Here is a 115,343-nt window from a genome sequence, read left to right on the forward strand (position 1 = left end):
ATATATTTACTCGCACACATCGAGTGTCACTGTTCAGTTTTCAAGGAACTTATTAAAAACATCTTCGCGTCACGCTGTTTTTCAGCGGCGACTTTTATAATATATCACATGGAATTACATTAGGCAAGGTTTTTTATTTTTGATTTCTTATGTTCTTTTCTATTCAAAATCATTCGCTACTCGCCTAAAATGTGAGCGAATAGTATCGTATCACAATTCCAAACTAGAAATCAACACAAAAACAGGAGCGCTACTGTATATATGCTCCTGTTTTTATGTTTACGTTTACTGTTTATCCTTCGTGCAGTGTAGGTTCTATAGTTCCTTCTTTTTGATTTACGTAGCGCGCTGCTACAAATAAAAAGTCAGATAAACGATTCAAATAACGAATCACAACCGGATTCACTTCTAATTGTTCACTCACAGCAATCGCCTTACGTTCTGCACGGCGGGCTACTGTCCTTGCAAAGTGAAAGCCAGCCCCTGCCGGACAACCACCTGGTAATACGAAGTTTTTTAATGCAGGGAGTTCAGCATCCCATTTATCAATAATATTCTCTAACTGTTCCACATCACTTTCTTCTATTTTCCATCCTACCTCTTTTCCAGCGGGGGTAGCCAATTCAGCACCAATGTGAAAAAGTTTTGTCTGCACAATATGGAAAACCGAAGATAATTCCTGCCACTTCTCATTACTTGGTAAGTGAGAAAGTGCCAATCCAATAGCTGAGTTTGCTTCATCACACGTTCCGTAAGCATCCACACGCGGATCATGCTTTGGCACACGCATCCCATAGACAAGGCTTGTTTCACCTTTATCTCCTGATTTTGTATAAATCCTCACAACACATCCTCCTTCGTTCGCTTGCTTTATTATGATTTACGTAAACGCTAATACCCTTGGCGACTGTCGATTACATTCAACATATCTTCCGTTTTTTTCTCTCCTTGGTATATAGAGAGGTTGTGGCGGAAGATTTCTAGTGCGCGCTCCATGTATAATGGAGAACGTCCCGATATATGCGGCGTAATCAAACAATTTTTTAACTTCCAAAACGGAGAGGATGCAGGAAGAGGCTCTTCTGTAAACACATCAAGCACAGCCATACGCAGCTTCCCATCCCGCAGATGAGAAAGTAATGCCTCCTCATCAATTACGGGGCCTCTGGCAATATTAATAAGTACTGCTGTCTCCTGCATGGATTCTAATTCTTCACGCCCGATCAGATGACGAGTATCCTTAGTTAACGGCACAATTACTACTATATAATCACAGCGTGGAAGTACATCCGTAAGTTGTCGCTGCGTATACATCTCATCACAATCAGGCTTCGGCTTACCGCTGCGGCTTACTCCTAGCACCTTCATTCCGAAAACCTTTGCACGGCGGGCTACTTCTTCCCCAATAGCTCCCACCCCGATGATACCCAATGTCTTGCCATACAACTCTTCTACACGTAAACTTCGATCCCATTCGTTATTACGCTGCTTTTCATACAATTCATTCATCTTGCGAGCTACCTGCAACATGACACCAAACGTATACTCTGCCATTGGTACTTTGTGAATACCGCCCGCATTTGTCACCAGAATATCCCGATCTGCTAATAGAGATAACGGCATCGTATCCATTCCCGCGCTCAACACCTGAATCCAGCGTAAGTTCCTCATTTCTCCTACATTTTCCGGGGTTAAATCTTCACCATATGTAACCAATACTTCCGCATCCGTTACGTCTGTTTCCGCTTTCTTCATATGAGGATAGAAGTCAAATTCACAGCCAGGAAATTCTGCTTTAAGCGTTTCTTGATGACGTTCGCTCATTTTTGCTGTAGAAACAATCTTCACCTTCCGCGTTCCCCCCTCTACCTAGCACTCTATACTTTCTTCGCGACGATAATAAGCTCGGTGCTTGACGGGCCAAAGGCCTCTTTGGCAAAAGAGCCATATCGCCCAATGACACTAAAACCCGCAAGGCGCAGTAAATGGTGCATCTCAGCAGGGAAAATATATCGAATGTGGAATGGAGCCACCACACGTTGAATAACCGTGCCGTCTCGATCCATCCGTTCATACTGCCGGATAATCTCGGCAATCTGTTGGAAATGATCATACCGTGTATAATCCCAGACAGCCAGTCGATCTGTTGTTCCCGGAATGGCATAGATGCCACGACTTGCACTTTTCTCATTCTGCTCGTATAGATGCGAAATAAGCGGCACAAATATGTTCAAGGCGAGCAACCCACCGTCTGGGAGATGTTGTCGGATTTGACGCAGGGCCGCTATCTGCTCCTTGACAGAGAGCATGTGCAGAAACGAACGATACGGAACCATAATAAGCGGAAATGTACGTTCAAGATTAAAGGTACGCATATCTCCATGTATAAATGTAACACGATCGCCAACCTGTGCCATCTCTGCCTTCATCCTTGCTTTCTCAAGCATTTTCTCTGACGAATCCACCCCGTATACCTCAAGGCCATTCAGTGCAAGCGGCATAGAAATACGTCCTGTTCCACATGCCAGATCAAGCACCGATCCGCCTGTCTGAAGTGCTAGTTCTGTATAGAATCCGACATCTCCTTCAAGTCCATCAGACACAATGTCATAATAGTCTGTCCAATCGTAATGAGCGACGCCCATTCAACTTTCCTCACCTTTCCTTCAAGCAGATGTTAATTCATCACTGCAGATTCTCTTCAATATAGCGCAATGCTTCATCTACATGACCATCCACTTTTACTTTTCGATACTCCTTTGCCAACCGTCCCTCTTTATCAATAATAAATGTAGAACGTTCAATACCCATATATTCTTTGCCAAAATTCTTCTTCAGCTTATACACTCCATACAGCGTTGATACTTCCGCCTCTGTATCGCTTAATAGAAGAAACGGCAGGTTATATTTCTGAATGAACTTGTCATGAGATTTTAAATCGTCCTTGCTAATTCCTAAGATCACTGTATTCTTAGCGGTGAACGCTTCCATTTTGTCACGGAAGTCGCAGGACTCCTTTGTGCAGCCTGGTGTGTTATCTTTCGGATAAAAATACAGAACAACATTCTTTCCACGGAAGTCGTGCAGTGATACCTGCTCCCCATTGCTTGCCGCAAGCGTGAAATCCGGCGCCTCTTGTCCAATCTCTGTATGTGCCATTGTATGTATTCCTCCATTTCCACTGTAATTCCATCTTCTTCATCTTATCAAGATTCGGTTGATAAAACAAAGGAAGGAGCAGATCCTGTATTTAGGAACCTGCTCCTCGATAATTCTTCACTCCATAATTCCAGACGACAATTCCCATAGCAAAAAAGACCACGCCGATTACCGGTGTCAACAACGTATAGCTATAATACTCTTCCCGCTTTAAGAAGTATGCGGCCGGATACACACCAACAAAAGCAAAAGGCAAAATCCATGTTAACAAAAAACGGATAACCTTATTATAAATGTTAACAGGGTAGCGCCCGTAGTTCTGAATGTTCCAGATCATCGGGCTAATTCCGGTTTTCGAATCCGAGAAAAATCCGATAGCAGAAATCGCTGTATACACGCCTCCATATACGAGTACACCAGATAGAACAAGCAGAATAAAGACAAACGGATCATACCATGAAAGCTCTAGTCCCATTGAAGCGCCTGCATAGATCATAATAATGATGCCTGTTACCGCTCCGCCTAACGATTGCGGATCCATTGTCTCTAGCATAACCTGAAACAAATTATGAGCAGGCCGAGTTAATACCCGATCCATCTCTCCTTTGATAATGTACTTCTCCTGAAACTGCCACAGATTAAAAAAGGTAGAAAACACCGCATACGGTACAAGAAAAAAGCCATAAATAAAAATAATTTCTTCGCGTGTCCATCCCTTAAGCAATGTCGTATGCTGAAACACAACAAGAATAAAAACCAAATTCGTTACTTGAAACACAAAATCGGACAGCATACCGTTTATAAAGTCCATTCGATAAGCAAATCGCATCTTAAAATACTGTTTAAGATAATCCCAAAAAAGCGAAAGATAAAACATACCACACCCTCCTTCCTTCGCTATTTAATTGCTATAAAATCATTCATCCTCCTTAATGTTATGCTTTCTACTCTCCAAGTCAATATCGTATGAAAAGAAGGATTTATATAATAAGGAGACGAATTAGTACCTTTATTGTGAGAGAAGTACAAGACAACCTATGTTAAACTTGGATAAACTCTCAGGGAGAGAGGTTATAATCATGCTTACCCAAGCACTCGAAAAATTATCTGATGCCATCGTACTTATTGATACAGAATACAACATTATATTTATAAACCCTGTGGGTGAAGAACTGTTGGACATTCGGCTCGAAGACGTCAAAGGCCACTCTATCGATGATTGCTTTTCCAAATTAAGCGAATACCAAAGCATTCTTTCTACTTCGCTTCGATTGCAGGAGGAGCGTACTTATGAGATTCTCCCCTACAATTGGAAAGGAGAGCGAAAGTATTTCCAATGCAAAACTTCCCTTCTAAGAAAAGACAATGCGATCATTGGAGCCATGTCTCAATTTCGCAATATCGACGACTATATCACCAAGGAAAAAGAACTTAAGCAGATCATTCAGCAAATGGCCGTCAACATCGTACCAATTTCAGAAAAAATAGGCGTGTTACCTCTTCAGCCGACTGTTACAGAGAACCACAGATCGCTTCTGCTTGAGCGCACCCTTCAAGATTGTCTGCAAATCGGCATTGAGAAACTTGCGATTGACTTAACTGCAATCCAAGATGTTAATACAGATTTTGCTGATAGTCTGGTCAAACTCGTTGATGCGCTTCGCCTCACCGGCATTCAAGCAGTCATTACCGGCATTCAACCACAAGTTTCCACCAAAATGATCGAGGTCGATTCATACCTTCAGGAGCACCCGAGCTTCTCTACCTTAAGCCAAGCAATCGACTATTTTAGAAAGAAAAATATTTGGTAATAAAAACGGACAGGGTTCCCCCCGTCCGTTTCTTTTATTTATTTTTTACAGCCGATATCATTTTGTCCGTAACAAGCATAGGAATGTCTGAAGAATATACTTGCCACTTATTGTTTGACACATTCTTTTTCAGCATAAAGATACCATCTATTTTTTGCGTGTTTATCAGATCAGCCGACCCTTCCTTACTTGCCTTTATACGGTATTCCACTCCATCGACTTCGACGACTGCCAGTCGATTCCATTTACCGATCACCTTCGCATTCAAATCACCTTCTCTGGTAACTTCAATACTATAGCCGTCCTCTTTTAATTTACGCAAGACGGCTGCGGTTACATCACGCGTGGCTTTATGATATCCGATGCTATTTGTATAAGCCGCATCCCGCATCCGTTCCATATCTGTGGCTTTAAGTGCCTTGCCTTCTTCTTCCTCATACTGTTTTACCATGTCACTCAACACCTTATCGGTCGGTACAGCATTTTCTTCTAGATATAGCGAATTAGATAACATGACCATGGCCTCAGCACGAGTTGCATACTCAAACGGCTTGAAAGCTCCGTTCGGATAACCGTTTATGATTTTTACAGAGCTGGTCTTTTTAATCTCTCTGATCGCCCAATACGATGACTTCACATCCGTAAAGTTCTTTCCTTTCGTTTCATCAAATTCAATCGTATAGGCAAATGCGCGGGAGATAAAGGCGGCAATCTCACCACGGGTAATATAACGGTTCGGTCCAAACGATGTGTCGCTTACCCCTTTCACGATGCCAAACGAACTCGCAATGCTAATCGGCTTATGATACCAGTCCCCCGGCTCCACATCAGAAAATGCTTTAATGTCTTGATCAGGATTTTCCTTTAGGCTAAGCGCACCTACTAACAGCGATACAAACTCAGCCCGCGTAATCTTTTTGCTCGGCTGCACAGTTGTTGTTCCATTCCTATCTACATAGCCCTTCATCATATCAGCATGCAGCAGATCATACATACGGTCGCCTGCCCAGTGCTTTTTAATATCTTCTGGCAGATAGCTATTGATCTTATCCATTTCCTTCAACTCTGCAAATGCTTGTCCTGGCAGAAGCACCGACGCACTGAACACAGCGGCCAAGACAAGCTTGCTTGCAAGACGTGCAGAATACCGTTTCACCATAATTCCCACCCTCTCCGATTGGTTCTTTTATTACATATCTTCATAATTATGGTAGATAAAATTTCTTATTGTTCTGTAATTATGTAGTCATGAAGATTCCTTTTGTGCAAAAAACTCCCAAGCAATTACCTAAAACATATTGTAAAATAATTCGTTTCACTGGCACTATAGTCATATTTTAGTATTACACATTAACAAGGAATAGCCTATAGTTACTTTTAGCTATAGATTTTTGCAGAAAAAAGCCTATTAAAAATGGTGCCTCCTTTATCGATAAGAGAGACACCTGTATATGACATTAAAAATAATCAGAGAAATACGGCTGCTGGCGAATAATCAATTCTTCAAGCAAATCAACTGTCGCTTCATCTGAGTGAAATCGTCCAATTCGGGATAAATAGGATGGCCTTTTATATCCCATTAGCATTGTCGTTAATGTCTGAATATCAAATGTAGCAGTGGGATTGCTTCCACCTTCAGCTATCCGTCCTCTCCCATCCTTATTAACTGTCAACGTAAAATTCCCCTGGTTCCATTCAAGCATTGGATCATGCAGATTAAATGTTATCTGACAATCCTTTTCCTGCGGCTGAAATACATAATTCCTCACAAAAAGGGTGATATCTACAATACGGGCCATATAATAAGGCGCAATCATCTCCTTGATATCACCATCTTCGAGCAGGAAAGCCAGCGGCTCATCCGTATAGATATGTCCTTTAACATGCGTGACCATGGAGAAATGAGCACTAACAAAATTCCATAAACCTGACCGCGCTTCCTGATTCAAAAAAATCATTTCCTTCATATGAAAAATCTCTCCCGCGATCCAATACAACAGATATCCTGTTGGCTCATGATTACCGTCATAATAAATCGCCGCTGTCATATCGTCTAGGTCCCATCGCAAATTCTCTTCCCAAGCTAGATCATTCCTGATCATAGCTCCGTGATTTTGCAGTGCAAAACGCTGATACACCTCTTTGATGACCGGATACTCAATCGTTACTCTCTCCACGTTACCGGACACTGTTTTTAATTTTGGCAACTGTGTATCCTTTACCTCAAAAGATATTTTATCCGAAATAATCTCCCACCCCTTACGGCGGTAAAACGGGATGGAATAAGGATATAAATAGGAAATGGATTGCTGCCGCTCGCGCATATTTGTCAACGCCTGACGCATTAATTGGTTCATCAATCCAAGATTGGCGTATTCAGGATACGTTCCTACACCTGTCAATCCACCCATTTCATATGTCTGCCCAAAAATATTTACTTGAAATGGATAGACAGCCAACTGTGAGATGAGCTTATCACCGTCAAACCACCCCAATACATCAGCTTGCTTCAGCACAGGCAGCTTAGCTTGTGCAATCTCTCTATTCTCCCATCCGACCACCTGCAAATCATGATTGGTCACCTGAAACACATACCGCAGCAAATTATTAAATTGCTCTCCATGCTTCGTTTCCACCTTTTTCATTTTGAGCCTCTCCTTCAATTGCTGACGACTCATAACGATACCCCCTATCTTCCGCAGCCTCATATTGTATTATTATTGGTTTTTCTTCATACCTGTATACAGCGCTCTTCACTCTATGCGCCCCCAAGAAAAGCCTGTATAAAAAAGAGAGACCTCCAATATAGGAAAGGTCTCTCCTGTATATAATCCATGCTCATCCGCCCTGGATAATCACATTCTTACGCGCTTGTCTCCACATAAACCATATCGGAATTAATAATCCAATAACCCACGCCCCCTGAACAAATAAGGCGGTATAAATCTTCTCTCCTTCTATACCTCCAGTAAAGATCATACCAGGTAAATAACTAATCGCCTGAAACGGAAGATACTTTAAGATCTCCTGCGCCCACTCCGGATAGAAGCTGATCGGAAGAATCAATCCGGAGAACAGATCTACAATTACTCGTTTCGCCCGCATGATCCCTTCATTATTATAGAAGAAAAACGTCAGCAAACCGGTAATTAAATTAATCTGCGTATTGATTACAAAGCTAATAAGCAGACTAAACGCATACCAGCTCCACGTTACCGAGCTGCCCGGATAATGAACAGGAAAAATAAAGCTTACAATCACCATTCCGGGAACAGAGAAGAAAAACAAACGAAATATCCCTTCACCGAATCCCTGCATAAGTTTAACCGTTAAATAATTGTATGGACGGATCATTTCAATGGCGACTTTACCCTCTCGAATATCAAGTGCCATCTCTTGGTCAATATTATTGAAGTAAAAGGCCCTAGCCATCCAACTGATAGCAACATACGTTACCATCTGTTGTGCAGTAAGCCCTCCCATACTGGTCTGCCCGCCATAAATTGCATTCCATAAAAAATAATACGCACCGATATTGATGCTGTATACAATAATGCCGCTGTAATAATTCACACGATACGCAAGCATTGTAAGAAATCGAATGCGGATAATTTCCGCATACATGCTAAACATGGACAACGCCTTCTTCATAAATTTTACGGACAATCTCCTCTGTGCTAACCGTCTCAATCGAGATGTCCTTCACTTCATACCGCGAGATAATACGGGACAGCAGATCAGATATCGCCACACTCTCTTCACCAAAGATCGCACGAAAGCGCAGGTCATTCTCTTTTTGCCATGTGACAGGAAGCGTGCTCGTTAAGCGCTCTAGTTCTTCCACTTCAGCAGCATTCGTAAATTCGACCACGACACGCTTTTCATTTCCCCATGTTGTACGAAGCTCATTTAATCCGCCGTCATAGATAATACTGCCGTTATCGAGCATAATGACCCGTGAGGACAGCGCCTCAATATCTGATAAATCGTGAGTAGTTAACAGGATCGTCGTGCCGTACGTCTGGTTAATTTCCTTTAAGAATTCACGGATTTTAAGCTTAACCAATACATCAAGTCCGATGGTAGGTTCATCAAGAAAAAGCAGCGGAGGATTATGAATGAGCGCGGCTGCCAGCTCACAGCGCATCCGCTGGCCAAGACTTAGCTTTCGAACCGGCTTATTTAGCAGATGATCAATTTCTAATACATCAATAACATGGCCCATGTGACGCTTATATTCTTCATCCGAGAGACGATACACCTTCTTGAGGAGTGTGAATGATTCCTGTACCGCGATATCCCACCAAAGTTGGCTACGCTGGCCGAATACGACACCGATTGTACGTACGAACTTCTCACGTTCACGATGTGGGTCCATACCGTTTACTCGCAGATAGCCCGCCGTAGGCATCAGAATGCCGGTAAGCATCTTAATGGTAGTTGATTTACCTGCCCCATTCTCTCCAATATAGCCTACGATTTCACCTGGGGCGATTTCAAGATCGATGCCTTTCACCGCTTGGTGGATACGATATTGCCGATTAAACAAATCACGAAACGCGCCAGAAAGTCCCGGACGGCTTGAATATGATTTAAACTCTTTTGTAAGCCCTTTTGCTTCAATTCGCAGCATTTCTCTTTCCCTCCGTTTTGTTTCACTAGCTATCATACCTCTTTTGCAATTCGTGTTAAAGTTAAAAAGCAGGGAAAAACTTCTTCTCCTTTCATCTTTAACACATATCACGTATCTTTAACTATGGAATCTATTTATATAGGAGGAATCAACAGTGAATTTCACACGTTCTGAAGAATTATATCAAGAAGCGCTAGAAGTTATTGTCGGCGGCGTAAACAGCCCCTCTCGTGCCTTTAAAGCCGTAGGTGGCGGCGCCCCTGTTACAATGGCTAAAGCAGAAGGCGCCTACTTCTGGGATGTTGATGGTAATAAATACATAGACTATCTGGCCGCATACGGCCCAATTATTACCGGACACGCACATCCTCATGTTACCGAAGCGATTATCTCTGCTGCTAAAAACGGAGTTCTATACGGCACTCCAACACCTTGGGAGACGATTTTTGCTCGCAAAATTCAGGAAGCCATTCCTTCCATGGAAAAAATCCGTTTTAATAACTCAGGTACGGAAGCAGTAATGACGACGATTCGGGTAGCACGTGCTTATACCGGACGCAATAAAATCATAAAGTTTGCCGGATGCTATCACGGTCATTCTGATCTTGTACTTGTAGCAGCCGGTTCTGGACCGTCCACACTCGGCATACCAGATAGCGCAGGTATTCCACAATCAATTGCCAATGAAGTCATTACCGTTCCATATAATGATATCGAAGCATTCGCCCAAGCAATGGACAAATGGGGAGACGAGATTGCCGGTGTATTGGTAGAACCGATTGTTGGTAACTTTGGTATTGTTGCACCGGATGACGGATTCCTTGAGGCAGTCAACCGTATCACCCACGAAGCCGGTGCGCTCGTGATTTATGATGAAGTCATTACAGGCTTCCGTTTTACATATGGAGGTGCACAGAATCTATTAGGCATCGAGCCTGACCTTACGGCACTGGGTAAAATCATCGGTGGCGGACTGCCAATTGGTGCCTATGGCGGACGAAAAGAAATCATGGAGGAAGTGGCACCACTTGGTCCTGCATACCAAGCAGGAACACATGCCGGAAACCCATTATCCATGCAGGCCGGTATTGCATGCTTAGAAGTACTTGAGCAGCCAGGTGTATACGAAGAGCTGCATCGTCTGGGCAAGCTCCTAGGAGATGGACTTGCACAAGCAGCGCAGAAGGCGGGTGTATCTGTAACAATCAACCGTGTTGTTGGAGCCTTAGCCATGTACTTTACTGATCAACCCGTCAAAAATTATGACGATGCTAATACAGCAGATAGTAAACTGTTTGCCCGTTTCTTCCGCGCTATTCTTGAGGAAAGAATCTGCCTTGCTCCTTCTAAATATGAGGCATGGTTTATTACAACAGCTCATACGGAAGATGATATCATTCGTACGATACAAGCAGCAGAGAATTCGTTTATTAAAATGCAAAAAAAATAATAAATATGCATTAAATTTTTTTATATTGAGTGGGGCATAGTGTCCCACTCTTTTCTTATAGGCAAATATTCTTATACAAACCTTTCTCTGTTACATAATATAACATCTATGATAAACAAGAAGAATTTTCATTATTTGTTGTATAATGCACAAATACATCCGAATATTAATTAAAAATAATCTCAAAATAGTTCGTTTTTAAATTATTATACTTTATATTCTAAATTATTTTAATTATTTATAAAAAAGAAATAAAAACGCTTTCACTTGAATAATTAATCAAATTTTTTATTGTAGATGCAAACGATTCATGATATTCTATACTTACTTTTCCGATAGTTCTGTTTAGTTTTTTTTATCGAACTGTTTATTAAACGGACCTATTATGTTCGTGTTTTTGCAAGGGCTGACCATATATACAAATAAACAAGCCTTTGCTTTTGTGTGAGAGACTATTAGTTATTAGGAGGTGAAGGTCAGTGCAGCTGACCGAGACGATGAAGAGAGCAGATTTCGGCAATTTCCGTAATCACCTTGCAGAGGAACATGATAGCTGTGGCATTATCGCTATTATTGAGAAAAACGGAAGCCCACATCGCGATAACATATCTAAAATTATCGACGGTCTTGTCAAGATGGAACATCGTTCCGGTTTCATCGATGGCGAAGGAGACGGATGCGGGATCTTAAGCGATATTCCCCGTGACCTTTGGGCAAAGAGATTAGAGTCAATTGGAAAATCAGCTGACCTGGCATACTCCGACGCGTTTGCTGTGGGACACATTTTTATCCCAACAAAAGGACACCAGGTGGATCATGTAATGACAGATATCCGCAGCATGTTCGCACAAGCAGGCCTCACCATTGAACTAGAACAGCAAAACGCTGTAAATAGCAGCGTCCTTGGTAAAAACGGACGAGCGGATGAACCGATTTTCTGGCAGCTCGCTTGTAAATACGAGGGTAATGACCGAATAGACAAAGAACTATTCGAGCTGTTAATCGCAATTGAGAAGAACCATCATGTTCATGTCGCTTCACTGAGCAATCACTCGGCTTCCTATAAAGTCATGGGAGCAGCAAATATCCTTCCAGAATACTTTCTTGATATTCAGGAACCCGAATTCGCTTCATCTGTAACAATTGGACATAATCGTTATTCCACCAATACACTGTCTAATTTTTTCCGCGTACAACCTTTCACAATCATTGGACATAACGGAGAAATTAATACCATCCGGAAGCTAGAAGACGAAGGCGCCATGCTTAATGTCGATCTGGTCGAGAGCGGCAGCGATTCACAAAATATGAACCGCGCACTTGAAACATTAATTCACCGTTATGATATGTCTCTATTCGAAGCTCTAGAAATGGTATTCCCGCCAATTATTAACGAAATGAAAAACTTGCGTCCGGAATTGCAGGATTTATATGTATACTACCGACAAACATGGGGGCATTTTGCTCAGGGGCCGGCCGGCATCGTCTCTCGTTATGCCAATGAGTGCGTATTTAGTGTAGATGCACTTGGTCTGCGTCCGGTATGGATGGTAGAAAGCGAAACATCGCTGTATTTCTCTTCCGAACAAGGTGTCATTCCTGTATATGAAATGGTAAGCGAACCCAAAGCCTTAGCACCAGGAGAAAAAGTAGGCGTACAATTACACCCCGGCCAATCGGTCACAGTGATTCCGCACCATGAATTGCAGAATCTGATTCTAGAGCGCTCAGGCAAACGCGTCGATTTTGCCGACTTCCGCAGCCAGCTTCACTTCGCAGAAGTAAAACCTGCTCAAACACCGAATGATGATATCGAGACCGTAACCAATCAGCAATATGCCGCTTACGGTTGGGAGCGCGAGCATATGCAGTTGGCAGAACAAATGTCCAAAAATGGCGCAGAACCGATTCGCTCTCTGGGTCATGATGCTCCATTGGCTGCAATTGCCGACGTGCGGCAGAACATTGCAGATTTTATTAAAGAAAGTGTCGCTGTCGTGACCAATCCGGCAATCGACCGCGAACGGGAAATGGAGCACTTCTCTACCCGTGTCGTTCTCGGCGGCCGTCCTGCTCTTTTTCCGGAAGTCGGAAATCTAACCAAAGCACTCGAACTTCCATCTCCACTTCTGCTTGAAGGACAAAGCCTGCAGGAGTTAGCCGCTGCTCTGAATACCGTATCACTTGAGCAGATGCTGGAGCATTTTGGGACGGACGCTTACATGCTGCCTGTCTACTTTGCAGATGGCGAGACCATTCCTGCTGCGCTTGATCGAATCGCACAAAGCACAGTAGATGCCGTACAAAATGGTGCACGCATTCTATTATTCGATGACAGCATGGCACATCAAGACAATCACTATTGGATCGACCCGCATCTTTTGATCTCAAAAATAGATCAGACATTAAAGAAAGCTGGAGGACGAGGCAATGACAATCTCCGACGTCAAGCAAGCATTGTCATTCGTTCCGGCTCTATTCGCAACCTCCATGATGTAGCCTTGGCATGTGGACTTGGAGCAGATGCAGTAGCTCCTTATCTACTATTTGCGACCGCATTCTCAAAAGATGGCTCTTCTGTTGAATATCTATTCAATGCGTTAACTAAAGGCTTGGAGAAGGTCATCTCCACAATCGGTATTCACGAGCTTCGCGGCTATGCACGGCTCTTCTCTTCCATTGGTTTGCGTCAAGAAGTGGCGGATGTGCTTGATATCGTGAATTTTTGCGGCAGTAACCAAGCTGGGGTATCTTTCGCTGCACTTGAGGCAGACAGCAGAAAGCGCTATGAGGATTTCAACGATGAGAAGGCGCGACCCGCAAAAATCTTCCACATGTGGCCTCGTATCTGGAAATCTATCGGCGAGGTTGCTGCCGGAAGTCTTCCGTATGCAGATTTTGCTGAAAAACTGCGTGAGCAGGAACAGCAGAATCCGCTTTCGATCCGCCATCTGGCTGACTTTACTTCAGCTCAGACGAACCAACATGTTACACCCGAGCAAGTGGATGTGTCTATTGGAGAGCACAACCTGCCGTTCTTAATCTCTTCCATGTCATTTGGCTCGCAGAATGAAATCGCATTCCGTGCCTATGCTGAAGCGGCAGATCAGTTAAATATGATTAGCTTTAACGGAGAAGGCGGCGAAATTAAAGATATGCTCGGCAAATATCCTAAAACGCGTGGACAGCAAGTTGCCTCAGGGCGTTTTGGAGTAAACATAGAGCTGGCCAATTCATCCAATCTGCTTGAAATCAAAATCGGGCAGGGCGCAAAACCGGGCGAAGGCGGTCATCTGCCAGGCAAAAAGGTAACAGAAAAAGTAGCCGCTGCGCGGAACGCTACACTTGGTTCAGATCTGATCTCTCCTTCGAATAACCACGATATTTATTCGATCGAGGACCTAGCACAGATCATTACTGAATTAAAAACCGCCAACAATGAAGCAAAGGTATGTGTCAAAGTTCCGATCGTACCAAATATCGGTACCATCGCTGTCGGTGTCGCTAAGGCAGGCGCTGACTACATCACATTAAGCGGATTTGATGGCGGTACGGGCGCAGCACGGGTGCATGCTCTGCAACACGTTGGTCTCCCAGTAGAAATTGGTGTAAAAGCTGCACATACAGCACTCATCGAAGCAGGACTTCGTGATAAAGTAGAAGTATGGGCCGATGGCGGCATCAAGAGCGGTCACGATGTTGTGAAGATGATCCTGCTTGGCGCAAACCGAATCGGATTTGGCACACTTGCTATGCTGGCAGTGGGCTGCACAACGTGCCGCGGCTGCCATCTCGATACATGCCATGTAGGAATCGCTACACAAATCGAATCCGTAGAAGAAGCAAAAGAGCATGGACTGCGCCGCTTTGTACCACGCGTCTTCGATATTGCAATCGATAACCTCAAGCGTCTGTTCACAGAATTAGGAACAGAAGTCAAGCGCATTACAGCTGAGCTTGGATTCGAGCGAACACAAGATATGGTCGGACGTGCCGATCTGCTTATCCAGACACGCGGTCAAGAACAGATGGATTTAACGTCCCTGCTCTCACCTGCGCCATTCCCGCTAGATGAGCCAGCACGCGCCGCCTCCAAAGTCCTCATAGCAGTAGGAGCTGAAGGATATGAGGAGAGTGATCGCTATGCTTCGCCTCATGCGCCGATTCATGAGACATTCACCAATGTACTCAGCGATCAGCGCGTTCTTGGCAGCCGCTATTCCGGCGCCCGTGTTAAACCGCATCTAGACGGAAGCTACGTTGATCTGCCTGAGGTTTCACTTACATTTAAGAATGGAAGTGTGCCGGGAAACGGACTCGCAGCCTTCAATGCAGAGGGCGTATCCATTCGTGTACACGGCGGTGCACAGGATGGGGTTGGTAAGACCGGGTTTGGCGGACGCGTTATGATTATGAAATCACCTAATGCCAATCGCCAGTTTATCAATGGTTCTGTGGGCAAAAGCTTCTGCTATGGAGCACAGAAAGGTCTCTATATTGTGCAGGGGAACGCGGATGCCCGCGCCTGCATTCGCCTCTCTGGGGCTGATGTAATTATCGGCGGTGAACTTCAAGAGCCGATCAATGATACGTTAGGCGGCATCGGCGCTCGTGCCAACATCAAAGGCTTTGCATTTGAGTATATGACAAACGGCCGTGCAATCGTGTTAGGTGACCCCGGTCCATGGATTTGTTCCGGTATGACAGGCGGCACCATATACCTGCGGCTACAGCCGGAGATGGGGCTTGACCAAGCTGCCATCGAACGACGTATTGCAAAAGCCGCAAAGGTTACACTTGCCCCGTTGAGTCATAAAGGCAAAGAAGACATTAACTTCCTGCTCGGCGAATACATTGCCGAACTAGAAGCGAGCGGCCAACAAGACAAAGCCGTTCTCATTGAGGAACTTAAGGATCAGGCGGAGCAGCACTTTATTATGGTGTCTCCAATCAAAGAACAGGCCGATCCGTCTATCGCTACTGAATAATCTATTGCGTATAATTTTCACCTGCAGCTCCCAATTTGCAGTGTGAGTACCACCTATATCGGCAGCCGTCCTCCTCCCAGGGACGGCTGCTTTATTTGTTGATTTTTTTTAAAACCGTGGTATTATACATTATTAGCAAAGCTACTTATGGAGGTATTATGCGCGTCGGAGCACGTATTCTAAAGACAGGAATTGCCTTAATTCTGGCATTGCTTGTCTGTCAGTGGTTCGATCTTGAACCGCCTGTACTTGCGGCGATTGCCGCAACATTAAGCATTCAGCCGACAGTATACCGGACGCTGAAGCATTTACGGGAACAGATGGAAGCGAATTTTATCGGTGCAGCCCTTGGCGTAACCGCTACGTATTTTCTAGGAGCCCAGCCGTTAATTGTTGGTATCGTGGTAATGCTGGTCATTGTGATCAATCTTCGGCTCAAGTTTGAGAATAGCCTTGCACTTAGCATCGTAACTGTCATTGCTGTAATGGAGACATCAACGGGAAATTATCTCTATTTTGCGGGCAATCGGTTTCTTTTGACTGTTATTGGTGTATTCTCAGCAGCACTTGTAAACGCGATATTCATCCCGCCCCGTTATGAGCATAAGCTCTTCGGAGAAATATCAGAAACCGGGGATAAATTCTCTGTGCTCATGCGGACATTAATTCACAATGAAATGGAAGAGAAGGTTTTCCGGGAAGAAAAAGAGAAGATCAAGACTAACTTTAAGACCATTGATCAGCTCTATGATCTATATAAAGAGGAAATCACGAAGCTTAGAAAAGTTACGTATTCAAGCCAGAAGAAGCTCGTTATCTTCAGACAAATGATCATTGTTCTCTATAAAGAGATGGATATGCTGCGTACATTTGAACGCCATATTTACTCTTCCTTTAAGCCTGGACATCACCTATTTCCGCTCATTCAACAACAGCTTGAAGTACTGACGGAATATCATAAAAACATCCTGCTCACCTATGATGGGATTTTAAAAACACGGGAAGATTGGCACCTACCGGAAGAAATCACAGAAGAAAATACCCGAATGCTCGATGAGTTTATGCGGCTTTATCCACTGGTTAAAAATACGCCTCAAGAAGAAGACGACGGGCAGTGGGGCCACTTATTCCCTGTAGTTGCGGAAATTCTCGAATATGCCAATCAGCTTGAACGGCTCAGCAAGCTGGTGCACACTTTTCACCATCATCAGGGAGAAGACGAATAAAACCTATTGACATACTAATAATTTAAAACTATGATTATACACAGACAATTTCATTTTCTTCTTATCATGAGAAGGCTGAGGGACTGGCCCGATGAAGCCCGGCAACCTGCTTGAACCGTCATAGGTGAAGAGCAAGGTGCTAATTCCTGCAGAATGAATCATTCATTCTGGAAGATAAGATCGTGAAGTTCACTTTTTTTGAACGTACCGCTCTCTTTCTTTCAGAAGGAGAGCGTTTTTGTTTTCTTGGAAAGGGTGAAAAACATGAGCGAATTCATTACGGTTTATTATCAAACAGAGGCGAAAAATTTATATAAAAAAGCGGAAAGCATCGCTGTAGGCATGACCGTAGGCAGTTGGACCGATCTGCCGCTTGCACGGCAGGAAATGCTGGCTGCCTACCTCGGCACAGTGGGAGATGTAATCATAAAGGATGAAAAAGACGGGATACAGCGAGGGATCATATCGGTCTGCTATCCGGTTCGCAACATCACACCTGATATCCCTGCTCTCTTAACTACCGTATTCGGCAAATTATCTATGGACGGAAAAATCAGGCTGCTAGACATCGACTTCCCCCCTTCCCTACTCTCGCAATTTCCCGGACCTGCATTCGGTATCGCCGGAATACGGGAGCAGCTCAATGTACATGATCGTCCACTGCTGATGAGCATCTTCAAGTCCTGCCTCGGACTTCCGCTCGGCGAATTAGAAACACAATTTGCCGCACAAGTTGAAGGTGGTGTCGATCTCATAAAAGATGATGAAATCTTCTTCGTAGAGGATAAGGCACCGCTTGCAGAACGGCTCGCTGCATATAATCGTATTATCAAAGCAGCAGATCGTCCCGTGCTGTATGCGGCTAATCTTACCGGACCGGTTCATCAATTAGTCGATAGAGCCAAATACGCAATCGACTATGGAGCCAATTGCCTGCTTATAAATGTGCTGCCGTATGGCTTCGACATCCTGCACCGGCTCGCAGCAGACCCGGATGTTACTGTACCGCTCATGGCACATCCTGCAATGGCTTCAATTCCAACATCTAGCTAAACATATCGCAGGACAACAGGCTGTACAACAACAGTCGTTAACCTATCGGGCCGCAGGACATATATAAATAAACATATTATAGAACGAATATTCGGAAGAAGGGGGAAATACTATGGCTTATATTACATTTTTAGAGACGAAAGAACAACTTGTGAAAGGAAATGAAGTAAGGGAGTTCTTGAAGAGCCAGGATGTTATCTATGAAAAATGGGGTGTGGACCGCTTAGATGAAAACTTACGGGAGAATTACTCCCCATCAGCTGAAGAAAAACAGCAAATTATCGACTCCTTCCGCACAGAAATCGCCGATCTGAGCGCAAGACGCGGCTATCAGACTGAGGACATCATCGTCCTGTCGGAACAGACACCAAATCTCGATGGGCTGCTGGACAAATTTAGAGAAGAGCATCATCACACCGATGACGAGGTACGCTTCTGCGTGGATGGGCATGGCATCTTCACTCTAAAAGGAATTGATGGGCGCTATTTCGACGTTGTGATGGAACCGGGAGATCTGATCTCAGTGCCAGCCTATACTCGGCATTGGTTTACGTTATGTGAAGATCGTAAAATCAAATGCATTCGTATCTTTGTCACACCGGCCGGTTGGGAGGCAATTTATGATGAAACTGCCGCATCCTCAAACTAATCGAAAACAGAAAGGGAGCAGCTCTACAGGCTCCTCCCTCTCCATTTCCATACTTCAATATCTCCAGTTCACGAATCGGCCCTGTGACAATAACACCTCTTATCTCGATTCAGTCACCTCAGCACCATCCAGATTCTGCACTGTGAACAGTCTATAGTACGCACCCTGCCGATTCATCAGGTCCTGATGCGTGCCCTCTTCCTTGATCTGTCCATCCTCAATCAGCACAATCTTATCCGCATGAGTAATTGTAGACAGACGGTGAGCGACGATAAATGTCGTTCGATTATGCGCCAGTCGATCCAGCGACTGCTGAATGAGATGCTCAGACTCAAGATCAAGTGCCGAAGTCGCCTCGTCAAGAATAAGGATACCCGGATTTTTCAAGAATACGCGAGCAATCGCAATACGCTGCTTCTGTCCACCGGACAACTTCACACCGCGCTCTCCAATCTCGGTATCGTATCCATTCGTAAGTTCCATAATAAAGTCATGCGCATTGGCCGCTTTGGCCGCTTCAATCACTTCTTCTTCGCTCGCCTCTGGAGTCCCCATAAGGATATTCTCGCGGATAGAATCGCTGAACAGAATATTATCCTGCAGCACCATACCGATCTGGCTGCGCAGGCTCTTCATTGTTACATCACGCACATCATAGCCGTCAATGCGCAGCATTCCTTCCCTCACATCATAAAAACGGGGAATAAGGCTGATAAGCGAAGATTTCCCTCCCCCGCTTGCTCCAACCAGCGCAACCGTCTTACCCGGTTCAACCGTCAGATTGATTCCTTTTAATACGTCTTCTCCTTCTGATAAATAGCGAAAACGAACATTCTCGAACACGACCCGTCCTTCAAGCTGGGGCAACTCGCGCGCGTTCGGCTTATCCGTCACATCATACGGTTCATCCATGAATTCAAATACACGATCCATTGATGCCAACGCCTGCGTAAGCGTGGTTGACGAATTAACCAGACGACGCAGCGGTGCATATAAACGGTCCAGATACGCATAGAATGCAATCAGCGAACCTACTGTTAGATCCCCTTGAATAACCTGATATCCGGCAACCGCAATTACACAGAGCGGCGCAATATCAGTAATCGTATTCACAGCAGCAAATGTTTTGGCATTCCAACTCGTATGCTCAAGCGCCCGCGATAAAAAATTCTTATTGCGTTCATCGAATTGACCCTGCTCATGTTCTTCAAGCGCAAAGCTTTTAATAACGGGTACTCCCTGTACTCGTTCGTGCAAATGCGCCTGCAACGTTGCCAGCGCTTGCGAACGCACCCGTGTCAAATGGCGCAGCTTAGAGTAGAAATACTTCACTGAAAATCCATAGAGCGGAAACATACAGATGGAGACCAGTGTAAGCCAACCGTCCAGCGAAAACATAATGGCAAGCGCGATAAACAGCGTAATTAAATCCAACCAAATATTCATAAGACCCGTATCTACAAAACTCTTCGTCTGCTCCACATCATTAATGACACGAGAGATGACCTCACCTGCACGATGATTGTGGAAATAACGAAGCGACAGTCGCTGAATATGATCAAATGCCCGATTTCTAATATCATATAGCACCGAATTCGAAACCGATTGTGCCAAATACTGCCGCCAATACTCAATGGGCCAACGCACAACAGTAAACAGCAAAAACACAATGCCCATTACATATAGCAATTCTTTAATCTTATCATCCGGCGATATGTTCGCCGGGAGAATATCATCCACCACATACTTTAACAAGAGCGGCATAATAAGCGGTATTCCGAATTTTAAAATACCAATCACAATAGTCAGCGCAATTTTCTTTCGGTACGGCTTGACAAATATCAGGTACCTTCGTATGCTGCCCACATTCTCAGCTCCCTTCTGCGCCACTTACGATTGAATAAAAAACTCCCTTTCGTCGCGAAAAGGAGTCTCACTGATTTCGTAAATGCAAGTATCGTTCATACCAGCGCTCAACAAAGCCCGGGTGAAAAGGTCCCCTTCTCTCTTGTATCCAGGTAACGACTTCCTGCACTCCCTTATATACCATATCCACGACATCTTGAGGATATTGCATTTGTCGGCTGTGCAGTGCAAACTCTTCCTTATCCAGAATGGTGTAGCTCATATCTGGATAGACCTTCACATCAAGGTCATAGTCTATGTACGTCACCAAGTCATTGCGTAAAGAAAACGGAGAGCCTATATTGCAGTAATAATAAATGCCATCGGTTCGGATCATTGCAATCGTATTAAACCATTGTCCACGACCAAACGTACATATGGCTGGTTCGCGCGTTCGCCACTCCCGTCCATCCGATTCGGTGACTCGGACATTGTCGTTCCCACCGATTAGGACAGCGTCACTCAGATGCAGCAGCAGGGTTTTATCCCATGAGCGGTGAAATAATTGATTATGCTTATAGCTTTCGATGCGAAACGGGGTTCCGGGTGACGTCATCACGCTCTCCTTCCTTCTCATAATAATATATACGCACACTCCTTCACGCTCATTTTCTTCTTGGCGCGAAAGAAATGAGCGCCGTTTACTCTATATCTATATCCGTATCTGTATGAAGCATTAATTTCTTGGACAATGTAATATATTCCTTTACTTCATACCCAAGCTGCTGGTAGAAAGGAAGCACCTTCTTATTATCCTGATTTACCATAATAAATACTCTTGTTACGCCTCTTTCTTCAAATCGCTTCTCAAGCGCTTCTACCAGCTTACGTCCAATGCCCATCCCCTGCAGTTCAGGATTTACGGCGAGCCGGTAAAAATAGCCGCGTGTTCCGTCAATGGTTCCGACGATAACACCAGCGACTTCTCCTTCATGTTCTGCAATCATAACCAGGTCGCTATCCCAGGCAAGCTGCTTGGCCAGAGCATCGAGGGTCTCCGTTTCCGTCTGTTCCAAACCTGTATCCTGCCAGATGCGTGTGATGTGTACATAATCTCCTAAACGAAACGACCGTATTAACACGCCAACGTCCTCCCTGCTTTTCGTCTATCTTTTATTTTACACTACATGATGTTAAATGTCGCTATGTACAGGGTAGGAAAAGCGCAGAAAAAGAAAAACCTGCCGAAATCAGACAGGTTCTCAGCATCACCGCTAGCTTCTAAATAGCTGCTGCCACTGCTGATATAGATTCCGCACGGCTTGTTGCTTTTCACTGATGATTGAATTCCGTTCTAGAATCAGCTCTTCTATACGAAGAAGAGCCTGATCTACTTTATCAAGGGCAAATACATCCAGAGTATCTTCCTGAAGAAGGATGGCACGACGATCATTCAAATCCATTTTCATCCATTGATACGAAGCAAGAATTTGGCGCTCCTGATCGAGACTGTCAGACATTTCTGCTTCCCAAGTCAGAACTTCTTCAAGAGGATACATACATTACTGCCCCTTTCTTATTTGTTTTGTTCCCTAAGTATATTCATTTTTTTCCAACGCAAACCCTTTCATTTCACCTAAATTTTTATGAATATTTGATGAATTATCTAAAAACATGTACTCTCATGTGCGTATATTTCATTGATGTTTAAAAAGGAGTCATTGCGGCAAAAGTAAAAGAGGTACAAAAAGGCAGGGGGTGAGTGTCGGACATGTATGTAGGGCGCAGACTTGATGAATTGAGCGATGTTCCGCTTGCACAATGGAAGATAGAAGAGCTTTTGTATTACCACAATATGATGAGTGAAACAGCAGCATTTCTTAATACGCAAGGTGTAAGCTATCATCACAAAATTATCGAAGAAATTGACAACAGAGGGGGCATCCCCGGTGATGGAGGGGGCTGGGATCACAGCTCCCGTGTAATTTATGATTAATTCTACTGAATAAAAACAGTAGGAAAACATATTTACTATACTTTTTTATCTGTTTTGTATTGAATTATAATAGCAGTACGATATAATTAAATCTGTAAATATATTCGTGTACAACCATAAAGGAGGAGTTACGTCATGGCAAAATTTGAATTACCAGCTCTACCTTATTCTTTCGATGCACTTGAACCGCACATCGATGCACAAACAATGGAAATCCATCACGACAGACACCACGCAACATATGTTAACAACTTAAACGCAGCGCTTGAAGGCAATGCTGAGTGGGCTGACAAAAGCATTGAAGATCTGATGCGTAACATCGATAGCGTACCTGAGAATATTCGCACAGCTGTACGCAATAATGGCGGCGGTCATTATAACCACAGCATGTTCTGGCAAATTATGAGCCCGAATGGCGGCGGCGCACCAACAGGTGATGTTGCTTCAGCTATCAATGACGCTTTCGGCAGCTTCGACAAAATGAAAGAAGAATTTGCAAAAGCAGCGGCTACACGCTTCGGTAGCGGTTGGGCTTGGGTTGTTGTTGACAACGGCAAGCTGGCTATCACCAGCACACCAAACCAAGATAACCCACTGATGGAAGGCAAAACGCCAATCCTTGGTCTTGATGTATGGGAGCATGCTTACTACCTCAAATATCAAAACAAGCGTCCGGATTATATCTCCGCTTGGTGGAACACAATTAACTGGGATGAAGTAAACAAGCGTTTCAACGACGCGAAGTAACTTTCTAACCATTAGTCTATAACAAAAACGGCTTTCTTTAATGGAGGCCGTTTTTGTTATATGTTTTTTCCTTTTTTTAACTGAAATAATTTGGTAAAATCAAACCTATATTAGAAAAAAGGAGTGGATGTATTTGAACCTCGCAGCGGTTGCCGCTGAACAGCGGCGTTATATCCAGCGTGTCTTCTCATGGATGTTCGTTGGATTATTGCTGACGGCTATCGTCGCTTACCTGCTCAGCGGAAATGAGAATGTATTAGCTTATTTTAACGAACATCCGTATGCATTTTTTGGCATAGTAGTCGCGGAGCTTGTGATGGTATTTTATTTATCAGCACGTGTACACAAGTTATCGGTTACGAGTGCGACCCTTCTTTTCTTTGTTTACGCCGCGCTTAATGGCATCACGTTTTCGCTGTTGTTTGCTCTATATACATCAAGCTCCATCGTACTCACCTTCCTTATTACAGCCGGTATGTTCGGTGCATTGGCCTTATACGGTTATGTGACAAAGCGCGATCTCTCAAAAATGGGTTCCATTCTATTCATGGCGCTCATTGGATTGATTCTGGCAACTTTGGTCAATTTCTTTCTTCAAAGCAGCAGTTTGTACTGGATTACAACATATGCAGGCGTCATTATTTTCTGCGGCCTTACCGCATATGACATCCAAAAAATCAAAGAAGCAAACGTCCTTGGGAATGAAGGATCTGACGAAGAAACCAAAGAGGCCATTATGGGCGCACTTATTCTCTATCTTGATTTCATTAACTTATTTCTTTATCTGCTGCGTATCTTTGGCAATCGGGACTAATTGCAGCATTCATAGAACAAGGGGGCGCGGATGCGCCCCCTTGTTCTTATTCTTCCGCCTCACTTTTTAACTCTTTTCTTTTACGTGCATACAGTTTTAGCTCTTCGAATAGATCAGATGCGGAATAGCTTTCTTCATCAAAAGAAACTCCATAATAATAACGCCCCTGCTCCTCTCGTTTCCATGCCATACTGCCGCGCACAACAAACGGTTGTTCATATACTGTAAAGTGCAATTCAATTTGCATCTGCTCTTTTTGTGCCGGAAGCGCAAGCGACGTTGATACCTTCGCTCCTTTAAGACTGAGATCATGAATTCTTACTTCACCAGGCTTGCTGTGAACATAGCGATCCCCTATTTTAATAATATTGAACGTACCTACAATCCCATCGGAAAATACGAGACGGAAGCCTTCTTTTCTTTTATACTCCATATCTTTTACTCCTCTCTGGGCCTGACTTATACTTACGCTACAATAAGCTCTGCTGAAATCCTTCCTGCAATGCAGCAACAAGCTTTTTATGCGACACAGAGAAGGGATATCGCTCCATCTCTTCTATCGTCGCCCATATCGTTCGGGATTTTGCGGCATCATCCCCAAGCTCCTCTACTTGCCCTTCGTATGTAGCTATATACGTGTGTAAATTCCACTGCAGATGCGAAAACACATGACTGTGCTCCATCACCAAATCCTGCGGTACACATGCAACACCGAAGTTCTCATACATATACATACTGAGCGTACGCCGCGCTTCTTTCTCGTCGGTATATTCAACATTAGGGAACTCCCACAGGTTCGCAAGCAGGCCGCTTTCCGGACGCCGATGAATAAGAAATCGTCCATCTTCACGCTGCACAAGCGCAACCGCTCTCTCCTCTATTCGTCCTTGCTTTGCTTTCTTCTTGATCGGAAGTGACTCCTGCACCCCGTTCTCGCGAGCACGACAGTGTGCAGCGACTGGACATGTCATACAGCGCGGCGAACGCGGAATACAGATGAGCGCCCCTAGCTCCATCAGTGCTTGATTAAAAAATGAGGGATTACGATGTGCGATAATTTCCCGGACAATGCCCTCAAACAATTTGCGGGTACTTATCTTTGCGATATCGTCTTCAATGAGAAAAATTCGAGACAACACCCGCATCACATTTCCGTCAACTGCCGGCTCCGGCAGCCCATACGCAATGCTGAGAATGGCACCTGCTGTATACGGTCCAACCCCTTTAAGCGCGTGTACATCTTCCGGATTGTTCGGTACGATTCCTCCGTACTTCTCCTGCACTTCCTGCACCGCAGCATGCAAATTACGGGCGCGCGAATAATATCCCAGCCCTTCCCAATGTTTATATACTTCTTCAAGTTCCGCCGCAGCTAAATCTTCCGGTGTCGGGAACCGTTCCATAAAACGTTCATAATATGGAATTACAGTTTCTACCCTCGTCTGCTGCAGCATAATTTCAGATACCCACACCCTGTACGCATCTCTGCTTTTGCGCCACGGCAAATCCCGCTGCTGTCTCTCAAACCAATATAATAAATCATCCTGAAATTGTTGAATGGAAAATGAGCCAATAATCTCCCGCTGTTTCTCCTGCTGCTTTTTTGCCATGAATTATTCATCACTCCCGTTTCTTGAAATGGGCGCAAAAGCCCACATATGCAGCTTGTTTGTCCCGCCTTCAATACAATCATTAATGCTTTGCCAGAATACGCCGGGCGCTGCCTTATCTTTACATCGTTTCCTTTTTATCTTACGATAGGCTTCTATTGTCGGAACATGAAACATTTCTACAAACAAATTGGGTTGATCTACACCTTCATATACGATAAAATCATCAACACCGATCTGCTGCATCGCCATGGCAATGTCATCGATTTTTCGCAAATAGTCTTCACGCTTGTCTGCTTGAATTTTGTATTCAGCGAACACTTGAATGTTGTGCATTCTATTTCCCTCGCTTTGTCATACGTATGTAATAGTTAAGGCGAAAGTTTGAACAGTTTATAAAAAAAAATGTATTTTATGTAAAATAGCTAAACATAAGACGCATTTTCCTTTATAATAAATCATAACAACTTACATTGCATCATTTACAAACAATCAAAAAGGTGCAAGTAAAAACACGGCCATTTTGGCCGACAATGGAATTGGAGGAATTCATACTTGGATACAGGTACCCACATTGCCATGGGTTTTGGTCTCGCAGGTCTCGCGCATTTGGATCCTACTGTAGCCGCTCATCCCGAACTTGCCGGCGCCGTGCTTCTTGGCACGCTGATCGGTTCGCACGCACCCGATTTTGATACGGTGTTGAAACTTCGGGGCAATGCCACGTATATTCGCAACCATCGTGGACGGTCCCACTCCATTCCGGCAATTCTCATCTGGGCAGGCCTAATCAGCGGAGGAATTTATGCCTTTTTCCCTGGCATTTCCTATCTACACTTGCTGCTATGGACATTGCTCGCTGTGGTCGTACATGTGTCGATTGATTTGTTCAACTCATACGGCACACAAGCGGCTCGACCGTTTTCTAAACAGTGGATTTCTCTTAATGTTATTAACATCTTCGACCCATTCATCATGGGTATCCATCTCATCGGCTTTCTGTTCTGGGCTGCGGGCTTCCATCCCGGATACGTATTTAGCGCCGTCTATGCGGTCATGATTACGTACATTATTCAACGGGTAATGGCCTACCGTAAGCTGGTGCAAGCAGTAAAGGCTGATCTGGGTGAAGAAGGTCATTATGTGCTGCTGCCAACTATTCGCTGGACTCGTTGGGGAATTGTCGCTGAGACAGCTACAGCCTCCTACGTAGGTGAGTTGCGCAATAAGCAGATTATCTGGCATGATACTTTCTATAAAAAAGATGAGAATCAAGTTGTCGAGAATGCGAAGCAGGATGCGAACATACAAGCATTTCTTTCCTTTACACGCTATCCGCACGTATATACAAAAAAACGCGAGTTCGGCCACGAAGTACGCTGGATTGATCTGAGATACCGGACGAAGACTCATTATGCGTTTGTCGGAATTGTCTATCTGGATGAAGGGTTGAACATTATCGACTCCTATACGGGTTGGGAATACCGTGAACATAAAATCGAAAGCAAAGTTCTTGTGCCTGAATTGGCATTGGAAAAATCATAAAGCAGGTGCAACACAAAGCCGGACACAATGTACTGTGTCCGGCTTCTTTGTATATATAAAAGCAAAAAAGCTGCGTCAATTACTTGTGCACAGCTTTTGTTACAGGGAGAGGTCTCCCGTTATTATTTTTTCTTCTTTCCTGTACCCGGTTTTGTATTCTGCATTCTCCGAGTCATCTGATTCAATTGCTTTTGATTCAGATTCATACCCATTGACCGGGCAATTTGCTGCAGCTGCTTCTCATCCATCTGCATGTTGGACATCTGATTCTTCAGATACCATACGCCGATCGCAAAGCCGCCGACCAAACCGACAATCAATGTAAGAACCGGAATAATATATTCCCACATAATGCTCGTCCCTTCCACTCATAATTTTCAGGCAATCAAGTGATATTTTACTTTGCTTACTTCAACTTGTCAAAGTGTTTGCCTATTTTATGGTGTGAAGAAATGCTGCGTATAGTACGTTCCATATACACCTACGCCCAACTTTTTAAAGGATGGATTCAGTAAGCTTTTCCGATGGCCGGCGCTGTTCATCCATCCGAACACCGCTTCAATCGGATCAGGGTAGCCCATCGCAATGTTCTCAGCAGCCAATGTATACTTAATCTTCTGTTCCGCCATTAAATCAAATGGGGATTTACCGCTGTATGTTGTGTGCGAAAAATAGTTATGATCGCTCATGTCCTTGCTGTGCTTGTAGGCCGAAGCAGCGGCTTGGTCACTCCAGGTCAGCGTCTGCGCCTTCTTCTTCGAACGCTCGATATTCGTAATCCATAGCACCTGCTTAGCAGCATCACGGTTTACCGTTGCCGTATCTGTTGGGTAAGAAGGAATGACCGGCTTCTTTGTATACTGATAGGTGTAGCTAAAGTACTTCTTCTGGACAATTTCAGCAGGATTAACAATGCGGAGCCCTAATAATCGTTTGTTATCGAGCGTATCATAGTACGCAATAACGGCATGTAAACCATTTTTATATAATACTTTCTCCCCACTGTCATTGGAGAAGATGAACTTCGCTCCATACAATTCCCATTCCGGTTTTGCCACATATTTCAGCTTTTTTTCTACCTCGCCGCGGCTCATTCCTATCTTCACCCCATTATACTGTGCTGAGGGATCGTTAGAGAACAGTTCCGCTACATGCCCATCACGAAAGCCGACCCATTGTTTATCATATATCCACCACTTGGTCTGCTTTACTCCAGTATAGGCAGCTTTTTCGTTACCAAGCTTTTTTCTGACAGTATCCCAGCGATCACCCAGATCTGCCTTGAAGCTCGATGAGACTGTGCCTACTTTTGACTGCGGGGGAGGCTGCGGTGTACTGAGCTTCGGTTTTTGGCCGAGCCAAACAGAGCGTGTACTATGGTCATACCCTACTTCTTTACCAAGCTTCTCGCCGATATAGCGCAACGGAACATATGTGGTTCCTTCGTATGTAATTGTTTTCGGCACAGCATTTCCGTTGTTTTTATAAACCTTTGGATCACTTGTATCCTTTTTCCCATCAAAGTAATAAGTAACAGGATAAAAGTAGGCCGAGATGGTTTCTTTAAAGTCATCGGCTTCGCTTGTCCCGATCCATACTCCTGTTGTAAATGCAGCTGTCAATGCAAGTAGAGAAACCGTTAGTTTGCCTACTGTTTTTCTCACATGGCAACAACTCCTCGCCGCTTATTGATAAAAAAAGCGCCCCTAACCGTACTCCCATGGTCAGTGAACGCTTCTTATCAATAAATGGTATCATCCAAATTTTTCTTTGTCTATAATCCATTAAACGCAAATGCGTCCAAATTATGCACGCTGATAGTCCCTGGCAAATTCGGCAGCAGCTTTTTTCGCTTTTGCTTCCGCCTCAGCAAAAATCTCGTCTGCACGATCCGGTGCTGCAGCCATACCCTCAACATAGATGTGGCTGTAGTCGGTAATTCCGATAAAGCCCATAATACTTTTTAGATATTTATCTGTAAATTCAGCATCCACAGCCGGACCCTCGGAATAAATTCCACCGCGACCTTGAATATGCATGCAGCGCTTGTCAGCAAGAAGACCTTGTGGCCCATTTTCTGTGTATTTGAATGTTTTACCGGCGATAACAATGTTATCAATATACGCCTTCAGCATAGGAGGATAGCTTAAATTCCACATTGGAGTTACAAAAATCAACTTATCGGCAGCAATAAATTGGTCAAGCAACTCTGTCATGCGGCCCAATACACGCTTTTCTTCCGCACTCAATTCTTCATTTTGTGCTACCTTGCCCCATGCACCGAGCACCATTCCATCAATTAACGGAATGTCGTCTTTATATAAATCAAGATGCTCAATTGTATCCTGCGGGCTGTGCTGCTTATATTCCTCTAAGAAACTCTCTCCAAGTCGTAAGCTGAACGCCAATTCTACAGGCTTCGGATTTGCGGTTACATACAATACTTTTGCCACAATAATCTCTCCTTTTCGTTTCGCATGTATTCATGCTTGTCTTTTCACTAAGGAAATTATACTTGATTATTTTTAGTAAGTAAAGTTCCATTTTGTAACTTTTACAGTTTTCGTCTTCCTTTCTACGTTATAGATTACCCTTTTTGCCTGTATGTAAAAAAAGTGCTGCCTATATTATCTCTGCAGCACTCTGATTTCACGCCAGCGTCCCAAACGATAGTACGCAATTGCAAATACCGCACTAACAATGAAGCTAGCTCCCATGCCATAGGCAATCCCCGCTTCACCGAACCATTCGGAGAATAATGCCGTCAACGGATAACGCAGGACCCAGAACGAAATAAAATTCAAGACAAGAATTTGAATCATTCCACCCGCACCGCGAATGACACCATTCAAAACAAAATTAATGCCAAGGAATGGATAGAAAAAGCATACTGTCGCTAAGTACGTCGTACCAAAAGCTATCGATTTGGGATTATCAACAAACAAATCCAACAAATACGTCGCTGACATATATACGAGAAGGGCAATCACAAGTGAGACACTCACAATTAAAATAATGCCGCTGCGCGTTATGTCGCTTACACGCTCCCATTTACCTGCACCGATATTCTGTCCGGCCATGCTGTTAATTGCTGAGCCTAATGTGACGATGGGCAGCATAATGAGACTATCCATGCGCTGTGCGGCACCAAAGCCCGCTACAACATCTTCTCCAAATGTGTTAACTACACTCATAATCGCCATCATGCCTCCGGAAATCACCATCATCTGTAGACCTGCCGGAATCCCCAGCTTAAAAATGGCAAGCGCATAGGCACGGGATGGCATGTGCGGACGAGTGAACGGAATCTTGCCCATCTTCTTCGTATAAATGAGCGCATACACAAAGGAAAAGCCTTGGGAGATGATGGTGGCTACAGCCGCGCCAACGACACCCATGTCAAAATAAGCAATAAATAACGGGTCCAGCACCGTATTCAAAATAACCGCCATAAATACGAAGCGAATAGGTGTACGGCTGTCTCCTAGCGCTCGTAATACCGTTCCGATAAAATTATAGCCAAATAAGAAGACAATCCCAATAAAATTCACCTGAAGATATTGCGTAGCCAGCTCATGAATGGCTGGAGGCGTCTTAATAAGGGTTAGAATATAAGGAGACAAAAAGTAGCCGACAACACCAATGCCGATCGAAAGCAGCGCAAAAACGACGACAAATGCGTTCAATGACTCCTTTAACCCTTCTTCATCATGCGCTCCCTTGCGCTGGGCCAGAATCGTCAAAGTAGCCCCATTCATCCCAATAATAAACGACAGCATCGTGAATACGATCGTCGCAGATACAGATACAGAAGCGAGTGCATCGGAGCCCAGCAGGTTTCCTACCCACAGGCTATCGATGAATTGATAGGATGTTTGCAGTACATTTGTCAAAAAAATCGGCAGGGAAAAGGCAATCATCTGCCGCATAATATTCCCTTCCGTAAAGTCCATGTTTCTTGATGCCATGAAGGTTTCTTCTCTCCTCTCTCGTCTTCATCATACCACTTGTTCTTTGTTACACGGAGAGTTTTGATGCAGCCAAACATTTTTGCCATGCAAAAAGCACGGCTCTTATTAGAACCGTGCCTACTTTATGTCACATCATGATGTCGCATTCTGTGTGCATGTGTTAGCAAAGGCGTGGATCTTCAAGCAGACGTTCTAGTTCTTCCTTATGACCGGTCTCGTCTGCAATCATGTCTTCAAGCTTCACCTTCAATGCGATCTGACCCGCTGCATCGGCTTGCTCTAAGCGCTGCTTGTAGCGTTCGATCGTTTCCGTTTCAGCTTGAAGCGCTTGTTCAAGCATTGATTTTACATCTTTAGGCTGCTTAACGGGTGCAGGTTCTACAACCGGCGTGCCGCCCAGCATTGAGATTTTCTCTGCCAGATAGGAAGCATGACCGAGTTCATCTGGAACTTCCTGCTCGAAGAACGGCTTAAGTACCTGGCGGCTTAAGCCTGAAACAGTCGCCGCGTTGTAAGTATACATAATCACAGCAGCATATTCGTTAGCAAGATCTTCGTTTAATCCATCAATGAGTTCTTGTAGTTTTTGATCCATATATTTTCATCTCCTGTCGCTTATTCTGTTTTCGTCCCGTTTATTATTCTTACCCTGTTTTAAAAAAATGAAAAACAAATTTATGTTTATTTGTGTCACAAAACAACGGGACACGGTGTCTACATAGTGAACGGCTTGGAGAGGAGGAAACGAAATGGAGGTCCGGGTCGCTTTGACAAAAGAAAAACTATTTGCTTCTGCACCTGCCGAAAGCTTTCAAGAGCTATTTACCACCTACTACCCTTCTGTTGTCCGACAAATTATGCGTGTCGTTAAAGAGAAGGCCGTAGCTGAGGATATTGCTCAAGAAGTTTTCCTGAAATTATACAATACTGATCGTACCCAGATCACAAATCTTCCCGCATGGCTTGCAAAAGCGGCGCTGCATATGGCTTATAACTACATACGGTCTACGAACCGAAGACAAGCCCGTGACGAGAAGGTAGGACAGGAACAAGAAATATACAGCCTCTCCTCAGAAGAGAATTGGCTGAAGCAAGATGAAATTTTAACCGTACGTGAAGTGCTGACTGAGATGGACGAGCGAGATCGAACACTGCTTATGATGAAATATTCCGGCTTTAATTACAAGGAATTGGCTGAAGCGGTGCAAGTTGAGAGCTCTTCTGTCGGCACGCTGCTCTCACGCGCTAAAACAAAATTCCGCACCATGTATAAACAAATAAGGGGGTATCAGGAATGAAATGCCCAAATGAAGGATTTCTTCAGTCATATCTAGATGGAGAAGTTGATCGTGAAGCAAGAAAGAGGTTCTCCTCTCATCTACAGCACTGCACAGCATGCCGTAGCCGAATGGAAGAAATCAAGAAGCTTGAGCAATGGGCAGAGCTTGCCCTGCAGGAAGCACTGCCGCAGCCATCAGCCGAGGATGTGCAGATTGATACGGAAGCCGCCTGGAAGCGGTTTGAGAAGCGCATACAATCACCATCCTCCATCACGACAAGAAAAAGAGAGGGAAAATCAATGAACAAATCGTATAAAAAATTACTCACAGGCGCTGCCGCAGCAGGGATTGTGCTCGGCTCCTTCACCATCCCACAGGTACAGGTGGCGGCAAGCAGCTTCCTTTCCATCTTCCGTGTGGATCAAGTGGAGATGGTAAAGCTCACCCAAACCGATATTAGCGAAATCGAGAATTGGATGGCGAACGGAGAAAACGGTGTAAAAGAAATCAAGGGCATCGGGAAAGTATGGATCGACGAAAAGGACGCAGAGCAGCAGGCACAGCAACACTTCAATAAAGCAGAAGAAGCGGAAAAAGCCGGGCATGCTATCCCAGCGGCACCTAAAGGATTTGCATTTGCAGGTCTTGATATTTCTCCTACCTTCCAAATCCATGCACAGCTCGACACTGAAAAAGCGAATGCCCTGTTAAAACAAGTAAAAGCGAAAACCTTCTTTGACGAGAAGCTCGACAACAAGCCGTTCTCCATCGCTGTACCTGAAATGAAAAATTACCATTTCAACTCTGAGGCGACGTCTAAAAACGGTCCCGTTTCCCAGCTGAACTACGGAATCGTGGGCGCTCCGGAGATTAAGGTACCGGAAGAGGTGAATATGGATGAACTGCGCAATACCCTGCTTTCTCTTCCATTTATCCCGCAAAATGTGAAGCAGCAGCTTGCAGGCATTAAGGATTGGCAGCGCACCCTTCCGATTCCATATGTAGAGGATAGCAAAAATCAAATGCGTTCGGTCACGGTGCAGGGCGTAAAAGGGTTTGCATATAAGACAGAGTATCAAACCTTCTTGATCTGGCAAAAAGGGGACAAAATCCACCACCTTGAAATGTATGATGACAAAAAAGAAAAAAGCATCGATGCTCTGATCGCCTTGGCTAATCAGCTACAATAAAGAAAAACCAAAGAGCAGCTCCCCACTTCGGGAGGAGCTCTCTTTGGTTTGTATAGGAGACTAGCAGATGAACGAATATGTAATCGAAACATACCAGCTTACAAAGCAGTACAACGGCAAGGCCGGCTGCCGTGATATTACCCTCTCCGTTCCGAAAGGAGTCGTTTTCGGATTCCTTGGTCCGAACGGAGCCGGCAAGAGCACATTCGTGCGCACGCTGCTCGGTCTTCTGCATCCGACAGCGGGGAGCGGACACATTCTCGGCTCCCCGATCGGAAGCGTGGAGTCAAGACAAAAAGTTGGCTACCTGCCGGAGCTTTTCCGCTATCCGGATTGGCTAACAGGCCGCCAACTGCTTGAGGCACATGCAGATTTGTGTCGGCTGCCGCGCAGCCTACGCGCAGAACGCATTGACTTTCTGATTGGGCGGGTCGGACTGGCCGGTCGCGGCAATGAAAAAATCCGCGGCTATTCGAAAGGAATGCAGCAGCGGATCGGACTGGCCTGCGCCCTTTTATCAGACCCAGACATCGTCTTTCTTGATGAGCCAACCTCTGCGCTTGACCCAATCGGACGACGTGAAGTTCGTGAATTGATGGCCGAGCTGCGCGATGAAGGCAAGACGGTCTTTTTAAACAGCCACCTGCTCAGCGAAGTGGAATCGATCTGCGACCACATTGCCATCATCCATCGCGGAGAGCTGGTTGTGCAGGGTGAATGGCGCAGCCTAGCTGCCGTACATCCTCAGGTGGAACTGACGCTCTCCTCTGCTCCTACCGACCTGTGGAATCGTGTCAGCCCGCTCGTACAAAGCGCCGACCTGCTCAGTGAAGCAGGAGAAAAAAGCCAGTGGTTGATTGGTTTATCTGCGGAAGATGACGTAGCCCAACTGATCCATCAGCTAAGCACAATGGGCATTTCCATCTATCAAGTCATCCCCCGCGTCCCTCACCTAGAGGACGTGTTTATGCACTGGGTCAATCAAAAGGAGGAGCAGGATTCGCATGTGGATTATCGCTAAACTGACGTGGCGGGAAATTCTGTCCAAACGTATTTTTCATATTACTTTATTTATGTCGTTCGCTTTTCTGCTCTTTTACGGGATTGCTACATACTACGCTGCCCAGGAAGCTGCAGAGGGAATGAGCGGACATACTTCACCAGCAGACTTCATTCTAGCGCAGACGTTCTTTGCTACCCAGCTTCTCGGCATCGGCCTGTATTTTGCCGCGTTTATTACCGCTCTGCTGGCGATTTTAAGCAGCGTCGGCAGCATTGCCAGCGACATCGAAAGCCACCAGATAGATATGCTGCTCGCCCGTCCCCTGCGCCGCAGATCGATTGTTCTCGGCAAATTTGTTGGACTTGGTATTTTATTGGTTGCCTATGCCGTGTGCCTCTTTCTCGGCGTGTTGGGCATCAACCAATGGCTTGGCGGAGAATACCTGCGCTTTGAGGTAACCACCCTGCAGGTGATAAAATCGCTTGCTACGTTTATCATCCAGCCGCTGCTGCTAGCCGCGGTTGCCCTGCTTTTCAGCAGCATGATGACGACCGTGAACGGGGGCATTATTCTTATCGTGCTGTACGGCATCAGCTTCATCGGCGGATTTGTGGAGCAGCTTGGCGTATTGATGGAGAAAACAGCCATGATCAATATGGGCATTATCTCCAGCCTTATTTTCCCGCTTGATTCGCTGTTCCGTAAGATGACCATTTATTTGTTTGACACCGCAGGCGATCCTTTATCATTTGCGACACAGGGATTATTCGGCAGCCTGTCGACACCGAGCAACCTGATGATTTTTTATGCGCTGCTGTACGGGGCAGCCGCACTATGGCTCTCCATTCGTTATTTTGCTGCGCGGGACGTCTAACCTTCATGTTTCATCTCCTTTTCTATAGGGAAACCTAGAATGTAATGCATAATTTAGAAAGGAGATGACAGAATGGATCGAAGCCAGCTAGAGCAGAAGATTTCGGCTGTCATGGATAACAACGAAGTCTGCTCCTTTGCTACCGTGGAAGGAAACAAGCCGCATGTTCGCTATATGGTGCTCTTCCATGACGGACTCACCATCTATCTTGCCACGAACCGCAAAACGCATAAGGTTGAGGAGTTGGAAAACAACCCGAACGTCCACATCATTGTCGGCTTTGACGGAACCTGGTCCTCTGAGATTCTGCAAATCAGCGGGACGGGAACAGTCACCAAGGATGACAGCCTGCGTGAAAAGGTATGGAACGAAAAATATTTCAAGCGCTGGTTTGATGGCCCGCAGGACCCGAATTATGTGATCCTTGAGATTACGCCGAACCGCATTGAATACTTCGCTGGGGAAACCGAGCCTGAAGTATGGGAAGCATAATAACAAGAAAAAAAAACAGGCAGGCACCCGTGAGGTGTCTGCCTAATTCGTAACCGTTTCAAATGTAATCTTTTTATTCGTAATAGGAATTTTAATCAATGTGGCCGGATACGTAATGACCTGTGTATACATCCTGCCCGGTTCCGGTTCATTGTATTTTACTTTTACAACTACATCATTTCCTCTCTCTACAACACCAACAACCTGCACGCTATAGCCTCCATTCGGCTTCGCACCCGCAGCAATTCCTACATAGATGCTGTCAGTATCCCAGATGGAGTCAGCAAACTTCTGCTTCTTATGATCATCGAACCAACCTTGAATGCGCGGTGAGACGGCAGGTGCTGTACCAGGAGAAGGATATGCCACCTCGAATTTTAATGGTTTCTCAGCCACTTTTTTCTCCCCCAGTGAAATGGTTTGATTTGCCGCATTATACCCTACGTGCAGTCCAAGCTTCTCAGAAATAAAACGCAGCGGCACATAGGTTGTATCTTGATGGATGAATGACGCCGGAACGTAATTCATGCCGTTAAAATACTGCTGCTCTTTATCGCTTGGTTTTATTTCCTGTCCATTCATAACAAACGTGGTAGGCTTCATGCTTACATCTATCTTGGTCAGTGCGGCGTACGAGAATCCGGCTGCGCTCATAAGCGCAATGCCTGCAAACACCCCCACCGCAAACGTTTTAGCTGTACCTTTTTTCATTATGCTCACCTCGTACATTTATTCTTCATTCTTTTAGACGGATAAACGAAGGAAAAGCATGCACAAAAGCGTGACAAACTCTATCTTACTTGATAGATAGCAAATTTACAAAGGGAATGCCTGTATAAACCGGAAAACTTATTTTCAATATTGAAATGATTTTTTCATTATTGAAACACATGCAGCATAGAAAGCCCTTCATACGAATAAATTCATCTGGCATATAATTTGCAGTTTAATTAAAAATATAAATTTATAGACGGAGCGTGAGGAATATGAAAATCGACATCAATTGCGATATGGGCGAAAGCTTCGGCATGTATGAATTAGGTAATGATGAAGAAATGATGAAATATGTAAGTACCATTAATGTGGCCTGCGGCTATCATGCAGGTGATCCATTGGTGATGCGGCGCACAGTAGAGCTTGCCAAGCACTATGGAATTAATGTGGGGGCGCATCCCGGTTTTCCGGATCTTATGGGCTTCGGTCGACGACGCATGACAGCGACAGCGGAAGAAGTGGAGAACTACATTCTATACCAGGTAGGCGCACTTCAAGCGTTCCTGCATGCATATGATATGCAGCTATCCCACATTAAACCACACGGTGCGATGTATATGATGGCAATGGAAAATGATGATCTTGCCCAAGCCGTTCTTAATGCTACAGAAAAGATTGACAAGCGCCTGCCGCTCTTTGCGCTGAATAATTCATCACTAGCACGACTCGGTCAAGAACAGGGCTTCAACATTATATTTGAAGTATACGCAGACCGTGAACATGATGAAACCGGTGGTATTGTTATGACACGCAAAGGCGCAGATTATACCGATATGGAAGAGAGAGCCCGCCGCGTAGTGCGTATGATTACGGAAGGGAAGGTCGTGACGCATGACGGAAAAGATATTGGGCTAAAGGCTGAAACAGTATGCATACACGGTGATCATCCTGATGCGCCAAAATTGGCACAAGCGATCATTCAGCAGCTTGATAAGGAGGGCATTGATCGCAATGCTGACTTCTTCGTACAGCAAGCGTAGCACATAAAAAAGCTAGAGGTACCGCTATACAAAAAGGGCTTCCCATCACTTATGGGTCAGCCCTTTTTGTATAGCGTATACTCCTATATATTACAAAATAAGTTTCTGCTCCAGATACGCAATAACCTGCTCGGCGCACTCATTAAGAGACGTTGCATCCGTTGTGATTATAAGCTCCGGCAGCTCGGGCTCTTCATACGGAGCAGAAACTCCTGTGAATTCCGGAATTTCGCCTGCTTTCGCCTTCGTATATAACCCCTTCGGATCACGCTTCTCACACTCTTCAAGCGCACACTGCACATACACCTCAATGAATTCACCGTCTTCCATCAGACTGCGGGCCAGTTCTCGATCCGCACGGTACGGAGAAATAAATGCCGTTAGCACGATCAGACCAGCATCGACGAATAATTTCGCTACCTCACCAATGCGGCGAATGTTCTCCGTCCTAGCTTCCGGGCTAAAACCGAGGTCTTTGTTAATCCCATGCCGAATGTTATCTCCGTCAAGCAGATACGTATGCGCATCTTTTTCATGCAGGCGCCGCTCTACCTCATTAGCAAGCGTCGATTTTCCTGCACCGGATAGACCGGTAAACCACAGCACTACGCTCCTATGTCCGTTTTTTCCTTGCCGATCCGCTTTCGTTATCGCACTCTGATGCCAGACAATGTTTGTATTATGTGACGCCATATCGTATGCTCTCCCCATTTCGCATTAAGCATTGCCTGCAGGAATTTTCATACCACGAATCAGTACCTCTACCACTTCTGGACGGCTAAACTCAGGCGGCGGCGCTTCACCACGGCTCAACATCTCTCGTACCTTTGTACCCGAGAGGTGCAGATGATCTTCTGGGCTGTGTGGGCATGTTTTTGCTGATGCCATATTGCCGCACTTGGTGCAATAGAAGCTGTGTTCAAAAAACAATGGCGTAATCCCCAGCTCCTCAGCAGTAAAATGCAAGAAAATCCGTTGGGCATCATACGTACCGTAATAGCTACCAACACCAGCATGATCACGCCCTACAATGAAATGTGTGCACCCGTAATTCTTGCGTACCATCGCATGGAAGATCGCCTCGCGCGGCCCCGCATAGCGCATTGCCGCCGGAAACACTGCCAGAAATACACGCTCTTGAGGATAGTAACCCCCAAGCAGCACTCGATAGCTCTCCATTCGAATATCAGCGGGAATATCATCTTCCTTTGTCTCGCCAACCAGCGGATTTAAGAAAAGACCGTCAACGATTTCAAGCGCTGTCTTCTGAATGTATTCATGCGCCCGATGCACCGGGTTACGCGTCTGAAATCCTACAACGCTCTTCCATCCCCGCTCTGTAAATGCGGCACGCGTCTCTGAAGGATCTAGATAGAATTCTTTAAACACATTCTTCTCGGGTCGTTTCACTAATGTAATCGGACCTGCAACATACACTTCCGGCCGCTCCCACAGCTTCTTTACACCAGGATGAGCCATATCGGTTGTACCATATACATGCTCTGCTTCTTCTTCCTTATTCGGTGTATACAGCTCCTGCACTTCGATGATTCCGTAGACATCACCTTCATATACAAGCTTTGCTGTATCGCCAGGCGTAAGTGCAGACGCTGCATACGCAGTGATCGGAAGGGTAATCGGAATGCTCCATACCATGCCGTTAGAGAGACGCATCGTCTGTACCACACTTCGATAATCTTCTTCACCAAGGAATCCAATCAACGGGCTGTAAGCGCCAATTGCAAGCAATTCCAGATCAGAGAGCGCGAACGCATCCAATTGAATGTCTTTTGCCACATCGTTCACATCATAGAAATAATCAACACGATGTACCAATGTATTACCATGCGGTTGACCTGCACTCATATTTGTTCCTCCTTATATCCTGGCTGCCTGTTATTGATGCAAGCCGCATTCCGTCTTGCCTGTACCCATCCAGCGTCCGGTCCGCGAATCTTCCCCTTTTTCCACAGGCATAGTACAGTGCTCACATCCAATACTCGGATAGCCTTTATCATGCAGTTCATTGTACGGAAGCTGATATAATTTGATATAATGCCACACATCGTCCCACGTCCAATGAATAAGCGGACACACTTTAATGGAACGAAAACGCCGATCAATGTTTACGAATTGCGTATGCGACCGGGTCGGCGATTGATCACGCCGCAGGCCTGAAAGCCAGGCACGCGCTTCTCCAAGTACTTCTTCTAACGGTGCAAGCTTTCGGATTTTGCAGCACTGATCCGGGTTGCTTTTCCATAATTCTGTTCCATGCAGCCTCGCTTGCTCTTCAAGCGTGATTCCTGGCTCTTTTAGTTCAATACGCAGCGCCGGATACCTTGCTTTCACACACTCAATCAGCTCATACGTCTCTTTGAAATGGACATGCGTATCAAGAAATACGACCTTCGCATCCGGACGCACGCGACTGATCAAATCGATCAGCACCATACCTTCTGCACCAAAGCTGCATGCATAAATTAAGTCATTCCCAAACTCGTTATATGCCCATCTCAATACATCAAGCGCATCTTTATTTTCTAATTGTTCAATAATATTGGCATGGCGCTCAGGCGTCAGTGTTTCATATATAAGCGTTGTATGCAGCACCTAAATTCCTCCTCCTTGATCATGGATGGTGCTTTTCTCTTTACGAATCGTATGGGAGAGGCTTATCGAACCTATCGTAGCAATAAACACGCTGGCAATAACAATTAATACGTAAGGATTAGGTGTAAGCCACAGATTGATCATCACATACGCTACCACAAGCGAAGACACAGGAGAGACAATCCATACTTTGATAATTTGATGAATCACGCCTTTTTGCCAAAGATGAAATCCATTATCTGCTGTACCGACTCCAAGGATGGCACATGTCGTTGCCTGTGTAAGCGGCACAGGAATACCGAATAGCGAAGCAATGATAACAAGCACCCCGCCTGTAAATGATACGGCACTGCCCTGCAGAAGTGATAGGCGGGTAATCTTCTTCCCGTTCGTCTCAAGCACCTTTCCACCTAATAAAATCGCACCGATTGCTACGAATAGACCGCCGATCCATACACCAGTTGATGCTGTGATCAGCCCTGCTCCAACAAGAGGACCTACCGCATTCGCTACATTGTTCATTCCTGCGGAGAATGCTTCAAGAGCACCGCCTGCTACAAGCAAAACGCCAAGCCATCGTCTCCACATACCCGTTCCCGTTAAAGACGGCCACCTCTTCTCAGCCCATTTGATAAGGAGCCCTAGTACATAGGCCATCGCAAACGCTACCAAGGGAACAATAACCCAAAAGGATACGATCACCATCAGCTTATTTAGAAACACCGTCTTATAAGCGAGACCGACTCCAACGATAGAGCCAACCGTTACCTCACTTGTTGAAAGTGGAATGCCGATAAGATTGGCAATAAATAAAGTAAGGGTCGCCGATGCAAGAATAATCACGACCGTCTCTACGTGCAGCACAGAAGAAGGAATGATGCCGCCACTAATTGTTTTTACTACTTCACCACCGCCAAGTACGGCTCCGAGCAAAGCGGCTACTGCAACGATCGTCATCGCCAGACGCTTATTATGGATTGCACCGCCGCCGTATGCCGCTCCCATCGCTGCCGCCGTTCCACTTGCCCCGATATTCATAGCAAAGAACAGAGCAATCGCAATGGCTATATAAGTTAGCACGGCTCGATCACATATCCCCGGCCTGCCTCAGCCGGTTTCTTCTCTACTATAGCCAGCTCTTTAATCGCTTTAGGAGGCAAAAAATGACGTTCAATCTGATTCTGTGCACTGCGAAACGCCTGCTCCTCATCCTTATGGATCACAACAACGGCTGTTCTCGATTCGTCAGTAAAAAGCACGTCAAATCGGTAGATAAACATAGCCATCCATCCCTTCTTCCGTGTTTTCGGATTTTTCTTTTTGCCTTGCCCTACGCTGTTGCAACCGTATCTAGGCTAGCTGCTCAATGGCTGCATTCAGCCTTTCCTGAAACGGTTCAATACCGACGCGCTGCACAAAATCAAAGAAGCGTTCGTTATCCAGTTTAGCTTCGTTATAATAAGCAAGCAGTGGGAGGATAATCCGGTGCAGTTGATCACCCAATACACGGCCTTTTAATTTTTGATTGAATTGCGCATTGGCACCCAATGTACCACCGAGGAAAATATCGAAAGCATCTTTCATTCCCTCTTCTGTCTTGATTAGCGCACCTTGAAAACCGATATCGGCAATTTGCCGCTGACCGCATGAATTCGGACAGCCTACCATATGCATGCGGATCGGCTCCTCCATCTCCACATGATCATCAAGATACGATGCGAGCTGGCGCATCCGCTCTTTCGTCTCTACCAATGCCAGATTACAGAATTCAATACCCGTACATGAGACAGCGAATGCGGTGAAGTGCTGTGGATACGGCGTTAACCGCACTAACACTTCTTCCTGCAGCAGCGCTTCTACCTTCTCATCAGGCACGCCGGTAATAACGATATTCTGTGAATTGCATGTCCGCAGCGAGCCGTTGCCGTATGCATCCGCAAGTCGCGCCAACTCTCGCAGCTCCTGCGCTGACATGCGCCCCACCGGAACCGATAATCCTACATAATTAAGCCCCTCTTGACGCTGTTTGTGCACACCGGTAAAATACCCAGCATTCCAGCCTATCGTTTTGTCGTCACCGCGCGTCTCCAATTCGCCAACCAGTTCTTTTAGCTTTGCAAGAAACCTCTCTATTCCCCAATCAGCTACAAGGAATTTAAGGCGGGCATGGTTACGCTTTTGACGATAACCGTAATCACGAAATATAGTTGTAACACCAACCGCCACTTTGACAACCTCTTCCGGGCGTACAAATACATCCAGCTGCTGAGCAAGATACGGACGAGCCGAGAGACCACCGCCAACCCATACATGAAAACCGATGACTTCTTCATCCTCCATTACTTTTGTCGCCGGCGTAAAGGCAATATCATTAATCTCTGCATGTCCTGCGTTATAGATATTGGCAGAAATCGAGATTTTATATTTGCGCGGCAAATTGGAGAAATCACGATTCAGCAAAAATGTATCGGATAGCTCCGCTACCAGCGGTGTTGTATCCATAAGTTCGTATGGGTCCAGTCCGGCAAGCGGGTTGCCCACAATTGTACGCGGACAATCACCACAAGCCTCAAATGAAGAGAGTCCGACGGATGCAAGACGCGCAAAAATATCCGGTAATTGCTCGACGGTAAGCCAATGAAACTGTACCGCTTGACGAGTTGTAATATCAACAAGATCCTTCCCGTAATCGTGCGCAATGTCCGCTAGAACACGAGCTTGCTCAGCGGACAGATTGCCGGATGGAATCCGCACACGCATCATGAAATGGCCATCCTTTGGCCGCTGCTGATAGACTCCAGCCCACTTAAAGCGATCCATATCATCCGGTGTTATAGAGTCAAAACCAGTTTTGGCATATTCATAAATATCTTCAATAACATCCAAGCCGTCTTTCTCAAGCTTCGCTACCTCGTTTTTATTGAGATTCTCCTTATCCTTTGCCCAGATTGCGTTATAGCTCATTGTTCCTCTCTCCTTTCATATTCGTAAGAAATTTATGCAATGACTACATTGGGGAGCTTCTGTTCATACCAGGCCAGCTTCTCTCGAAGGCGTACTACATCTCCAACAACAATCACGGCGGGAGAGCGAAAACGAGCCTGCTGTACTTGATCCACAATCGTCTCAAGTGTACCGACAAGCGTCTCCTGTTCCTCGCACGTACCCCAACGTACCAGCGCAACAGGCGTATCCTTTGTCTGACCATGTTTGCGAAGATTCTTGACGATATCCCCTAGATTGCCAACCCCCATATAGAACACCAGCGTATGAACAGCTCCAACAAGCTTGCCCCACTCAATTCCTGCCTGATCTTTACCCTCAGCCTTGTGACCGGTAATGAAGGCGACAGACGATGCATAGTCACGGTGCGTAACCGGAATGCCTGCATATGCGGGAGCTGCAATCCCTGAGGTAATACCCGGCACTACTTCATAAACAATCCCCGCTTCGATACAAGCTTCCGCCTCTTCTCCACCGCGTCCAAATATAAACGGATCGCCTCCTTTCAGCCGTACGACCTCTTTTCCTTCCAGTGCCTTCTCGACAATAACCCGGTTGATCTCCGGCTGCGGCAGCGAGTGATGATCAGCCTGCTTACCGCAATAAATGCGCTCTGCCGTATCTTTAGCATAGTCCAATAATTTCGGACTAGCTAAGCGGTCATAGACGACAACATCCGCCTGCTGCAGTAGTTCTACTCCGCGTACAGTTATCAACTTTGGGTCACCTGGTCCTGCTCCCACAAGATATACCTTTCCATATGACACCTTTATTCCTCCTTTATTAATTAATTAAATACATCTGTTTAATCGGTTTAATATATACAAAAAACCCTTCTTTCTGAAGAAGAAGGGCGCATATCATGCTTATAACCCATCTTCTCATCTTCGAGCCGCTGCTCTCTGGAATTGGCACCTAACCGTATTAGGTTGCCGAGACATCATTGGGCCAGTCCCTCCGTCTCTCTAGATAAGAAATGAATTCATATTAATTTAATCAGAATTACTTGATTTATTGGTTTTGATTATATCGTGCTCTATTTCAAATAGCAAGAATTTTTCTGCAAAACATTTACATCAATACAAAAGCAGTATCGAACCAAAAAAGACTTAAAAGTAAGTCTTTTTTGGTTTAAAATTAAAGTATGCAACTAAGTCTACCTTGTTAAAAGCTTATTTTTACAGCCTTCTAGAATTGGCATGCTTGTTGCTTTACTAAATAGACAACGTAAAACTTTTCATTTTGCACAGTACATCTTTGTTACATTATTAAGGAGGTAGCCTCAATGAGTTATAAATTTGCAAATGTAAAAACAGAATTACCGGGTCCAAAAGCTAAGGAAATTCTTGAACGCCGTAAGCAATATGTGCCAAAAGGAATTAGCAACGGAATCCCGACATTCGTAGAAAAAGCACAAGGTGCCATTCTAACTGATGTGGATGGAAACAATTTTATTGATTTTGCGGGTGCGATCGGCACAATCAACGTTGGCCACTGCACACCAGAAGTTGTTGAAGCACTCCATGATCAAATCGATAAATATATCCATACCGGATTTAATGTCATGATGTATGAACCATATATTGAACTGGCAGAACGTCTCGCCAAGCTTGCCCCTGGCAACCATGAAAAGCAAGTTATGTTCTTAAACAGCGGTGCAGAAGCAGTAGAAAATGCAGTGAAAATCGCGCGCAAATATACAAAGCGTCAAGGTGTTGTCGTATTCTCCCGCGGCTTCCACGGCCGAACGCTTCTTACCATGTCCATGACAAGCAAAGTCAAGCCGTATAAATACGAATTCGGTCCGTTTGCTCCAGAAGTATATAAAGCGCCATACCATTACGAATACCGTCGTCCTGAAGGCATGAGTGCTGAACAATACGACGAGTTCATCCTACAAGAGTTCAAGACATTCCTGCTTGGCGACGCGGCACCGGAAACAATCGCTGCGGTAGTGATGGAGCCTGTACAAGGCGAAGGCGGCTTTGTTGTTCCTTCTAAAAAATTCGTACAGGGTGTAGCTGAGATTTGTAAACAGCACGGCATTGTATTTGTAGCAGATGAGATTCAGACTGGCTTCAGCCGTACCGGAAAAATGTTTGCGGTCGAGCATTTTGATGTAGTACCGGATTTGATGACCATCTCCAAATCCATGGGGGCTGGTCTCCCGATCAGCGGCGTCATCGGACGCAAGGAAATTATGGATGCAGCCAATCCAGGCGAGTTGGGCGGAACCTATGCAGGAAGTCCACTGGGATGCCGAGCCGCTCTTGCCGTACTTGATGTAATCGAGAAACAAAATCTAAATGATAAAGCAAGCGTGATCGGTGAGAAAGTCATGGAACGCTTTAACAGCCTCGCAGAGAAATACGATTGCATTGGTGATGTACGTGGTCTTGGTGCTATGTGCGCAATGGAATTTGTAAAAGATAGAGAAACAAAAGAACCAAACAAAGAAATCGTGAGCAAGATTGTAGATGAAGCCAACAAGCGCGGTCTCATTACATTGAGTGCCGGTCTATACAGCAACGTTATGCGTGTATTAATGCCGCTCGTTATTACAGATGAACAGCTCGAAGAAGGGCTGAACATCCTAGAAGAATCCGTCGAAGCCGCCGTCTCGGCTCTGCACGTGCACTAATCCATCCAACAGGAAAGGAGCTTTGATTATGAACGATACATTGCCAAAAAAACCTCTCTATATTGCAGGCACAACAAAAGAAGCAGCTTCTTACAAGCAGCTCCGCTCTCCGCACTCTGGAGAAGTCATTGCAGAAGTTGCGATCGGAACACGGGAAGATATGAAGGCCGCCATCGATTATGCACAAGAAGCAGCTAGCACGATGGCCAAACTTCCTGCGCATAAACGGGCAGACATTCTACAGAACGTCTCTCTTCTTCTTAAGGAAAAGAAAGAAGAAGCGGCGCGCATTCTCGCGCTTGAAGCCGCGAAACCGATTACGGTAGCACGCGGCGAAATCGCGCGCACCATCGAAACCTATCAATTTGCAGCAGATGAAGCGCGGCGCCTGCATGGCGAAACCATTCCTATGGATGCATCAGCCATGGGTGAGAATCGAATTGCCTATACTGTACGTACGCCGCTCGGAATCGTTGGCGCCATTACACCGTTTAACTTCCCGTTCAATCTGGTAGCACATAAGCTAGGACCAGCATTTGCGGCAGGCAACGCTGTGATTTTAAAACCAGCGGATCAGACCCCTCTCTCCTCCTTCTTTATTGCTGATCTATTTGCAGAAGCAGGATTGCCGCAAGGCGCGCTTCAGGTGATTCCAGGGCCGGGCAGCGAAGTAGGCGACGAGATGGTATGTGATGACCGTGTCAAGATGATTACATTCACCGGCAGCCCTGAAGTCGGTAAAACGATTCGTGCCAAAGCTGGCTTAAAACGGGTTGTGCTTGAGCTTGGTTCTAATTCCGGTTTAATTATTGACGAGGGATTTGACATTGACCGGATTATCAAGCGAACCGTAACAGGAGCCTTTACCTTCATGGGGCAGGTGTGTATTTCTCTGCAGCGCATCTATGTACATCATTCGTTGTATGATACTTTTGTAGAGAAATTCGTTGCAGAAACACAAAACTTGCGCATCGGCGATCCACTGGACGAGACGACCGATATCGCAGCGCTCATCTCACAAAAAGATGTAGAGCGCATCACGTCCTGGATCGAGGAAGCAGAATCTCTTGGCGCTAAAGTATTAACTGGAGGCGCAGAGGGCAACCTCGTAAAACCGACGGTCATCACCAATGTGCCGCCACATGCAAAAGTAAGCTGCCAGGAGACCTTCGCACCGGTTGTCATCATCAGCCCTGTAGATTCATTCGATGAGGCAATTGATGCGGTGAACGACTCTCGGTTCGGTCTTCAAGCCGGTGTATATACAGATAATATCGAGCGCGCGCTCCATGCAGCCGAACAATTGGATGTAGGCGGCGTCATGATTAACGATTTCCCGACGTTCCGTGTCGATCAAATGCCATACGGCGGAGTGAAAGAAAGCGGCGTCGGACGAGAAGGCATCAAGTACGCGACAGAAGAAATGACGGAAATGAAACTTGTATGCTTCAATCGCAACAAGTAATAGCCGTACAAGTCGCGCCTTATAGTAAGGAGGCGCTCCATGCCAGCGGATATCCACATCGGATCGCTGCTCGATAGCTTCTCGATCGGATTCTGCTATCTGGCACGCGATACGTTTGAGTACAACAATGTAATTGAAAAGTGGTTTTTCGAGAAGGGATGGACCCCTGACCAGCTATCTGACCGCCTGCGCAAGTGGGCGGCAGATGGCGATTTTTTTCAGCGGGCGGATCACTTTCTCTGGGAGGGAAGACTATTGCCCGAGCCGCACGGCTTCGCATGGCTTGTCTTTCCATGGGAGACCCGGGAAAGTCACGTTGCTGCAGAGTATGAACACCTGTATGCAGAACTAAAAAGCATTATTGCTGCAGCGTATGACGAGATTTTTGTAACCGACGGAGAAGGGTATACGGTTCGTGTCAACGGAGCTTGTGAACGGAACTATGGACTAAAAGCTGAAGAAATGGTCGGAAAGCATGTGAACGAGCTTGTATCTGCAGGCATCTTCTCACGGTCCGCTACGCTTGATGTGATTGCGCATCAGAAGCGAATCAATCTTGTGCAGGAAACGCAAAACGGACGCAGATTATTAGTTACAGCTACCCCCGTATTCGCACAGGACAATCGATTGATTCGTGTCGTCAGCAATTCACGCGACATCACAGAGCTTCTGAACCTGCGTGAACAGCTCGACCAACTGCAAGAGCGCGTAGAAACCTACGAGGAAACGCTTCAACTGCGTGAAGAAGCATCCGGTATGAAGCTAACCGTACGCAGTCCGGCGATGCTTAGTATTCTAACTAAAATCGAAAAAGTTGCCAAAGTTGACAGCACCGTGCTGCTGCTTGGAGAATCAGGCGTCGGGAAAACCCATCTGGCACGCTTTCTCCATAACATGAGCCCACGCAAGCAGGCACCTTTTCTTTCTGTTAACTGCAGTGCTTTTCCCGAGTCGCTCATTGAATCAGAGCTGTTCGGATATGAACGCGGCGCATTTTCAGGCGCGCATGAAAAAGGAAAAAAAGGACTATTTGAAGCGGCAGACGGAGGAACGTTGCTTCTAGATGAAATCGGCGAACTACCGCTGTCAATGCAAGCCAAGCTGTTGAATGTCCTACAAGAAAAGCAGTTTTTCCGAATTGGAGGTACCACTTCCATTCAGGTAAACGTACGCATTATCGCAGCGACGAACCAAGATTTAAAGAAAAAAGTCGAAGAGAAAACATTTCGAAATGATTTGTATTATCGGCTGAATGTAATTCCTATCACTGTTCCGTCACTTCGTGAAAGAAAGGAAGATATCGTGCCGCTCTCCATGCGTTTTCTTGAAGAATTCAAAGAAACGTATGGAATTGAAAAAAAGCTGAGTTATACTGCTGCTGAAGAATTGCGGCGTGCTAAGTGGCCGGGCAATATTCGGGAGCTGCGCAACTTCCTGGAGCGAATTATCGTCACAGTCGATGAGGCGATGATTACGGCTGAGCATGTAACAAGTGTGCTGTATGATGATGAACATACCGCGCCACCACAACCGTCAGACGACCTGACACTCAAGGAACAGTTAGAGAGGTATGAAGGCCAGATCGTTCGCCAGGCGTACGAATCATGCAAAAGCACATACAAGCTGGCGGAAACGCTTGGCATTAGCCAATCAAGCGCCATGCGCAAAGTCAATAAATACGTAAAGGAATAACACCATGCACATAACGATATACGGGACGCAAGCCGCAGAGAAAATGGATGTTCATCTCGACCGCCCGCATACCGTTGGCGCCATTCTAGAAATTTTGTTGACCATTCACCCCTGGTTTTTTGAGGCACTGCCACCGGAAAGAGATCGGGTCACACTAGAGAATGCACTGTCCATTCGAACATCTACCAATGCTTTACTTACCGTTGACGATACTGTCACAAATGACATGCAGCTTGAAATTCACTTTCATGATATGATATAAGAAGTCATAAAAGGAAGTGAATGGAGATTATGGAATCCCCTGTTTTATGCGAAACAGGGGCATTTCTCTTTGTGAACCTTATCAATAATGGGGGATGAAAAATGAATATTGCTCTCTGGGGCTTTGCATCCGTTCTGTCCGGGTATTTTACCTACAGCATTTTCTGTCAATGGCTGGCCAAACGAAAGCCTAGTCATTTGGCATGGTTTATCGGCTTCTTATTTTATTTTTTCAGCGCGCTAGGCAGCACACTATCCTATATCATCGGATGGGAACCGACAATGTACCGCATCTGGTATGTAACAGCCGCTTCATTAGTCGCATTTCTTGGTGCAGGGCAGCTATACTTTACGCTAAAACCAAAGCTTGCTCATGCCTTCCTTATATTGGTGGGTATTATTACGATCGCAATGTTTGTAAAGGTATTCAACTCGCCGCTCCACATCCAGCAATTGACTCTTCACGGCGAAGAAATCGGCGGGACCGCACTGCCGCGAGAAGCTCGTCTGTATTCACCAATGCTAACGATTCCGGGAAGCTTCGCACTTATTATCGGTTCTTTCTATACTTTTTTCCGTCGCAAATCAAAATCCGGATTATGGATCGGTGTCGGCTCACTCATTATCGCAATGGGCGGAACACTGACCCGCTTTGGTCTAACAGACATGCTTCCACTTGCTAACAGCATCGGTATCGCGCTAATCTTCTATGGATATTCGCTTGCATCTAAGCCTAAGGCGCTAGCTATCAGCACACAGCAGGCCGGATAGTCCACTCTTCACTTCCTTGCCAGATAAAAAAGCTCTTCCTCGACAAAAAAGTCGAGTGAAGAGCTTTTTGGTTTTTTATACTACCTCTGCAAGCATACGCAGCGAACGAAGCGCATGTTCAATCACACTGAACAAATCATCTATATTATCTTCATTAATTTTACGATCAAAATTCAGCGTAATCGTATTACGATACGGTCGATGCTCCCTATCCGCTGAATATATAAACGACAACTCCTGTACAATACGCGGCCGATAGAACCAGACGCTATCAAGCACCGCCGCAATTTCCCGACAGTGATCCTCACTGTCGATCTCCATGACGAAGACGATGCGAAGCGTGCAGCCGAATCGACGCTTATCCGTCTCTGCGATCTCAAGTATCTCACCCGCCAGATCTTCTGCTCCCGCTGACAATGTAAGAAGCGCCGTAACCTTCGGCCCGCTGCCTCGCTTTCGGTCCGCATATCCAATACTGTATTCACGTGACATCGTTGAGAGCTCCACCCGATCATTGCGCGAGATGACTGCAATCTCTCCCGCAAAATCTAGATCGTACACCGCACCCTCAAGCGCTACCTTCATATTCTCAAAAATTGTCGGATCGAACACAAAAGTATCTCCTATGCTCTTATTTCTGTTTTTCCAGTCTCTTCGCACGACGACGTTCCTCATCCGCTACTGCATTTTGAGCGGCGATCGCATCGTAATCGACTCTAAGATTTCCCCGTGCTGTCTGTACAATCGCTGTAATAATGCCGCCAAAGAAAACAATTAAAATAATGACACCGGTAATGAACAGCATAATCATCCCCGGACTAGAGAACATAACGCCCATTTACAATCATTCCTTTCAATTCTTATGCTGCGAAATTTCTTTTTTCATTATAACCTATTTTCTCACATGCTTAACGTGTTTTTCACTTCCTTCTTTTGCAGACTATCTAGTAGAGTTGACTTCATGCTGCTTTCAAACGGGGGAGAAGGTGCTATAGGTGAATCATACTTAATATTATGGAAAGTAGAATCGAAGAGTTTATACCTGGTTTATTGATAATTGGCTTTGACGGTGGTGATACAGCATATTGTATCGATGACAGAAATAATGAAAAAATTTTTGTTCAAGTCCCTTTCATTGGAATGGATTCTAGTGAGGTAAAGAGATGCGGGGATAGTTTTACAGAGTTTTTTAGCTTTTTATACAATACCAAATTACGTTAGGATGCAAAGTCTACTTATCCTACGTTTATCAAGGTGAAAAATGAAAATACAGATATAAGGAGATAGAACTACTTATAAGATCATTCTTTTGTCATCATAATCAAACTCAATAGGATAGTTACAATGAGGACACCTTACATTTACTTTAAAGGCTGTATTGCTTTCCTTCGAAAATTGAGCATACTGAAAATCTCTATTCCCTACCAGTTTCTTTTGCGTTTCTTTATCTATTTGATTGTTCAATAAGCCCGTCCATTCATACTTTTGGTGGCAATTCGGACACTTGCGGCTCCCAAATATTTGCGACATAACGAGCCTGCCTCCCTTAGATAAGAAATATAAAATTTTTCTTATCTGTTTTTCTTTATTTTATCATAATTTTACATAAAATTACTCTTATTTTACAGAATATTTTAAAATATAACACAAAAAATCAACAATTCATGTATATAAATGTAGGCAGCCAGAGACGTGTTATCCCTGTTCTCTTGCATACACATAAAAAATATAATCAGTCGGAATACCAGAGTGGCCTACTTGCCGCAATATATCCGTGATTTGCCCGCGATGGTAGGTTCCGTGGTTTACAACGTGCTGTATTAATTCAGATCGTTTCGTTTCTAATCGGCCAAAGTGAGGATGTTCAATGGTAAACGGCATGTCCAGATTTTCGTGGTTCTGCAAAAAAGCTTTATACTGTTGTGATAATGCAAGGCACATCGCTTCCATCTGTTCAATGTCCTTTCCTGCTACCTCTTCCATCAGCTCACTCAATCGCTCTCTACTCTTAGAAAAGCTGTCACCAGACATTACACCTAACCACATAGCATCCATCATGTATATATGATTTATTGCTTCTTGAAGGGAAGAAAAAGCACCCTGCACCTCCATACAGTAAATATCTTGCGGTAAGCTTTTGACATGTTCGATGATTCTTGTGTTTGCCCAGACGTGATATTGGTAAAGCTGCGCTGCGTGATGCTTCATTACAAAGCCCTCCTTATATTTGTAATTTCTTTTGCGTAAAAGAATAAGAGGACTGTATTAGCAGCCCCCTTGTTACTTTAATTCAAAATAGTGTATTCAATCATTTCCCAGTCATCTGTATCGTCGCTATCGTAGTCTTCATATGTAATGTCGATTTTTTTATTTAACAGATGCTGTTGTAGCGATTTAAGCAGGATCTTGTTTTCTTTATTAACATACAGAATATTAAGATACCATACTCCATTCTTATCTGCTTCTGTCTCAAAAAAATAACCTTTTTCTTGCTTATCATAGATTACCCGCTTGATGGTCGTATGTTCGACCTGTGTTTTCGCGGCTGCAATGCCAGGAACCAAAAGAAATACTGCTAACAAAATGGCAACGACTTTTTTCATTTTACTCCCCCTTCTATCTTTTTCTCTATTTTATCAAAAAATCAATTAGATTGGAAAATATTGTAGAAAAACTTTTTTCACTAAAAAAAATAGACAAAGTATAGAGATTACCTAGATAAGCAGACAAAAAGTTGGGTATTATAAAAAATATCTTGTTTTTTATTGTCGAAATTTGAAACTTCCTTACTTTCGTTTCGTATATGAATAGGTTATAGATTATCTTTTACATCATAGGAGGTTTTAAAGTACATCAATGGAACAACAAGCAATCATAGCCATTGGAGTTTTTCTGGTTACATATGCATTAATTATCTCCGAGAAAATCCACCGTACAATCGTTGCCATGCTAGGGGGCGCGTTGATGGTGGTTCTTGGTATTGTGGATCAGGAAACAGCCATTCATCACATTGACTTCAATACACTTGGCCTGTTGACCGGAATGATGATTATTGTCGCAATCACAGCGCAAACTGGACTATTCAAATTCATTGCGATCTGGTCCGCCAAGAAGGTACACGGGGAACCGGTTAAAATCCTGATCGCGCTCAGCTTGATCACAGCTATCGGCTCCGCGTTTCTTGATAATGTAACGACAGTATTGCTTATGGTTCCGGTAACATTCAGCATTACACGTCAACTGCGTATCAATCCGATCCCATTCCTCATTGCGGAAATACTGACAGCCAATATCGGCGGCACCGCAACAATGATCGGGGACCCGCCAAACATTATGATCGGCAGTGCTGTTAAGGAATTAACATTTGTTGCATTCATCAATAACTTAACATTGATCTCTCTTCTTATTCTTGTGGTTACCGTTGCTATTCTTGCGCTCCTTTACCGCAAACAGATCCGGACGACTGATGAGTTAAAAGTGGGATTGATGAATTTAAATGAAAGAGATGAGATTACAGATACCGCCCTGCTCAAGAAGTGTCTGCTTATTCTTGCGCTGACAATCGGCGGCTTCTTCGTTCACCAAATCTTTCACGTGGAATCAGCCACGGTCGCTTTGCTCGGGGCATTCGTTCTGCTGCTTCTGACCGGAGAACATTACTTAGAAGATGCCTTAACCAAGGTGGAATGGACGACGATCTTCTTCTTCGTAGGTTTATTCGTACTTGTATCAGGCCTTGTGGAGACGGGAGTTATTGCCCAGTTAGCTACCAAAGCTATTGAGCTGACGCAAGGCAATCTTGTTGCAACGTCCCTTCTTATCTTATGGATGAGTGCCATTGCATCCGCATTCGTAGACAATATCCCCTTCGTTGCAACCATGATTCCGATGATTCAAGAAATGGGGAAAATGGGAATTAGTGATTTAGAGCCGCTCTGGTGGAGCCTTGCTCTTGGCGCATGTCTAGGCGGAAATGGTACGCTGATCGGTGCGAGCGCCAACTTAATTGTCGCGGGCATGGCTGCTAAGGAAGGACATAATATTTCATTCCTTCGATTCCTTTGGGTTGGCTTCCCGCTTATGATTTTGTCTGTTTTGATGGCCACTGTATATATCTACCTGCGCTATCTTGTATAAAAAGGGGGACATGTATGGTTACGTACCGTTATAATACCGATCGTTTACTTATTGAAGAGAAGGACAATGAAAAGGACAAGGAGTTTGTCTTTACAGTTCTAGATGTCGATACAATATTGCCTGGACTGCGAAGGGTTCGTGCATTTTTTGATAGCGATAAAGTATATACAGACGTTATCTTTTACTCGCACCCGAATCATGAATACCAAGTAATTGTGCGTCATGATCATTATATTGATTTTCTACTTGCTTTATTTAAGAGTAGAATTATCGATTCACTTGAATGGAAATAAGAAGTACATCAGGCCAAGCATACGCTTCGGCCTGATTTTTTTTACACCAAAAGGGGTAAGGAATTGTATACAGACCACAGGAAGGTAAGGAGAAAAACTATGGAGAAGAATATCTCATCCTCTGTTCTAAAAAATGATCGGCTGCGGATGCGTATTCAAGAGCGTGAGACATGGTTCGCCAACCGCGGCGAGAAGCTGCGGCTTATTCGCGCAATCGAAAACTACCAGCATCCAAGGCGACGTCTTCTGGTGAACATACTGGCTTTGGCTTCATTTGCAGTAGGCCTCAGCGTAGGCACTGTACTCGTCATTACGCTTATTGTGATGATATTAAACACATTCATTTCCCTGCCGATAATCGGTCAGTCTATCAATGAACTGTTGGAGTGGGTAGAACGCTTTAAATCCGTCCGAGCATAATCATCATAAAGAAAAAACGGAGCCGATCTGTATGCTCCGTTTTTTTCTTTGCTTATTTACTTTTTTTCCATGCGTCGGCTTTCTCCTGCACAACCGTAGCCAGACGCTCATTATCGAACATCATAAGCACAGCAAGCAGAGTATCTGTCGCAATCTCTCCTGCTTCTTCTTTTGGTACAGTCAATGCTGCCATATTGCGAAGCTCCTCAGAAATACGCTGTTCCGGATAGGCTTCCTGATACAGAACAAGAGGGTCTATCTCATGATTGACGCACCACTGAGCAAAGACGAGAATCATCGCGTTCGTATCCCGTTGATACATCTCCGTCAATTTTTGTTCAACTTCTTTTTTATTTTCATTCACTTTTTCTTTCCTCCCGTATCAAAACATAGGTATGTCGCTTATTATAATAGAGAAAAACCTTTTGTGTCATATATATTTGTACATATTTGACCCATACTAGGTATGTCATGTAATAAACGAAAAGTAAAAAAACAACAGGGATATAGTGTAAATTTTCAAATAAATGTGGTATACTAATTATGTATTACTGTTTGAAGGAGGACAAAGCATGAGGATGTACGTTTGTTTATCCTGCCTGCAGGTCAAGCAGGGTGACTCACACCGTGTAGATATGAATGTTTGCGAAACCTGTTGCTCAGACTTCATGACGGCGAACAAGGAACCCCAGCTTTTAGCAAGTCCCCCTTCCCTTTATGTTATGGATGAAGCTTTATCACAAGATGACCGTGGCGATAAACACGAAAGCCCGTCAGCATTTTGCTGACGGGTTATTTTTCTTTTTCGCCCCTTATGATACAATGCAAAATAAAGTCTGTCCGTGAGGTGAAGAATGAATTCGATTCTCAGGTCTATTCCTAACAGTTTTACACTTGGAAATCTCGTATGCGGGATTTTTTCACTTACGTTTGCAATGAATGAATTTTATAAAATGGCGGCCTTCCTGATTTTGCTCGCCGCATTATGCGATGTATTCGACGGTAAGCTCGCACGTATGCTGCGTGTAGATAGCCCGATGGGAGTTGAACTTGACTCTCTAGCTGATATCGTAAGCTTTGGTGTGGCACCTGCCATTCTCGTCCATACAATGAATTCGCCCTCCCTTCTGCTCACCTTGGCATTCATCGCTTTTCCGATTGCCGGAGCTTGGCGTCTGGGCCGTTTCAATATTAAGCCAACCATCGGCTATTATATGGGTGTCCCTATTACACTGGCCGGATTGATCGTCGCTGTATTAGCATTGTTCTCCTTTTCTAGCCCGCTGCTTATGCTCTTGCTGGCAATCCTGATGGTCAGTCCAATCCGCATTCCAAAATTATAATATGAAGCACTACATCGACTCCTGCTTGCAGGAGTTTTTATTTTGTGTACCCGTATCACATCCACATTTATATTATTTACAAAATAATTTAAATAGAATTACTTTATACAAAAAGCTGTAAAAGTAAGAAAATATAATTTATACTTTTTTTCACGAAAGCGTTTTCCAAATGGGAAACCCTATATACATAAACAATTCGAGGAGGTTTTTATGAAAACACAGCACGAAGAACTGCATCGCGGCCTAGAGGAACGCCATATTACCCTCATGTCGCTTGGGGCAGCCATCGGAGTGGGCTTATTCCTCGGTGCTACGTCCGCCATCAAAATGGCTGGGCCTGCTATCTTACTCGCTTATGCCATTGCTGGCGCAGGTATGTTTATTATTATGCGCGCACTTGGCGAGATGGCGATTCAAAACCCTGTCGCCGGCTCCTTCAGCCGCTACGCGCGTGATTATCTCGGTCCAATCGCTGGCTATCTAACCGGTTGGAATTATTGGTTTCTCTGGATTATTACCTGTATGGCCGAAATTACAGCCGTCGGCATCTATATGCAGTTTTGGTTTCCCGAGAGTCCACAATGGGCTTGGGCACTCGCGGCGCTGATCATGATGGGTGCCGTAAATTTAATTGCGGTTAAAGCATACGGTGAACTGGAATTCTGGTTCGCTCTCATTAAGATTGTTACGATTATTCTCATGATTGTTGTCGGCCTTGGCATGATTATTTTTGGTCTTGGCAACGGAGGAACTCCCGTAGGCATCAGCAATCTTTGGTCACACGGCGGCTTCTTGCCAAATGGAATCACAGGCGTATTGATGTCCATGCAGATGGTACTCTTCGCCTTCCTTGGAATCGAGATGATTGGCGTTACCGCAGGTGAGGTCAAGAATCCGCAGAAGTCTTTAGCAAAAGCGATTGATACTGTATTCTGGCGCATTCTTATCTTTTATGTAGGCGCACTGTTCGTCATTCTTTCCATCTATCCTTGGAACGGGCTTGAAGGCAAAGGCAGTCCATTCGTTCTGACATTCGATAAACTAGGCATCCCGTATGCAGCCGGTATCATTAATTTCGTTGTCCTGACCGCTGCACTATCCTCCTGTAACAGCGGGATATTCAGTACGGGACGCATGCTGTTTAACTTAGCACAGCAAAAAGAAGCACCACAGCCATTTAAAAAAATCAGCAAAAGTGGTGTTCCCCATATTGCCATTCTTGCATCTGCCGGGGCTCTGCTCATCGGTGTCACGCTCAATTATATTGTGCCTGATCAAGTGTTCCAGTGGGTGACAAGCATCGGTACATTCGGTGCGATCTGGACGTGGGCGGTCATTCTCCTGTCACAGATTCGTTATCGAAAAACGCTGCGCATCGATCAAATTCGCAACCTTTCGTATAAAATGCCGCTGTTTCCGTTCAGCTCCTATGTGACATTGGCTTTCCTTATGGGTGTTGTCGGATTGATGGCTTACTTTCCAGAGACACGCATTGCGTTAATCGTCGGGCCTGCCTGGTATGTGATTCTTATGATTTTTTATTACGGCAAAGGCATGCACAGACGTCCGAAACACCAAGTCATTGAAGAAAAACGAGCAAAATAAAGATTATACACCCTATCTTCTTTCAATGAAAAGCTGCCTTTTTAGGTAGCTTTTCTTTTTTTTCTTTCACTTTCGCAAGAAAAATTTCATAAAAGAAAGATCGTTCTTCCAGCTTACCTTCTCCACATCTCCGAAAGCGTTATCAATTCTAAGTTTTTAAATTATTCAGTTCATTATTATTTTGGCACGATGATTGCTTCAATAAAAAGACAAACACCTATGAATCAGCAGCATCGATTACATATATAAGGAGGTATGCAGCATGGGAAAATACCGTGTAGCTGTAGACGTAGGCGGAACATTCACCGACGTATTCGTATTTAACGAAGAAAAAGGGGAGATTGCGGTTACCAAAGTATCTTCCACTCCTGATAATCCAGCCCGCGGCATTCTAGAAGGTGTAAAGAACTCGGCGGTACCACTTGAAGAGATTACACTGTTCTCTCATGGTACAACAGTAGGCACCAATGCATTGATTACAAGAAGGCTGCCAAAGACAGCTTTCATTACGTCTAAAGGATTTCGAGATGTACCCGAGATTCGGCGTGGTACAAGGCTTGAGCTATGGGATGCTTATGAAGACGTGGCTCCCCCCTATATTCGTCGGCGCGATCGTTTCGAAGTAACTGAGCGCACGGATTACAACGGCAACATTCTCACACCGCTTGATGAAGAGGAGGCACGAAGCTTAGCCCGCAAGTTGCAGCGGCGAGGCGTCGAATCGATCGCCATCTGTTTCATTAACGCCTATGTTAATGGAGAGCATGAGCGGCGAATGAAAGAGATCATTCAAGAAGAATTACCTGGCGTGTATGTATGCACTTCAAGCGATACGCTGCCGGAGATCTTTGAACATGAGCGCTTCAGTACAACGATCGTCAATGCCGTACTCGGTCCAATCGTCAGCAATTATATCCAGGAATTGTCCGGCTCGCTACAGACAGACGGTTATGGAGGTGACGTACTTGTCCTCCACTCTGGCGGTGGCGTTATGACGTCTGAGACAGTTCCTCGGTATGCGGCGCGCCTGGCAAGTTCGGGTATTGCAGCGGGAGCAATCGCCAGCGCCCATATCGCTAAGCAGTGCGGCTTCCAGAACGCGATTGGTCTGGATATGGGGGGAACAAGTACAGACATCTCACTTATGTACAACGGGGAACTTCGTATAACGAAAGACTGGTATATCGAATACGGATATCCAATTGGATTCCCAAGCATCGAGATTCTAACCATTGGCGCAGGCGGCGGAAGTCTGGCTTGGATTGATGAAGGCGGATCGCTCCGTAATGGACCTCAGAGCGCTGGCGCAACACCGGGGCCTGCCTGCTACAGCCGAGGAGGTACAGAACCAACAAACAGTGACGCCAATCTGATTCTAGGTCGTCTCGGTACTGAATTATTAGACGGACAAATGAGCCTTGATATCGAAAAATCAAGAGATGTCGTACAAAAAATAGCGGCACCTTTCAATTACTCAGAAGAAGAAGCAGCCAATGCCATTATTAAAGTGGCAAATGCCAATATGTGTGATGCCTTGCGCTTGATCTCTGTACGCCGCGGCTATGACCCGCGTGACTTTGCGCTTGTCGTATTCGGCGGTGCAGGCGCACTGCATGGTGCTCATCTAGCTAAAGAGATGGAGATTCCTACGGTCATTGTACCGCCGCATCCGGGCATTACTTCAGCAATGGGATGTCTTCTCGTTGATGTACGCCATGACATCTCCAAAACATATTTGGCAAATGTAACCGATGTATCTCTTGATGAATTGGAGCAGGAGTATGCCAATATGGAAATCGAGGCGGCTGATCTGCTTGCAGAAGAAGGCGTACCTGACGATCAGATTGAGCTGACACGTTATATCGATATGCGTTATACCGGTCAATGGCGCTCCCTATCCGTTCCGATCTCACGCCCGATTCATTCGCTCGAAGAAGCACTAGAACAATTCCATCAGGAGCATGCACGCGAATTCGCCTTCTCCAACCCGGAGCAAGGTGTAGAAATTTATGGACTTCGTGTTACCGCTACCGGTGTCGTCCCAAAACCGGATCTTCCGACATCCGAGGCTGAAGGCCGACTTGAAGACGCCGTCAAAGACACCCGCAGTGTGTATTTTGAAGAAAGCGGCGGTTTTACTCCTTCTACAGTCTATCAGCGCAGCCTACTTCCAGTCGGTGCTTTCTTCTCCAGTCCGGCTATCGTCGAGCAGTTAGACTCCACTGTAGTTGTGCCGCCCGGATTTATCGCTGAAGTAGATGCTTACAAAAACCTGATTCTTACTTACAAAGATAAGGAGGCAAAATCATGAGCCAGCCTACACAAACGACAGCAAGCCGTCTTGATCCCGTAACGTTCGAAGTATTGAAGAATGCTTTCGTTAACCTGGTAGACCAGATGTCCGAACAGATTCTTCGCACATGCTACTCTTTCGTTATTTACAGTCGGGATTTCAGCTCCGCCATCTGCGATGCACAGGGCAACACAATCATGCAGGGAACACAGGATATTTCCGTGCACGTTGGTACGCTTCATCTTACAGCTAAAGCCGTTCTCGAAGATTTCGGCGATGACATTCACCCTGGCGATGTTTTTCTGGTTAACGATCCCTACCGTGGCGGAACCCATTTCTGCGATGTACGCGTTGTACGTCCCGTATTCTATGACGGACGTCTCATCGCTCTCATGCAGTCGAATGGACATTGGGCCGATGTAGGCGGCTCTGTTCCTGGTTCATTCAATGTGCAGTCCAAAGATCATTACGGTGAGGGGATGCGAATTCCTCCGGTGCGCCTCTGGAGTAAAGGGCATTATTTGCAGGATGTAGCCAATCTCATGGTCGCCAACATGCGTGTCCCTGAAGAGCGTCTGGGGGATTTACGTGCGCAGGCCGAAGCAACAAAGGTAGGGGAAGCACAACTCATACGATTGATCGAAAAATATGGCGTAGATACAGTACTCACGGCTTTTGAAGAAGTGCAGAATTATGTGGAACGTCTCGGTCGCTCCCGCATCGCGGAGCTTCCGGATGGCGTCTGGGAGACCACCGACTATATTGATATGGACCCTGAGATCGGAGATCAACTCATCCCGATCCATGTTCGGATGGAAATTAAAGATGATGAAATCTATTACGATTTGGAAGGCTCTCACCCATCGATCAGTTGCTTTTTGAATTCAGGATTCGGCGCCTCCTTCTCGGCTGCCATCTCTGGAACGAAGACATTCTTCCCGGATATTCCGCTCAACTCTGGATTCTACCGCTTCGTACACGTAGAACTTCCGGAAAATTCAGTTGTCAATGCACCATGGCCGGTTGCAGTCACAGGCTTCTGCTCCGGTGCGTATGAAAAAATTATGAATGCGATCTTTGAGCTTTGGTCACAAATTATGCCGGAGCGGGCTCTTGCCTGCTCATTCAACCTTGAGTATCTGCTTATCGGCGGCTGGGATCGACGCGCAGGCTATGATAGCTACTTTATGTGGTATGACTGGATGGCTGGCGGACACGGCGGCCGCTCCCGCAAAGACGGAGCCAATGCCTTATCTCCCGTATTCGGAGTGGGTCTAAGCATTCAGCCATGCGAAGGACAGGAACGTCTCTCTCCTGTCATCACGACACACCATGAGATCGTCACCGATTCTGCAGGACCGGGCCAGTTCCGCGGCGGTGCAGGGGTACGTAAGGGTGGAATTCTAACCGATTGCGAGAATACTGTAATGTCCTACTGCTGCGATCGGTCCCGCTCTGTAACCTGGGGCATTCAGGGGGGACTGCCTTCCCTTCCCCACGGTGCGAGGCTGAATCCTGGCACAGAGGACGAACGATTCCTAGGAACCGTCTTCTCAAATGTTCCACTGCAGGCAGGCGCATCATTCGACCGTCCGTCAGCCGGTGGAGGTGGACTCGGTGATCCGCTTGAGCGGGACCCTCGCCTTGTGCTTGAAGATGTTATTGATGAATATGTGTCCATTGAGCGAGCACGCAAAGATTATGGGGTTGTAATTGTAGAAATTGACCGTGAAATCGATGCTTTCGAAATCGATGAAGAGGCCACACAAAAAGAACGTGAGGCCATTCGCAGCCAGCGCAGAGCATGGCTAGAAGAAGACATCGCCTCTGTTGAGGCTAAGTATAGAAGCGGAGAAATCGATGCGCTTGATGTCATCCGACGTCACGGTGTCATTATAGACTATGCTGAAGGAGTCGCGCTGCCTTCCTCTACTGAACAATACCGCGACATGCTGCGCAAACGCACACTTGCTTACTGGAAATAGTCGTTTCGTCCACGGCGAAGGGGAGCCGCAGCGCGGCCTCCCTCCCCTTCCCTTATTTATTATTTATTAAAGGAGTGACATGTATGGCAGAGATCGTTCACGTGAACCAAGATCAAAAAAGCGAGCAAAAGGAAGACTATGCATTACAGCGTGTACCAAAGCACTGGCGGATGCGCTGGCCTAATATCACGAACGTAGCCATCGGTGTCGCTACCGCCATGGTCTTTATGCAGATGGGAAGCTTAATGGCTATCCAATTCGGCAGTATCAACGCCCTGCTCGCTGAAATCTACGCGACGCTCATCGCCGGATTCCTCGGTATTACAATCGCTTACTTCGCAGCTAAAAATGGGCTAAATGTTAATCTAATGTCGCGCGGTGCAGGCTTTGGCTTCATCGGCGCCTCCATCACTTCCTTCATTTATGCCATGAACTTCATTATGTACTGTGCCATCGAAGGCTCCATTATGGCACTTGCCGTATATGAATATGTAAAAGTTGTACCCCTGTGGGGATTGATGATCTTCTTCGGTCTCGCGGTTGTGCCGCTTAATTGGTATGGGGTTCAGCAACTAGACAAATTCCAAAAATACTCCTTGCCTGTCTATCTTATTCTCCTTGGCGTAGGCATCTACCTCACTGCTACGCGCGACTTCGCCAACGCTGATACATGGCTCACCTTCCTTCCTCAAGGTCAGGAAGTCGGCGGAATCGGCCTCGTTACATGCATCGGAATCATCAACGGTCTCGTTGGCATCATGGCACTCCTCATCTCTGATTATGCCCGCTTTATCAAACCAGAAGAATTTAAAATTGGCGTATTCGCCGTCGGATTCATTCCTCAACTTATTTGCTTCTTTCTCTCCGGCCTCTTGGGCATCTGGTTTGGCGTGCGGTATATGAGCGACAATCCGGGTGTGTACTTCGTTACGGCCATGGGCGCATGGGGCGCATTATTTGCGATTCTTACGCAACTGCGGATTAACGTGACCAATCTATACAGCGGTTCGATGTCACTTGCCAACTTCTTTGCCCGCGTCTTTCATTTCACACCTGGACGCGTGTTCTGGGTTGTAACAACAGCGCTCATCGCCATCTTGTGTATGCTTGTTGGCGTCCTTGATTATATCGGTCCGATGCTCACCTTCCAAGGTGTATTCTTATTCGCCTGGGCCTCCATCCTTGTAACGGACGTTGTTGTTATCAAAAAATGGCTGAAGCTTGGTCAACTTCACATCGAGCACCGCCGCGGATTTCTTCCAGAATGGAACCCTGTCGGCGTCGTATCGATCGTCATTGCAAGCATTGTGGGAACCGTCCTTGCATCCGGTGCATTTGGTCCAATGCTATCCGGTCTGGCGGCACTGATTGCAGGTGTTCTCGCCAGTGCGATCAGCCTTATCATCGCTGTTGCTACCAAAGGAAAAACCTATCTTACCTCGCGTCAGGTTGAAGAGCTAGAAACAACCGGACAGACTAATATATATAATGAAGATGTACACACCTGCGGCAGCTGTAAGGGAGAATTTATCCGAGAAGATATGCTGCACTGTCCGTATAGCCAGCAGAATATCTGCTCACAATGCTGCGCAGCAGAAGCAACATGTCAGGCCATCTGCAAAACCGAACAGGGATCGACCGTTATTACCGCATAGGCAGCCATCATAGCGGTACGAACGCGGGCTGAATAAAGTTCAGCCCTTTTTCTATTGTCGGATTCTTCTTATCATAGTAGTATCACAGAGAAACTCGTTTATTTTTATGAAATAGGAGGCGATGTGCGATGATATGGCGGGATTTTCTTCACTCGATTCCTCGCTCGGTTCCCGCAGCGTGCACGCCGGATCAGGCGGCCCGTATAATGCAGCAATCAGACTCTGATATTTTGCTTGTACTAGACGAAAACGAGATTGTCGGCTATATCGACTCCCACTCGTTACTTGAACAACTCCTATGCTCTACTAAAGCCACACATCCCATACGTTACGAAACCAATATGCTTATGGTACGTGATACGGAGCCTGTCGAATTCTATCATAATGTTTTTTTCGTTCTTGGCAAAAATGAACAGGATGAACTTGTCGGCTGCTCTACTATGGAAGCGGTACGTCATGCTGTTCATGCGCTTCACCTCACCCAGATGCGGAAGATTTTTGCCAGTGCTGGCATCGGCATTGTGACAACGGATCACGAGTTTCGCATTACCTTCATTAATGAAAAGGCTGCGGAGATCTTCGGCATACCGCACAATGTGCTTTTGTACCGGAATTACAAGACGCTTCTTTACACGCCCGAAGATTTAGAATGCGTACTTGAAGGCAAGCCGTTGGTCAGCATAGCCAGCTCCTTTAATTCCAAAGCCATTATCGGCAACTTCTCTCCCCTTTATGAAGAGGAGCGGGTATCAGGCATTGTTCATTTATTCTATCCGCGCAAGCAGCTCGAAGCGTCTGTGAAAGAATTGGAATTCGTACGCAATCTAAATGAAGATTTACAAGCATTATCTACGTCCTCAAATGAACAACTGGTCGTAGTAGATGAAGCCGGCACCATCCTGCGGCTATCCGGAGTTTTTACTCCAGATATCTGGTTGACGCAGGAGCCAAAAGATATCATCGGTGTCTCCATATTCAGCTTAGAGAGGGAAGGGATTTTTCCGGCTGATATTGTAAAACGCTGCCGCAAGCAAAAGCAGAAAGTTACCAGCGTACAGGAAACCCCGCGCGGCAGAAAGCTTTGGGCGGTCGCGGTTCCTGTGTTCAAAGATAAAAAAATAGAGAAAATTGTCATTGTCTTACGCGACATTACCGACCTGAGCGAATATCAGATCCAGCCGCAACCTGCCAATAACAAAACCGACATTGAAAATAAACAATTAATTTACAGTTCAAAAATCATGGAAGAAATCATTGAGCAGGCCAAACGCATCGCCAAAGTGGATTCAACCGTATTGTTATGCGGTGATTCCGGGGTCGGAAAGGAAGTCTTCGCTCAAACAATCCATTCACACAGTCCGCGCCAATCGCATCCTTTCGTACGTGTAAACTGCGGCGCTATCCCAGAAAACCTGATGGAGAGTGAGTTCTTCGGCTATGAATCAGGCGCTTTTACCGGCGCGGATCGTAACGGAAAGCCCGGCCTTTTTGAGTTGGCACACACGGGGACCATCTTTCTCGATGAAGTCGGGGAGCTTCCACCAAGCCTTCAGGTAAAACTGCTGCGCGTATTGCAGGAGAGAGAAGTACGGCGCATCGGCGGCACACATACAATCCCTATCGATGTACGAGTGATTGCTGCGACCAATAAAGACTTGCGCCGGATGGTTCAAGAGAAGACCTTCCGCGAAGACCTATATTATCGTCTACATGTGATCCCGATTCATCTTCCTCCGCTGCGCAGACGGCGGGCCGATATCGTACCGCTCTCCCTTCATTTTCTTGCACGATACAACCAAAAATACGGTAAGGAAAAACAGCTTGCACGCAAGGCCATCGAAATTCTTGAACATTACGAGTGGCCAGGCAATATCCGCGAACTGCAAAATGTGTTGGAGCGGCTCGTTGTGATTACGCCGCATGATTTCATTGAAGACCAAGATGTTCTCTCCGCCCTATACGGTGAGGCGGAGAGTGAAGAGACTGAGGTACCCTCGGAGATTGCTATTAAGAACATTATGCCGCTCAAAGATGCGATGGAGCAGGTAGAGACCCAACTGCTCAGCCTCGCACTGACAAAATACCGGACCGCTGCGGAAGCTGCCCGCGCGCTTGACATTAGCGAAGCAACCATGAGCAGAAAAATCAAACGAAGATTAGACTAAATAAGGGGGGGATGTTCATGCTGGCCTTAGCAGAAACGCGTTTTTCCTTTGTTGGTGATGAGTATATTTATGCCGAGATTGCACGTGAGATGAGCGTAAACGCTGCCTTTAAGGCACTCGCAGTGACACGAGAGCTGCATGCCAGGCGCATACCAGGCGTGATTGATATTTGCCCTGCTAATGCATCTTACCTTATCCGGTATAATCCTGATATGCTATCACCTTATGATTTGATGAACTACGTAAAAGAGATTGATATTAATAAAAGTCGACCGGAAGCGCTCAATCTCTCTTCACGTATTGTGGAGATTCCAACCTGGTACAACGATCCGATTACAAGAGAGTATTCTCGGCGCTTCCAAGAGCGCAACGACAATCCGTATCTCTCTGATTTTGAACTTGTTATGAGAGCATACGGATTCTCAGACGAGAACGAATTCATTCATGCACATACACACAGACCGTACTTGTTGACCATGGTCGGATTCATTCTAGGCACAGCATGGGAATTTCCACTCGGTCGTCACATAAGCGAACTTGCAGATATACCCAAATACAAAAGCCCTCGTACTGAGACACCACGCCAGGCCGTTAGTATAGGGGGGCCATTCACTGTCGTATATCCTGTACAAAGCTCAGGGAGCTATCAATTAATCGGTATCACCCCTGTACCGGTCTATCAGCCGGAACAGAAACTGCCCGAATTCAAAGATTCGATGTTTCTGGCACGACCGGGCGATATATGGGTACATCGTCCAATTAAGGAACATGAGTATTATGCGATTCTTTCCGAGGTAGAAAATGGCCTTTACCGTTACCGTACCAAAGCCATCGACTTCTCACCTATTCAATATGCAAAGGAGCACAACGCATATATCGATTCTATTATGAAGGGGTTTTGATGATATGGTGCAAGTGATACAGCCGGGAATTTATACAACGGTACAAGACCTTGGAAGAGATGGATTCTATCATCTCGGCGTACCGCCGAGCGGTGCGGCCGACCGGTATTCCTTTCAACTGGGGAACTTATTAATTGGGAATCCCGCCCATTGTGCGGGCCTTGAGATTCGCCTGCTTGGTCCAATCCTTCTCTTCACAAAACGAACATTGATTGCTATTACCGGTGCAGCAGCAGACTGCTTCATTAATGGAGACGCGGTGCCAATGTGGGAGTGTCTTGAAGTACAGGCCGGAGATGTTCTATCATTTCGTTTTGCGATAGAAGGCGTATGTACATACCTCTGTATCTCCGGAGGTATTCAAACACAAGAATTTTTACATAGCCGATCCACTTATATTATCAATCACAAGACCGAGTGCGGCTATATGCTAGAGAAGGGAGGGGAATTCGCCATCAGTGAGCCGCTACCCGGCGCATTCAAGCACGTAGGCAGAAGCATTCCGGAATCGATGCGCCCTTCTTTTCCACAGGATATCGAACTGCATGCGACATTAGGACTTGCCATTCATCGGATTAGCGATGAAGGAGTACGTACCTTCCTTGATGGTGAATGGAGAATCCGTACCGAATCAGACCGGGTTGCCTACCGTTTGGACGGAAAGCCGCTTTCCACAGCCGAATCAGCACTAAATGCTAAGGGAGAGCCCACTCCGGTCATTGACCTTGCGTACCCGATTGGCGTCATCACAGTTCCAAACCCAAAAGAGCTGATTATTCTTTTGAATGATGCTACTTCCGGCGGAGGATTCACTACGATCGGGGCTGTTATTAGCTCTGATCTTGATGCGCTAAATCAATGCCGACCACAGACAAGGGTACGATTCTCGGCCGTCACCATGGAGCAAGCACTGCGTCTGCGCAAAGAAAAAAGGCAGCGCCTTGCAGCCGCTGCCGAATATCTTACATAGCTATCGTTGTATAATGATTGAACCTACACTTCTATTGTCTCTTCGCTGAACGGCCAAGCCGGCAGCATGCGGCGCAGCGTCTTGTCCTCACGGTAGCCGAGCGCATACTCTGCCTGCATCACCGTATGAATCTCACGTGTGCCTTCATAAATGACCGGAGCTTTGGCATTACGCATGAATCGCTCGACTGGGTATTCGTTGGAATAACCATACGCACCGTGAATCTGTACCGCATCGCACGCCGCATCAAACGCGGCGTCGCATGCATGCCACTTAGCCAGTGATGTCTCACGCGTATTACGCTTTCCTTCATTCTTCAGCCAACCGGCACGGTATACCAGCAGGCGGGACGTTTCCAATCCATCGACCATTTTGGCAATCATTTGCTGCACCAATTGATGCTTACCGATTTCCTTACCGAATGTGCTGCGCTCATGGCAGTATTTTAAGCTCTGCTCTAAGCATGCCTGAATCAGTCCGCACGCACCAGCCGCCACAGTAAATCGGCCATTATCAAGCGCCGCCATGGCAATCTTAAATCCTTCTCCCTCCTCACCTACCAGATTCGCTGCAGGTACGCGTACATTATCGAAGAAAATCTCTCCTGTGTTACCTGCGCGAATGCCTAACTTGCCTTTGATTGCTTTGGAAGAAAATCCTTCAAATGTACGCTCAACGATAAAGCAGCTAATGCCTTTATGCTTTTTCGCTTTGTCTGTATAGGCAAACACAAGGAAATGATCCGCAACATCGCATAAAGAAATCCACGTTTTCTGCCCATTCAGGACATATTCATCACCATCGCGAACAGCGGTCGTCTGCATTGCCGCTACATCCGACCCTGCATTCGGCTCCGTTAAGCCAAACGCGCCAATCTTTTCTCCTTTTGCCTGCGGGACGAGATACTTCTGCTTCTGTTCTTCATTTCCCCATTGTAAAAGCGTCATACTATTAAGCCCCGTATGTACGGATACGGCCGTACGGAACGCGGTGTCACCACGCTCAAGTTCTTCACATACAATAGCCAGCACATTATAATCCATGCCGCTGCCGCCGTACTCTTCCGGTATGCACACACCCATTAAATCAAGGTCCGCAAGACGGGTCATAATATTCCGTTCAAAGTGTCCCTTCTCATCCCATTCCTGAATGTATGGAAGAATCTCCTTATCAACAAAGCTTCGTACCATTTTACGAACCGCTTCTTGTTCTTCCGTCATGCTAAAATTCATCATATTTACCCGCTCCTTTATTAAATAATGTGATTATCAAGCCATTCATGGATTTGTTCCTCATTAAAGCCATGCTCCAAAAGGATTTCTTTTGTATGCTCACCCGCAAGCGGCGGATGGTGCCGTACCGATACAGGTGTACGTGAAAACTTCAGTGGGCTGCCAACCATTGGAACACTACCTGCGGTCGGATGCGGTGCCTCAATCTTCATCTCGCGCGCTTCCACCTGCGGATCTTGAAACAACTGTTCCATCGTATGGATCGGAGCATTCGGAATGCCTGCATCCGTAAGTTCACAGAGCCACTCTGCTGCCGGGCGCTTGGCAAACTCATTGCCCAAAAGCTCACACAATACTTCACGATTAGCAAGCCGCATCGAGTTGGTCATAAAGCGAGCATCCTCACTCCACTCTTCACGTCCAAGCAGCTTACATAATCGATGAAACTGCTGATCATTGCCCACTGCTACCACCATCTCCATATCCGATGCCGCAAACGTCTGATACGGTACGATGTTGGGATGCTGATTGCCATACCGCTTCGGTACTTTACCGGAGACGAGATAGTTACTTGCCACATTAACCAGAAGTGAGATCTGCGAATCGAACAACGCTAAATCAATCATTTGTCCTTTGCCGGAACTCTCTCTCTCACGCAGCGCAGCCAAAATACCGATGGCTGCATACAGACCAGTCGCTACATCGGCAATGGCCACACCCACCTTCATCGGCCCGCTCTCTTCACTGCCTGTAATGCTCATCATGCCGCCCATCGCCTGTACAATATAATCATAACCTGGCATATCCTTATACGGGCCTGTCTGTCCAAATCCACTGATGGATGCATAAATCAGACGCGGGTTCACCTCGGCTAGAGAGTCATATCCAAGCCCAAACCGCTCCATTGTACCCGTCTTAAAGTTATTAATGACTACATCCGCATCCCGCACGAGATCTCGCAGAATATCCTGCGCCTTCGGGTCCTTTAAATTCAGCGTCATCGCCCGCTTGTTGCGATTCGCACACAAATAGTAAGCGCTTTCACCCCCGATGTTAGGCGGACCCCAGTCTCTCGTCTCATCGCTTCCGCCGGGTGCTTCAATCTTAATCACATCTGCTCCAAGATCACCCAAGATCATTGTGCAGTAGGGACCAGCCAACACCCTTGTCAGGTCGATTACCTTCACGCCTTCTAGCGCCCCGAGTTCATATGGCTTCGGGCAGGGAACCGTACCTTCTTGATTTGACGGCGAAGTAAGCATACACTCCCTCCTTTATTTGAGTAACACATAAAAAGCCAGCACGAACTCCGGCACAAAGACACTCTGTATACGGAGCACGACTGGCTTCATTGCCTGTGGGCTCTGTTCTGGCAAGAACGAGGACAGACATAAACAGTCAGTATAAAATTGAATAACTATCACTTGCAAGGTCAATTATACTATATATTAACTATATTCAGTCAATACTTTATTTTTTTATAACTTTATTTTTCAATTTTTCCTTCGTGATGCTTTACTCGTTCAGAGCTTTTATTCTGCCGACGGAGAGATGGAGCCGATAGTTGCCATGCGCCAATACCCGATCTAGCAGCGCATCCAACTCGTCTAGCGAAGGTACATGCGTTCGCAGCAGATAGCAACCGTCTCCACTAATACGATGCGCTTCATCAATGGCCTCTTCTTCCTGAACGAATCTTTGAAAGGCTCTGTGGTCTGAGGTCTTCATAAGCACGGTGATAAAGGCCGTCATCATCGGGCCAAGCTTTGCTTCATTGACTGCAATCGTATATTGTTCAATAATCCCCGCATCTTCCAAGCGTCGAATACGGTTCCCGACCGCCTGTCCCGTTAGATGTACCTGCTCGCCGATTTCCTTCCACTTCATACGCGCGTTTTTACGCAGCAACGTCAAAATTTGCAGATCCGCTTTATCAAGCATATGCCAATCCTTTCACCATGAAATGATATCGTAGCAAAACGTTTCGCGAGCGTATTCCTTCATTCTGCTCTTGTCACTATACTCTAGTTATAACATAAAAATTCTGTAGGAGGGGTATCGCAATGGAAAAAACCGCACTGCTGCTTGTCGATATTCAAAATGATTATTTTCCGAACGGACGCATGGAACTCTATGAAACACATAGGACTGCTGAAAATGCACGTAGGGTACTTGACTTCTTCCGTGACCATCAGCTTCCTCTCTTCCATATTAGGCATCTATCCGTTCAACCCGGCGCAACCTTCTTCATACCCGGTACAGAAGGTGCTTCTATTCACGAGACAGTGGCACCGCTGCCCAATGAAACAATCATCGAAAAAAATTACCCGAACAGCTTCCTTCATACTTCGCTGCTTACTCGTCTACAGGAATTAGGAATTGAAAACCTTATTATTTGCGGCATGATGAGTCATATGTGCATTGACGCGACAACCCGCGCCGCCTCCGATTACGGCTTTCGCTGCACGGTTATTGAAGATGCCTGCACATCCCCTGCTTTATCCAGACAGGGGCGTACCATTCCGGCTACCGACGTCCATCATGCATTCATGACTGCATTAAGCGGCTTCTATGCTGTAATCGAGACCGCCGATGACTTCCTAGCAAAGCAACCTACCATATAAAAACAAAGAAGACGGGCAGCTTCGCGCTCCCGTCTTCTTTATTTTCTCCTGCTGACATGTTCGCTTGGACGCTTATACCGGCTTGATGTTGCAATTTGGAAGAGAGCTTTTAAAATCTTCATAAAAACGTCTTTTCTTTCCCGATTTGTGACTTGTATCACACTGCTAAAAGGGTTATTTTTTTACAATAGATACTAAGATTACTACCTTGAAAAGATTGAATTACAGTTCTCTTTTCACAACAAAGACTGAAACAACCGAGGGGTGTGTGAATTGAAAAGAACGTTAACCTGGCAGTTGGGAATCATCATCGTCATTATGATTCTCGCGTCTCTGTGTATCACATCGATCGCCATGTATAAAACAGCATATGACAAGATATATGAAGCAGCAGGCATTGAAGCCTATGGCTGCGCCAACATAACCACTGGTCTAATCAGTCCAAAAGACATCGATAACATGCTGCAGGGTGATAAAAAAACCTCTGCATTGGTAGGGAATAATCTCAATTGGACAACCGATCACAAGGCTATTTTTGAGACGCAATATATTATGGATCTGAATGGCAAGCTTCTCGCCTTAGATAATCACTTAAAAGAAAAGGGCTTTACCGTAGGCGATTCGTTCTATATGGATACTGAAGCAATTGCCATGCTTAAAAATATGAAACACCCGACATATTCCGAAATCTACGAATACGGCGGCATGGAAAGACTATCCGGCTATGCACCGATTTTTAAAGACCATGACCCTACAAAAGAAATCATCGCCATTAGCGTCATTGACTTTAATGCGGATATTCTGACAGAGCGCACTTGGTCTGTCGTAAAAGATGGACTCCTACTCGGCTCCATCCCTATTATTATCGCCTGCATCATTACGATTCTGCTTATCAGACGAAAGACAAAGCCTATCTCTACTCTGATTGAACAGGCGAAAAAAATCGCCGACGGTCATTTGGATGTCGCTGATACAAAAGTCAGCAGCAAAGACGAGGTTGGAGACCTGGCACAAACATTGAACGTTATGACACATAATCTGCGCGATATTATTTCTACGCTCAAAAGTACATCTGAGCACCTAGCACATAACACCGAGTCTACGTCTACTTCACTAGATGAAATGAATACGGCACTCCAGCAAGTCTCACGAAATATCGAAGAGGTAGCAGCCGATACATCAGGCAGTACAGAAGGCGCCGCTGAAGCTGCGGAAGCTCTTTTACAACTGGCTGAGTTGATCCGATCCGCTAAGGAAAAGGCGAATGATAGTGCGCAAAATTCACAAAGAACACTTGCCGCGGCCGAGCAGGGACAGGCACGACTGCATGAGATTACAGAGAGAATGAACGGCATCAAAGCCGCAGCACTTGATACGGAACAAACAATCAAAGAACTAAATATGTACACGGACGAAATCCAGAAAATCACAGAAACTATTGCTGGAATCGCTGCACAAACCAACCTGCTGGCATTAAATGCATCCATTGAGGCGGCACGTGCAGGAGAGCACGGCAAAGGATTTGCGGTCGTAGCTAATGAGGTGCGGAAATTAGCCGAGCAATCTAACCAGGAAGTTGCCGAAGTGGAGAAGCTTGTCCAAAAAATCACAGACAGCATCAATAAAACGGTCGATTCCATACAGGAGAGCCGCCATAGCGTCACAGAAGGCGAACAGACTGTTCTCGCTACCCATTCGGCACTCGAACAAATCCTTCATGCTGTTCAGAATACCGTTGAAGAAATACAGGGCATCTCACTTCTTACGAATGAGGAAGCAGCTACGTCTGAGAAGATTGTTCACTTAGTGAATCAACTCGCCGCATCCATCGAGAATATGGCCGCCAATTCGCAGGAAGTATCGGCTGCCGCTGAAGAAACAACAGCATCCGTAGAAGAAGTCTCGCATCGTTCCAGCAAAACGGCACACGCAGCACAAGAACTTAATGAAATTGTAAATAGATTTACATTATAAAATCGAAAATACCTCTATAAAAAGTATTTGATTACCACGATCAAATACTTTTTTTATTCCACAACACCATACGACTTAATTTTTACTGTTGGTGTTATCGTCACCTCTGCCTTTGCAAACTCATGAGGCCAACGATTGTCTATCTTCTTCCAATGCTCATATTGATATGCTCTTGCATACCAACCAAAGTTAAAAGGATCAAGCTGATGTTTTTGCACCCTTTTAACGATAGTATTCAGTTCTTTTTCTATCTGACTCCTGATTATTTCTGTTAACTGCTCTTGATTCTTCTCCATATTCACATCAAATGTTCGCTCCCCTAGAGAAAGGTCGAGACGCATAGCGATATCAAAGTAAAAACGTCCCTTCTTATAATGGGTGGAAATCGTACGTTTAATTTTATTGATGTTTACTGTGACAAATTCAGCACCCTTTTTATTCATCACAGTGTTTTTACTTTTGATTGATAGAGAAGGTAACTGCATGGTTAACGTAACTGGTGCCTCCTCCTTCTTCTGCAAGATATGAAGAAGGATGCTTTCCCGGCGATTTAATGACATTTTATATATACCCTTATTGTCTAACAGCGCTGAACCGGTAACAACAATTCCCTTCTTATCCGCCTTCATCTCTGTAATAGCGGGAGTACTTCCCTTATCAAGCAGCAAGATATGAAGGCTCTGCACGGTAGCAAATGCTGTTTCATTTTTAGCTCTTGCTACATCAATAGAGTGAGTAATGTATGTGGGAAGAATCGGCTTATCAGGAAATTCACTATTCACGATGGAAGAGACCCTTCCTTTTACCGCAACCACGCGCATATTTCCTGTGTTTTTAGGGTCGCGGTATATAACATCAAGGCGGGTCATAATTCCTGTTTTCCTAAGGAGTTGTTCACCGAACAAAAGAACTTGGATTTTTCCATTCACAATTTCCCCATTGCTTACACTGTTGAACACTTCTCTCGCCTGTCGCGTTGTATTTACTTTTGCTCCATATACTTCGAATTTCTTTTTTGCATCTTTATTGAAAACAGGGCTAAGTTGATAGATAAACATCTTATCCTTTTCAGCCACATCATAGCCATACACTAAGGAAAGTGTCGTCTTTTCTACGTCAAGCCGGTCGCAGCCCGCCATCAGAAGTAGAAGAATACAGATAGCGGACCATCTAATTCGCATTCTCATTCGTCTCTCTTCCTCTCCAGCGCGTATACAATGCCACATAAGTGAAAAGAGCAACAGGAAAAACATAAGCTGCAAGATACCCGACTTCAGCCATCCATTTCTTCAGCAGCATAATCTCCGCATAAGAAGGACTATAAAAAAAAGAAAGAACAACAAGAAGCAGAAGGAAAAAGTACGGTAGCTGCCACCCTCTCTTATTAAACAGTTCAGAAATATTGGTGAGTGCAAAAAAGGTATAGGGAACGATCGAGGTTAAAAAAACAAAGATATAAAAGGAAAGGAAGATAATTTCCAAGCGTTCAAGAAAAGGAAACTCAATCGGCTTAACGAGTGTCAACGTGGGCCAGAGAGACCGCGTAATTTCATCTGGACTAAAATAAACAAAGCAGCTTAATGTAATCTGAAGATATACCAAAAGCGTAATCGTATTCGCAATCACAATTCCTTTTGCTGCGTGCTGCTTGTTTTTTAAATACGGATAAAAATGAAAGGCCAACTCAAACCCGACAAAAGCAAGGATCGTTGTTCTGACCGTATAAAGAACAGGCAGCCACCCTTCTTTTAGTACAGGGAGCAGATAAATCCATTCACTATCTTTAAGCGGAATAAGCAGTAAAAGCGGCAGCCAGAGCGTAAAGAAGAAGACAAACAAAGCATATCGGGCGATGAGCTGCACGCCGCCTCGCATGATAAAATATATGTTCACAACAAATAAAATCATAAGAAAGTAGAAAGGCGTCTTCGGTAAAATCCATTCTTGAATAATGAATACCGACATCAAAAGAATAGTGACAGCAGACAATAGTAAATATACAATCCAGAACACCATGACTGATTTGCCCAGCCAGGTGCCAAGATAGCGTATTAATAGCTGCAGCATCGACTCCCCCGGATGTTTGGCGATAAGATAAACCACCGCTAAGCTGATGATGGTGGTAATTACCCAGCCGATAATAATGGAGATCCAACCGTCTGTTCCCGCATCTTTAGCCAAAATCGCAGGAAGAGACAAAATACTTGTCCCTACCTGTACGCCATTAATCACAAGAATATACTGTAATAACGAAATCTCTTTCTTTACAATCATATGTATTGACTCTCCCTACTTTTTTCTTCGCTTTCCTTGGCGATCGACCTGATTTGGGCGAACAGACAATGGGCGTTTTTTCATCATCCATATGGGCAAGCGAATAAATGTATCCTTCATATCCGAGAAACGTAACGGTGAAATCGGGCTGCCGTACGGTACGCCAAGAGAGGAGATGGAGAGGATATGAATCACAAGAAGACTCATCCCACACACAATCCCGACCATACCGAATGCAGAAGCAAGCAGCATCATCGGAAAGCGGATAAGGCGAATGCCTGCTGACATCTCTAAGTTCGGAATAATGTAAGAAGAAATCGCAGTAATCGCTACAACAATGACCATGATATTACTCACAATCCCCGCTTGGACAGCCGCCTGTCCAATTACGATTCCTCCCACCACCCCAATCGTTTGTCCAATAGGTGACGGGAGCCTAACCCCCGCTTCCCGAAGCATTTCAAGAATCAGCTCCATAATAAGCGCTTCAATAAGCGGGGGCAGTGGAACCTGTTCTCTTGACTGAGCGATGGAAAGAATCAATTGCAGAGGAATAACTTCATAATGAAATGAAATCATCGCGATATAAATGGATGGTGCAAAAATAGCAATAAAGCAGCCGACAAAGCGTAAGATTCGGACAAAGGAAGAGGTAAGCCAGCGAACATTATAATCATCCACGGTTTGAAAAAAAGAAGAAAACGTCATCGGGCCAATAAGCGCACCTGGCGAACGATCTACAATGACAGCAACTCGCCCCTGAAGAAGATGGGAGGCAGTTGTATCAGGACGCTCCGTTAAAATAAATTGAGGAAATGGTGTATACGTATGATCTTCAATTAATCCTTCCAGCTCACCTGTATTAAGGACTGTATCCACGCTAAGCTGCTTAAGCCTTATCTCTACTTCTGTAAGTGCATCCTGGTTAACAACATCAGCCAAATACAGAAGAGATAACTGTATACTCCCCCTCTCTCCTACCATGACCTCTTTGGCTTTCAACTCTCGACTTGGAATATAGCGGCGTATCATCGCAATATTTTGATTGGCAACTTCAGTAAATCCTTGATGAGCGCTCTTAATAGAGGATTCAACCTGCGGCTCCTGTATCGCTCGCTGCGGCCACCCCTGTGTATGAAATGCATAGGCGGATGTTTTAGCATCGATAAAGACTATACTTTTTCCATTCAAAAGAGCCTGCTCAATGGCAGACCAATTCTGTACCTGCTCGATCTTTCCTACCGATACAACCGAGGATAGGACATCTACTTCATCTGTCTCCTGCTGTAAAAGCGGTCGAAGAATATCTGTATTAATAATATTTTTGTCTACAAGACCATCCATGTATAAAAGAGCCATTGGCGACCCTTTTTTTACCGATACGTTACGAATCGTTAACTCAGGAATATTACTGAATAGCATTCGTATGGTTTGAAGATTGGTAGCAAGAGATGGACTAATTGTGCTCTGTAAGATCTCGTCTGCCTGTCGCTGTGTGGCAAGTGATTTTTTACCACGCAGCCGCCAATTCTGTAAAAAACCCACCACTCTCCCTCCTCTCTATCCGCGTACTCATATTCTTATTCTTCATTATGGTAGATGTAAGAAAAACATATACGTTTGCTAGAACAAGCAAACAGCCGACCTGATAGCCAGGTCGGCTGCTAACTCGGATATCTTCTTGTCTTTTACTTTCATATTCCTACTTCATTTAGCCTCCCTACGCCCATTTCTTCACTAAACGCGTACGATTATTTACGTTCAATTTTCTAAAAATATTATAAATGTGCCGGGTATGGGAGGCGCTGAGAATCCTAGGGTTCGAGCAGATATGGCCTACTATCCAACCCCAAATGGAGGAGCCGCTGCCATGGACAATAGGAGAATCAAAGCATGTCGCGGAAAATAAGAATTAGTATAAACAAGCCAAAAACACTGAACCAAAGCCCGAATAACGGACATGGGTACAATCGTCCGTTATTCGGGTTTTGCTATACTATAGCGCTTTTATTTGACAGTAGCCACCTGTCCCTTTGTCATCTGCGCCAATTCTTCTGGTGTAAGCTGAAATACGGCTTTAGGATGGCCTGCAGCGGCCCATATCACATCATAGTTAAACAGATCTTCGTCGATCAGTGTCACAATTGATTCGGTGTGCCCTAGCGGCGCAACGCCACCAATGACAAACCCTGTACGATTTCGCACAAAGTCAGCATCCGCTTTTCCCAGTTTTTCATTGAGCTGTTTCGCCAGCTGCTTTTCATTGATACGATTTACTCCACTGGCAACGACAAGCAAGGGCTTATCCGAATCCTTCATACGAAAAATAATAGACTTCGCAATTTGAGCCACGTCACAGCCGATCGCTTCCGCTGCTTCTTGAGCCGTTCGGGTGCTTTCCGGCAACTCCACCACTTGATTTGTGTAACCTAATTCCGCAAGCTGCGTTTGCACTTTTTGCGCACTCCCTTTTAGTTTCTCCATAAACATTCACTCCTCCGCATAATACATGGTAACTTGTATGACTGTATCCTGATCGGTTTCATTTATATACATGTGCGGAATATTGCCCGCAAATCGTATCGCATCACCCTCAGGTAAATGAAAAATTTCATCCTTTATCTTTACTGTAAAATCCCCTGTGATAACTGTAATATATTCATATACGCCTTCATTGTGAGGAGATGAGAGATAGCTTCCACCGGGATCCAATACGATGCTGTAAATCTCTAGTCTGGTTTCGGGATCAAACGGAAACAACAAATACGCTCTACACTTTCCATCGTCTTCCGTTACCGGTGAGATTGTACTCCGTGAAACGACGCAGACACTACTCTCCTCACTCTTTATCAAAGAGGAGAAGGAAAGATGAAGACCTGTAGCAATTTTCCACAGCGTCGTGACAGTCGGCTGGGAATCCCCCCGTTCAATCTGATACAGCATCCCTTTACTAACCCCGGTTAATTCGGCAACTTTATCGAGGCTTAGTCCTCTTTTTTTTCTGATTTTCTCTAGGTTATTTCCAATTGTTACGTGAATAGAGCTCATATACTCTCCTTTCATTTTAATTTATTATATTGAACAAATATTATGATATAACAAACAATAATACAAGCCAGTAACCATTGTTTTTTTATATACACATTTTGCTGTTTCAGACTTTCATAAAGTGGGTACTCTATAACGGATATCAGCTCCAAAAACCACCTTTATAATTAACCTAATCACCGAGAAATACCGTACTTTTTTAAAATACTACTCAACATAGATGGGAGTGATGGTATTGGATTTAGTCTTTAAGGAAGGACAGGAAATGAAAGAATTTCTGTCACAAAATAAACAAATATTTGAGGACATGCTATTAGCGGAAGCCGTTAATGTGCGAGAAAAAATCAAAGAAATCCACTTAATCGGTAACATCAACCTTTTACTAAATGCTCATCGGCTTGTCTTGTATGTTGTGGAAAATCGGGAGCAGGAGCTTATTGCTTTCGCCAAGCAGGAAGGAATCTTATGGGCGAAGTACTCATTAACATTGGAATTCAAATTAGAATGGGTACAAGCGATCCGAAGAACGTTATGGAATTTTCTATACCATTACGATCATATCCAAGGCAAGCATGTTACACGCGAAGAATTTTATGCAATGGAGAAAAGAATCAATGAATTAGTTGATCAATTTCTTAACAACTTTTTCATTAGCTATTCAGCATACAAGGATAAATTAATTGAATCGCAAAAGAAATTAGTTCATAATCTCTCTGTTCCTATTATACCAATCTCCCCATCTATATGTATCTTGCCTTTGATTGGAGAAATTGATGCGTATCGAGCCAAAATCATAGAAGAAAAAGTATTAATGGAGATTGGTAACTTACATATTCAAACGTTAATCATGGACTTGTCTGGCGTCCTTCAGATGGAAATGGAGGTAGCCCACCATCTATTACGAATTTTTGATGGGATTTCAATGATGGGATGCAGTACTATCATTACAGGATTACGCCCTGAAGTTGTAAGAAAAATGATTAACGAAGGCATATCATTCAAAGACAGAGCAGAAATGAAAGGAACGTTGCAGCAAGCATTAAAGAACTATCTCGCCATGTAGCAACCCCTTTCATCTCCAAATGAAAAGGATCGTAAAACTTCCGTATACCTTAGAAGTTTTGCGATCCTTTTTTGCGGCATCAACTTATTCTTTGTTAAACTCGTCAGCGTACCTTTCATCATCTTCTTGATTATCCCGAATCGTCTTCTGCAGTACAAAAGAACTCATGGTTAAGAAAAGCGCTGATACGATGTAATATCCTTTCACCGGAAGCGGGGCATCTAATGTGTAAATCCCGATGAACATCGCTGCAAACGACAAAATAAATGCTGCCCAGGCCATATTTGTAAATGCTTTTGTATTTCTTCTGCGTGGTCTCATTGCATCCATTACCTCCATCCTCTTATTCACATATTCGCTATCAACCAATTTATTCCTATTGTGTATACTGAAATTTAGAAAAAATAAATTATATTTTCTAGTAATGGAGCAATCGGAAACAAACTTTATCGAGCAAGCAGCTTTCCTACCTTTTTAACAACCTTCTTCGTCGTCTTTCCTGTTACCATTTCATCTTTACCGAGGATAACAAATTCCTTCTTTTTGCCAAGCTTGCACATCGACTGACATCCCACGCAGATTTTTGCTTTCGGTTCTATTTTGCTGAGCTTTTTCTTCAGCTTTTTTACGTCATCCGCACACTTATGGCAAATACGCAGTGTAACAGCCATACAGGTTCCGCCCTTTCTTTCAGTCTATTTGGCAAATAAAGCGATGCTGGGGCATATTGCTACTGCTTGTATTGGATCATACTATATAAGTGCTACTTTTGAGAATACCCCTCATACGCTTGTGTCTGCTCATAAACAAAAAAACCTCTGCCCTATAGACAGAAGGTTCTCATCTTATCCTATATGAATGGTATGTCATCTCTTTAGACTCTAGCACCACTTGGTGTATAGCGTTACTTTCGCTTTTTAAAAAACTTCTTATTTCTTCCGGGGTAATTCCTAACTCACGTGCAATCAGCATAAGAGACACCCACTCTTGATCAAGTTCGTTCTGCTTCCTAACCATCTTCGCCCCCCGCAAATTCTTAAGAGGTAGTTCAGCCGTCATAGTGCTATACCGTAGACCTGGAACTTTGCGTCCCTGCTTTTCAGTCAGGTTTGCCTTTTTCTCAAGTATTTTGATTAGGTATTTGTTTTTTACCTGACCTTTATTGTTAGTAAGGTGTGCCTCTCGTAAGGTCATTTATATTTTTTCTAACTTGTAAATCTATTTTACCGATTACATGTACCCACGGAAAGGTTCTTTTGTCATGAAGAAGTCACAATATAGTCACACCTAAACCCTACTGCTTACATATAAGGAAATCAATAGCAGGTGATAAAACTAACCAGACAGATTACAGGGAATGCAATCGTAAAGTAAATCAAAAATAATATACGCTTATGTTCCTACTTATCCGTTTAAGGCGGCTTTGTATAAGTTCCACTTATTTGCCTAGATGAAATAATTACCAATTGTGGTAACTTATTAACAAGAACCCCCCAATATTTTCTTTTCTGTACCGGCCCCGTGCCGGATTTTTTTTTGCTCATTTTGGTCATTAACAAAGGAGGCAATGATATAGACGGAAAAGCCAAGCATGCTGTTACATCAACATGCTTGGCTTTTTAGACAGCCCCATTTTATACAGATTCACTATCATATTTTCCTTGCTTATATTCATTCATCCACCGAAAAATCATAATACTGTTGATTCGATGCTGTCTGGCTATGCTGCCAGGCTTATTACATTCCAATACCTGCTGTACGACCTTGCACTTAAACTCACGTGAATACTTCCGCTTCATTTTTTTCTCCTTTCGGTAACCCGGCTGCCGTAGCTTTTTATACAGTAGGCCCGTGGTTTTGCGTCCTCATCTTTCAATGAGTTTGCCTTTTCGACATACATTAGGATACAAAAAATTAGTGCACAATGGAATAGGTATTCACTATTTTTCTTTTATCCGCCATATACGCAACCTTTATCTACCAATTCCCGTAGAACATAACTGCTTGTAATACTACACATTACTCATACTTTTTTAAAATGATTACCGCATTGTGACCGCCAAAACCAAATGAATTGGATAACCCTATCTCTACATTTGCCTGACGGGCAGTATTAGGTACATAATCTAAATCACATAGCGGGTCCGCATGTTCTAGATTGATTGTAGGAGGTATCGTTCCTTCCTGCAGGCATTTTGCCAGCGCAATGGCTTCTACCCCACCCGCTGCACCCAACATGTGGCCGGTCATAGACTTATTCGCTGTTATAGGGATGTTATATGCTTGCGCTCCGAATAATTTTTTAATGGCTATGGTTTCCGATATGTCACCGGCTTCCGTACTGGTCGCATGAGCACTAATGATATTGACTTGTTCCAAAGAAATCTGAGCATCTTGTAACGCCATTTTCATAGCATGGTATGCGCCTTTACCTTCCGGATGCGGAGATACCATATGATGCGCGTCTGAGCTTGCACCATAGCCAATAACCTCAGCATAAATTCGTGCGTTTCTTCGTAATGCGTGAGACAACGATTCGAGAAGGAGAATGCCTGCGCCTTCCGACATGACAAATCCATCCCGATTCTCATCAAACGGACGACTTGCTTTAGCCGGACAATCATTCCTTGTAGATAAAGCTGTAGCATTCCCAAAGCTGGCCAAAGACAAGTCGGTTATCGAAGCCTCCGTGCCGCCCGCAAAGACAACATCCGCTCCCCCGAATCGAATAAGTCTGGACGCTTCGCCAATCGCTGTATTGCCGATTGCACAAGCAGAAACAGGCGACATCGAAGGACCCATCGCGCCCCATTTCATGCTAATTTGCGCTGCAGCCGCATTCGAAATCATTGCGGATACTAACGAAGGACTTACCCGGCCCGCTCCTCTCTCCCGAAGCAGATCCACATTTTTAATGAATGTTTCAATTCCTCCTATGCCGGAGCCAACATAGACACCCAGACGTGTCGGATCGACTTGATCCATATCTAGGTTCGAATCGATCCATGCTTGCTCGGCTGCAGCTAAGGCAAATTGGCAAAATCTATCCATACGCTTTGCATCCCTGCGTCCTAGAAGTTCCTCGGCATGAAAATCACGGACGAGTCCAGCAATTTTTGTTTTATGCCCGCTTACATCAAATGTATCAATAAAAGAAAGACCTGACCTACCATTAACCAAATTTTCCCATAACATTGCTACTTCATTGCCCAGTGGTGAGACGACTCCCATTCCTGTAATCACTACACGCTCCAAGCTTGATCCCTCCCCTTGAATATTTTGTTATATTTTCACATGCTACTTATCCTATTACAAGTTGTTGTTTATCCTAGTATAATTACTACTATGATCATTCGTATGATGAGGGGGCATGGAAACGTTGAATAATCAAAACAGACTTGACGCTCTGTCCACCTTTCTAAAATCAAAGCGAGCTAACATTCAACCTCAATCTGTTGGACTACCAACAGGAACCCGGCGGCGGACACCCGGCTTGCGAAGGGAGGAAGTCGCTCAAATAGCAGGCGTAAGCACCACTTGGTACACATGGCTAGAGCAAGGGCGTGATATTAACGTTTCTACATCGGTATTAGATGCTATTGCAACCGCCCTGCAGTTAAATAATGATGAACGCAAATATCTATATGACCTTGCCTTAGAAGCCAATTCAAATGCTTCCCAACCAGAAACATTGGAAACAAAAATCCCTCCGTCCTTAGGAAAAATTTTGTCAGAACTTAACTATTGTCCGACATTGATTACTGATCGACACTTCCATATCGTCGGCTGGAACCGAGCTGCCGCACATGTTTTTTTGGATTTCGAACAAATTCCAAATGAACAACGAAACTTAATTCGTTTACTCTTTACAAGAAAAGAACTGCGGTCATTAGCCGTTAATTGGGAACATTTCATTAAGGGATTTCTTGCTATCTTCCGTGCTTATTACGGCCAATATGTAGGAGATACATGGTATAATCAGTTTCTTGAAGAAATGACTCATCTTCATCCGGAATTTCAGTCTTTGTGGCAAGAGAGCCAAGTAAGCATGGCTCCAGAGGTTTTCATTGAATTCCGGCACGCCAAAGTGGGAAAAATGCTGTTTAATTTAACTTCCCTGCAAGTCCAAGGGGCGATGGATTTGCGATGTAGCGTGTATACTCCTGTAGAGGAATCATCTACTGAAGCAAAATTAAAACGACTGCTGACAGAAAAAAAGCCGGACGATGAGACGCCCGGCTTCGACCATTAATTGTCACATGCACATGCGATAATCACAAGAAGGATAAAAAGCACCAACACGATACCAATAACGTCTTCACCAAAACCGAAACCCATAGTTTCTCCTCCTTTTTCCACTAGACATAGTTACATTCTATGGGTCTAGGTGTAGACAAGTGTTAGGCGGATATCACCTTATTTACATTTTGGTTCTAATGCCCGGTTTTGATAAGGAAACAGGATAAGGGGCTAACCCATAATATTGGGCAGCCCCCTTTTTATTTTGGTGCTATGAATTAATATGCAGTCCAACCCGAATCTGCTGTTATGATTGTTCCGTTAACAAAGCTTGATTCGTCTGAAGCAAGGAACAGGGCAACGCCTGCGATTTCTTCTGACTGGCCTGTACGTGGGTTGGTGCTTATTCCCGGTTGTATGCGTCCCATACCGAATTCATTAATATTCGTCATCGTGGTACTGATATTTGTCTCCACTCCTCCCGGCGCAATCACATTGCAGCGAATGCCTTCTTTCGCATACATAAATGCTGTGTTTTTTGTGAACCCAATAACCGCATGCTTAGAGGCAGTATACGTTGCACCTGCACGAGCCCCGTATAATCCTCCCACGGAGGCAACATTAATAATTATCCCATTTTTCCTCTCTAAGAATACGGACAATGCTTTACGTGTAGCACGCATAACACCTGTAGTATTAACAGCAAAAATTCGTTCCCAGTCTTCATCCTTGATATCGCCGGCCGCTTCAAAATTATCCATAATTCCTGCATTGTTAACTAGAATATCCAACGTGCCGTACGTGTTAACAGCGGTATCAATTAAATTCTGTATATCTTCCTCTTTTGCAACATTGGTCCTCATCGCCATTGCTTCTCCGCCGTTGGATTTGATTTCTTCGACGGTTGAATTCGCAGCGTCTATATTAATATCTGAGACGACGACCTTCGCTCCTTCTTTTGCATAAAGAACAGCAATGGCTTTCCCAATTCCCGAAGCGGCTCCTGTTACGATTGCTACCTTATTTTGAAGTCTCATAAAAGCACCCTCCCATTACGTTTATTATTATAGATTACCAAACATTATAAATAATTAAACTACTTATTCACTTGGCATGTACGTTAAGTAGAATATAAAATGTTTATAAGGTTATACAAATATGTATGTGGGGGTTGGAGGGAATTTGTTGCTTACAAGTTATAGTCGCTATGTAGGTCAATTAGCTATAGATGAATGGTTCGTTTCCATCGATAATAACCTAACTAGCAATACAAATTATGCCATAATTCAAATGAGACAATTTGCAGAGCATTTTACAGCACAGATAGTAAAAAATAAAATGCCTTCATCATCGGATCTTACCTTTGTTCAAATGCTGGATATTTTGCTCCAAAAGCAATTGATAGATTTCAAGCTGTATCAATTATTTAGCGGCATTCGTTTGATTGGTAACAAAGCTGTACACGACGGCTTTGATATGGAACCCGTAGCGAAACAAATGTTTTCGGAATTGTGCAGCGTACTAGAAAGCGAGATAACAGATACCAAATTACACGTAACAAAAAATCTTCAGTCAAATGAATTATTTGAAATTGGCTCTATTGAATTAGCCGATTTAAGCAAGGGCCTACAAAATAAGAATAAATTTTTTATTCCTTATTTTAGTGAGAACTATGTTGATAACATTGACGATATTTCATGTTTTTGTTACGTTCCAGAATTTGAATTAAGCGAACTAGATGATGAGGATGATTTCGAATTACCTTTATATACGGATACAAAAGATGTTCACAGTCTATTTGAACAGAAAACATGTCAAGTATACACCGAATATAATGATCGTATCTATGAAGTTCAACTGTTTCTACTAGATAATGCTGTTGAAGAAGCACGACTGAAAAAGCGGAGTAAAATATTTTTGGGGTACCTTAGTATTACCAATACTTATTTTCCAAAAACCGGTGAAGTTATTTGTAAAATCATCTCGCCAATCACTGACTATAACATGATTGATGATTATAGTGAAATTACCTCAGGCCTTTGTTTAATTGATAATGAAGTACTTTGTATGCAGGCAGATGAACTTCTTCCGCTTTATGCATATTTCAATTCCATGTCAGGTGATGTAAGATGCAAGCTATTTATTCAAACAGATAGAGAATATATTGTTACACCGTTTACTTATTCTCATATTATACAATTACTTGATGAAGATGTTTCAAAAGCATTTGATTTACTCTACCAATTTCGAGATTTCGATGCTAATTTTTTCCATATGACTGAAGGGTATAAAAATATAGGGTCGATTTCAGAAGAAATGTGGCTTGATTTGGATGTTGAACTTGTAAATGAGATTAAAAAACGGGAATATGATCATCCTCAATTCCAATTTATTTTAGGGTTAATAAGCATTCAATACGCTAATGATCCTGTAGTTGCTTTGCCTGTCTTAGAAAAAGCCGCAAACAATAATCATATGGTAGCAGCAAACATAGTCGGTGAAATTTACGATTTAGGAAAAAAAGGAATTAAAAAAGATTATAATAAAGCCTTTTATTTTTATAATTTAGCTGCTGAAAAAGGCTATACTGTAGCACAACGTAACTTGGCTGCACTTTATGAATTAGGCCAAGGCATTAAAGCTAACGAAGAAAAGGCGACATATTGGTATAGTAAAGCTGCGAAAAAAGGAGATGAATTTTCTAGGAATCGATTATTCTCAAGATACGGCATTGAATTATAAGCTTACATTTTACTGCACAGGTGGTTCCTCCTACTTCTGAGAAGCATAAAGGAATCTGCAATAACCGATCTCAGCAGCATTCTTCATGAGTTCGAGATTGAGCCAAGCAGCAAGCTCATAAAAAGTCTTATCTTCAAAAGGCCATTTGGTTCGCTTACAAGATAGAAGTTCATCGTCTGGTAACGTCGCTAATGCAGCTTTCCATTCATCACGCAATTGAATCATTTTTTCTCTAACAGCCTTACTATTACCGGGCCAATGAATATTCTCACGGGTTAACGTCCCATTACCAAAAGAATGGTCAAAAACCATTGACCACCAAAAAGTAATGTGCCAAGTTAACCAGGCAATACTCGGCGGCCCAATATCGTAAGCTTCAGTATCTGGCCAATCTGCATGCCAGACCCCTAATCTATTAACAACATGAAGCCCCCTTCTGGCCGGTCTCCAGAGACATTCTTCATCTTCAAGACCAGTAAGATGAATGTCTAACATTTGCCACGCGATATCAAACTGGAAATTTAGTGTGCTGCGAAGACGATCTGTTGAATTCTCAACTTGCTTCTCATTCACAGTGATTTCCTCCTATAATCCGTACTTAAAATACCACAATTCCATGTTATGCCTAACTTATATCTATATACTATACAAACGAATATAATTTACGTCTAGGAATAAGATAGACAAATCAGATCATTGAATGCGTTTAATTTTTTCTAAATCTCCGCTGCATAAAATTTCAAGATTAGAAAATATCTTTTCGGGTGACCAATCCCACCATCTCAAATTTTCCAGATAGCCTATTAGCTCATCATCAAATCTTTTTCGTATCATTTTGCAAGGATTTCCTCCGGCAATATGGTAAGCGGGAATATTTTTTGTTACGACAGAATTCGCGGCAATAATCGCTCCATTACCAATATGAACACCAGGCATCACGGTTACATTTTGTCCAATCCATACATCATTGCCAACCACAGTATCTCCCTTAAGCGGCAATTCCTCTAACGTTGGGGCAGCTTTTTCCCAGCCACTCCCCATCACATTGAATGGATAGGTCGTCACACTGCACATCCTATGGTTTGCGCCGTTCATTATGAACTCAATCCCTTTTGCGATGGCACAAAATTTTCCGATGATCAATTTATCCCCCAATACTTCATAGTGATGTGTTACACGTTCTTCAAATTTATCTGCGCCATTCACATCGTCATAATAGGTATATTCCCCGACCGTGATATTGGGGCGAGTAATCACATTTTTGATATAACAAATACTTTTGATTTTAGGATTTGGAAAAATATCATGCGGATTAGGTCCAAATTGCATAATAAATCCTCCTTGCAAAAATTTTAATTTTTCAATCTATTATTGTCATTATATCTGGATACCTTTTATTGAAACATTTTTGGTTTTGCCATGAAAGTTATCTTATATTCTACTGATTATCTATTATTCAAGTATTCGTCTGCTATCCTCCTGCATACATCCTTGGCATCATACTCATGATCAATGACATATTTTATAAATAAATCTTCAACTTCCATGCTGTCAATTGTAGCTGCATAGCGAAAAGCCTCTGCCCACAGCATCTTCCAATTTGCGTCATTCATGATTTTCTTTGCAAGTTCGAACGCTCTCTGCGGTTCTTGAAGTTGTAGCTTCTTAAAAACCACTTCTAGCTCAAACTCTGCTTCGTCATCCTGCCTACTCATAACATCATTAATGCGTTCATCCGAAACATTTCCCGCCATATCCAAAAACGCGATTGATAAATAATCAGGATACATCCTCTTATCAAAAGCAGTATGAATTGAAGCAGTTCTCTCGTCTTCCCAGACGTTCTGACACTCTGCAAGAATACGTTCAACTTCTGTAACCGTAAGTTCCGTTGTTCTCGAATGTATTCCTTTTTTAAGGAATGCGTAGATCCTTTTTGGTTTATTGAATAAGCGCAGATCATATCCTTCGCCGCCGGCATACATCTCGCCTGGCTTTTTGTACTGACTGAATTCGGTAACCTGCATGATTGTTAAACAATCGATGCGTTTATTTTCTAGATAGGCTGCTGCTGCTCTATAGTGTCCGTCTAACAGCGTGCTCATAAAGCCTTCATAATAAAAGGCAAGTCCTGTCATCGTCTTTCCCGTCTTTATCTGAGCTACGTAATGATTGACTCTTTCTTCGTTTATACACTGCATACTTTGCGAGGGAAGAAGGAACGTTGGAGTACCTGAACTCATATGAAGCTTATAGTGCACATCCGCTGTTGCGTGATACTGCTTTTTTGAAGAGGATAAATTCCAAAAGAAATGGCCGTCACCATCCGTTGGAATCATCTCTATACGCGTAAGCAGGTAGTACCCATTTTCGAGCATAGACAGCATCGGCTTCATATTTTCAAAAGCAGCCACGATATCTGTACCAAGCTCTTGTGAGTAGGTAATGGAATCAATGATGCGCTTATCCACCTTCTCTCTGCCTAAACCTATGCTTAAAAGCTTGGCACATGTAGGACAGTACAGTTCTTCTCCATAGCTGTTGATCAATGGCTTATCATCAAGTAACAAAAATCTGTATCCATCACCATTTTTGTCTCTCCCGTACTTATTGGCTAATCAACACTCGTGAAGTGATATTTCCTTTTCTATTATTTCGTCATTATTTCTGTGTCCATATAAACCGCCGCTCATGTGTATCATCCCTAACCTATTAACCTTACCATAATTACCACACAAACAAAGAACCCTTCCGCCATGTTGGAAGAGTTCTGACACCGTCACATCTTGTTTAATCTTTTCTTACTAACAGTGAGCAACACTCCACATGCCCCGTTTGGGGAATGGAAACATGATTTATAATGGACCATGGGGTTGTATAGAAACGTATTACTTATCTGTCTCCTATCAATTATTTCATAACTATTTTGGGACCAAACATAATCACCATCCCAACTGCAGTTAATAGTACTGCAAAACAGACTAACATCACCATAAGCCACATGGAAACTCCTTCAAACCTCTGCACGAACGCATCTTTTGGTTTTTTAGGATTGTAATACACATCAACACTTGAATCTACCGGATAGAATTCATTCAATGGGGACGTATATAAGCTAATGCTGCTGTTCTTATGGATTCTTACTTTAAGCTTCTTCGGAAGATTATCCCGCGTTGAAAGGTTTGTTTCAAATTGCGCATTTATGTTTTCAAATGGAGTACTGACTGTAGTAACAGACGCGCTCAAGAATTTTGGGCCGGCAACTTTATACTTCTTGCCATTCACTATGTATTCCACCAACGGAATATGGATTCCGCCATAATTAATCTCCGAATATCTAATAACCTTTCCAACCGTTCTCATACTGCAGCGTTCCTCTTTTTTTAATTTTCTGAGGCCAAATACATACGCACAAATCCAACAAGCACTTGAAAAAAGCAGAGTAAACAGTCCCCAAAATAAGTTCCCATTCATATTGGTATCCCCCCCATATCTGCTTATTTTACTTGATTATTAATTTTCAGAAAACCACTCGTAAAGGGAAATGTCGGTCTTAAACAATCTGCTCTTGCCAAGGAGTTACACAAGTTGAACAAGCAACAAAAGCAGTTGAATAAGAATATCGGAGCAACAGGCACTTACGAAGCGTAAGGTCGAACTTGAGACCTTTCTTGAAACGCAAAAAGACACGGAAGAACAATTCCGTGCCTTTCATAAACAAATCACGTTCAACTAACATTCTCCCGTAATTGATCAGCCATTCTGATCTCGATATTTTTTCATCATGTTAATTTGGTCTTCCAACCGTAGTTGAGCATTTGCCAAGGCAGTTCTTTGTCTGTTCACTTCTTCTAATTTGGCTTCGTATAGCAGCATTAGCTCTTCACAATATACACCCTTTTTTTCATGCTCTTGATTCTCAGGATGCTTACAATACAAAATATCCTTTATCTCATCCGTAGTTAAGCCTAGATTTAAATAGAGTTGGATGGTATTGATCACTTCAACGACCGAATCATCAAATTCACGATAATTATTCTGAAGCCGAGAGCCAGTTATTAGCCCTTTTTTCTCATAATGTCTTACGGATCGAGCACTGATTCCCGTACGCTTAGCTAATTGACTTATTTTCAATGCGCTCCTCTCCTTTTGCAAATATTGTATTCATTTATAATCGCAACGGAATCAGATGCTGTGTGTATTCATAAAAAAGCCTGCATTCATCTTAACCCACTCTGCGAAAGTATGAGGTTTCTGTCCAGTTACCTCCTCAACGGTTGACAGAACGGTTTGAGCTGATGTAGGCGGGTTAAGGTGCCAATTAATCACATATTCAATGGCATCCTCGTCGACACCCATCCTCCTCATCTGCTCACGTTCTTCTTCTTCAGAACTCTCAACAAATCGAATTTTTCGCCCGATAACCTCACTAATTATTTCAACCCTATCTTGAACAGACAAACTTTCAGGCCCTGTCAAGGTATATACTTTTCCTACATGGCCATCCTCCGTAAGTGCAACCGCTGCGACCTTTCCAATATCAGCTTCATGAACAGGAGCGATTCGTGAACCTCCAAACAGATCTCGAACCAGCCCCTCGGAACGAATGGATTCTGCCCACTTTTTTGCATTTGCCATAAATTCAAAGGCTTGTAGTTGAGTCCATTCCAAGGAACTTGCCTCAACAGCCTTCTCAAAAGGCCCCTTTTCTCCATTCCATAAAACAGTAACTTTACGTACTCCAGCCTCCTCAGCAAGTTTAATAATTTGTGGTCCCGTTGATAGTGGAGTATAATTGACCCCCGTCGTAATCAAGTGCAAGCCGCTTACACCAACCAATGCAGACTCTAGCGTGCTTGGATTGCTTAAATCTCCTGCAACTGCCTCCACACCAGCGGGAAGATTGGCTTGCAGCGGATTACGGGTCAATGCTCGCACCTTTACTCCCTTTTGAACAAGTTGATCTACGACATGCCGCCCCACGGTCCCCGTTGCTCCAGCCACTAGTATAGTCATTCGTTACCATCCTCCTATGGGTTATTTTCTTGATTTTCCCAATCTGTTTGATTAGGGTTCACCTCCTCATCCTGTCGATTAGACGGCCTCTTATCAAAACGGCCATCTCATTATTTTGTCTCTACGTTTATTATAAAGGTTGACACTAATGTCAAGGTCAAGAAAATACGAGTAGAACTCTCGGCGGGTTCTTTGGTCTAATAAGCTTTTGTTCATAAAACACCTCCGAATCAAATGTGTTCAGGAACAATATCATAAATTTTCCCATAAGACTACTCAATACCATTAACTTGCTATCAAAAAAGAGGGAACTTTGTCCCTCCTTGATAATCAATGCCAATACATCTCAACTATTAGTCTTTCTGTACAGTTAAAAAATAGACTTCCGATTTCACACCTCACCAACCCGCATTCCACCGTTCGCAGTTATAATAAAGTTTTCCGAAAACTCCCGCTTTTCATCCTTTTTTCACGCTTTTTTCCGAAATCTTTTTTCTCACTCGAAGGAGAAATCGGAAAGGTTTATTGTGGATTAAGTTGGGATTTTTGGTTATTTACAATTTCCTGACCAACAGTGAGCAGCACTCCACATGCGCCGTATGCGGAAACATATCAACCGGCTGAATCCACTCCAGATCATAATCCTTCAATAAATGAGCCACATCACGAGCCAGTGTGGACGGGTTACAGGATACGTAGACGAACCGCTGCGGCCTGGCTTTCAGCACGGCGTTAAGAAGGGCCGCCTCACATCCGACGCGCGGCGGATCGACGACGATCACATCGGGCCGCTCCCCCTGCTTCACCCACGCCGGCAGCAAGTGCTCAGCTTTCCCCACATAAAATTCTGCATTGGTGATACCGCTCTTCTCCGCGTTCCGCTTCGCATCCGCAATCGCTTCCGGAATGACCTCAATACCGCGTACCTCCTTGGCATTAGGGGCCAGCCAGAGCGCAATCGTCCCCACACCGCAGTAAGCATCCACCACACGCTCCGTCCCTGTCAGCTGCGCCGCCTCTTTGGCCGCCTCATACAGCTTGACGGTCTGGGACGGATTGAGCTGGAAAAAGGCCCGCGGTGATAAGGAAAATTTCACATCTCCCAGCGACTCATCTATCGTTTCTTTGCCCCACAGCGTCTCCGTTTTATCGCCAAAAATCAGCGAGGTTTTCTGCTTGTTTACATTCTGGCTGATGCTTGTGAGCTGCGGCAGACGCATGCGCAGTTCGGTGATGATTTCTTTTTTGCGCGGCAGCTTCTCTTCCGCTGTAACGAGGATAAGCTGCTGCTCCCCTGTCTCGAATCCGACGCGGGCAACAATCGTACGGACCACCCCGTTCCGCTTGCGCTCATCATATACAGGAATATTCAACCGCTCCAACACGTCGCGCACAGCGGCGATCATTCGGTTCGTCTCCGGATGCTGGATGGGGCAATCTCCAATATCAATCAATCGATGACTGTCTGTAGCGTAAAGTCCGGTAACGATCCGTCCGTTTTGCACACCGGCTTGAAGCTGGGCTTTGTTGCGATAGCTCCACGGCTCCTCCATTCCCATAATCGGACGCAGCGGCAGCTCTTTGATATCCGTATATTTTTCAAATGCGCTGCGCACGATATCTTCTTTGGCCTGCAGCTGGGCTGCATACGTCATATGCTGCATCTGACAGCCGCCGCACTTGTCATATACAGGACACGGGGGAGTCTGACGCTGTGCGGAGGCTTGCTTAACCTTCTTAACCGTACCTTCGGCAAAAGAAGGCTGTACCTTCGTAATTTTGACCTCTACAACTTCTTCCGGCAGTGCTCCAGGCACGAAAACCGCTTTGCGCTTATAATAACCGATACCTTCACCGTTAATGCCGATACGCTTTATCGTCAGCAGAATTTCTTGTCCAATTTTAAGCTGTACGTCCTTACTTCCCGATTTTCTTATATTTTTATTATCCATTCATTTTTTCATCCTTATCCTAGTGCGTATTCTTCTCCATAGTATACCACGCTTACATGGGAATGCCGTCAAACAGCCGCTCGTTTACGCTGTAACAGGAGTAAATAAGGCCTGCTTTTCCTAAACTTACTACGATTTCTTTAGCAATAAATCTGTTACAATTAGCAAAGTAAACTTTAGTATGTGTCTGGAGGAATTCATCATGGCGACTTCAACAGCCATCGCTTCGTTGGAGACGCTTGTTGTAATTCATCGAAGTAATAATCTCGATGAAATATACACACAGCTCATCTCTAACTTCAAGCGAGTCCCTCACTTTGATTGGATCGGCATCTACATACAAGACGAAGAAAGTATGTCGCTACAAGCTGCTTCCGATGAAACAACTCCCGTCTCGCTTGCACGTCTATCCATCATTCAGATCCCTATTTGTGCGGACGAAAAAGTTCTGGGGAGAATTACGGTTATGTCTAAACCAACCCAAGCAATTGATGAATCAGATTATCTGGCATTAATGAAGACAGGAGACGAACTCGGGAAAAAAATAATGATTCTTGACACCTCGACCTAAGCGATTACGAAACGGATATAGTATAATAGATTTCGAGGTGAACTACGGATGACCAAGTATCAAATGCAATCGCTCGTACTTTCTGTTCTTGCTGTCATATGCCTAGTCGGCGTGGGCATTGCGGTGGGAGAACGCAACGCTCTTCTGGCGGTCGGTTTTCTTGTCGCAGCTCTTTTCATCAGCGGCTTTGGCTTCATGCTGAAGAGCAAGCGCAGAAAAGACGGAACATTATAAGATGAAGGCCCACCATTTGCAGAAGACAGATGGCGGGCCTGTTTATTTTGGCAGAAAGCAGGGTAACATAAACCTACATATAGCAGTTATTTTCTACTTACTTATAGATAAGGAGCGATATACAATGGGAATTCTCCGTACCATTATTCTGGTCGTTCTTGCATTATGGCTGATCGGCTTTTTGTTTAAAGTAGCTGGCGGGCTCATTCATATCCTACTGTTGATCGCCGGTGTATTGTTTATCATCGATCTCGTATCGGGACGACGAGGAAAAGTATAGCGTCAAAAGCCTTCGGATGATACCGGAGGCTTTATTTTAGAAAAGTATTCAAAAGAATACTTGAATTATGATAAAAAAATGCGTACACTGAAAGTACCAACCAACGGGGGAGGACACTTTCATGGGCGGACACCATCATCACCACGGGCATGCGCATCATCATGGACATAGCCATCATCACCATGGTGAGAATGCAAACCGTAATACATTGTTTATTGCATTTCTGTTAATCACAAGTTTTATGATTGTTGAATTTATTGGGGGCATCATGAGCAACAGCCTTGCTTTGCTGTCTGATGCCGGACACATGCTGAGTGATTCAGCTTCGCTTTTCTTAAGTGTGCTTGCGATGTGGCTTGCTGCACGGCCTGCCACTCCGACAAAAACATATGGCTATAAGCGGACAGAAATATTAGCTGCACTATTGAACGGAATTACACTGGTCGTTATCTCTATCTACATCTTTATAGAAGCGTATCAGCGTTTTTTTGTACCGGAGCCGGTTGCAAGCAAAAGCATGATGATTATTGCCGTACTCGGCCTGCTCGTCAATATTATTGCCGCATGGATTCTCATGCGCGGCGGCGATACATCGGATAACCTGAATGTACGCAGCGCCTTTCTGCATGTACTGGGAGATATGCTGGGCTCGGTAGGAGCCATTATCGCTGCGCTGTTGATCTGGCAATTCGGCTGGATGCTTGCCGATCCGATTGCAAGCGTCATTGTGGCTGTTCTAGTGCTCATTTCGGCATGGCGCGTCATTCGCGATTCAACGAACGTGCTGATGGAAGGAGTACCGGCAGGAATGAATATTGAAGAGATGCGAGAAGCGGTACTAACCATTGACGGTGTAGTTGCAGTGCACGATCTGCACGTCTGGACGGTTACATCCGGTTTCCCTTCGCTAAGCTGCCATATCGTTGTACACAACTTGGAGGAATCCGGAGAAGTGCTGCGTACGGCTAACCGTATGTTCAAAGACCGTTTCCACATTGCTCATACAACCATTCAAATCGAAGACCCGGATATGTGTCAGGAAGGAGACATGTGTGATGAAAAAGACCACCAGCACTAAAGAAGAAGCGTGTCACCTCTCTTCTGAGACCGAGACAGCCTTGCTGCAAGACCTTGCAGCTAAACCCGCTGAGCAGTTGGCTGGCTGGTTCAAAGGATTGGCAGATGTGAATCGGATAAAAATCGCTTATTTATTAACCCGACATGAGGAACTATGCGTACATGATATCGCCCGTCTCGTCGATATTTCTGTCGCTAATGCTTCGCATCATCTCCGTTTGATGCGAACGCTTGGTGTAGCCAAGACCAAAAAAGAAGGAACGACCGTATTCTACTCTCTTGCCGACAGTCATGTTCATAATATCCTGTTATTGGGTATGGAACATATGGAGGACGGGATATCTCAACCGTAATGACAAGGAATAGGAGAAGGAATCATGACGAAGCAGCAGTTACTTGAACGAATTGACGCACTCTCGGAGCGAGACTTAAAAGCAGTATCTCGAACCGTTGAGGCACTCTACAACATGAAAGAGAATAAATATCCCTTTCTCGGTAATTTTCTCGGCGTGGCAGAGGAAGAAGGCACGGATCATAATGAATTTGTCTGCTCGATGCCTGTTGGACGTGAAGTATTGAATCCGTATCGCATTGTCTATGGCGGGATCACGGCTACACTTGCCGATATGGCGATGGGCTGGATGCTTGAGAAACGCATCTCAGAGCGGGATAAATTCGTTACGCTCGATATGAACGTTAATTATCACAAGGCAGGAACAGGCAAGAAGCTAACCGCGACCGCACGCGTCGTCAACCAGGCACAGGATGTATGGCAGATGGCGTGCGAGGTACGCAATGATCGCGATGAACTTGTCATTACTACAACAGGGACCTTCCTGCAGCTGCGCCGAGGCAGAGAATAGCGCAATACATTCGGAAAGGCGGAGGTACTCGTGAAAAAGACATGCCAGGCAAACGGAATCAAACTCGCTTATCAGGAACAAGGACAAGGAGAAGCAGTTGTCCTCCTCCACGGCTTCTGCGGAAGCTCGACATACTGGGACTCCGTCATTCCTGAGCTTGCAAAAGACTACCGTGTCATTGCCCCTGATTTGCGCGGACATGGTGATAGCGCCGCGTCCGTGGGTACGTATTCTATGGAGCTGTTTGCAGAGGATTGCAAGCAATTACTCGACACGTTAGACATCTCTCAGGCTACCTTATTCGGTCACTCACTGGGTGGCTATATCACCTTGGCATTCGCCGAGAAATATCCTGAGCGGCTTAAGGCATTCGGCCTGATTCACTCTACCGGTTTGCCGGATACAGATGAAGCGAAACAAAATCGTTATAAAGGTGCAGAGCGGATCGCACAGGAAGGAATAGAGCCTTTCGTTAATGATCTTGTTCCGAAGCTCTTCTCACCTGATAATCTCAGTTCTATGAAGGATGATGTGGAGAAGGTTCGTCAGATAGGAGCAGCAACCGAGCCCGAAGGCGCGCAAAATACGCTAAAAGGCATGGCGGAACGCCCCAATCGGAATGCGGTGATCGCAAATACGAGTCTGCCCGTCCTGCTTGTCGCCGGGCAAGATGATCAAGTAATCGCGCCGGATAAGACCTTTTCTGTGGAACAGCAGTTGCTCACAACAGCTACCCTGCCACATGTGGGCCATATGAGCATGTATGAAGGACCGAATAAGCTCATTGACACCCTCCGCAGCTTTTTACAGCCTAAATAAAAAGCAAAGAAAGTCAAGAGGCTTCTCCATGCGCGGAGAAGCCTCTTGCTTTAAAAGAGACACAGCATGAACTCATCTTCGCTTAATGCCCCAAAATACACCTTGAAATTCAGTTCTTTTAAAGCAGCTCGAATCTCCTCTTCATCATAGCGCAAGCCTATCAGCTTCTTCTCAATATCGGCCACATCTGCGCTGCCGAAGAAATCACCATAAATTCTGCAGGCTTCAATTTTTCCTTTTCGCACATTGATGCCGACTTCCACTTCTCCGCAAGCAAATCGCTCCGACTTACGCATATCAAATGCCGGTGATGAACCGTAGTTCCACTCCCACTGCCCGTAACGCTCGTCCATCAGCTTCTGAATCGCTGCCTGATCGTCCTCCGTCAGCACATATTCCTGCATCGGCTCGCCTGCCTCTTCAAACAAATACTGAAGGAGCGAATCCATAAATTCTTCAATGGTGATGTCCTTCTCCAGGTACTCACTAATGTTGGTAACCCGACTACGTACAGACTTAACACCTTTGGATTTGAACTTGTTCTCTTTGACCTTAAGCACCTCTTGCACCCGTTCTAGATCGGAATTAAATAGGATCGTACCATGATGCAGCACTTTGCCTTTATGCACGAACTGAGCATTTCCCGAGAATTTTTTTCCGTCAATCGCCAGATCGTTACGGCTGTTGAATTCAGCGGGTACACCAAACTTGCGCAGGGCGCGGATAACCGGTTCCGTAAACTTCTGGAAGTTAATCCCGCCTTCTTCATCCGGCATTACATATGTAAAATTCAAGTTGCCCAAGTCATGGTATACGGCACCGCCGCCTGTCATGCGCCGTACCACATGGATATTATATTGCTTCACAGCTTCCGGATTGATTTGCTCTCGTGTGTTCTGATTGCGGCCAATAATAATGGCCGGTTCATTCTGCCACAGGATTACATAGGATTCCCGAGGATCTAGGTATTTCAACGCATATTCCTCAAGCGCCAAATTATATCGTGGGTCTGTTGAATGATTCGTAATGTATTTCATTTCCATAACTCCCCTTATATGCTCAGCTTTATTGTCTGCAGAAACGCTTATTTTTTGAAAAAAGGTGGTTCCCTTTCAACTCTAATTATATAATATTCTCTGGTGAGTAGCCTGATCAAAATTTAGAGATAGGTTTGGAGGATACATATGGAACAATATATTACCGCGATTATTCTCGGTATCGTAGAAGGGCTTACCGAGTTCTTGCCGGTATCTTCAACCGGCCATATGATTTTAACTGCGGAGCTTCTTGGTGCGACAGAAGAAAAGTGGAAAACATTCGAGATTGTAATTCAGCTCGGCTCCATCTGCGCTGTGCTGCTTCTATTCTGGCGTCGGATTCTTCGACTGCTGGGAATCGGAAGAGAGAAAACAACAGAACCGCAGCTGAATTTGCTGCATATTATTATCGGTATGGTACCTGCGGGCATCTCTGGTGTCCTACTGCACGGTTTTATTAAAGAGAATCTATTCTCTGCTACAACCGTTGTTCTAAGCCTAATCATCGGAGGTATTCTGATGATTGCCGCTGAGAAGCTGAAACCTAAGATGACAGCATTAACGGTTGACGACATCAGCTATAAGCAGGCATTCGGTATCGGATTGTTCCAGTGTCTTGCGCTATGGCCCGGCTTCTCACGCTCAGGCGCGACTATATCCGGCGGTCTTATTCTTGGGACAAGCCGTAAGGCAGCAGCCGAGTTTACATTTATTATGGCCATTCCGGTTATGATGGGAGCGAGCGGACTGGATCTCCTGAAAAGCTGGGATACGTTATCGATGAATGACTTCGGGTTCTTCGCCGTCGGCTTCATCGTCGCCTTCCTAGTAGCTGCTCTGGCCATCGTCTCATTCCTTAAGCTCATTGAGAAAATTAATTTAACACCGTTCGCCATCTACCGTTTTGCATTGGCGATCGTATTTTACTTCCTTTTCCTGCAATAGCGGGATGAAAAAGACGTGCACGCTTTTTGCTGCACGTCTTTTTTACGCTTCACCTCTGCCTTTTCCCGAGTCCGTAATCTCAACAAGTTCATCCGGATACGGCTCAAAGTATGTTTGCCGCAGCAAGTAGTCATGATCAAAGCGAATAACCCAGGAGCGCAGCACAGATAGCGGACTGCTCAGCGGAAGCTTACCGTCCCGATACCTCTCCAATAGGATAAGAAAATGATCCTTCTCTCTTTTGGACAACTGATCAGAAAAATAACCCATAATGTGCATCATTACATTAATGTGAGAGGCGTAGCGCGGCACCCGTGCGAATAGTTTAGCAAGATGTTCCTCATACTGCTCAAACACCGTACCGATTGGTTTTCTTTCATGATTGGCTACAATATTGCCTAATACTTTCAATTCTTTTTGGTTATAGGCCATAAAGAGATATTTATTATCGCTATGAAATTTTATAAGCTCTTTTATCGACTGCTGCGCCTTTGCTTTACGGAAAGTAGATACCGTATATAACTTGGTTAGAAAATGCTCACGAATTCTAAAATTCTTCAATCGTCCCTCATCCTCTATAGCGACATGACTATATTGCTTAAGTACCTCGCCGCCAAACAATCCACTATCTTTATGCAGCACCACCGGGTTCGCAGACGCGCTGTATACCTTCACATCCTTCACTCCGCAGGATGGCGAACGGTTTTTCATAATAAAACCGTCAATGTCAGTAAGCGCGCTTATAAATGCTTGTGAGAATGCCTGCATCTTCTCCGTTACGTCTAGGCCGCTCTTCGGCTGAATAAGACGCATCTCTTCTTTATCCCGTATGATACGAATGGTTTCGCGCGGCGTTCCCAGCCCAATCTCTACCTCAGGGCATACCGGGATAAAATCGACATGCGGTATCAGCTTGCTGATAAAGCTGTCCGGAATCTTCTGCCCATTATAACGACATGCTTCAAACTCCAGACATTTGCTTACGACGATCTTTGGCTTTACAAAGTCTCTCATGACGGCTTCCTTTCTATTTTATGTATCTCATGATTTCTTCCATTCCGCCTTCAACATTAATCACACCGCAGAAGCCGTTGCCAAGTAAATACTGTACTACATGCCAGCTTCTAACTCCGTGTGCACAAATTACATACATCGTCCTCTCTTTATCCAATCCGCCCATCTGCTCCGGCACTGTATTCATCGGTATAAGATGGGCCTCTTCAAGACGTACACGCTCCCATTCGTAAGGCTCACGCACATCCATAAAATAAGCACCTGCAAGTTCACCTGCATTATATTTGGCTGCGAATTCTTCTGCAGTAATCGCATGTTTATCTGTCATCGCGCTGTATCCTCTCCCTCTGTTGAAATCTTCCTCATTACTTTATTATAACCATATTTGCTTTTCCTATGGATTTTTTGTCGAAATAAGGTAAAATATATAGGTAATAAGAAACAGGTACAAAATGCTATTTATCCCGTAAAGAAGGTGTAAACCTGCATGGAAGAGCTTCTTATTAAGATAGAAGAGTTACGAGCACTCATGATCCAAACCGCAGAAGCCAAAAGCTTACATGATCCTGAAGTATGTCGGATCAGCCAGAGGCTTGATAACTATATTAACGACTATCTAAAGCTAGCCCAACCTTTATACTAAGACGCCCAGTAGACGCAGATCAGGCGAGGAAAATTCATCCCTCGCCCGATCTGTTGCATCTTTTTACTTATCTTCAAGCAGCATCTTCAATTCTTTACGAAGTGCCTTTTCCTTCTTTTTCTTTTCCCTATCTTCCATCTTCAGTGCTTTGATGATCGACACGCACATCAAAACAAGGATAACGGTAAACGGCAATGCCGTGATAATAGAGGCCGTCTGTAAGCCCTGAAGTCCTCCACTCATAAGCAGAACAACGGCGATCGCCGATTGCAGTACACCCCATGTGATCTTGATTTTGTTATTTGGATGCAGATCACCGTTCGATGATAACATGCCGAGAACAAACGTGGCAGAATCAGCGGAGGTAATAAAAAACGTAATAATCAATAGAGTTGCCACACCGGCAAGAATCGTGCCTAACGGCAGGTTCTCAAGCATCAGGAAGAGCGGCATCGTCACATCTTCTTTTGCCAATTGCGCCAGATTACTGCCCTCAAACATCACTTGGTGCAGCCCCGTTCCACCAAATACGGTAAACCACAGACAACTAAACAATGTCGGAATCAGCATCACGCCCAGTACGAACTCACGAATTGTTCTTCCTTTGGATACGCGTGCGATAAACATGCCGACAAAGGGCGCCCAGGCAATCCACCAGGCCCAGTAGAACAGCGTCCAATCCGCTACCCATGTGTTGTCGGTAAATGGCGTCATACGCAAGCTCATCTGTACTAAATTCTGCAAATAACTGCCCATGGTCGCTGTGTACGTATTAAAGATAAATGTCGTCGGACCTAAGAAAAGGACAAATAACAAAAGACCTGCGGCAAGTATCAGATTGGTATTGCTTAAAAGCTTGATTCCCCGATCAAGGCCGGTCGTCGCAGAAACAAGATACAGCACCGTAACGATGGCAATAATCATTACTTGCGTCGCAATCGTATTCGATATGCCGGTTAGATGGGACAGACCACCATTGATCTGAAGCACACCAAGTCCAAGAGATGTTGCCACACCGAAAGCCGTAGCAATGACAGCCAGAACATCAATCAGCTTCCCAATCGGACCGTTTACCTTATCGCCGAGAAGGGGATAAAAGGTTGAGCTGATAAGACCTCGCTGCCCCTTTCTAAATTGAAAATACGCCAACGCAAGCGCAATGATCGTATAAATTCCCCATGGCTGCAATCCCCAATGAAAGAACGAATAGCGCAGTGCCAGCTGTGCGGCTTCCCGTGTACCGCCTTGTCCGGACGGCGGCGTTAAATAGTGGCTGAGCGGCTCTGCGACTCCCCAGAAGACAAGCCCAATTCCCATACCTGCGCTAAACAGCATGGCAAACCATGTTGTAGTTGAATACTCCGGTTCATCATCATCCTGTCCCAGCTTCACTTTACCGTATTTACTAAATGCTAAGTATAATGAAAATAGCAGGAAGGCAAACGCACCCAGTAAATAAAACCAGCCGAATTTATCTACCGTAAATCCAAAAGCCGCTTCTGCTGCACCTCCTAGATTGGCCGGTGCAAATGCACCCCATAGTACAAATGCGATAACAATAGCAACGGAAATATAAAATACGGTCATTCCCGTTCATCACCCTCTCTCATTTGTATTTATACTTTGTGTTTTTGTTAGTTTTCCCGTACATACACTTTTCACTCCACATATGCTGCAACGAATCAAACCGTCCAACCGCCAGCACAAGGTTGAGACTACTACGCACCTTGCCAATCCCAATTCAGCCCTGTGATCGCGGAAATCAATTACAGCAAGGTAACCACATCCGACAGAAGATTACCATTGCTTACGATTCATGCACGAAAAATTTTGCTCACTCCTTATCCTATTTTTATATAGCAGCTTATTTAGGGTAACATAACTTACTCATAATTCGTAAACTGACGTAATATTCTTTTTATTGCAATAAAAAACCCTTGCTTTTTACAGCAAAGGTTTCCTATTTATCATAATAATGGGAGAGTAAGTGTAGAAAATTCTTTTGCCTGCTTTTGCTCCCATTTTTCTTCACGATCTTTGGCTTCCTTAGCTTTGGCAGCCGTCAGAATTCTCACCGCTTCTTCCTGACCATCCATCATTTCTTCTTTAATAATCGATCGTTGATATTCAATTTGATTCACTTCATACCTCTCCTTGCTTTCGTTATTCTTTTGTTAGTAAGTGAGCGACATCCGCTCCCTTTCTTTCTTCCACCTAAACAGACAATAGAAACAGGAATTTTCTAACTGTTCAGAAACAGTTTTTGACAGAAGCAAGCATTTCTTCTTACCCCCTCAAATGTGCAGCAGCATGAGAACTCGAAATCAAAAACGTGGTACAATAAGTGAAATGCTCATAAGAAAGGTGAGAACATGGACTTATCGAAAAAATCAGCGGAAAACATTGAGTTTATGCTCGATGGCATTAAAACAAAACTACGCATCGTTAATGCAGGGGCCATTCAACCGTCCCATTTCGATGAAGAGAAGTATGAAGACTTACATGATATCTATGAGATGGTAATGAGAAAAAATACGTTCAGCACCAGTGAACTGCAAGCCATTGTAGATGAGTTAGGCAGTCTGCGCCGCAGCTAAATCCTACCATCTGTAAAATCACCAAAAAGGGAGAGAGGATGTACAAGCCAACACCGAGGCAGGTGTCAGATTGTCTCCTCTCTCCCTTTTTTTATGCGATGTATTGGCTCTACATCATTCCTACGACATCAAGAAACACAAGAATAATGGCTACAGGTGTTAGATAACGAATAAAGAAAAACCATGCACCAAACCAGTATCTCCCGTATTTCGTGCCAATGCTTAGTTCATGCAGCAATGTATCCTTCGGTATTTTCCACGGAACAAATATTGCAATCAGCAGAGCGCCGATTGGGAGCATGACATTGCTCACCGCAAAATCGGCAAGGTCAAATATTGTTTTCCCCAGCCAAGTCATATCGCTTAGCACACCGAACGAAAGTGCCGATGGAATCCCCGCGAGAAATACGAATATACCGCCCCATATCGCGGCACGTATTCGCTTCTCCTGCTTGCCCGCCGTCCAAGCTGCAACGATAATCTCAAGCATGGAGAAGGCCGATGTCAATGTAGCAAATAAAAACAAAAGCAAAAATATGATAAAAAATAGCGATCCAAACGGAATGGAAGCAAAGACGGACGGCAGTACGATGAAGAGCAGTCCCGGCCCCTCTGTCGGCTCCATCCCCAGTGAGAATACCGCCGGAAAAATCGCAAGCCCTGCCAAAAACGAAATCAGTACGGTCAAACTTACAACCGACGTAGCAGAACGTGTCAGGCTTTCCTTACGCGATAAATACGAGCTGTATGTAACCATTACCGAAGCACCTACTGTCAATGAGAAGAATGACTGTCCCATTGCATACAGCACCGCCTCTGATGTTAGCTTCGAGAAATCAGGCTGTAAAAAAAACGTGACGCCAGCCCATGCTCCGTCCAATGTTAGCGAACGGATAATCAAGGCAATAAAGAGCAGGAACAATGCGGGCATCATATATTTATTCGCTTTCTCGATCCCCTGCTGCACGCCGCGGGCTACCACGTATATCGTCGCCAAAAGAAAAACGCCCTGCGCTCCTACAGCCTTGTACGGATTAGAGATCACCTCTCCGAACAGTTGATCATAAGCGACTCCCGCTTGCCATAGCTGTCCTGTAATCCCTTGATACAAGTAAAGCAAAATCCAGCCGCCTACCACACTATAAAATGACAGCACAAGAAAACAGGTTGCCACACCAAGCCTTCCCACCCATGGCCATGCTGTCCCTGGAACCAATTTTTTGTATGCGCTTACAGCCTCTTTCTGTGTACTGCGGCCGATAATAAACTCAGCCAGTAATAACGGCATCCCTACCAATACAGTAAACAGAAGAAATACGACAAAAAACGCGCCGCCCCCTCCCGTACCGGTCATATACGGAAATTTCCAAATTGCCCCGAGGCCAATCGCTGAACCGGCGGCAGCCAAGATAAATCCTAGCTTCGAGGTCCATTGTGTCTGCTGACTCATCCTTGCTCTCTCCTCTTCTCTTCTACATCTATGCTGTATCAAACAATGTTGTCAATAAAACAACGGTACTAGCATACTATGTTTCTCCTGCTCCATCAAGTTTCTTTATTCATCAACGGTTCTAGCGCCATATATAGATCAGGAACCGAGCGCATCGCATATAGCTTATGTACCTGCGCCTCTTCCGTTATCAATGCAAGACACGGCACGCTTGCAATCTGCCAGGATTGTGCCAGCGCAGGCGCGAAGTTAATGTTGCATTTGTAGAGCGGAAGCTTCGGGTTCGCCGCTTCGATTACAGTCAGCATCTTCTCCGCAACGCCGCAAGTACCACACATCGGCGTATAGAAATAGATGGCAAAGGGCGCATCGGCCGCTCGGGCATATCGTTCTTCAATCTCTGTGCTGTTCAGCTCGTTCATCTCTTATCTCCTCTCCAACGTATCCGCAGTTCACCGCACATATTTTTTCCCATATACAAACGGAAGGAGCCCTATGCGGCTCCCTCCATACACTTATAGAAAATCAATATCTACTTTTTTCTTACGCTCTACTTGTGCCTTTGGCATCCGAATTTCGAGAATACCATTTTTATAGCTTGCCTTCACACCTTCTGTCATCACAGGTGATGGCAGGGATACCGTACGCTCAAACCGACCTGCAAACCTCTCTCTTCTATGCAAATCCTCTTCACGTACCTCATGCATCTTATGAACAGTTCCACTAATGCTCATCGTATCATCATCTAGATGAATATCGATGTTCTCCTTGCTTTCAATGCCTGGAATTTCACAGGATGCCACCACATAACCATCTGTCTCATATACGTCAATATGCGGCCAGCTCCACTCCGGCATAAAATCCGGAAACATATTCATAAACTCTCGCTTCAGCATATCAAGATTTCGAAAACGGTCGCCTGGAATAAAGGGCATAACAATAACCTCCTTGAGAGTAGGATATGGTGGTTCATCTATTATTTTACCAAAAACATCTCCGAACAAACATGAAGGTTTCGCAAACAATACGTATGTGGATCGCTATATAATGTCAAGAACATCGAGGAAAACGATGATGATGAGGATTGGCGTCACATAGCGCAGAAGAAGCAGCCAGACAGCGAAAAAACGTCTTCCATTCGTCGAACCTGCGCTGATCTCAGCAAGCAGCACTTCTTTCTTCATCTTCAACGGAACGAAGATGGCAATCAGAAGCGCACCTAACGGCATAAGAATGTTGCTCACAAGAAAATCAGCGGCATCAAAAATAATTTTCCCGAAAATGGTAATGTCACTCCACACACCATATGACAAGGCAGACGGGATACCTACCACAAAAATAGCTAAGCCAACCAGCCAGGTCATCTTCTTCCGCTTCGATGCCTCGCCTTTTGCAAGTGAAGCAACGATGATCTCAAGCATCGAGAAGGCGGACGTCAATGTAGCAAAGAGGAACAGGGCCAGGAAACAGGTGAGAAACAGCCCACCCAATGGAATCTTCGCGAATACGGACGGAAGAACCATAAACAGAAGGCCAGGCCCCGCTTCCGGTGCTACCCCAAGCGAAAAGACAGCAGGGAATATAGCCAGACCCGCCAATAGCGAGATAAGCACATTCAATCCAACGATTGATACGGCAGAGCGCGGAAGACTTTCATTCTTTGCCAGATACGAACTGTATGTAACCATCACCGATACCCCTACACTAAGCGAGAAGAATGATTGTCCCATTGCATACAAAATACTCTCTGATGTTAGCTTCGAGAAGTCGGGCTGTAGGAAAAACGCCACGCCTTCTGCTGCGCCGTCCAATGTTAATGAACGAATAATAAGAATAATAAACAGAATAAAAAGTGCCGGCATCATGTACTTGTTAGCTTTTTCAATTCCATTCTGTACACCTCTCGCTACCACGATAATGGTGAGCAAGATAAAGAGAAACTGAGCCCCCACCGACATGATCGGATCCGTAATGATATCTCCGAATAGCTTGTCATACGCCTGCGTCTCATGAATCAACTGTCCGGTTACACCTCGGAACAGATAAAGCAGGATCCATCCTCCGACCACGCTGTAGAACGAAAGCAGAATAAAGCAGGCCCCAACACCAAGCCGTCCAATCCAATGCCATGCGGAATCAGGAGCAATTGTTTTATACGCTGTAATTGCCTCCTTCTGCGTGCTTCTCCCAATAACGAATTCACCAAGCAGAAGCGGGAGGCCAACCAATACCGTAAATAGCAAAAATAATACAAAAAAAGCACCGCCTCCGCTCGTACCGGCCACATACGGGAATTTCCAAATCGCTCCGAGGCCAATCGCCGAACCGGCGGCAGCTAAGATAAATCCTAGCTTTGATGTCCATTGTTCTGTTTGTTTCATAATACGCTCCCCATCTCTCCTTTTTCCACCTAGTTAAGAATGTATATTATATCATACAATGCTTTACCTATAAATAAAGCGTAAAAGCCCTCGCCAATATTTGGACGGAACTTTCTTTGTTACTTGAACGGTTGTATATCGAACAAAGCGGGTAAAGAGTAGCAAATATAGCGCTATGTCAAAGGAGATCATATAATGAAAATTGCTACGCCACCGCCAGGAAAGCATGCCGGACAAGAAATTAAACAGAAAACAAAACAGGCCACCAAGGAAGCCAAGCCGTGGATTCGTCCTCTCGGGCGTTTCGGATATCTGGCTAAGGGAGTTGTCTACATGCTGATCGGTATTATGGCGGCACAGACTGCCTTTGGCTTGGGCGGAAAACTTACCGATTCCAAGGGTGTATTTCAGACGATCGCTTCAAAACCGTTCGGCTCTGTGATGCTTGCTCTCGTTGCCGTAGGACTTCTTGGTTACGCCATCTGGAAAATCGCCCAGGGCTTTGCCGATACGGAGCGCAAAGGAAGTGGACTGAAGGGGTGGAGCGTACGCCTTGCATTCATCGCCGCAGGGATTGCACATATCGGAATCTCATTTAGCGCCTTCGGTACGCTGATGAATGCAGCAGATTCCGGCAACTCCGAGAAGGGCTGGTCTGCGATGCTTCTGGCACAGCCTTTCGGTCAATGGCTGGTCGGTATTGCCGGCTCGATTGCGTTGGGCTTTGGTATCTATCAAATATATAAGGCGATTAAAAATAAATTCCTCGAATACTTCGAGCAGGCCGCTATGAATCCATCTAGCTATCATTGGGCCAAACGCGTAGGAAAAATTGGCATTACAGCCCACGGTATCGTATTTGGCGTCATAGGGATCTTCTTGATTCGTACGGCACTTCATGCCAATCCGGATGAAGCGCGCGGACTTGACGGGGCGCTGGTTGAAATTGCGAAGCAGCCGTTCGGCCCGTGGATGTTAGGCGCTGTCGCCCTCGGCCTGATCGCATACGGAATCTATCTGCTTACCCTAGCCCGTTATCGTCAGATGAACGTAACGTAACTTCCTGCACCATCCAAAAAGGAAGAGGCATGCCGAAGCATGCACTCTCCCTTCTCTACATATCGAACCATCCTTTGCGATAGAACCACCAGAATAGTGAACCTGCCACCGTAAGCATGATACCCCAGACAAGAAAATAGCCATATTTCCAGTGCAGCTCCGGCATATAATCAAAATTCATCCCGTATACTCCGGCAATGAAGGTTAATGGAATAAATACCGATGAAATGATGGTCAGAATCATCATGATACTATTCATCCGATGAGAGGACAAAGACGTATAGCTATCCCGCATATCAGCCGTAATATCACGACTGGCGTCTACAATTTCTGATAGCCGGAGCAAGTGGTCATGCACATCGGCAAAATACACGCGAGATTCCTTGAATTCGCGCAGTCTCTCTGAATTGAGAATCCGGTATAGTAAATCACGCATAGAACTGATGACGCGGCGCAGCTTGATAAGATCTCCCCGAATCTCGAACACTTCATCCATCAGGCGGCGGCTGAGTCCTTCTTTCATTGTGCTATCCAGCTCATTTAAGCTATCTTCGATTTCGTATATGGCAGGAAAGTAATAATCCACTAGCTTGTCGATCACCATGTATGCGATATATGAAGATCCTTCCGTCCATACGTTCTGATCAGAGCGTACACGTTCCCATACTTCCTTAATCTCGCGCAGCGACGTATTGTGAAAAGTCACGATATAGTTATTCCCAACGAACATATCGACTTCCTCAGCCTCTAATGTATCTTGATTTAATGCATGCAGCACAAAAAAATTATAGCCGTCATAATAGTCGAGCTTCGGACGCTGAAGGAAATGAAAACAGTCTTCAATAGCCAGCGGATGAAAATGAAAATACACATCCAATACTCGGCCTTCCTCTGGGGTGGGAGCGTGAAAATCTACCCAATACCACAAAATATGCGGGGAGGATAGTTGTTCGATTGGAATATCTTCAAGCAATTCTAAGTCATCTGTCAGTGCTAATGTTGAAATCACTGGCACCACCACCTCTCTTCTCTCTTTCTACCCTGCTTTCTTTTGCAATATGCATAACTCCTACTTGCTTCAGCAAGGGATAAATAGGGTAAAACCATAAACGCTGGGTATTATACTAACACAACGCAGAAAAGAGGGAGCACATTGTCAGGAATTCTACTTGCGCTGCTCGCCGCTGTATGTTGGGGCAGCATTGTCCTTGTCGGCAACAAGCTGGGTGGCGATGCCTACAGCCAGACACTCGGCACAACGGTAGGCGCACTTATTTTCTCTATCGTAATCTACTTCTTCACTACACCTTCCCTCTCGCTGTCCATCTTTATTATTGGAATGATTTCCGGCTTCTTATGGAGCATCGGACAGCGCAATCAATTCAGTGCAGTCAAATATTTGGGTGTCTCAAAAACCGTTCCGCTATCCACTGGCATGCAGTTGGTCGCTACCTCCCTGACCGGCGTGTTGGTCTTTAAGGAGTGGTCCACCACCGTAACGGTTATTATCGGTGTGATTGCTATCGCCCTTATTATTACTGGTGTCATCATGACAACGGTAGAAGACAAGAAACAAAAAGATCAGGAGGAAAATCAGCAGACCAAGCGTGGCTTGCTTATACTGCTGCTGTCTACTGCCGGATACCTCGGCTATGTAGTGATTATTCGCTGGTATGAAGTCGATGGCTGGTCCGCGATTCTGCCGCAGGCCATCGGTATGATGATCGGAGGACTGCTGCTTACTTTCCGGCACAATCCATTCAATACATACGCTGTACGCAACATCCTCACCGGCCTCATCTGGGCTGTTGGGAACCTCGGTCTGCTTCTCTCCTTACCGAAAATCGGAGTAGCAACCAGCTTCTCGCTCTCACAGACAGGCATTATCATCTCAACGCTTGGCGGGATTTTTCTGCTTGGAGAGAAAAAATCAAAGCGGCAGATGACCTTTGTCGTTGCAGGCTCCGTTCTTATTATTATCGGTGGCGTCATGATCGGCTTCACTAAACAATAGAAATCTTAGGAGGAGACATACCATGTATCCAGATTTGGAAGGAAAAGTTGTCGTTATCACAGGGGCTACGACCGGAATCGGTAAAGCGATGGCTCTTCGTTTCGGCAAAGAAAAAGCGAAGATCGTCATCAACTATCGCAACCCTGACCGCGATGTGGACAGCCTTATGAAAAAAATTGAACAGGCAGGCGGGCAGGCCATTGCCGTACTCGGTGATGTTACCAAAGAAGAGGATGTCAAGAATCTCATTCATAAAGCGACAGAGGCATTCGGTACACTCGATTGTATGATCAACAACGCAGGGATTGAAAACGAGGTTCCTTCCCATGAGTTAACACTTGATGACTGGAATAAGGTTATACAAACAAATCTGACAGGCGCATTCCTCGGCTGTCGCGAAGCGATTTCCTATATGCTGGCACATAATATCCAAGGCTCGATTATCAATATGTCAAGCGTACACGAGATGATCCCTTGGCCGCACTTTGTTCATTATGCAGCAAGCAAAGGCGGCATGAAGCTGATGACAGAGACACTTGCACTCGAATATGCGCCAAAGCGCATCCGTATTAATAACATCGGTCCCGGTGCCATCAATACACCTATTAATGCAGAGAAGTTCGAAGACCCAGAACTACGGCAAGGTGTGATCGATATGATTCCGATGGGATATATCGGTGAACCGGAAGAGATCGCCGCCGTCGCAGCCTGGCTCGCTTCTTCGGAAGCAAGCTACGTGACAGGGATTACCCTATTTGCGGATGGGGGCATGACAAAATATCCAAGCTTCGCCGGTGGAAAGGGCTGAGGCAGCGTGATAATAAGAAAATCCGGTTTTTCCTCATTATTGTAGGAAAAACCGGATTTTTTAAATGGATAATCATGCATATAAATGACAGGCCGCATAATGACCCGCGTCCACTTCCTGCCAGATTGGCTTCTGCTCTGCGCATATCGCGCTTGCTGCCGGACACCTTGTCCGGAACACACAGCCCGTCGGGGGATTAATCGGGCTTGGTACATCCCCCTCGATAATGATGCGCTCCCGGCTCAACTCCACATCCGGGTCCGGTACCGGAATCGCCGAGAGCAGCGCCTGAGTATACGGATGCTTTGGATTCTTATACAATTGATCACTTGTCGTCAACTCTACCAGATTGCCCAGGTACATAACGCCAATGCGGTCACTAATATGCTTGACCATCGCCAGGTCATGAGCAATGAATAAATAGCTTAGACCCCGCTCATTCTGCAGGCGCTTCATCAAGTTTACAACCTGCGCCTGAACCGATACATCCAACGCAGAGATCGGCTCGTCTGCAATCACCATCTGCGGATCTGATGCCAGCGCTCGGGCAATTCCGATGCGCTGCCTTTGTCCTCCGCTGAATTCATGTGGAAAACGGTTGGCATGTTCTTTATTTAATCCAACCATACGAAGGAGCTCATACGCTCGTTCATGCCGCTCCTTACGGGAGAATGATCCGTTAATCTCCATACTTTCTGTCACGATATCGGCCACAATCATTCTCGGATTAAGCGAGGCATACGGATCTTGAAAGATCATCTGCGTCTTCATAGTAAAACGCTGCAGTTCTTTTCCCTTCATCTTGTGAACGTCTTTACCCTCGTACAGCACCTCTCCAGCGGTTGGAGGATACAGACCGATAACCGTACGTCCGGTGGTCGATTTCCCGCAGCCCGACTCGCCTACCAGACCGAATGTTTCCCCTTCATAGATGTCAAACGATACGTCATCAATTGCTTTAAGCAATTGATTTTTCCCCAGAGAAAAATACCGCTTCAATCCTTTTACTTCGACAAGTTTTTTTGCTCCCACCGGATAGCCCTCCTCATCTATGACCCTACATCCAGTAACGGCGCGAGATACAGTGTTCGCGCTCATATTTGTAACCGCGCAGCGGAATGATTTCAATGGAGCGAAGCGTCTCCGGCGAATGGATCATCATTCCGTCTCCGGCATAGATGCCGACATGGTGTACGGCTCCTTTGCCTTCTTCACGCGCAAAAAACAACAAATCACCCGGCTCAAGTTCCGCTGTCGGAATCGACCATCCGTACTGCGCTTGATCCGAAGCATCACGCGGAATTGTAATGCCCTGCGAGCGGTGCATGGAATAGGCAAAGCCGGAACAATCGTAGCCGAAAGAGGATAGCCCGCCCCATAAATACGGAAGATCAAGAAACATACGGCCTGCTTCCACGATACGCTGACCTGCCAGAGCATCCTTTCGTTCCTTGCCATCCGTCACTATCACATCCATTGCACGCAGCATCTGCTGTCCAATCGGTGTAGACACCGTTACCCACTCCTCATTATGTGACAGAACAGGCAGACGAGTCTGGAAGCTTACGATATCTCCCTGCCGATACGGATCATGATAAAGCCTGGCTTTTGGCTGTGTTACAACTGCCCACACTCCACGCTGTGTTGTACACACATATTCTTCACTTTCCGCTAATTGATGGCGCGGCATCCAGCAGGGATAGCCCCTCTCATCCTTATGTGAACGCTGATCTTGAATCGCAACCTTCACCCAGTCACCGTACTCTTCCAAAACCTCGACAATGGTCCCATACAGCGCTTGTGTCTGAATAAGGTTCCGATCATGGAATTCGAGTTTATCTTCTATGCTCATGCCGGAGAGCCAGCCCGCAAGGTCAACGGGATTGCTAAGCGCAGGCTCATCCATCGCACGCGGCGAGTCATACTGCGTCCAGCCTGTGGCCGCCGTAACTGCTACAATCAGCTTTTGTCCGCTTGTCTTCATCACGATACCTGCCCCACTCCCTCATTTGTGCTCAACGAAAGACCTTCAATACCAAGGCCCGGACGCTCAGGCAGCGTCAGCAATCGCCCCGTATACAAGACCCCTCCATTAATTACATCCTTTGCCATCATCAACGGTGCATCAAAGTCAAAACGAGTGATATTCTTCTTACTCGCAGCAAAATGGGCGGCGGCTGTAACAGATAGTCTTGATTCAATCATGCTGCCCACCATGCACTCCACGCCGCATTCCTCTGCCATGTAGTTAATCATCTGCGCTTTATAAATACCGCCTGCTTTCATCAGCTTGATATTAATAAGATCGGCAGCCCGACGCTTCAGTACTTCGAATGCCTGCGTCGGAGAGAACACGCTCTCATCAGCCATGATCGGCGTAGCCACCGCGTCCGTAACAGCCTTCAACCCATCTAGATCATGCGCCTTTACCGGCTGCTCTACCAATTCGATGTCAAGCCCCATCTCTTCCATCTTGCGGATGGAACGAATAGCGTCTTTCACCTGCCAGCCTTGATTGGCATCAAGACGAATTTTCACCTGATCACCAATCCGATTTCGAATCGCTTTAATGCGGGCGATATCCTCCTGAATGTTGTCTTTGCCGACTTTAATCTTCAACACATTGAATCCGGCAGCGATATAGTCGGCGGCATCATCTCCCATTTCTTCCGGTGAATTGACGCTGACCGTATAATCGGTCTCTATTTGATTACGGTAGCCGCCAAGCAATTGATAGAGCGGAAGCCCGCAGTGTTGTGCGAGTATATCATACAGCGCCATATCAAGTGCCGCCTTCGCACTGCTGCTGCCTACCATAGACTGATGAATCGTCTGGAAAACCTTCTCATGTGAAAGCAAGCTTTGACCGATAAGCTGAGGACGCATCACATTCAGAATAGCCGATTCGATGCTATCCAGACTGTCGCCCGTAATCACGACCGTCGCCGGAGCCTCTCCCCACCCTATAAGCCCGCTTTCAACCGTCACTTTTACCAGGATGGATTCTGCATTTACCACAGTGCGTAATGCGGTCTTAAAAGGTTTCTTCAACGGAGTTACCTGCCGGGTTACTTCTATGTTCC

General features: G+C 45.0%; 119 protein-coding genes and 4 riboswitches (1 of these 123 running past the window's edge). Of the genes, 51 read left to right on the top strand and 68 right to left on the bottom strand.

Annotation, left to right across the window (positions count from 1 at the left end):
- Positions 1 to 292: 292 nt before the first annotated feature.
- From AB3351_RS13950 to AB3351_RS13970, 5 genes are all read right to left on the bottom strand, one after another.
- The gene (locus tag AB3351_RS13950; protein ID WP_371147752.1) at positions 293 to 844 is read right to left on the bottom strand and encodes a cob(I)yrinic acid a,c-diamide adenosyltransferase; all 552 of its coding nucleotides are present in this window, start codon (positions 842 to 844) and stop codon (positions 293 to 295) included.
- A gap of 47 nt (positions 845 to 891) precedes the next feature.
- Positions 892 to 1,848 (bottom strand): D-2-hydroxyacid dehydrogenase, encoded by a 957-nt coding sequence (locus AB3351_RS13955; RefSeq protein ID WP_371147753.1) that lies wholly within the window; start codon positions 1,846 to 1,848, stop codon positions 892 to 894.
- Between the two features lie 29 nt (positions 1,849 to 1,877).
- Positions 1,878 to 2,645, bottom strand: a complete 768-nt coding sequence (locus AB3351_RS13960; RefSeq protein ID WP_371147754.1) for a class I SAM-dependent methyltransferase — start codon at positions 2,643 to 2,645, stop codon at positions 1,878 to 1,880.
- 40 nt (positions 2,646 to 2,685) lie between these two features.
- Positions 2,686 to 3,159 carry a thioredoxin-dependent thiol peroxidase gene (gene bcp, locus AB3351_RS13965; RefSeq protein WP_371147755.1) on the bottom strand — a complete coding sequence of 158 codons (474 nt, stop codon included), beginning with the start codon at positions 3,157 to 3,159 and terminating at the stop codon, positions 2,686 to 2,688.
- Between the two features lie 91 nt (positions 3,160 to 3,250).
- A complete protein-coding gene (locus AB3351_RS13970) occupies positions 3,251 to 4,036 on the bottom strand; it encodes an ABC transporter permease (RefSeq protein WP_371147756.1) in 786 nt (261 codons plus the stop codon).
- Between the two features lie 202 nt (positions 4,037 to 4,238).
- Here AB3351_RS13970 and AB3351_RS13975 point away from each other — a divergent pair, with 202 nt between their 5' ends.
- Positions 4,239 to 4,970, top strand: coding sequence for a PAS domain S-box protein (locus AB3351_RS13975; RefSeq protein WP_371147757.1), 732 nt, complete (start codon positions 4,239 to 4,241; stop codon positions 4,968 to 4,970).
- 34 nt (positions 4,971 to 5,004) lie between these two features.
- Here the strand turns inward: AB3351_RS13975 and AB3351_RS13980 are convergent, their stop codons facing one another.
- The 4 genes from AB3351_RS13980 to AB3351_RS13995 form a co-directional block, all read right to left on the bottom strand.
- A complete protein-coding gene (locus tag AB3351_RS13980; RefSeq protein ID WP_371147758.1) occupies positions 5,005 to 6,129 on the bottom strand; it encodes an S-layer homology domain-containing protein in 1,125 nt (374 codons plus the stop codon).
- A 298-nt stretch (positions 6,130 to 6,427) separates the two neighbouring features.
- On the bottom strand, positions 6,428 to 7,648 hold the full coding sequence (locus AB3351_RS13985; protein ID WP_371147759.1) for a GNAT family N-acetyltransferase: 1,221 nt from the start codon (positions 7,646 to 7,648) through the stop codon (positions 6,428 to 6,430).
- A gap of 160 nt (positions 7,649 to 7,808) precedes the next feature.
- Positions 7,809 to 8,603, bottom strand: a complete 795-nt coding sequence (locus AB3351_RS13990) for an ABC transporter permease (protein ID WP_371147760.1) — start codon at positions 8,601 to 8,603, stop codon at positions 7,809 to 7,811.
- Positions 8,596 to 9,603 (bottom strand): ABC transporter ATP-binding protein, encoded by a 1,008-nt coding sequence (locus AB3351_RS13995; RefSeq protein WP_371147761.1) that lies wholly within the window; start codon positions 9,601 to 9,603, stop codon positions 8,596 to 8,598. The genes AB3351_RS13990 and AB3351_RS13995 overlap by 8 nt, the downstream gene beginning before the upstream one ends.
- Before the next feature lie 154 nt (positions 9,604 to 9,757).
- Here AB3351_RS13995 and AB3351_RS14000 point away from each other — a divergent pair, with 154 nt between their 5' ends.
- The 5 genes from AB3351_RS14000 (at position 9,758) to AB3351_RS14020 (ending at position 18,969) form a co-directional block, all read left to right on the top strand.
- Positions 9,758 to 11,053 carry a glutamate-1-semialdehyde 2,1-aminomutase gene (locus AB3351_RS14000; RefSeq protein WP_371147762.1) on the top strand — a complete coding sequence of 432 codons (1,296 nt, stop codon included), beginning with the start codon at positions 9,758 to 9,760 and terminating at the stop codon, positions 11,051 to 11,053.
- A gap of 497 nt (positions 11,054 to 11,550) precedes the next feature.
- Positions 11,551 to 16,041: a glutamate synthase-related protein gene (locus AB3351_RS14005; protein WP_371147954.1), complete on the top strand. Its 4,491-nt coding sequence runs from the start codon at positions 11,551 to 11,553 to the stop codon at positions 16,039 to 16,041.
- 158 nt (positions 16,042 to 16,199) lie between these two features.
- The gene (locus tag AB3351_RS14010) at positions 16,200 to 17,267 is read left to right on the top strand and encodes an FUSC family protein (protein ID WP_371147763.1); all 1,068 of its coding nucleotides are present in this window, start codon (positions 16,200 to 16,202) and stop codon (positions 17,265 to 17,267) included.
- A gap of 58 nt (positions 17,268 to 17,325) precedes the next feature.
- Positions 17,326 to 17,448: riboswitch (SAM riboswitch) on the top strand.
- A gap of 83 nt (positions 17,449 to 17,531) precedes the next feature.
- The gene (locus AB3351_RS14015; RefSeq protein ID WP_371147764.1) at positions 17,532 to 18,320 is read left to right on the top strand and encodes a RuBisCO large subunit C-terminal-like domain-containing protein; all 789 of its coding nucleotides are present in this window, start codon (positions 17,532 to 17,534) and stop codon (positions 18,318 to 18,320) included.
- A 112-nt stretch (positions 18,321 to 18,432) separates the two neighbouring features.
- Positions 18,433 to 18,969, top strand: a complete 537-nt coding sequence (locus AB3351_RS14020; RefSeq protein ID WP_371147765.1) for a 1,2-dihydroxy-3-keto-5-methylthiopentene dioxygenase — start codon at positions 18,433 to 18,435, stop codon at positions 18,967 to 18,969.
- A 99-nt stretch (positions 18,970 to 19,068) separates the two neighbouring features.
- On the opposite strand, the gene AB3351_RS14025 is transcribed toward AB3351_RS14020, so the two are convergent.
- The 4 genes from AB3351_RS14025 to AB3351_RS14040 all read right to left on the bottom strand — a co-directional run bounded on the left by AB3351_RS14025 (position 19,069) and on the right by AB3351_RS14040 (position 22,373).
- Positions 19,069 to 20,835, bottom strand: a complete 1,767-nt coding sequence (locus AB3351_RS14025; RefSeq protein ID WP_371147766.1) for an ABC transporter ATP-binding protein — start codon at positions 20,833 to 20,835, stop codon at positions 19,069 to 19,071.
- 67 nt (positions 20,836 to 20,902) lie between these two features.
- Positions 20,903 to 21,433, bottom strand: a complete 531-nt coding sequence (locus AB3351_RS14030; RefSeq protein WP_206249333.1) for a DUF402 domain-containing protein — start codon at positions 21,431 to 21,433, stop codon at positions 20,903 to 20,905.
- An 82-nt stretch (positions 21,434 to 21,515) separates the two neighbouring features.
- Positions 21,516 to 21,956 carry a GNAT family N-acetyltransferase gene (locus tag AB3351_RS14035; protein ID WP_371147767.1) on the bottom strand — a complete coding sequence of 147 codons (441 nt, stop codon included), beginning with the start codon at positions 21,954 to 21,956 and terminating at the stop codon, positions 21,516 to 21,518.
- Positions 21,957 to 22,088: 132 nt separating this feature from the next.
- Positions 22,089 to 22,373, bottom strand: a complete 285-nt coding sequence (locus tag AB3351_RS14040) for a hypothetical protein (RefSeq protein WP_371147768.1) — start codon at positions 22,371 to 22,373, stop codon at positions 22,089 to 22,091.
- A 212-nt stretch (positions 22,374 to 22,585) separates the two neighbouring features.
- Here AB3351_RS14040 and AB3351_RS14045 point away from each other — a divergent pair, with 212 nt between their 5' ends.
- From AB3351_RS14045 to AB3351_RS14055, 3 genes are all read left to right on the top strand, one after another.
- Complete coding sequence (locus AB3351_RS14045) at positions 22,586 to 22,810, top strand: hypothetical protein (RefSeq protein ID WP_371147955.1); 225 nt, start codon at positions 22,586 to 22,588, stop codon at positions 22,808 to 22,810.
- Between the two features lie 135 nt (positions 22,811 to 22,945).
- Positions 22,946 to 23,557: a superoxide dismutase gene (locus AB3351_RS14050; RefSeq protein ID WP_371147769.1), complete on the top strand. Its 612-nt coding sequence runs from the start codon at positions 22,946 to 22,948 to the stop codon at positions 23,555 to 23,557.
- A 133-nt stretch (positions 23,558 to 23,690) separates the two neighbouring features.
- Positions 23,691 to 24,371 (top strand): Bax inhibitor-1/YccA family protein, encoded by a 681-nt coding sequence (locus tag AB3351_RS14055; protein WP_371147770.1) that lies wholly within the window; start codon positions 23,691 to 23,693, stop codon positions 24,369 to 24,371.
- 46 nt (positions 24,372 to 24,417) lie between these two features.
- Here AB3351_RS14055 and AB3351_RS14060 read toward each other — a convergent pair whose 3' ends face one another.
- Genes AB3351_RS14060 through AB3351_RS14070 form a run of 3 tightly spaced genes read right to left on the bottom strand, consistent with a single transcriptional unit; the run spans position 24,418 to position 26,317 of the window.
- The gene (locus AB3351_RS14060; protein ID WP_371147771.1) at positions 24,418 to 24,804 is read right to left on the bottom strand and encodes a PilZ domain-containing protein; all 387 of its coding nucleotides are present in this window, start codon (positions 24,802 to 24,804) and stop codon (positions 24,418 to 24,420) included.
- Positions 24,805 to 24,841: 37 nt separating this feature from the next.
- The gene (mutY, locus tag AB3351_RS14065; RefSeq protein ID WP_371147772.1) at positions 24,842 to 25,981 is read right to left on the bottom strand and encodes an A/G-specific adenine glycosylase; all 1,140 of its coding nucleotides are present in this window, start codon (positions 25,979 to 25,981) and stop codon (positions 24,842 to 24,844) included.
- A 3-nt stretch (positions 25,982 to 25,984) separates the two neighbouring features.
- On the bottom strand, positions 25,985 to 26,317 hold the full coding sequence (locus tag AB3351_RS14070; RefSeq protein WP_371147773.1) for a hypothetical protein: 333 nt from the start codon (positions 26,315 to 26,317) through the stop codon (positions 25,985 to 25,987).
- A 219-nt stretch (positions 26,318 to 26,536) separates the two neighbouring features.
- Here AB3351_RS14070 and AB3351_RS14075 point away from each other — a divergent pair, with 219 nt between their 5' ends.
- On the top strand, positions 26,537 to 27,526 hold the full coding sequence (locus AB3351_RS14075) for a metal-dependent hydrolase (RefSeq protein ID WP_371147774.1): 990 nt from the start codon (positions 26,537 to 26,539) through the stop codon (positions 27,524 to 27,526).
- A 122-nt stretch (positions 27,527 to 27,648) separates the two neighbouring features.
- Here AB3351_RS14075 and AB3351_RS14080 read toward each other — a convergent pair whose 3' ends face one another.
- From AB3351_RS14080 to AB3351_RS14100, 5 genes are all read right to left on the bottom strand, one after another.
- A complete protein-coding gene (locus AB3351_RS14080; protein ID WP_371147775.1) occupies positions 27,649 to 27,876 on the bottom strand; it encodes a YneF family protein in 228 nt (75 codons plus the stop codon).
- Between the two features lie 87 nt (positions 27,877 to 27,963).
- Positions 27,964 to 29,190, bottom strand: a complete 1,227-nt coding sequence (locus AB3351_RS14085) for a CAP domain-containing protein (RefSeq protein ID WP_371147776.1) — start codon at positions 29,188 to 29,190, stop codon at positions 27,964 to 27,966.
- 141 nt (positions 29,191 to 29,331) lie between these two features.
- On the bottom strand, positions 29,332 to 29,979 hold the full coding sequence (locus tag AB3351_RS14090; protein ID WP_371147777.1) for an FMN-dependent NADH-azoreductase: 648 nt from the start codon (positions 29,977 to 29,979) through the stop codon (positions 29,332 to 29,334).
- Between the two features lie 174 nt (positions 29,980 to 30,153).
- Positions 30,154 to 31,494 (bottom strand): MATE family efflux transporter, encoded by a 1,341-nt coding sequence (locus AB3351_RS14095; RefSeq protein ID WP_371147778.1) that lies wholly within the window; start codon positions 31,492 to 31,494, stop codon positions 30,154 to 30,156.
- Positions 31,495 to 31,657: 163 nt separating this feature from the next.
- Positions 31,658 to 32,092: a ferritin-like domain-containing protein gene (locus AB3351_RS14100; RefSeq protein ID WP_371147779.1), complete on the bottom strand. Its 435-nt coding sequence runs from the start codon at positions 32,090 to 32,092 to the stop codon at positions 31,658 to 31,660.
- Positions 32,093 to 32,246: 154 nt separating this feature from the next.
- Here AB3351_RS14100 and AB3351_RS14105 point away from each other — a divergent pair, with 154 nt between their 5' ends.
- From AB3351_RS14105 to AB3351_RS14125, 5 genes are all read left to right on the top strand, one after another.
- Entirely contained in the window at positions 32,247 to 32,795 is a 549-nt protein-coding gene (locus AB3351_RS14105) for an RNA polymerase sigma factor SigX (protein ID WP_371147780.1), read from the top strand.
- Positions 32,792 to 33,967 carry an anti-sigma factor gene (locus tag AB3351_RS14110; protein WP_371147781.1) on the top strand — a complete coding sequence of 392 codons (1,176 nt, stop codon included), beginning with the start codon at positions 32,792 to 32,794 and terminating at the stop codon, positions 33,965 to 33,967. Before AB3351_RS14105 ends, AB3351_RS14110 begins: the two co-directional genes overlap by 4 nt.
- A gap of 67 nt (positions 33,968 to 34,034) precedes the next feature.
- Positions 34,035 to 34,988, top strand: a complete 954-nt coding sequence (locus AB3351_RS14115) for an ABC transporter ATP-binding protein (RefSeq protein WP_371147782.1) — start codon at positions 34,035 to 34,037, stop codon at positions 34,986 to 34,988.
- Positions 34,972 to 35,844: an ABC transporter permease gene (locus tag AB3351_RS14120; protein ID WP_371147783.1), complete on the top strand. Its 873-nt coding sequence runs from the start codon at positions 34,972 to 34,974 to the stop codon at positions 35,842 to 35,844. The genes AB3351_RS14115 and AB3351_RS14120 overlap by 17 nt, the downstream gene beginning before the upstream one ends.
- Before the next feature lie 72 nt (positions 35,845 to 35,916).
- The gene (locus AB3351_RS14125; RefSeq protein ID WP_371147784.1) at positions 35,917 to 36,336 is read left to right on the top strand and encodes a pyridoxamine 5'-phosphate oxidase family protein; all 420 of its coding nucleotides are present in this window, start codon (positions 35,917 to 35,919) and stop codon (positions 36,334 to 36,336) included.
- Between the two features lie 42 nt (positions 36,337 to 36,378).
- On the opposite strand, the gene AB3351_RS14130 is transcribed toward AB3351_RS14125, so the two are convergent.
- The gene (locus AB3351_RS14130) at positions 36,379 to 37,047 is read right to left on the bottom strand and encodes a protease complex subunit PrcB family protein (RefSeq protein ID WP_371147785.1); all 669 of its coding nucleotides are present in this window, start codon (positions 37,045 to 37,047) and stop codon (positions 36,379 to 36,381) included.
- Between the two features lie 275 nt (positions 37,048 to 37,322).
- Between AB3351_RS14130 and AB3351_RS14135 the strand changes: the two genes are divergently transcribed.
- Positions 37,323 to 38,090: a LamB/YcsF family protein gene (locus AB3351_RS14135; RefSeq protein WP_371147786.1), complete on the top strand. Its 768-nt coding sequence runs from the start codon at positions 37,323 to 37,325 to the stop codon at positions 38,088 to 38,090.
- Between the two features lie 90 nt (positions 38,091 to 38,180).
- Here AB3351_RS14135 and cysC read toward each other — a convergent pair whose 3' ends face one another.
- The 7 genes from cysC to cobA form a co-directional block, all read right to left on the bottom strand.
- Positions 38,181 to 38,783 (bottom strand): adenylyl-sulfate kinase, encoded by a 603-nt coding sequence (gene cysC, locus AB3351_RS14140; protein ID WP_371147787.1) that lies wholly within the window; start codon positions 38,781 to 38,783, stop codon positions 38,181 to 38,183.
- A gap of 24 nt (positions 38,784 to 38,807) precedes the next feature.
- Positions 38,808 to 39,956: a sulfate adenylyltransferase gene (gene sat / locus AB3351_RS14145; protein ID WP_371147788.1), complete on the bottom strand. Its 1,149-nt coding sequence runs from the start codon at positions 39,954 to 39,956 to the stop codon at positions 38,808 to 38,810.
- A gap of 30 nt (positions 39,957 to 39,986) precedes the next feature.
- Positions 39,987 to 40,703 carry a phosphoadenylyl-sulfate reductase gene (locus AB3351_RS14150; protein ID WP_371147789.1) on the bottom strand — a complete coding sequence of 239 codons (717 nt, stop codon included), beginning with the start codon at positions 40,701 to 40,703 and terminating at the stop codon, positions 39,987 to 39,989.
- Positions 40,704 to 41,783: an inorganic phosphate transporter gene (locus AB3351_RS14155; RefSeq protein ID WP_371147790.1), complete on the bottom strand. Its 1,080-nt coding sequence runs from the start codon at positions 41,781 to 41,783 to the stop codon at positions 40,704 to 40,706.
- Positions 41,777 to 41,989: a DUF3906 family protein gene (locus AB3351_RS14160; protein WP_371147791.1), complete on the bottom strand. Its 213-nt coding sequence runs from the start codon at positions 41,987 to 41,989 to the stop codon at positions 41,777 to 41,779. Before AB3351_RS14160 ends, AB3351_RS14155 begins: the two co-directional genes overlap by 7 nt.
- Positions 41,990 to 42,053: 64 nt before the next feature.
- Entirely contained in the window at positions 42,054 to 43,667 is a 1,614-nt protein-coding gene (locus AB3351_RS14165) for a nitrite/sulfite reductase (RefSeq protein ID WP_371147792.1), read from the bottom strand.
- 32 nt (positions 43,668 to 43,699) lie between these two features.
- On the bottom strand, positions 43,700 to 44,473 hold the full coding sequence (cobA, locus tag AB3351_RS14170) for a uroporphyrinogen-III C-methyltransferase (RefSeq protein WP_371147793.1): 774 nt from the start codon (positions 44,471 to 44,473) through the stop codon (positions 43,700 to 43,702).
- 111 nt (positions 44,474 to 44,584) lie between these two features.
- Positions 44,585 to 44,682: riboswitch (SAM riboswitch) on the bottom strand.
- 309 nt (positions 44,683 to 44,991) lie between these two features.
- Between cobA and gabT the strand changes: the two genes are divergently transcribed.
- From gabT to AB3351_RS14195, 5 genes are all read left to right on the top strand, one after another.
- Positions 44,992 to 46,347: a 4-aminobutyrate--2-oxoglutarate transaminase gene (gene gabT, locus AB3351_RS14175; protein ID WP_371147794.1), complete on the top strand. Its 1,356-nt coding sequence runs from the start codon at positions 44,992 to 44,994 to the stop codon at positions 46,345 to 46,347.
- Positions 46,348 to 46,375: 28 nt separating this feature from the next.
- Positions 46,376 to 47,812, top strand: a complete 1,437-nt coding sequence (locus AB3351_RS14180) for an aldehyde dehydrogenase family protein (protein WP_371147795.1) — start codon at positions 46,376 to 46,378, stop codon at positions 47,810 to 47,812.
- A 39-nt stretch (positions 47,813 to 47,851) separates the two neighbouring features.
- Positions 47,852 to 49,504 carry a sigma-54 interaction domain-containing protein gene (locus AB3351_RS14185; RefSeq protein WP_371147796.1) on the top strand — a complete coding sequence of 551 codons (1,653 nt, stop codon included), beginning with the start codon at positions 47,852 to 47,854 and terminating at the stop codon, positions 49,502 to 49,504.
- A gap of 4 nt (positions 49,505 to 49,508) precedes the next feature.
- A complete protein-coding gene (locus AB3351_RS14190; RefSeq protein WP_371147797.1) occupies positions 49,509 to 49,766 on the top strand; it encodes a hypothetical protein in 258 nt (85 codons plus the stop codon).
- Between the two features lie 101 nt (positions 49,767 to 49,867).
- Positions 49,868 to 50,536, top strand: coding sequence for a hypothetical protein (locus AB3351_RS14195; RefSeq protein WP_371147798.1), 669 nt, complete (start codon positions 49,868 to 49,870; stop codon positions 50,534 to 50,536).
- 75 nt (positions 50,537 to 50,611) lie between these two features.
- Here AB3351_RS14195 and AB3351_RS14200 read toward each other — a convergent pair whose 3' ends face one another.
- A complete protein-coding gene (locus tag AB3351_RS14200) occupies positions 50,612 to 51,148 on the bottom strand; it encodes a hypothetical protein (RefSeq protein WP_371147799.1) in 537 nt (178 codons plus the stop codon).
- 19 nt (positions 51,149 to 51,167) lie between these two features.
- Positions 51,168 to 51,374, bottom strand: coding sequence for a hypothetical protein (locus tag AB3351_RS14205; RefSeq protein WP_371147800.1), 207 nt, complete (start codon positions 51,372 to 51,374; stop codon positions 51,168 to 51,170).
- 176 nt (positions 51,375 to 51,550) lie between these two features.
- Here AB3351_RS14205 and AB3351_RS14210 point away from each other — a divergent pair, with 176 nt between their 5' ends.
- On the top strand, positions 51,551 to 51,757 hold the full coding sequence (locus tag AB3351_RS14210) for an SMI1/KNR4 family protein (RefSeq protein WP_371147801.1): 207 nt from the start codon (positions 51,551 to 51,553) through the stop codon (positions 51,755 to 51,757).
- 474 nt (positions 51,758 to 52,231) lie between these two features.
- Here AB3351_RS14210 and AB3351_RS14215 read toward each other — a convergent pair whose 3' ends face one another.
- Positions 52,232 to 52,744 carry a DinB family protein gene (locus AB3351_RS14215; RefSeq protein WP_371147802.1) on the bottom strand — a complete coding sequence of 171 codons (513 nt, stop codon included), beginning with the start codon at positions 52,742 to 52,744 and terminating at the stop codon, positions 52,232 to 52,234.
- A 77-nt stretch (positions 52,745 to 52,821) separates the two neighbouring features.
- The gene (locus AB3351_RS14220) at positions 52,822 to 53,139 is read right to left on the bottom strand and encodes a hypothetical protein (RefSeq protein WP_371147803.1); all 318 of its coding nucleotides are present in this window, start codon (positions 53,137 to 53,139) and stop codon (positions 52,822 to 52,824) included.
- A gap of 253 nt (positions 53,140 to 53,392) precedes the next feature.
- Here AB3351_RS14220 and AB3351_RS14225 point away from each other — a divergent pair, with 253 nt between their 5' ends.
- The 3 genes from AB3351_RS14225 (at position 53,393) to AB3351_RS14235 (ending at position 55,386) form a co-directional block, all read left to right on the top strand.
- On the top strand, positions 53,393 to 54,673 hold the full coding sequence (locus tag AB3351_RS14225) for an ArsB/NhaD family transporter (protein WP_371147804.1): 1,281 nt from the start codon (positions 53,393 to 53,395) through the stop codon (positions 54,671 to 54,673).
- A 14-nt stretch (positions 54,674 to 54,687) separates the two neighbouring features.
- Positions 54,688 to 54,966: a hypothetical protein gene (locus AB3351_RS14230; protein WP_371147805.1), complete on the top strand. Its 279-nt coding sequence runs from the start codon at positions 54,688 to 54,690 to the stop codon at positions 54,964 to 54,966.
- Positions 54,967 to 55,065: 99 nt separating this feature from the next.
- Positions 55,066 to 55,386: a DUF5665 domain-containing protein gene (locus AB3351_RS14235; RefSeq protein WP_371147806.1), complete on the top strand. Its 321-nt coding sequence runs from the start codon at positions 55,066 to 55,068 to the stop codon at positions 55,384 to 55,386.
- A gap of 52 nt (positions 55,387 to 55,438) precedes the next feature.
- Here the strand turns inward: AB3351_RS14235 and AB3351_RS14240 are convergent, their stop codons facing one another.
- A complete protein-coding gene (locus AB3351_RS14240; protein ID WP_371147807.1) occupies positions 55,439 to 55,750 on the bottom strand; it encodes a hypothetical protein in 312 nt (103 codons plus the stop codon).
- A gap of 490 nt (positions 55,751 to 56,240) precedes the next feature.
- Between AB3351_RS14240 and AB3351_RS14245 the strand changes: the two genes are divergently transcribed.
- From AB3351_RS14245 to AB3351_RS14280, 8 genes are all read left to right on the top strand, one after another.
- Positions 56,241 to 56,729, top strand: a complete 489-nt coding sequence (locus tag AB3351_RS14245) for a CDP-alcohol phosphatidyltransferase family protein (RefSeq protein ID WP_371147808.1) — start codon at positions 56,241 to 56,243, stop codon at positions 56,727 to 56,729.
- A 210-nt stretch (positions 56,730 to 56,939) separates the two neighbouring features.
- Entirely contained in the window at positions 56,940 to 58,334 is a 1,395-nt protein-coding gene (locus tag AB3351_RS14250; RefSeq protein ID WP_371147809.1) for an amino acid permease, read from the top strand.
- 262 nt (positions 58,335 to 58,596) lie between these two features.
- Positions 58,597 to 60,645, top strand: a complete 2,049-nt coding sequence (locus tag AB3351_RS14255) for a hydantoinase/oxoprolinase family protein (RefSeq protein WP_371147810.1) — start codon at positions 58,597 to 58,599, stop codon at positions 60,643 to 60,645.
- Positions 60,642 to 62,612 carry a hydantoinase B/oxoprolinase family protein gene (locus AB3351_RS14260; RefSeq protein WP_371147811.1) on the top strand — a complete coding sequence of 657 codons (1,971 nt, stop codon included), beginning with the start codon at positions 60,642 to 60,644 and terminating at the stop codon, positions 62,610 to 62,612. The genes AB3351_RS14255 and AB3351_RS14260 overlap by 4 nt, the downstream gene beginning before the upstream one ends.
- A gap of 83 nt (positions 62,613 to 62,695) precedes the next feature.
- Positions 62,696 to 64,267 carry a purine-cytosine permease family protein gene (locus AB3351_RS14265; protein ID WP_371147812.1) on the top strand — a complete coding sequence of 524 codons (1,572 nt, stop codon included), beginning with the start codon at positions 62,696 to 62,698 and terminating at the stop codon, positions 64,265 to 64,267.
- Between the two features lie 128 nt (positions 64,268 to 64,395).
- A complete protein-coding gene (locus AB3351_RS14270) occupies positions 64,396 to 66,432 on the top strand; it encodes a sigma 54-interacting transcriptional regulator (RefSeq protein ID WP_371147813.1) in 2,037 nt (678 codons plus the stop codon).
- Between the two features lie 17 nt (positions 66,433 to 66,449).
- Complete coding sequence (locus tag AB3351_RS14275; RefSeq protein WP_371147814.1) at positions 66,450 to 67,334, top strand: 5-oxoprolinase subunit B family protein; 885 nt, start codon at positions 66,450 to 66,452, stop codon at positions 67,332 to 67,334.
- A 4-nt stretch (positions 67,335 to 67,338) separates the two neighbouring features.
- Positions 67,339 to 68,304, top strand: a complete 966-nt coding sequence (locus tag AB3351_RS14280) for a 5-oxoprolinase subunit C family protein (protein ID WP_371147815.1) — start codon at positions 67,339 to 67,341, stop codon at positions 68,302 to 68,304.
- Positions 68,305 to 68,327: 23 nt separating this feature from the next.
- Here the strand turns inward: AB3351_RS14280 and AB3351_RS14285 are convergent, their stop codons facing one another.
- From AB3351_RS14285 to AB3351_RS14295, 3 genes are all read right to left on the bottom strand, one after another.
- Positions 68,328 to 69,536, bottom strand: a complete 1,209-nt coding sequence (locus AB3351_RS14285; protein WP_371147956.1) for an acyl-CoA dehydrogenase family protein — start codon at positions 69,534 to 69,536, stop codon at positions 68,328 to 68,330.
- 20 nt (positions 69,537 to 69,556) lie between these two features.
- On the bottom strand, positions 69,557 to 70,798 hold the full coding sequence (locus AB3351_RS14290) for a CaiB/BaiF CoA transferase family protein (RefSeq protein WP_371147816.1): 1,242 nt from the start codon (positions 70,796 to 70,798) through the stop codon (positions 69,557 to 69,559).
- 253 nt (positions 70,799 to 71,051) lie between these two features.
- Positions 71,052 to 71,477, bottom strand: coding sequence for an Lrp/AsnC family transcriptional regulator (locus tag AB3351_RS14295; protein WP_371147817.1), 426 nt, complete (start codon positions 71,475 to 71,477; stop codon positions 71,052 to 71,054).
- Positions 71,478 to 71,599: 122 nt separating this feature from the next.
- On the opposite strand from AB3351_RS14295, the gene AB3351_RS14300 reads away from it, so the two are divergent.
- Both AB3351_RS14300 and AB3351_RS14305 read left to right on the top strand, forming a co-directional pair.
- Positions 71,600 to 72,160, top strand: coding sequence for a cysteine hydrolase family protein (locus tag AB3351_RS14300; protein WP_371147818.1), 561 nt, complete (start codon positions 71,600 to 71,602; stop codon positions 72,158 to 72,160).
- Positions 72,161 to 72,424: 264 nt separating this feature from the next.
- Complete coding sequence (locus AB3351_RS14305; RefSeq protein ID WP_371147819.1) at positions 72,425 to 74,134, top strand: methyl-accepting chemotaxis protein; 1,710 nt, start codon at positions 72,425 to 72,427, stop codon at positions 74,132 to 74,134.
- Between the two features lie 53 nt (positions 74,135 to 74,187).
- Here AB3351_RS14305 and AB3351_RS14310 read toward each other — a convergent pair whose 3' ends face one another.
- The 5 genes from AB3351_RS14310 to AB3351_RS14330 form a co-directional block, all read right to left on the bottom strand.
- Positions 74,188 to 75,321 (bottom strand): Ger(x)C family spore germination protein, encoded by a 1,134-nt coding sequence (locus AB3351_RS14310; protein ID WP_371147820.1) that lies wholly within the window; start codon positions 75,319 to 75,321, stop codon positions 74,188 to 74,190.
- Positions 75,305 to 76,408: a GerAB/ArcD/ProY family transporter gene (locus AB3351_RS14315; protein ID WP_371147821.1), complete on the bottom strand. Its 1,104-nt coding sequence runs from the start codon at positions 76,406 to 76,408 to the stop codon at positions 75,305 to 75,307. The genes AB3351_RS14310 and AB3351_RS14315 overlap by 17 nt, the downstream gene beginning before the upstream one ends.
- 15 nt (positions 76,409 to 76,423) lie before the next feature.
- Complete coding sequence (locus AB3351_RS14320) at positions 76,424 to 77,953, bottom strand: spore germination protein (RefSeq protein WP_371147822.1); 1,530 nt, start codon at positions 77,951 to 77,953, stop codon at positions 76,424 to 76,426.
- Positions 77,954 to 78,415: 462 nt separating this feature from the next.
- A complete protein-coding gene (locus AB3351_RS14325) occupies positions 78,416 to 78,892 on the bottom strand; it encodes a YbaK/EbsC family protein (protein ID WP_371147823.1) in 477 nt (158 codons plus the stop codon).
- Positions 78,893 to 78,898: 6 nt separating this feature from the next.
- On the bottom strand, positions 78,899 to 79,456 hold the full coding sequence (locus AB3351_RS14330) for a helix-turn-helix domain-containing protein (protein WP_371147824.1): 558 nt from the start codon (positions 79,454 to 79,456) through the stop codon (positions 78,899 to 78,901).
- 235 nt (positions 79,457 to 79,691) lie between these two features.
- On the opposite strand from AB3351_RS14330, the gene AB3351_RS14335 reads away from it, so the two are divergent.
- The gene (locus AB3351_RS14335) at positions 79,692 to 80,519 is read left to right on the top strand and encodes an STAS domain-containing protein (protein ID WP_371147825.1); all 828 of its coding nucleotides are present in this window, start codon (positions 79,692 to 79,694) and stop codon (positions 80,517 to 80,519) included.
- An 84-nt stretch (positions 80,520 to 80,603) separates the two neighbouring features.
- Here the strand turns inward: AB3351_RS14335 and AB3351_RS14340 are convergent, their stop codons facing one another.
- The 5 genes from AB3351_RS14340 to fabF form a co-directional block, all read right to left on the bottom strand.
- Positions 80,604 to 80,840: a YiaA/YiaB family inner membrane protein gene (locus tag AB3351_RS14340; protein WP_371147957.1), complete on the bottom strand. Its 237-nt coding sequence runs from the start codon at positions 80,838 to 80,840 to the stop codon at positions 80,604 to 80,606.
- Positions 80,841 to 80,965: 125 nt separating this feature from the next.
- Entirely contained in the window at positions 80,966 to 81,190 is a 225-nt protein-coding gene (locus AB3351_RS14345; RefSeq protein WP_371147826.1) for a hypothetical protein, read from the bottom strand.
- Between the two features lie 169 nt (positions 81,191 to 81,359).
- Positions 81,360 to 81,578, bottom strand: coding sequence for an anti-repressor SinI family protein (locus tag AB3351_RS14350; RefSeq protein ID WP_371147827.1), 219 nt, complete (start codon positions 81,576 to 81,578; stop codon positions 81,360 to 81,362).
- A riboswitch (cyclic di-GMP riboswitch) is annotated at positions 81,559 to 81,643 on the bottom strand. (Overlaps the previous gene by 20 nt.)
- 510 nt (positions 81,644 to 82,153) lie before the next feature.
- Positions 82,154 to 82,318: a transposase gene (locus AB3351_RS14355; RefSeq protein WP_371147828.1), complete on the bottom strand. Its 165-nt coding sequence runs from the start codon at positions 82,316 to 82,318 to the stop codon at positions 82,154 to 82,156.
- A gap of 11 nt (positions 82,319 to 82,329) precedes the next feature.
- Positions 82,330 to 82,415, bottom strand: a riboswitch (cyclic di-GMP riboswitch).
- 123 nt (positions 82,416 to 82,538) lie between these two features.
- Positions 82,539 to 83,774, bottom strand: coding sequence for a beta-ketoacyl-ACP synthase II (gene fabF / locus AB3351_RS14360; protein WP_371147829.1), 1,236 nt, complete (start codon positions 83,772 to 83,774; stop codon positions 82,539 to 82,541).
- 124 nt (positions 83,775 to 83,898) lie between these two features.
- Here fabF and AB3351_RS14365 point away from each other — a divergent pair, with 124 nt between their 5' ends.
- The gene (locus tag AB3351_RS14365; RefSeq protein WP_371147830.1) at positions 83,899 to 84,771 is read left to right on the top strand and encodes a helix-turn-helix transcriptional regulator; all 873 of its coding nucleotides are present in this window, start codon (positions 83,899 to 83,901) and stop codon (positions 84,769 to 84,771) included.
- Positions 84,772 to 85,036: 265 nt separating this feature from the next.
- On the opposite strand, the gene AB3351_RS14370 is transcribed toward AB3351_RS14365, so the two are convergent.
- Positions 85,037 to 85,795 carry an SDR family oxidoreductase gene (locus tag AB3351_RS14370; protein WP_371147831.1) on the bottom strand — a complete coding sequence of 253 codons (759 nt, stop codon included), beginning with the start codon at positions 85,793 to 85,795 and terminating at the stop codon, positions 85,037 to 85,039.
- 148 nt (positions 85,796 to 85,943) lie between these two features.
- Here AB3351_RS14370 and AB3351_RS14375 point away from each other — a divergent pair, with 148 nt between their 5' ends.
- Positions 85,944 to 87,500: a tetratricopeptide repeat protein gene (locus AB3351_RS14375; protein WP_371147832.1), complete on the top strand. Its 1,557-nt coding sequence runs from the start codon at positions 85,944 to 85,946 to the stop codon at positions 87,498 to 87,500.
- A gap of 30 nt (positions 87,501 to 87,530) precedes the next feature.
- On the opposite strand, the gene AB3351_RS14380 is transcribed toward AB3351_RS14375, so the two are convergent.
- From AB3351_RS14380 to rlmD, 7 genes are all read right to left on the bottom strand, one after another.
- Positions 87,531 to 88,073: a DinB family protein gene (locus AB3351_RS14380; RefSeq protein ID WP_371147833.1), complete on the bottom strand. Its 543-nt coding sequence runs from the start codon at positions 88,071 to 88,073 to the stop codon at positions 87,531 to 87,533.
- Between the two features lie 120 nt (positions 88,074 to 88,193).
- On the bottom strand, positions 88,194 to 88,829 hold the full coding sequence (locus AB3351_RS14385) for a Vat family streptogramin A O-acetyltransferase (RefSeq protein WP_371147834.1): 636 nt from the start codon (positions 88,827 to 88,829) through the stop codon (positions 88,194 to 88,196).
- A gap of 116 nt (positions 88,830 to 88,945) precedes the next feature.
- Complete coding sequence (locus AB3351_RS14390; protein WP_371147835.1) at positions 88,946 to 90,070, bottom strand: hypothetical protein; 1,125 nt, start codon at positions 90,068 to 90,070, stop codon at positions 88,946 to 88,948.
- Between the two features lie 340 nt (positions 90,071 to 90,410).
- Complete coding sequence (locus AB3351_RS14395; protein WP_371147836.1) at positions 90,411 to 90,974, bottom strand: DUF3592 domain-containing protein; 564 nt, start codon at positions 90,972 to 90,974, stop codon at positions 90,411 to 90,413.
- Between the two features lie 279 nt (positions 90,975 to 91,253).
- Positions 91,254 to 91,634, bottom strand: coding sequence for a MerR family transcriptional regulator (locus AB3351_RS14400; RefSeq protein WP_371147837.1), 381 nt, complete (start codon positions 91,632 to 91,634; stop codon positions 91,254 to 91,256).
- A gap of 51 nt (positions 91,635 to 91,685) precedes the next feature.
- Positions 91,686 to 92,516, bottom strand: a complete 831-nt coding sequence (locus AB3351_RS14405) for an NmrA family NAD(P)-binding protein (RefSeq protein WP_371147838.1) — start codon at positions 92,514 to 92,516, stop codon at positions 91,686 to 91,688.
- A gap of 554 nt (positions 92,517 to 93,070) precedes the next feature.
- Positions 93,071 to 94,468 (bottom strand): 23S rRNA (uracil(1939)-C(5))-methyltransferase RlmD, encoded by a 1,398-nt coding sequence (gene rlmD, locus AB3351_RS14410; RefSeq protein WP_371147839.1) that lies wholly within the window; start codon positions 94,466 to 94,468, stop codon positions 93,071 to 93,073.
- A gap of 202 nt (positions 94,469 to 94,670) precedes the next feature.
- Here rlmD and AB3351_RS14415 point away from each other — a divergent pair, with 202 nt between their 5' ends.
- The 7 genes from AB3351_RS14415 (at position 94,671) to AB3351_RS14445 (ending at position 98,312) form a co-directional block, all read left to right on the top strand.
- On the top strand, positions 94,671 to 95,039 hold the full coding sequence (locus AB3351_RS14415; RefSeq protein WP_371147840.1) for a hypothetical protein: 369 nt from the start codon (positions 94,671 to 94,673) through the stop codon (positions 95,037 to 95,039).
- 48 nt (positions 95,040 to 95,087) lie between these two features.
- A complete protein-coding gene (locus tag AB3351_RS14420) occupies positions 95,088 to 95,273 on the top strand; it encodes a YlaF family protein (RefSeq protein ID WP_371147841.1) in 186 nt (61 codons plus the stop codon).
- Between the two features lie 124 nt (positions 95,274 to 95,397).
- Positions 95,398 to 95,553: a lmo0937 family membrane protein gene (locus AB3351_RS14425; protein WP_371147842.1), complete on the top strand. Its 156-nt coding sequence runs from the start codon at positions 95,398 to 95,400 to the stop codon at positions 95,551 to 95,553.
- 121 nt (positions 95,554 to 95,674) lie between these two features.
- Positions 95,675 to 96,631 carry a cation diffusion facilitator family transporter gene (locus tag AB3351_RS14430; RefSeq protein WP_371147843.1) on the top strand — a complete coding sequence of 319 codons (957 nt, stop codon included), beginning with the start codon at positions 95,675 to 95,677 and terminating at the stop codon, positions 96,629 to 96,631.
- Positions 96,609 to 96,983: an ArsR/SmtB family transcription factor gene (locus AB3351_RS14435; protein ID WP_371147844.1), complete on the top strand. Its 375-nt coding sequence runs from the start codon at positions 96,609 to 96,611 to the stop codon at positions 96,981 to 96,983. The genes AB3351_RS14430 and AB3351_RS14435 overlap by 23 nt, the downstream gene beginning before the upstream one ends.
- 24 nt (positions 96,984 to 97,007) lie before the next feature.
- On the top strand, positions 97,008 to 97,493 hold the full coding sequence (locus AB3351_RS14440) for a PaaI family thioesterase (protein WP_371147845.1): 486 nt from the start codon (positions 97,008 to 97,010) through the stop codon (positions 97,491 to 97,493).
- Between the two features lie 30 nt (positions 97,494 to 97,523).
- Positions 97,524 to 98,312: an alpha/beta fold hydrolase gene (locus tag AB3351_RS14445; RefSeq protein WP_371147846.1), complete on the top strand. Its 789-nt coding sequence runs from the start codon at positions 97,524 to 97,526 to the stop codon at positions 98,310 to 98,312.
- 50 nt (positions 98,313 to 98,362) lie between these two features.
- Here AB3351_RS14445 and AB3351_RS14450 read toward each other — a convergent pair whose 3' ends face one another.
- The gene (locus tag AB3351_RS14450) at positions 98,363 to 99,349 is read right to left on the bottom strand and encodes a lipoate--protein ligase (RefSeq protein WP_371147847.1); all 987 of its coding nucleotides are present in this window, start codon (positions 99,347 to 99,349) and stop codon (positions 98,363 to 98,365) included.
- A gap of 147 nt (positions 99,350 to 99,496) precedes the next feature.
- Here AB3351_RS14450 and bacA point away from each other — a divergent pair, with 147 nt between their 5' ends.
- Positions 99,497 to 100,294 (top strand): undecaprenyl-diphosphate phosphatase, encoded by a 798-nt coding sequence (bacA, locus tag AB3351_RS14455; protein ID WP_371147848.1) that lies wholly within the window; start codon positions 99,497 to 99,499, stop codon positions 100,292 to 100,294.
- A 42-nt stretch (positions 100,295 to 100,336) separates the two neighbouring features.
- Here bacA and AB3351_RS14460 read toward each other — a convergent pair whose 3' ends face one another.
- Positions 100,337 to 101,308, bottom strand: a complete 972-nt coding sequence (locus AB3351_RS14460; RefSeq protein ID WP_371147849.1) for a YbgA family protein — start codon at positions 101,306 to 101,308, stop codon at positions 100,337 to 100,339.
- Positions 101,309 to 101,321: 13 nt separating this feature from the next.
- Positions 101,322 to 101,636 carry a rhodanese-like domain-containing protein gene (locus tag AB3351_RS14465; protein ID WP_371147850.1) on the bottom strand — a complete coding sequence of 105 codons (315 nt, stop codon included), beginning with the start codon at positions 101,634 to 101,636 and terminating at the stop codon, positions 101,322 to 101,324.
- A gap of 159 nt (positions 101,637 to 101,795) precedes the next feature.
- Here AB3351_RS14465 and AB3351_RS14470 point away from each other — a divergent pair, with 159 nt between their 5' ends.
- Complete coding sequence (locus tag AB3351_RS14470; RefSeq protein ID WP_371147851.1) at positions 101,796 to 101,951, top strand: Spo0E family sporulation regulatory protein-aspartic acid phosphatase; 156 nt, start codon at positions 101,796 to 101,798, stop codon at positions 101,949 to 101,951.
- Positions 101,952 to 102,014: 63 nt separating this feature from the next.
- Here the strand turns inward: AB3351_RS14470 and AB3351_RS14475 are convergent, their stop codons facing one another.
- Together AB3351_RS14475 and AB3351_RS14480 are read right to left on the bottom strand one after the other, a co-directional pair.
- Positions 102,015 to 103,538, bottom strand: coding sequence for a glycine betaine uptake BCCT transporter (locus AB3351_RS14475; protein ID WP_371147852.1), 1,524 nt, complete (start codon positions 103,536 to 103,538; stop codon positions 102,015 to 102,017).
- A 380-nt stretch (positions 103,539 to 103,918) separates the two neighbouring features.
- Positions 103,919 to 104,092, bottom strand: coding sequence for a hypothetical protein (locus tag AB3351_RS14480; RefSeq protein ID WP_371147853.1), 174 nt, complete (start codon positions 104,090 to 104,092; stop codon positions 103,919 to 103,921).
- Positions 104,093 to 104,323: 231 nt separating this feature from the next.
- Here AB3351_RS14480 and AB3351_RS14485 point away from each other — a divergent pair, with 231 nt between their 5' ends.
- A complete protein-coding gene (locus AB3351_RS14485) occupies positions 104,324 to 104,548 on the top strand; it encodes a DUF1128 domain-containing protein (RefSeq protein WP_371147854.1) in 225 nt (74 codons plus the stop codon).
- Positions 104,549 to 104,657: 109 nt separating this feature from the next.
- Here AB3351_RS14485 and AB3351_RS14490 read toward each other — a convergent pair whose 3' ends face one another.
- The 4 genes from AB3351_RS14490 to AB3351_RS14505 all read right to left on the bottom strand — a co-directional run bounded on the left by AB3351_RS14490 (position 104,658) and on the right by AB3351_RS14505 (position 108,379).
- The gene (locus tag AB3351_RS14490; protein WP_371147855.1) at positions 104,658 to 105,998 is read right to left on the bottom strand and encodes a sodium-dependent transporter; all 1,341 of its coding nucleotides are present in this window, start codon (positions 105,996 to 105,998) and stop codon (positions 104,658 to 104,660) included.
- A 95-nt stretch (positions 105,999 to 106,093) separates the two neighbouring features.
- Positions 106,094 to 106,420: a thioredoxin family protein gene (locus AB3351_RS14495; protein WP_371147856.1), complete on the bottom strand. Its 327-nt coding sequence runs from the start codon at positions 106,418 to 106,420 to the stop codon at positions 106,094 to 106,096.
- A gap of 93 nt (positions 106,421 to 106,513) precedes the next feature.
- A complete protein-coding gene (locus AB3351_RS14500; protein ID WP_371147857.1) occupies positions 106,514 to 106,933 on the bottom strand; it encodes an Hsp20/alpha crystallin family protein in 420 nt (139 codons plus the stop codon).
- Positions 106,934 to 107,038: 105 nt separating this feature from the next.
- On the bottom strand, positions 107,039 to 108,379 hold the full coding sequence (locus AB3351_RS14505; RefSeq protein ID WP_371147858.1) for a sodium-dependent transporter: 1,341 nt from the start codon (positions 108,377 to 108,379) through the stop codon (positions 107,039 to 107,041).
- A 195-nt stretch (positions 108,380 to 108,574) separates the two neighbouring features.
- On the opposite strand from AB3351_RS14505, the gene AB3351_RS14510 reads away from it, so the two are divergent.
- A complete protein-coding gene (locus tag AB3351_RS14510; protein ID WP_371147859.1) occupies positions 108,575 to 109,438 on the top strand; it encodes a DUF1206 domain-containing protein in 864 nt (287 codons plus the stop codon).
- Between the two features lie 55 nt (positions 109,439 to 109,493).
- Here AB3351_RS14510 and corA read toward each other — a convergent pair whose 3' ends face one another.
- Positions 109,494 to 110,447, bottom strand: a complete 954-nt coding sequence (corA, locus tag AB3351_RS14515) for a magnesium/cobalt transporter CorA (RefSeq protein ID WP_371147860.1) — start codon at positions 110,445 to 110,447, stop codon at positions 109,494 to 109,496.
- 144 nt (positions 110,448 to 110,591) lie between these two features.
- On the opposite strand from corA, the gene AB3351_RS14520 reads away from it, so the two are divergent.
- Entirely contained in the window at positions 110,592 to 111,452 is an 861-nt protein-coding gene (locus AB3351_RS14520; RefSeq protein WP_371147861.1) for a GRP family sugar transporter, read from the top strand.
- A gap of 22 nt (positions 111,453 to 111,474) precedes the next feature.
- On the top strand, positions 111,475 to 112,260 hold the full coding sequence (locus AB3351_RS14525; RefSeq protein ID WP_371147862.1) for an SDR family oxidoreductase: 786 nt from the start codon (positions 111,475 to 111,477) through the stop codon (positions 112,258 to 112,260).
- 72 nt (positions 112,261 to 112,332) lie between these two features.
- Here AB3351_RS14525 and AB3351_RS14530 read toward each other — a convergent pair whose 3' ends face one another.
- The 3 genes in view from AB3351_RS14530 to AB3351_RS14540 are tightly spaced (at most 25 nt apart) and all read right to left on the bottom strand, a layout consistent with a single transcriptional unit that may run on beyond the window.
- Positions 112,333 to 113,292 carry an ABC transporter ATP-binding protein gene (locus AB3351_RS14530; protein ID WP_371147863.1) on the bottom strand — a complete coding sequence of 320 codons (960 nt, stop codon included), beginning with the start codon at positions 113,290 to 113,292 and terminating at the stop codon, positions 112,333 to 112,335.
- A 25-nt stretch (positions 113,293 to 113,317) separates the two neighbouring features.
- Positions 113,318 to 114,244, bottom strand: a complete 927-nt coding sequence (locus AB3351_RS14535; protein ID WP_371147958.1) for a C40 family peptidase — start codon at positions 114,242 to 114,244, stop codon at positions 113,318 to 113,320.
- Positions 114,244 to 115,343: the 3' portion of a mandelate racemase/muconate lactonizing enzyme family protein gene (locus AB3351_RS14540; RefSeq protein ID WP_371147864.1), read on the bottom strand. 10 nt of this gene lie beyond the right edge of the window; only the last 1,100 of its 1,110 coding nucleotides appear in the window; the start codon falls outside the window, past its right edge; it ends in the stop codon at positions 114,244 to 114,246. Before AB3351_RS14540 ends, AB3351_RS14535 begins: the two co-directional genes overlap by 1 nt.

Origin of the sequence: Aneurinibacillus sp. REN35 (assembly GCF_041379945.2) — a bacterium.
Lineage (GTDB): Bacteria > Bacillota > Bacilli > Aneurinibacillales > Aneurinibacillaceae > Aneurinibacillus.

Bases quoted from the DNA above. Each gene is read 5' to 3' on its own strand.
- AB3351_RS13960 (WP_371147754.1), bottom strand. From the start codon at position 2,645: ATGGGCGTCGCTCATTACGATTGGACAGACTATTATGACATTGTGTCT.
- bcp (WP_371147755.1), bottom strand. From the start codon at position 3,159: ATGGCACATACAGAGATTGGACAAGAGGCGCCGGATTTCACGCTTGCG.
- AB3351_RS13970 (WP_371147756.1), bottom strand. From the start codon at position 4,036: ATGTTTTATCTTTCGCTTTTTTGGGATTATCTTAAACAGTATTTTAAG.
- AB3351_RS13975 (WP_371147757.1), top strand. From the start codon at position 4,239: ATGCTTACCCAAGCACTCGAAAAATTATCTGATGCCATCGTACTTATT.
- AB3351_RS13980 (WP_371147758.1), bottom strand. From the start codon at position 6,129: ATGGTGAAACGGTATTCTGCACGTCTTGCAAGCAAGCTTGTCTTGGCC.
- AB3351_RS13985 (WP_371147759.1), bottom strand. From the start codon at position 7,648: ATGAGTCGTCAGCAATTGAAGGAGAGGCTCAAAATGAAAAAGGTGGAA.
- AB3351_RS13990 (WP_371147760.1), bottom strand. From the start codon at position 8,603: ATGTTTAGCATGTATGCGGAAATTATCCGCATTCGATTTCTTACAATG.
- AB3351_RS13995 (WP_371147761.1), bottom strand. From the start codon at position 9,603: ATGCTGCGAATTGAAGCAAAAGGGCTTACAAAAGAGTTTAAATCATAT.
- AB3351_RS14005 (WP_371147954.1), top strand. From the start codon at position 11,551: ATGAAGAGAGCAGATTTCGGCAATTTCCGTAATCACCTTGCAGAGGAA.
- AB3351_RS14010 (WP_371147763.1), top strand. From the start codon at position 16,200: ATGCGCGTCGGAGCACGTATTCTAAAGACAGGAATTGCCTTAATTCTG.
- AB3351_RS14015 (WP_371147764.1), top strand. From the start codon at position 17,532: ATGAGCGAATTCATTACGGTTTATTATCAAACAGAGGCGAAAAATTTA.
- AB3351_RS14020 (WP_371147765.1), top strand. From the start codon at position 18,433: ATGGCTTATATTACATTTTTAGAGACGAAAGAACAACTTGTGAAAGGA.
- AB3351_RS14040 (WP_371147768.1), bottom strand. From the start codon at position 22,373: ATGTATCCTCTTGAAGAAGTTCTGACTTGGGAAGCAGAAATGTCTGAC.
- AB3351_RS14045 (WP_371147955.1), top strand. From the start codon at position 22,586: ATGTATGTAGGGCGCAGACTTGATGAATTGAGCGATGTTCCGCTTGCA.
- AB3351_RS14050 (WP_371147769.1), top strand. From the start codon at position 22,946: ATGGCAAAATTTGAATTACCAGCTCTACCTTATTCTTTCGATGCACTT.
- AB3351_RS14060 (WP_371147771.1), bottom strand. From the start codon at position 24,804: ATGGAGTATAAAAGAAAAGAAGGCTTCCGTCTCGTATTTTCCGATGGG.
- mutY (WP_371147772.1), bottom strand. From the start codon at position 25,981: ATGGCAAAAAAGCAGCAGGAGAAACAGCGGGAGATTATTGGCTCATTT.
- AB3351_RS14070 (WP_371147773.1), bottom strand. From the start codon at position 26,317: ATGCACAACATTCAAGTGTTCGCTGAATACAAAATTCAAGCAGACAAG.
- AB3351_RS14080 (WP_371147775.1), bottom strand. From the start codon at position 27,876: ATGTGGGAATATATTATTCCGGTTCTTACATTGATTGTCGGTTTGGTC.
- AB3351_RS14095 (WP_371147778.1), bottom strand. From the start codon at position 31,494: ATGGCATCAAGAAACATGGACTTTACGGAAGGGAATATTATGCGGCAG.
- AB3351_RS14100 (WP_371147779.1), bottom strand. From the start codon at position 32,092: ATGGATCAAAAACTACAAGAACTCATTGATGGATTAAACGAAGATCTT.
- AB3351_RS14105 (WP_371147780.1), top strand. From the start codon at position 32,247: ATGGAGGTCCGGGTCGCTTTGACAAAAGAAAAACTATTTGCTTCTGCA.
- AB3351_RS14110 (WP_371147781.1), top strand. From the start codon at position 32,792: ATGAAATGCCCAAATGAAGGATTTCTTCAGTCATATCTAGATGGAGAA.
- AB3351_RS14115 (WP_371147782.1), top strand. From the start codon at position 34,035: ATGAACGAATATGTAATCGAAACATACCAGCTTACAAAGCAGTACAAC.
- AB3351_RS14120 (WP_371147783.1), top strand. From the start codon at position 34,972: ATGTGGATTATCGCTAAACTGACGTGGCGGGAAATTCTGTCCAAACGT.
- AB3351_RS14125 (WP_371147784.1), top strand. From the start codon at position 35,917: ATGGATCGAAGCCAGCTAGAGCAGAAGATTTCGGCTGTCATGGATAAC.
- AB3351_RS14130 (WP_371147785.1), bottom strand. From the start codon at position 37,047: ATGAAAAAAGGTACAGCTAAAACGTTTGCGGTGGGGGTGTTTGCAGGC.
- AB3351_RS14135 (WP_371147786.1), top strand. From the start codon at position 37,323: ATGAAAATCGACATCAATTGCGATATGGGCGAAAGCTTCGGCATGTAT.
- cysC (WP_371147787.1), bottom strand. From the start codon at position 38,783: ATGGCGTCACATAATACAAACATTGTCTGGCATCAGAGTGCGATAACG.
- sat (WP_371147788.1), bottom strand. From the start codon at position 39,956: ATGAGTGCAGGTCAACCGCATGGTAATACATTGGTACATCGTGTTGAT.
- AB3351_RS14160 (WP_371147791.1), bottom strand. From the start codon at position 41,989: ATGGCTATGTTTATCTACCGATTTGACGTGCTTTTTACTGACGAATCG.
- AB3351_RS14165 (WP_371147792.1), bottom strand. From the start codon at position 43,667: ATGAGCTATAACGCAATCTGGGCAAAGGATAAGGAGAATCTCAATAAA.
- gabT (WP_371147794.1), top strand. From the start codon at position 44,992: ATGAGTTATAAATTTGCAAATGTAAAAACAGAATTACCGGGTCCAAAA.
- AB3351_RS14180 (WP_371147795.1), top strand. From the start codon at position 46,376: ATGAACGATACATTGCCAAAAAAACCTCTCTATATTGCAGGCACAACA.
- AB3351_RS14185 (WP_371147796.1), top strand. From the start codon at position 47,852: ATGCCAGCGGATATCCACATCGGATCGCTGCTCGATAGCTTCTCGATC.
- AB3351_RS14190 (WP_371147797.1), top strand. From the start codon at position 49,509: ATGCACATAACGATATACGGGACGCAAGCCGCAGAGAAAATGGATGTT.
- AB3351_RS14195 (WP_371147798.1), top strand. From the start codon at position 49,868: ATGAATATTGCTCTCTGGGGCTTTGCATCCGTTCTGTCCGGGTATTTT.
- AB3351_RS14205 (WP_371147800.1), bottom strand. From the start codon at position 51,374: ATGGGCGTTATGTTCTCTAGTCCGGGGATGATTATGCTGTTCATTACC.
- AB3351_RS14210 (WP_371147801.1), top strand. From the start codon at position 51,551: ATGGAAAGTAGAATCGAAGAGTTTATACCTGGTTTATTGATAATTGGC.
- AB3351_RS14215 (WP_371147802.1), bottom strand. From the start codon at position 52,744: ATGAAGCATCACGCAGCGCAGCTTTACCAATATCACGTCTGGGCAAAC.
- AB3351_RS14220 (WP_371147803.1), bottom strand. From the start codon at position 53,139: ATGAAAAAAGTCGTTGCCATTTTGTTAGCAGTATTTCTTTTGGTTCCT.
- AB3351_RS14225 (WP_371147804.1), top strand. From the start codon at position 53,393: ATGGAACAACAAGCAATCATAGCCATTGGAGTTTTTCTGGTTACATAT.
- AB3351_RS14230 (WP_371147805.1), top strand. From the start codon at position 54,688: ATGGTTACGTACCGTTATAATACCGATCGTTTACTTATTGAAGAGAAG.
- AB3351_RS14235 (WP_371147806.1), top strand. From the start codon at position 55,066: ATGGAGAAGAATATCTCATCCTCTGTTCTAAAAAATGATCGGCTGCGG.
- AB3351_RS14245 (WP_371147808.1), top strand. From the start codon at position 56,241: ATGAATTCGATTCTCAGGTCTATTCCTAACAGTTTTACACTTGGAAAT.
- AB3351_RS14250 (WP_371147809.1), top strand. From the start codon at position 56,940: ATGAAAACACAGCACGAAGAACTGCATCGCGGCCTAGAGGAACGCCAT.
- AB3351_RS14255 (WP_371147810.1), top strand. From the start codon at position 58,597: ATGGGAAAATACCGTGTAGCTGTAGACGTAGGCGGAACATTCACCGAC.
- AB3351_RS14260 (WP_371147811.1), top strand. From the start codon at position 60,642: ATGAGCCAGCCTACACAAACGACAGCAAGCCGTCTTGATCCCGTAACG.
- AB3351_RS14265 (WP_371147812.1), top strand. From the start codon at position 62,696: ATGGCAGAGATCGTTCACGTGAACCAAGATCAAAAAAGCGAGCAAAAG.
- AB3351_RS14270 (WP_371147813.1), top strand. From the start codon at position 64,396: ATGATATGGCGGGATTTTCTTCACTCGATTCCTCGCTCGGTTCCCGCA.
- AB3351_RS14275 (WP_371147814.1), top strand. From the start codon at position 66,450: ATGCTGGCCTTAGCAGAAACGCGTTTTTCCTTTGTTGGTGATGAGTAT.
- AB3351_RS14280 (WP_371147815.1), top strand. From the start codon at position 67,339: ATGGTGCAAGTGATACAGCCGGGAATTTATACAACGGTACAAGACCTT.
- AB3351_RS14285 (WP_371147956.1), bottom strand. From the start codon at position 69,536: ATGAATTTTAGCATGACGGAAGAACAAGAAGCGGTTCGTAAAATGGTA.
- AB3351_RS14290 (WP_371147816.1), bottom strand. From the start codon at position 70,798: ATGCTTACTTCGCCGTCAAATCAAGAAGGTACGGTTCCCTGCCCGAAG.
- AB3351_RS14295 (WP_371147817.1), bottom strand. From the start codon at position 71,477: ATGCTTGATAAAGCGGATCTGCAAATTTTGACGTTGCTGCGTAAAAAC.
- AB3351_RS14300 (WP_371147818.1), top strand. From the start codon at position 71,600: ATGGAAAAAACCGCACTGCTGCTTGTCGATATTCAAAATGATTATTTT.
- AB3351_RS14310 (WP_371147820.1), bottom strand. From the start codon at position 75,321: ATGAGAATGCGAATTAGATGGTCCGCTATCTGTATTCTTCTACTTCTG.
- AB3351_RS14315 (WP_371147821.1), bottom strand. From the start codon at position 76,408: ATGATTGTAAAGAAAGAGATTTCGTTATTACAGTATATTCTTGTGATT.
- AB3351_RS14325 (WP_371147823.1), bottom strand. From the start codon at position 78,892: ATGGAGAAACTAAAAGGGAGTGCGCAAAAAGTGCAAACGCAGCTTGCG.
- AB3351_RS14330 (WP_371147824.1), bottom strand. From the start codon at position 79,456: ATGAGCTCTATTCACGTAACAATTGGAAATAACCTAGAGAAAATCAGA.
- AB3351_RS14340 (WP_371147957.1), bottom strand. From the start codon at position 80,840: ATGAGACCACGCAGAAGAAATACAAAAGCATTTACAAATATGGCCTGG.
- AB3351_RS14345 (WP_371147826.1), bottom strand. From the start codon at position 81,190: ATGGCTGTTACACTGCGTATTTGCCATAAGTGTGCGGATGACGTAAAA.
- AB3351_RS14350 (WP_371147827.1), bottom strand. From the start codon at position 81,578: ATGACGGCTGAACTACCTCTTAAGAATTTGCGGGGGGCGAAGATGGTT.
- AB3351_RS14355 (WP_371147828.1), bottom strand. From the start codon at position 82,318: ATGAAGCGGAAGTATTCACGTGAGTTTAAGTGCAAGGTCGTACAGCAG.
- AB3351_RS14370 (WP_371147831.1), bottom strand. From the start codon at position 85,795: ATGAGACTTCAAAATAAGGTAGCAATCGTAACAGGAGCCGCTTCGGGA.
- AB3351_RS14385 (WP_371147834.1), bottom strand. From the start codon at position 88,829: ATGCAATTTGGACCTAATCCGCATGATATTTTTCCAAATCCTAAAATC.
- AB3351_RS14395 (WP_371147836.1), bottom strand. From the start codon at position 90,974: ATGAATGGGAACTTATTTTGGGGACTGTTTACTCTGCTTTTTTCAAGT.
- AB3351_RS14405 (WP_371147838.1), bottom strand. From the start codon at position 92,516: ATGACTATACTAGTGGCTGGAGCAACGGGGACCGTGGGGCGGCATGTC.
- rlmD (WP_371147839.1), bottom strand. From the start codon at position 94,468: ATGGATAATAAAAATATAAGAAAATCGGGAAGTAAGGACGTACAGCTT.
- AB3351_RS14415 (WP_371147840.1), top strand. From the start codon at position 94,671: ATGGCGACTTCAACAGCCATCGCTTCGTTGGAGACGCTTGTTGTAATT.
- AB3351_RS14420 (WP_371147841.1), top strand. From the start codon at position 95,088: ATGACCAAGTATCAAATGCAATCGCTCGTACTTTCTGTTCTTGCTGTC.
- AB3351_RS14425 (WP_371147842.1), top strand. From the start codon at position 95,398: ATGGGAATTCTCCGTACCATTATTCTGGTCGTTCTTGCATTATGGCTG.
- AB3351_RS14430 (WP_371147843.1), top strand. From the start codon at position 95,675: ATGGGCGGACACCATCATCACCACGGGCATGCGCATCATCATGGACAT.
- AB3351_RS14435 (WP_371147844.1), top strand. From the start codon at position 96,609: ATGAAAAAGACCACCAGCACTAAAGAAGAAGCGTGTCACCTCTCTTCT.
- AB3351_RS14440 (WP_371147845.1), top strand. From the start codon at position 97,008: ATGACGAAGCAGCAGTTACTTGAACGAATTGACGCACTCTCGGAGCGA.
- AB3351_RS14450 (WP_371147847.1), bottom strand. From the start codon at position 99,349: ATGAAATACATTACGAATCATTCAACAGACCCACGATATAATTTGGCG.
- bacA (WP_371147848.1), top strand. From the start codon at position 99,497: ATGGAACAATATATTACCGCGATTATTCTCGGTATCGTAGAAGGGCTT.
- AB3351_RS14460 (WP_371147849.1), bottom strand. From the start codon at position 101,308: ATGAGAGACTTTGTAAAGCCAAAGATCGTCGTAAGCAAATGTCTGGAG.
- AB3351_RS14465 (WP_371147850.1), bottom strand. From the start codon at position 101,636: ATGACAGATAAACATGCGATTACTGCAGAAGAATTCGCAGCCAAATAT.
- AB3351_RS14470 (WP_371147851.1), top strand. From the start codon at position 101,796: ATGGAAGAGCTTCTTATTAAGATAGAAGAGTTACGAGCACTCATGATC.
- AB3351_RS14475 (WP_371147852.1), bottom strand. From the start codon at position 103,538: ATGACCGTATTTTATATTTCCGTTGCTATTGTTATCGCATTTGTACTA.
- AB3351_RS14485 (WP_371147854.1), top strand. From the start codon at position 104,324: ATGGACTTATCGAAAAAATCAGCGGAAAACATTGAGTTTATGCTCGAT.
- AB3351_RS14490 (WP_371147855.1), bottom strand. From the start codon at position 105,998: ATGAGTCAGCAGACACAATGGACCTCGAAGCTAGGATTTATCTTGGCT.
- AB3351_RS14495 (WP_371147856.1), bottom strand. From the start codon at position 106,420: ATGAACGAGCTGAACAGCACAGAGATTGAAGAACGATATGCCCGAGCG.
- AB3351_RS14500 (WP_371147857.1), bottom strand. From the start codon at position 106,933: ATGCCCTTTATTCCAGGCGACCGTTTTCGAAATCTTGATATGCTGAAG.
- AB3351_RS14505 (WP_371147858.1), bottom strand. From the start codon at position 108,379: ATGAAACAAACAGAACAATGGACATCAAAGCTAGGATTTATCTTAGCT.
- AB3351_RS14510 (WP_371147859.1), top strand. From the start codon at position 108,575: ATGAAAATTGCTACGCCACCGCCAGGAAAGCATGCCGGACAAGAAATT.
- AB3351_RS14525 (WP_371147862.1), top strand. From the start codon at position 111,475: ATGTATCCAGATTTGGAAGGAAAAGTTGTCGTTATCACAGGGGCTACG.
- AB3351_RS14535 (WP_371147958.1), bottom strand. From the start codon at position 114,244: ATGAAGACAAGCGGACAAAAGCTGATTGTAGCAGTTACGGCGGCCACA.